At 66.9% G+C, this 111,283-nt stretch carries 118 protein-coding genes and 1 pseudogene (2 of these 119 running past the window's edge); 61 read left to right on the forward strand and 58 right to left on the reverse strand.

Annotated elements, in window-relative coordinates; translation table 11 throughout:
* The coding region (locus tag LGY53_RS16925; protein ID WP_225727641.1) for a Clp protease at positions 1-199 on the forward strand (199 nt) is incomplete at its 5' end.
* Between the two features lie 54 nt (positions 200-253).
* Here the strand turns inward: LGY53_RS16925 and LGY53_RS16930 are convergent.
* Positions 254-1,021 carry an alpha/beta fold hydrolase gene (locus LGY53_RS16930; protein WP_225727642.1) on the reverse strand — a complete coding sequence of 256 codons (768 nt, stop codon included), beginning with the start codon at positions 1,019-1,021 and terminating at the stop codon, positions 254-256.
* Between the two features lie 195 nt (positions 1,022-1,216).
* Between LGY53_RS16930 and LGY53_RS16935 the strand changes: the two genes are divergently transcribed.
* A complete protein-coding gene (locus tag LGY53_RS16935; RefSeq protein ID WP_225727643.1) occupies positions 1,217-1,990 on the forward strand; it encodes an AraC family transcriptional regulator in 774 nt (257 codons plus the stop codon).
* A 236-nt stretch (positions 1,991-2,226) separates the two neighbouring features.
* On the opposite strand, the gene LGY53_RS16940 is transcribed toward LGY53_RS16935, so the two are convergent.
* Together LGY53_RS16940 and LGY53_RS16945 are read right to left on the reverse strand one after the other, a co-directional pair.
* Positions 2,227-3,021, reverse strand: a complete 795-nt coding sequence (locus tag LGY53_RS16940; RefSeq protein WP_225727644.1) for an LLM class flavin-dependent oxidoreductase — start codon at positions 3,019-3,021, stop codon at positions 2,227-2,229.
* Positions 3,022-3,050: 29 nt separating this feature from the next.
* Positions 3,051-3,305: a hypothetical protein gene (locus LGY53_RS16945; protein ID WP_225727645.1), complete on the reverse strand. Its 255-nt coding sequence runs from the start codon at positions 3,303-3,305 to the stop codon at positions 3,051-3,053.
* Positions 3,306-3,429: 124 nt separating this feature from the next.
* Here LGY53_RS16945 and LGY53_RS16950 point away from each other — a divergent pair, with 124 nt between their 5' ends.
* Positions 3,430-4,074 (forward strand): vWA domain-containing protein, encoded by a 645-nt coding sequence (locus LGY53_RS16950; protein WP_225727646.1) that lies wholly within the window; start codon positions 3,430-3,432, stop codon positions 4,072-4,074.
* Positions 4,075-4,077: 3 nt separating this feature from the next.
* On the opposite strand, the gene LGY53_RS16955 is transcribed toward LGY53_RS16950, so the two are convergent.
* Positions 4,078-4,740, reverse strand: coding sequence for a response regulator transcription factor (locus LGY53_RS16955; RefSeq protein ID WP_225727647.1), 663 nt, complete (start codon positions 4,738-4,740; stop codon positions 4,078-4,080).
* 22 nt (positions 4,741-4,762) lie between these two features.
* Positions 4,763-6,148, reverse strand: a complete 1,386-nt coding sequence (locus tag LGY53_RS16960) for a histidine kinase (protein WP_225727966.1) — start codon at positions 6,146-6,148, stop codon at positions 4,763-4,765.
* 115 nt (positions 6,149-6,263) lie between these two features.
* On the opposite strand from LGY53_RS16960, the gene LGY53_RS16965 reads away from it, so the two are divergent.
* Both LGY53_RS16965 and LGY53_RS16970 read left to right on the forward strand, forming a co-directional pair.
* The gene (locus LGY53_RS16965; protein WP_225727648.1) at positions 6,264-7,166 is read left to right on the forward strand and encodes an ABC transporter ATP-binding protein; all 903 of its coding nucleotides are present in this window, start codon (positions 6,264-6,266) and stop codon (positions 7,164-7,166) included.
* Positions 7,163-8,017, forward strand: a complete 855-nt coding sequence (locus LGY53_RS16970; RefSeq protein WP_225727649.1) for an ABC transporter permease subunit — start codon at positions 7,163-7,165, stop codon at positions 8,015-8,017. Before LGY53_RS16965 ends, LGY53_RS16970 begins: the two co-directional genes overlap by 4 nt.
* A gap of 232 nt (positions 8,018-8,249) precedes the next feature.
* Here LGY53_RS16970 and LGY53_RS16975 read toward each other — a convergent pair whose 3' ends face one another.
* Positions 8,250-8,849 (reverse strand): TetR/AcrR family transcriptional regulator, encoded by a 600-nt coding sequence (locus tag LGY53_RS16975; RefSeq protein WP_225727650.1) that lies wholly within the window; start codon positions 8,847-8,849, stop codon positions 8,250-8,252.
* 112 nt (positions 8,850-8,961) lie between these two features.
* On the opposite strand from LGY53_RS16975, the gene LGY53_RS16980 reads away from it, so the two are divergent.
* The 3 genes from LGY53_RS16980 to LGY53_RS16990 all read left to right on the forward strand — a co-directional run bounded on the left by LGY53_RS16980 (position 8,962) and on the right by LGY53_RS16990 (position 10,488).
* Positions 8,962-9,609, forward strand: coding sequence for an FMN-dependent NADH-azoreductase (locus tag LGY53_RS16980; protein WP_225727651.1), 648 nt, complete (start codon positions 8,962-8,964; stop codon positions 9,607-9,609).
* A 1-nt stretch (position 9,610) separates the two neighbouring features.
* A complete protein-coding gene (locus tag LGY53_RS16985; protein ID WP_225727652.1) occupies positions 9,611-9,931 on the forward strand; it encodes a multidrug efflux SMR transporter in 321 nt (106 codons plus the stop codon).
* A gap of 113 nt (positions 9,932-10,044) precedes the next feature.
* Positions 10,045-10,488 carry an OsmC family peroxiredoxin gene (locus tag LGY53_RS16990; protein WP_225727653.1) on the forward strand — a complete coding sequence of 148 codons (444 nt, stop codon included), beginning with the start codon at positions 10,045-10,047 and terminating at the stop codon, positions 10,486-10,488.
* 57 nt (positions 10,489-10,545) lie between these two features.
* On the opposite strand, the gene LGY53_RS16995 is transcribed toward LGY53_RS16990, so the two are convergent.
* Together LGY53_RS16995 and mhuD are read right to left on the reverse strand one after the other, a co-directional pair.
* A complete protein-coding gene (locus LGY53_RS16995; RefSeq protein WP_225727654.1) occupies positions 10,546-11,049 on the reverse strand; it encodes a hypothetical protein in 504 nt (167 codons plus the stop codon).
* A gap of 72 nt (positions 11,050-11,121) precedes the next feature.
* Positions 11,122-11,433, reverse strand: coding sequence for a mycobilin-forming heme oxygenase MhuD (mhuD, locus tag LGY53_RS17000; protein ID WP_225727655.1), 312 nt, complete (start codon positions 11,431-11,433; stop codon positions 11,122-11,124).
* A 60-nt stretch (positions 11,434-11,493) separates the two neighbouring features.
* Between mhuD and LGY53_RS17005 the strand changes: the two genes are divergently transcribed.
* Complete coding sequence (locus LGY53_RS17005) at positions 11,494-12,240, forward strand: alpha/beta fold hydrolase (protein WP_225727656.1); 747 nt, start codon at positions 11,494-11,496, stop codon at positions 12,238-12,240.
* A gap of 42 nt (positions 12,241-12,282) precedes the next feature.
* On the opposite strand, the gene LGY53_RS17010 is transcribed toward LGY53_RS17005, so the two are convergent.
* Positions 12,283-13,164 (reverse strand): A/G-specific adenine glycosylase, encoded by an 882-nt coding sequence (locus LGY53_RS17010; RefSeq protein ID WP_225727657.1) that lies wholly within the window; start codon positions 13,162-13,164, stop codon positions 12,283-12,285.
* 96 nt (positions 13,165-13,260) lie between these two features.
* Here LGY53_RS17010 and LGY53_RS17015 point away from each other — a divergent pair, with 96 nt between their 5' ends.
* A complete protein-coding gene (locus LGY53_RS17015; protein ID WP_167471655.1) occupies positions 13,261-13,884 on the forward strand; it encodes a carbonic anhydrase in 624 nt (207 codons plus the stop codon).
* Positions 13,885-14,002: 118 nt separating this feature from the next.
* A complete protein-coding gene (locus LGY53_RS17020; RefSeq protein ID WP_225727658.1) occupies positions 14,003-14,713 on the forward strand; it encodes a hypothetical protein in 711 nt (236 codons plus the stop codon).
* A 260-nt stretch (positions 14,714-14,973) separates the two neighbouring features.
* Here LGY53_RS17020 and radA read toward each other — a convergent pair.
* A pseudogene (gene radA, locus LGY53_RS17025) lies at positions 14,974-16,344 on the reverse strand (DNA repair protein RadA); the annotation flags it as partial.
* Positions 16,345-16,421: 77 nt separating this feature from the next.
* Positions 16,422-17,072 (reverse strand): hypothetical protein, encoded by a 651-nt coding sequence (locus LGY53_RS17030; RefSeq protein ID WP_225727659.1) that lies wholly within the window; start codon positions 17,070-17,072, stop codon positions 16,422-16,424.
* A 465-nt stretch (positions 17,073-17,537) separates the two neighbouring features.
* On the opposite strand from LGY53_RS17030, the gene carD reads away from it, so the two are divergent.
* The 6 genes from carD to LGY53_RS17060 all read left to right on the forward strand — a co-directional run bounded on the left by carD (position 17,538) and on the right by LGY53_RS17060 (position 22,044).
* Positions 17,538-18,026: an RNA polymerase-binding transcription factor CarD gene (gene carD, locus LGY53_RS17035; RefSeq protein ID WP_011206964.1), complete on the forward strand. Its 489-nt coding sequence runs from the start codon at positions 17,538-17,540 to the stop codon at positions 18,024-18,026.
* A 2-nt stretch (positions 18,027-18,028) separates the two neighbouring features.
* Entirely contained in the window at positions 18,029-18,727 is a 699-nt protein-coding gene (gene ispD / locus LGY53_RS17040) for a 2-C-methyl-D-erythritol 4-phosphate cytidylyltransferase (RefSeq protein ID WP_225727660.1), read from the forward strand.
* A gap of 55 nt (positions 18,728-18,782) precedes the next feature.
* Entirely contained in the window at positions 18,783-19,250 is a 468-nt protein-coding gene (ispF, locus tag LGY53_RS17045; protein ID WP_167478939.1) for a 2-C-methyl-D-erythritol 2,4-cyclodiphosphate synthase, read from the forward strand.
* A 96-nt stretch (positions 19,251-19,346) separates the two neighbouring features.
* The gene (cysS, locus tag LGY53_RS17050) at positions 19,347-20,750 is read left to right on the forward strand and encodes a cysteine--tRNA ligase (RefSeq protein WP_167471659.1); all 1,404 of its coding nucleotides are present in this window, start codon (positions 19,347-19,349) and stop codon (positions 20,748-20,750) included.
* Positions 20,750-21,724: a 23S rRNA (guanosine(2251)-2'-O)-methyltransferase RlmB gene (gene rlmB / locus LGY53_RS17055; protein ID WP_225727661.1), complete on the forward strand. Its 975-nt coding sequence runs from the start codon at positions 20,750-20,752 to the stop codon at positions 21,722-21,724. The genes cysS and rlmB overlap by 1 nt, the downstream gene beginning before the upstream one ends.
* Before the next feature lie 41 nt (positions 21,725-21,765).
* Positions 21,766-22,044, forward strand: coding sequence for a DUF4190 domain-containing protein (locus LGY53_RS17060; RefSeq protein WP_225727662.1), 279 nt, complete (start codon positions 21,766-21,768; stop codon positions 22,042-22,044).
* Positions 22,045-22,053: 9 nt separating this feature from the next.
* Here LGY53_RS17060 and LGY53_RS17065 read toward each other — a convergent pair whose 3' ends face one another.
* The 7 genes from LGY53_RS17065 to kstR form a co-directional block, all read right to left on the reverse strand.
* Positions 22,054-22,860 carry an enoyl-CoA hydratase/isomerase family protein gene (locus LGY53_RS17065; RefSeq protein WP_167471662.1) on the reverse strand — a complete coding sequence of 269 codons (807 nt, stop codon included), beginning with the start codon at positions 22,858-22,860 and terminating at the stop codon, positions 22,054-22,056.
* A gap of 111 nt (positions 22,861-22,971) precedes the next feature.
* The gene (locus tag LGY53_RS17070) at positions 22,972-24,141 is read right to left on the reverse strand and encodes an acyl-CoA dehydrogenase family protein (protein ID WP_225727663.1); all 1,170 of its coding nucleotides are present in this window, start codon (positions 24,139-24,141) and stop codon (positions 22,972-22,974) included.
* 220 nt (positions 24,142-24,361) lie between these two features.
* A complete protein-coding gene (locus tag LGY53_RS17075; protein ID WP_255664357.1) occupies positions 24,362-25,207 on the reverse strand; it encodes a metal ABC transporter permease in 846 nt (281 codons plus the stop codon).
* 29 nt (positions 25,208-25,236) lie between these two features.
* The gene (locus LGY53_RS17080) at positions 25,237-26,172 is read right to left on the reverse strand and encodes a metal ABC transporter ATP-binding protein (RefSeq protein ID WP_225727665.1); all 936 of its coding nucleotides are present in this window, start codon (positions 26,170-26,172) and stop codon (positions 25,237-25,239) included.
* Positions 26,173-26,179: 7 nt separating this feature from the next.
* Entirely contained in the window at positions 26,180-27,064 is an 885-nt protein-coding gene (locus tag LGY53_RS17085) for a metal ABC transporter solute-binding protein, Zn/Mn family (RefSeq protein ID WP_225727666.1), read from the reverse strand.
* 145 nt (positions 27,065-27,209) lie between these two features.
* Entirely contained in the window at positions 27,210-29,780 is a 2,571-nt protein-coding gene (gene otsB / locus LGY53_RS17090) for a trehalose-phosphatase (RefSeq protein WP_225727667.1), read from the reverse strand.
* A 280-nt stretch (positions 29,781-30,060) separates the two neighbouring features.
* Complete coding sequence (gene kstR, locus LGY53_RS17095) at positions 30,061-30,705, reverse strand: cholesterol catabolism transcriptional regulator KstR (protein ID WP_167471667.1); 645 nt, start codon at positions 30,703-30,705, stop codon at positions 30,061-30,063.
* 147 nt (positions 30,706-30,852) lie between these two features.
* Here kstR and LGY53_RS17100 point away from each other — a divergent pair, with 147 nt between their 5' ends.
* From LGY53_RS17100 to LGY53_RS17125, 6 genes are read left to right on the forward strand one after another with little or no spacing between them, the layout of a single operon-like run.
* The gene (locus LGY53_RS17100; protein WP_225727668.1) at positions 30,853-33,027 is read left to right on the forward strand and encodes an acyl-CoA dehydrogenase; all 2,175 of its coding nucleotides are present in this window, start codon (positions 30,853-30,855) and stop codon (positions 33,025-33,027) included.
* A gap of 20 nt (positions 33,028-33,047) precedes the next feature.
* A complete protein-coding gene (locus LGY53_RS17105; RefSeq protein ID WP_225727967.1) occupies positions 33,048-34,112 on the forward strand; it encodes an acyl-CoA dehydrogenase family protein in 1,065 nt (354 codons plus the stop codon).
* Positions 34,097-35,257 carry an acyl-CoA dehydrogenase family protein gene (locus LGY53_RS17110; RefSeq protein WP_225727669.1) on the forward strand — a complete coding sequence of 387 codons (1,161 nt, stop codon included), beginning with the start codon at positions 34,097-34,099 and terminating at the stop codon, positions 35,255-35,257. The genes LGY53_RS17105 and LGY53_RS17110 overlap by 16 nt, the downstream gene beginning before the upstream one ends.
* A 17-nt stretch (positions 35,258-35,274) precedes the next feature.
* On the forward strand, positions 35,275-36,204 hold the full coding sequence (locus LGY53_RS17115; protein ID WP_305082716.1) for a bifunctional MaoC family dehydratase N-terminal/OB-fold nucleic acid binding domain-containing protein: 930 nt from the start codon (positions 35,275-35,277) through the stop codon (positions 36,202-36,204).
* Entirely contained in the window at positions 36,201-36,641 is a 441-nt protein-coding gene (locus LGY53_RS17120; RefSeq protein ID WP_225727670.1) for a MaoC family dehydratase, read from the forward strand. Before LGY53_RS17115 ends, LGY53_RS17120 begins: the two co-directional genes overlap by 4 nt.
* Positions 36,634-37,812, forward strand: coding sequence for a lipid-transfer protein (locus tag LGY53_RS17125; protein WP_225727671.1), 1,179 nt, complete (start codon positions 36,634-36,636; stop codon positions 37,810-37,812). Before LGY53_RS17120 ends, LGY53_RS17125 begins: the two co-directional genes overlap by 8 nt.
* 19 nt (positions 37,813-37,831) lie before the next feature.
* On the opposite strand, the gene LGY53_RS17130 is transcribed toward LGY53_RS17125, so the two are convergent.
* The 6 genes from LGY53_RS17130 to zapE form a co-directional block, all read right to left on the reverse strand.
* A complete protein-coding gene (locus tag LGY53_RS17130) occupies positions 37,832-38,287 on the reverse strand; it encodes a hypothetical protein (RefSeq protein WP_225727672.1) in 456 nt (151 codons plus the stop codon).
* Positions 38,284-39,558, reverse strand: a complete 1,275-nt coding sequence (locus LGY53_RS17135) for a DUF58 domain-containing protein (protein ID WP_225727673.1) — start codon at positions 39,556-39,558, stop codon at positions 38,284-38,286. Before LGY53_RS17135 ends, LGY53_RS17130 begins: the two co-directional genes overlap by 4 nt.
* A complete protein-coding gene (locus LGY53_RS17140) occupies positions 39,555-40,517 on the reverse strand; it encodes a MoxR family ATPase (protein WP_225727674.1) in 963 nt (320 codons plus the stop codon). Before LGY53_RS17140 ends, LGY53_RS17135 begins: the two co-directional genes overlap by 4 nt.
* Before the next feature lie 28 nt (positions 40,518-40,545).
* A complete protein-coding gene (locus tag LGY53_RS17145; RefSeq protein ID WP_225727675.1) occupies positions 40,546-41,043 on the reverse strand; it encodes a hypothetical protein in 498 nt (165 codons plus the stop codon).
* Positions 41,040-41,963: a DUF4129 domain-containing protein gene (locus tag LGY53_RS17150; protein ID WP_225727676.1), complete on the reverse strand. Its 924-nt coding sequence runs from the start codon at positions 41,961-41,963 to the stop codon at positions 41,040-41,042. The genes LGY53_RS17145 and LGY53_RS17150 overlap by 4 nt, the downstream gene beginning before the upstream one ends.
* A 97-nt stretch (positions 41,964-42,060) precedes the next feature.
* Positions 42,061-43,041 (reverse strand): cell division protein ZapE, encoded by a 981-nt coding sequence (gene zapE, locus LGY53_RS17155; protein WP_225727677.1) that lies wholly within the window; start codon positions 43,039-43,041, stop codon positions 42,061-42,063.
* Between the two features lie 55 nt (positions 43,042-43,096).
* On the opposite strand from zapE, the gene LGY53_RS17160 reads away from it, so the two are divergent.
* Positions 43,097-43,699 (forward strand): TetR family transcriptional regulator, encoded by a 603-nt coding sequence (locus LGY53_RS17160; RefSeq protein WP_308102913.1) that lies wholly within the window; start codon positions 43,097-43,099, stop codon positions 43,697-43,699.
* Here LGY53_RS17160 and LGY53_RS17165 read toward each other — a convergent pair.
* Positions 43,675-44,112, reverse strand: coding sequence for an NUDIX domain-containing protein (locus tag LGY53_RS17165; protein WP_225727678.1), 438 nt, complete (start codon positions 44,110-44,112; stop codon positions 43,675-43,677). The genes LGY53_RS17160 and LGY53_RS17165 overlap by 25 nt on opposite strands.
* A 167-nt stretch (positions 44,113-44,279) precedes the next feature.
* Between LGY53_RS17165 and LGY53_RS17170 the strand changes: the two genes are divergently transcribed.
* Complete coding sequence (locus LGY53_RS17170) at positions 44,280-44,936, forward strand: VC0807 family protein (RefSeq protein WP_225727679.1); 657 nt, start codon at positions 44,280-44,282, stop codon at positions 44,934-44,936.
* Positions 44,937-44,978: 42 nt separating this feature from the next.
* On the opposite strand, the gene LGY53_RS17175 is transcribed toward LGY53_RS17170, so the two are convergent.
* Together LGY53_RS17175 and kstD are read right to left on the reverse strand one after the other, a co-directional pair.
* Entirely contained in the window at positions 44,979-45,845 is an 867-nt protein-coding gene (locus LGY53_RS17175) for a MaoC family dehydratase (protein ID WP_225727680.1), read from the reverse strand.
* Positions 45,845-47,554: a 3-oxosteroid 1-dehydrogenase gene (gene kstD, locus LGY53_RS17180; protein WP_225727681.1), complete on the reverse strand. Its 1,710-nt coding sequence runs from the start codon at positions 47,552-47,554 to the stop codon at positions 45,845-45,847. The genes LGY53_RS17175 and kstD overlap by 1 nt, the downstream gene beginning before the upstream one ends.
* 104 nt (positions 47,555-47,658) lie before the next feature.
* Between kstD and LGY53_RS17185 the strand changes: the two genes are divergently transcribed.
* From LGY53_RS17185 to dmpG, 4 genes are read left to right on the forward strand one after another with little or no spacing between them, the layout of a single operon-like run.
* Positions 47,659-49,284: an FAD-binding protein gene (locus LGY53_RS17185; RefSeq protein ID WP_225727682.1), complete on the forward strand. Its 1,626-nt coding sequence runs from the start codon at positions 47,659-47,661 to the stop codon at positions 49,282-49,284.
* Positions 49,285-49,286: 2 nt separating this feature from the next.
* Positions 49,287-50,072, forward strand: coding sequence for a 2-keto-4-pentenoate hydratase (locus LGY53_RS17190; protein WP_225727683.1), 786 nt, complete (start codon positions 49,287-49,289; stop codon positions 50,070-50,072).
* Between the two features lie 11 nt (positions 50,073-50,083).
* Positions 50,084-50,989: an acetaldehyde dehydrogenase (acetylating) gene (locus LGY53_RS17195; RefSeq protein WP_225727684.1), complete on the forward strand. Its 906-nt coding sequence runs from the start codon at positions 50,084-50,086 to the stop codon at positions 50,987-50,989.
* Positions 50,990-51,001: 12 nt separating this feature from the next.
* The gene (dmpG, locus tag LGY53_RS17200; RefSeq protein WP_225727685.1) at positions 51,002-52,039 is read left to right on the forward strand and encodes a 4-hydroxy-2-oxovalerate aldolase; all 1,038 of its coding nucleotides are present in this window, start codon (positions 51,002-51,004) and stop codon (positions 52,037-52,039) included.
* A 99-nt stretch (positions 52,040-52,138) separates the two neighbouring features.
* Here dmpG and hsaB read toward each other — a convergent pair whose 3' ends face one another.
* The 4 genes from hsaB to hsaA all read right to left on the reverse strand — a co-directional run bounded on the left by hsaB (position 52,139) and on the right by hsaA (position 55,793).
* A complete protein-coding gene (gene hsaB, locus LGY53_RS17205; protein WP_225727686.1) occupies positions 52,139-52,714 on the reverse strand; it encodes a 3-hydroxy-9,10-secoandrosta-1,3,5(10)-triene-9,17-dione monooxygenase reductase subunit in 576 nt (191 codons plus the stop codon).
* 19 nt (positions 52,715-52,733) lie between these two features.
* Positions 52,734-53,639, reverse strand: coding sequence for an iron-dependent extradiol dioxygenase HsaC (gene hsaC, locus LGY53_RS17210; protein ID WP_225727687.1), 906 nt, complete (start codon positions 53,637-53,639; stop codon positions 52,734-52,736).
* On the reverse strand, positions 53,639-54,517 hold the full coding sequence (gene hsaD, locus LGY53_RS17215; RefSeq protein WP_225727688.1) for a 4,5:9,10-diseco-3-hydroxy-5,9,17-trioxoandrosta-1(10),2-diene-4-oate hydrolase: 879 nt from the start codon (positions 54,515-54,517) through the stop codon (positions 53,639-53,641). The genes hsaC and hsaD overlap by 1 nt, the downstream gene beginning before the upstream one ends.
* A gap of 112 nt (positions 54,518-54,629) precedes the next feature.
* A complete protein-coding gene (gene hsaA / locus LGY53_RS17220; protein WP_225727689.1) occupies positions 54,630-55,793 on the reverse strand; it encodes a 3-hydroxy-9,10-secoandrosta-1,3,5(10)-triene-9,17-dione monooxygenase oxygenase subunit in 1,164 nt (387 codons plus the stop codon).
* 197 nt (positions 55,794-55,990) lie between these two features.
* Between hsaA and LGY53_RS17225 the strand changes: the two genes are divergently transcribed.
* Both LGY53_RS17225 and LGY53_RS17230 read left to right on the forward strand, forming a co-directional pair.
* On the forward strand, positions 55,991-57,187 hold the full coding sequence (locus tag LGY53_RS17225; protein WP_225727690.1) for a Rieske 2Fe-2S domain-containing protein: 1,197 nt from the start codon (positions 55,991-55,993) through the stop codon (positions 57,185-57,187).
* Positions 57,187-57,504 (forward strand): hypothetical protein, encoded by a 318-nt coding sequence (locus tag LGY53_RS17230; RefSeq protein WP_374111192.1) that lies wholly within the window; start codon positions 57,187-57,189, stop codon positions 57,502-57,504. Before LGY53_RS17225 ends, LGY53_RS17230 begins: the two co-directional genes overlap by 1 nt.
* Positions 57,505-57,519: 15 nt before the next feature.
* Here LGY53_RS17230 and LGY53_RS17235 read toward each other — a convergent pair whose 3' ends face one another.
* The 3 genes from LGY53_RS17235 to LGY53_RS17245 form a co-directional block, all read right to left on the reverse strand.
* A complete protein-coding gene (locus tag LGY53_RS17235) occupies positions 57,520-57,930 on the reverse strand; it encodes a cupin domain-containing protein (RefSeq protein ID WP_225727691.1) in 411 nt (136 codons plus the stop codon).
* A gap of 75 nt (positions 57,931-58,005) precedes the next feature.
* Positions 58,006-58,275, reverse strand: coding sequence for a Txe/YoeB family addiction module toxin (locus LGY53_RS17240; RefSeq protein WP_225727692.1), 270 nt, complete (start codon positions 58,273-58,275; stop codon positions 58,006-58,008).
* The gene (locus LGY53_RS17245) at positions 58,272-58,532 is read right to left on the reverse strand and encodes a type II toxin-antitoxin system Phd/YefM family antitoxin (RefSeq protein ID WP_225727693.1); all 261 of its coding nucleotides are present in this window, start codon (positions 58,530-58,532) and stop codon (positions 58,272-58,274) included. Before LGY53_RS17245 ends, LGY53_RS17240 begins: the two co-directional genes overlap by 4 nt.
* Before the next feature lie 96 nt (positions 58,533-58,628).
* On the opposite strand from LGY53_RS17245, the gene LGY53_RS17250 reads away from it, so the two are divergent.
* Both LGY53_RS17250 and LGY53_RS17255 read left to right on the forward strand, forming a co-directional pair.
* Positions 58,629-58,766: a hypothetical protein gene (locus LGY53_RS17250; protein WP_225727694.1), complete on the forward strand. Its 138-nt coding sequence runs from the start codon at positions 58,629-58,631 to the stop codon at positions 58,764-58,766.
* Positions 58,767-59,033: 267 nt separating this feature from the next.
* The gene (locus tag LGY53_RS17255) at positions 59,034-59,876 is read left to right on the forward strand and encodes an MBL fold metallo-hydrolase (RefSeq protein ID WP_225727695.1); all 843 of its coding nucleotides are present in this window, start codon (positions 59,034-59,036) and stop codon (positions 59,874-59,876) included.
* Here LGY53_RS17255 and LGY53_RS17260 read toward each other — a convergent pair.
* The 7 genes from LGY53_RS17260 to LGY53_RS17290 are packed head-to-tail and all read right to left on the reverse strand — an operon-like array spanning position 59,869 to position 66,747.
* Positions 59,869-60,618, reverse strand: coding sequence for a DUF427 domain-containing protein (locus tag LGY53_RS17260; protein ID WP_225727696.1), 750 nt, complete (start codon positions 60,616-60,618; stop codon positions 59,869-59,871). The genes LGY53_RS17255 and LGY53_RS17260 overlap by 8 nt on opposite strands.
* A gap of 32 nt (positions 60,619-60,650) precedes the next feature.
* Positions 60,651-61,097 (reverse strand): MarR family winged helix-turn-helix transcriptional regulator, encoded by a 447-nt coding sequence (locus LGY53_RS17265; protein WP_225727697.1) that lies wholly within the window; start codon positions 61,095-61,097, stop codon positions 60,651-60,653.
* Positions 61,098-61,143: 46 nt separating this feature from the next.
* Positions 61,144-62,181 (reverse strand): acyl-CoA dehydrogenase family protein, encoded by a 1,038-nt coding sequence (locus LGY53_RS17270; protein WP_225727698.1) that lies wholly within the window; start codon positions 62,179-62,181, stop codon positions 61,144-61,146.
* A complete protein-coding gene (locus LGY53_RS17275) occupies positions 62,178-63,179 on the reverse strand; it encodes an acyl-CoA dehydrogenase family protein (protein ID WP_225727699.1) in 1,002 nt (333 codons plus the stop codon). The genes LGY53_RS17270 and LGY53_RS17275 overlap by 4 nt, the downstream gene beginning before the upstream one ends.
* Positions 63,176-64,318 carry an acyl-CoA dehydrogenase family protein gene (locus LGY53_RS17280; protein ID WP_225727700.1) on the reverse strand — a complete coding sequence of 381 codons (1,143 nt, stop codon included), beginning with the start codon at positions 64,316-64,318 and terminating at the stop codon, positions 63,176-63,178. Before LGY53_RS17280 ends, LGY53_RS17275 begins: the two co-directional genes overlap by 4 nt.
* Positions 64,319-65,200 carry an enoyl-CoA hydratase gene (locus LGY53_RS17285; RefSeq protein WP_225727701.1) on the reverse strand — a complete coding sequence of 294 codons (882 nt, stop codon included), beginning with the start codon at positions 65,198-65,200 and terminating at the stop codon, positions 64,319-64,321.
* Entirely contained in the window at positions 65,200-66,747 is a 1,548-nt protein-coding gene (locus tag LGY53_RS17290) for a FadD3 family acyl-CoA ligase (protein WP_308102915.1), read from the reverse strand. Before LGY53_RS17290 ends, LGY53_RS17285 begins: the two co-directional genes overlap by 1 nt.
* A 68-nt stretch (positions 66,748-66,815) precedes the next feature.
* Here LGY53_RS17290 and LGY53_RS17295 point away from each other — a divergent pair, with 68 nt between their 5' ends.
* The 5 genes from LGY53_RS17295 (at position 66,816) to LGY53_RS17315 (ending at position 71,896) form a co-directional block, all read left to right on the forward strand.
* A complete protein-coding gene (locus tag LGY53_RS17295) occupies positions 66,816-68,018 on the forward strand; it encodes an acyl-CoA dehydrogenase family protein (protein ID WP_225727702.1) in 1,203 nt (400 codons plus the stop codon).
* Positions 68,015-68,812: an SDR family oxidoreductase gene (locus LGY53_RS17300; RefSeq protein WP_167471702.1), complete on the forward strand. Its 798-nt coding sequence runs from the start codon at positions 68,015-68,017 to the stop codon at positions 68,810-68,812. The genes LGY53_RS17295 and LGY53_RS17300 overlap by 4 nt, the downstream gene beginning before the upstream one ends.
* Positions 68,813-69,211: 399 nt before the next feature.
* On the forward strand, positions 69,212-69,946 hold the full coding sequence (locus tag LGY53_RS17305; RefSeq protein ID WP_225727703.1) for a hypothetical protein: 735 nt from the start codon (positions 69,212-69,214) through the stop codon (positions 69,944-69,946).
* A 48-nt stretch (positions 69,947-69,994) separates the two neighbouring features.
* Complete coding sequence (locus LGY53_RS17310) at positions 69,995-70,687, forward strand: TetR/AcrR family transcriptional regulator (protein ID WP_225727704.1); 693 nt, start codon at positions 69,995-69,997, stop codon at positions 70,685-70,687.
* A gap of 21 nt (positions 70,688-70,708) precedes the next feature.
* Complete coding sequence (locus tag LGY53_RS17315; RefSeq protein WP_374111193.1) at positions 70,709-71,896, forward strand: acetyl-CoA C-acetyltransferase; 1,188 nt, start codon at positions 70,709-70,711, stop codon at positions 71,894-71,896.
* Between the two features lies 1 nt (position 71,897).
* On the opposite strand, the gene LGY53_RS17320 is transcribed toward LGY53_RS17315, so the two are convergent.
* On the reverse strand, positions 71,898-72,731 hold the full coding sequence (locus LGY53_RS17320; protein ID WP_225727705.1) for a helix-turn-helix transcriptional regulator: 834 nt from the start codon (positions 72,729-72,731) through the stop codon (positions 71,898-71,900).
* Positions 72,732-72,817: 86 nt separating this feature from the next.
* Between LGY53_RS17320 and LGY53_RS17325 the strand changes: the two genes are divergently transcribed.
* Positions 72,818-73,576 carry an SDR family oxidoreductase gene (locus LGY53_RS17325; RefSeq protein ID WP_225727706.1) on the forward strand — a complete coding sequence of 253 codons (759 nt, stop codon included), beginning with the start codon at positions 72,818-72,820 and terminating at the stop codon, positions 73,574-73,576.
* A 6-nt stretch (positions 73,577-73,582) separates the two neighbouring features.
* Here LGY53_RS17325 and LGY53_RS17330 read toward each other — a convergent pair whose 3' ends face one another.
* The 4 genes from LGY53_RS17330 to LGY53_RS17345 are packed head-to-tail and all read right to left on the reverse strand — an operon-like array spanning position 73,583 to position 77,076.
* On the reverse strand, positions 73,583-74,674 hold the full coding sequence (locus LGY53_RS17330; protein WP_225727707.1) for a nitronate monooxygenase family protein: 1,092 nt from the start codon (positions 74,672-74,674) through the stop codon (positions 73,583-73,585).
* A complete protein-coding gene (locus LGY53_RS17335) occupies positions 74,671-75,426 on the reverse strand; it encodes a CoA-transferase subunit beta (protein ID WP_225727708.1) in 756 nt (251 codons plus the stop codon). Before LGY53_RS17335 ends, LGY53_RS17330 begins: the two co-directional genes overlap by 4 nt.
* Positions 75,423-76,307: a CoA transferase subunit A gene (locus LGY53_RS17340; protein WP_225727709.1), complete on the reverse strand. Its 885-nt coding sequence runs from the start codon at positions 76,305-76,307 to the stop codon at positions 75,423-75,425. Before LGY53_RS17340 ends, LGY53_RS17335 begins: the two co-directional genes overlap by 4 nt.
* 4 nt (positions 76,308-76,311) lie before the next feature.
* The gene (locus LGY53_RS17345; RefSeq protein ID WP_167471709.1) at positions 76,312-77,076 is read right to left on the reverse strand and encodes an enoyl-CoA hydratase family protein; all 765 of its coding nucleotides are present in this window, start codon (positions 77,074-77,076) and stop codon (positions 76,312-76,314) included.
* 74 nt (positions 77,077-77,150) lie between these two features.
* On the opposite strand from LGY53_RS17345, the gene LGY53_RS17350 reads away from it, so the two are divergent.
* The 5 genes from LGY53_RS17350 (at position 77,151) to LGY53_RS17370 (ending at position 81,631) form a co-directional block, all read left to right on the forward strand.
* Positions 77,151-77,930, forward strand: coding sequence for an SDR family oxidoreductase (locus LGY53_RS17350; protein ID WP_225727710.1), 780 nt, complete (start codon positions 77,151-77,153; stop codon positions 77,928-77,930).
* Between the two features lie 19 nt (positions 77,931-77,949).
* Positions 77,950-78,858: an SDR family oxidoreductase gene (locus LGY53_RS17355; RefSeq protein ID WP_225727711.1), complete on the forward strand. Its 909-nt coding sequence runs from the start codon at positions 77,950-77,952 to the stop codon at positions 78,856-78,858.
* Positions 78,859-79,045: 187 nt separating this feature from the next.
* Complete coding sequence (locus LGY53_RS17360) at positions 79,046-80,089, forward strand: hypothetical protein (protein ID WP_225727712.1); 1,044 nt, start codon at positions 79,046-79,048, stop codon at positions 80,087-80,089.
* Between the two features lie 16 nt (positions 80,090-80,105).
* Complete coding sequence (locus tag LGY53_RS17365; protein ID WP_225727713.1) at positions 80,106-80,624, forward strand: ImmA/IrrE family metallo-endopeptidase; 519 nt, start codon at positions 80,106-80,108, stop codon at positions 80,622-80,624.
* On the forward strand, positions 80,621-81,631 hold the full coding sequence (locus LGY53_RS17370; protein WP_225727714.1) for a hypothetical protein: 1,011 nt from the start codon (positions 80,621-80,623) through the stop codon (positions 81,629-81,631). Before LGY53_RS17365 ends, LGY53_RS17370 begins: the two co-directional genes overlap by 4 nt.
* Before the next feature lie 366 nt (positions 81,632-81,997).
* Here LGY53_RS17370 and LGY53_RS17375 read toward each other — a convergent pair whose 3' ends face one another.
* Both LGY53_RS17375 and LGY53_RS17380 read right to left on the reverse strand, forming a co-directional pair.
* Positions 81,998-82,414 carry a helix-turn-helix domain-containing protein gene (locus LGY53_RS17375; protein WP_011207048.1) on the reverse strand — a complete coding sequence of 139 codons (417 nt, stop codon included), beginning with the start codon at positions 82,412-82,414 and terminating at the stop codon, positions 81,998-82,000.
* Between the two features lie 403 nt (positions 82,415-82,817).
* The gene (locus tag LGY53_RS17380; RefSeq protein WP_225727715.1) at positions 82,818-83,981 is read right to left on the reverse strand and encodes a steroid 3-ketoacyl-CoA thiolase; all 1,164 of its coding nucleotides are present in this window, start codon (positions 83,979-83,981) and stop codon (positions 82,818-82,820) included.
* Positions 83,982-84,140: 159 nt separating this feature from the next.
* Between LGY53_RS17380 and LGY53_RS17385 the strand changes: the two genes are divergently transcribed.
* Complete coding sequence (locus LGY53_RS17385) at positions 84,141-85,400, forward strand: cytochrome P450 (RefSeq protein WP_225727716.1); 1,260 nt, start codon at positions 84,141-84,143, stop codon at positions 85,398-85,400.
* A 48-nt stretch (positions 85,401-85,448) separates the two neighbouring features.
* Here LGY53_RS17385 and LGY53_RS17390 read toward each other — a convergent pair whose 3' ends face one another.
* Genes LGY53_RS17390 through LGY53_RS17410 form a run of 5 tightly spaced genes read right to left on the reverse strand, consistent with a single transcriptional unit; the run spans position 85,449 to position 89,968 of the window.
* Complete coding sequence (locus tag LGY53_RS17390; protein WP_225727717.1) at positions 85,449-85,868, reverse strand: nuclear transport factor 2 family protein; 420 nt, start codon at positions 85,866-85,868, stop codon at positions 85,449-85,451.
* The gene (locus LGY53_RS17395) at positions 85,865-86,737 is read right to left on the reverse strand and encodes a TIGR03619 family F420-dependent LLM class oxidoreductase (protein ID WP_225727718.1); all 873 of its coding nucleotides are present in this window, start codon (positions 86,735-86,737) and stop codon (positions 85,865-85,867) included. Before LGY53_RS17395 ends, LGY53_RS17390 begins: the two co-directional genes overlap by 4 nt.
* Positions 86,734-87,927, reverse strand: coding sequence for a thiolase domain-containing protein (locus LGY53_RS17400; RefSeq protein WP_225727973.1), 1,194 nt, complete (start codon positions 87,925-87,927; stop codon positions 86,734-86,736). The genes LGY53_RS17395 and LGY53_RS17400 overlap by 4 nt, the downstream gene beginning before the upstream one ends.
* A 23-nt stretch (positions 87,928-87,950) precedes the next feature.
* Positions 87,951-88,979, reverse strand: a complete 1,029-nt coding sequence (locus LGY53_RS17405; RefSeq protein ID WP_225727719.1) for a thiolase domain-containing protein — start codon at positions 88,977-88,979, stop codon at positions 87,951-87,953.
* A 26-nt stretch (positions 88,980-89,005) separates the two neighbouring features.
* Entirely contained in the window at positions 89,006-89,968 is a 963-nt protein-coding gene (locus tag LGY53_RS17410) for a Zn-ribbon domain-containing OB-fold protein (RefSeq protein WP_225727974.1), read from the reverse strand.
* A 95-nt stretch (positions 89,969-90,063) separates the two neighbouring features.
* On the opposite strand from LGY53_RS17410, the gene LGY53_RS17415 reads away from it, so the two are divergent.
* Together LGY53_RS17415 and LGY53_RS17420 are read left to right on the forward strand one after the other, a co-directional pair.
* The gene (locus LGY53_RS17415) at positions 90,064-91,101 is read left to right on the forward strand and encodes an LLM class F420-dependent oxidoreductase (RefSeq protein ID WP_225727720.1); all 1,038 of its coding nucleotides are present in this window, start codon (positions 90,064-90,066) and stop codon (positions 91,099-91,101) included.
* 22 nt (positions 91,102-91,123) lie between these two features.
* The gene (locus LGY53_RS17420) at positions 91,124-92,683 is read left to right on the forward strand and encodes an acyl-CoA synthetase (protein WP_225727721.1); all 1,560 of its coding nucleotides are present in this window, start codon (positions 91,124-91,126) and stop codon (positions 92,681-92,683) included.
* A gap of 142 nt (positions 92,684-92,825) precedes the next feature.
* Here the strand turns inward: LGY53_RS17420 and LGY53_RS17425 are convergent, their stop codons facing one another.
* Positions 92,826-93,833, reverse strand: a complete 1,008-nt coding sequence (locus LGY53_RS17425) for a sigma-70 family RNA polymerase sigma factor (RefSeq protein WP_225727722.1) — start codon at positions 93,831-93,833, stop codon at positions 92,826-92,828.
* Between the two features lie 177 nt (positions 93,834-94,010).
* On the opposite strand from LGY53_RS17425, the gene LGY53_RS17430 reads away from it, so the two are divergent.
* The gene (locus LGY53_RS17430; protein ID WP_374111199.1) at positions 94,011-94,418 is read left to right on the forward strand and encodes a VOC family protein; all 408 of its coding nucleotides are present in this window, start codon (positions 94,011-94,013) and stop codon (positions 94,416-94,418) included.
* Between the two features lie 65 nt (positions 94,419-94,483).
* Here LGY53_RS17430 and LGY53_RS17435 read toward each other — a convergent pair whose 3' ends face one another.
* Positions 94,484-95,266, reverse strand: a complete 783-nt coding sequence (locus LGY53_RS17435; protein ID WP_225727724.1) for a crotonase/enoyl-CoA hydratase family protein — start codon at positions 95,264-95,266, stop codon at positions 94,484-94,486.
* Between the two features lie 59 nt (positions 95,267-95,325).
* Here LGY53_RS17435 and LGY53_RS17440 point away from each other — a divergent pair, with 59 nt between their 5' ends.
* Positions 95,326-96,975, forward strand: a complete 1,650-nt coding sequence (locus tag LGY53_RS17440; protein ID WP_225727725.1) for an acyl-CoA synthetase — start codon at positions 95,326-95,328, stop codon at positions 96,973-96,975.
* Between the two features lie 278 nt (positions 96,976-97,253).
* On the opposite strand, the gene LGY53_RS17445 is transcribed toward LGY53_RS17440, so the two are convergent.
* Positions 97,254-98,354: an acyl-CoA dehydrogenase family protein gene (locus LGY53_RS17445; RefSeq protein WP_225727726.1), complete on the reverse strand. Its 1,101-nt coding sequence runs from the start codon at positions 98,352-98,354 to the stop codon at positions 97,254-97,256.
* Between the two features lie 22 nt (positions 98,355-98,376).
* A complete protein-coding gene (locus LGY53_RS17450) occupies positions 98,377-99,570 on the reverse strand; it encodes an acyl-CoA dehydrogenase family protein (protein ID WP_225727727.1) in 1,194 nt (397 codons plus the stop codon).
* A 150-nt stretch (positions 99,571-99,720) separates the two neighbouring features.
* On the opposite strand from LGY53_RS17450, the gene LGY53_RS17455 reads away from it, so the two are divergent.
* The 12 genes from LGY53_RS17455 to LGY53_RS17510 all read left to right on the forward strand — a co-directional run.
* Complete coding sequence (locus LGY53_RS17455) at positions 99,721-99,909, forward strand: ferredoxin (RefSeq protein ID WP_167471733.1); 189 nt, start codon at positions 99,721-99,723, stop codon at positions 99,907-99,909.
* A 43-nt stretch (positions 99,910-99,952) separates the two neighbouring features.
* Positions 99,953-100,858 (forward strand): 3-oxoacyl-ACP reductase, encoded by a 906-nt coding sequence (locus LGY53_RS17460; RefSeq protein ID WP_225727728.1) that lies wholly within the window; start codon positions 99,953-99,955, stop codon positions 100,856-100,858.
* A gap of 283 nt (positions 100,859-101,141) precedes the next feature.
* The gene (locus LGY53_RS17465; RefSeq protein ID WP_167471734.1) at positions 101,142-101,906 is read left to right on the forward strand and encodes an ABC transporter permease; all 765 of its coding nucleotides are present in this window, start codon (positions 101,142-101,144) and stop codon (positions 101,904-101,906) included.
* Between the two features lie 4 nt (positions 101,907-101,910).
* Positions 101,911-102,762 (forward strand): ABC transporter permease, encoded by an 852-nt coding sequence (locus LGY53_RS17470; protein ID WP_167471735.1) that lies wholly within the window; start codon positions 101,911-101,913, stop codon positions 102,760-102,762.
* 4 nt (positions 102,763-102,766) lie between these two features.
* Positions 102,767-103,954: an MCE family protein gene (locus LGY53_RS17475; RefSeq protein ID WP_225727729.1), complete on the forward strand. Its 1,188-nt coding sequence runs from the start codon at positions 102,767-102,769 to the stop codon at positions 103,952-103,954.
* Complete coding sequence (locus tag LGY53_RS17480) at positions 103,951-104,979, forward strand: MCE family protein (protein ID WP_225727730.1); 1,029 nt, start codon at positions 103,951-103,953, stop codon at positions 104,977-104,979. The genes LGY53_RS17475 and LGY53_RS17480 overlap by 4 nt, the downstream gene beginning before the upstream one ends.
* Positions 104,976-106,043: an MCE family protein gene (locus LGY53_RS17485; protein WP_225727731.1), complete on the forward strand. Its 1,068-nt coding sequence runs from the start codon at positions 104,976-104,978 to the stop codon at positions 106,041-106,043. The genes LGY53_RS17480 and LGY53_RS17485 overlap by 4 nt, the downstream gene beginning before the upstream one ends.
* Complete coding sequence (locus LGY53_RS17490; protein WP_225727732.1) at positions 106,040-107,368, forward strand: MCE family protein; 1,329 nt, start codon at positions 106,040-106,042, stop codon at positions 107,366-107,368. Before LGY53_RS17485 ends, LGY53_RS17490 begins: the two co-directional genes overlap by 4 nt.
* The gene (locus LGY53_RS17495; protein WP_225727733.1) at positions 107,365-108,597 is read left to right on the forward strand and encodes an MCE family protein; all 1,233 of its coding nucleotides are present in this window, start codon (positions 107,365-107,367) and stop codon (positions 108,595-108,597) included. The genes LGY53_RS17490 and LGY53_RS17495 overlap by 4 nt, the downstream gene beginning before the upstream one ends.
* Positions 108,594-109,973 (forward strand): MCE family protein, encoded by a 1,380-nt coding sequence (locus tag LGY53_RS17500; RefSeq protein WP_225727734.1) that lies wholly within the window; start codon positions 108,594-108,596, stop codon positions 109,971-109,973. The genes LGY53_RS17495 and LGY53_RS17500 overlap by 4 nt, the downstream gene beginning before the upstream one ends.
* A 21-nt stretch (positions 109,974-109,994) precedes the next feature.
* Complete coding sequence (locus tag LGY53_RS17505; RefSeq protein ID WP_225727735.1) at positions 109,995-110,843, forward strand: hypothetical protein; 849 nt, start codon at positions 109,995-109,997, stop codon at positions 110,841-110,843.
* Positions 110,840-111,283 carry the 5' portion of a h domain protein gene (locus LGY53_RS17510; RefSeq protein WP_225727736.1) on the forward strand. 45 nt of this gene lie beyond the right edge of the window, so only the first 444 of its 489 coding nucleotides appear in the window; it begins with the start codon at positions 110,840-110,842; its stop codon lies beyond the right edge, outside the window. The genes LGY53_RS17505 and LGY53_RS17510 overlap by 4 nt, the downstream gene beginning before the upstream one ends.
* On the reverse strand, positions 111,236-111,283 hold the end of the coding sequence (locus LGY53_RS17515) for a cell wall metabolism sensor histidine kinase WalK (protein ID WP_225727737.1). It continues 1,506 nt past the right edge of the window; the window shows 48 of its 1,554 coding nt (coding positions 1,507-1,554); its start codon lies beyond the right edge, outside the window — the gene reads right to left on this strand; the stop codon is at positions 111,236-111,238. The genes LGY53_RS17510 and LGY53_RS17515 overlap by 93 nt on opposite strands.

Raw genomic sequence — 111,283 nt, forward strand, 5'->3', positions numbered from 1 at the left:
CTCCGAAAAGATCCTCTTCGGCGAAATCGGCGCAGGCCAAACCATCACCGTCGACGTCGAAGGCTGGAACGGCGAGGGTGCTGGCGAGGACGCCAAGTTCACCTTCACCGGCAAGGCCAAGCTGACCAAGTCGGAGCCGGTCGAGGACAAGCCGGTCGCGGCGCTCGCCGGTGACGCTCAGGCGGCCTCCGGGGAGTAGATCCCAGCTAGCCGAAATCCCCTCTTCGCATGGCGGAGAGGGGATTTCGCTATTTCAGTTGGTCGGCAACCGGCGGTCGGTCTGCTGGCGGGCGAATTGGGTGATCGCCGTCGCGATCGCGTCGGGGGCCTCGAGCGGCAAGAGGTGTCCGGTGTCGCGCACGACCCGCATGGTGGCTTGGGGGATAAGCGGCAGCAGGTGTGTCGCGAGCGTCGCGGGCGGTTCGACGCCGTCGTATTCGCCCGCCAGAACCATTACGGGGAGGTCGATTTCGGCCACCTCGGTGCTGATATCGGCGGCGATGCCGTGCAGCGGCCAAGCGAGCCGGGCCGCCGGTGTCGCGGCAAGGCTGTCGGAAATCACTTGGGCGCGTTGGGTTTCGGTGAGCGGGCGGTGGGTCAGGGCGTGGTCGATGGCCGCGGCGACCGTCTGCGCGCTGTCGTAGGCGTGCGAAAGTGCCTGCTGTGCTTCGGGAGTCACGTTCGCGGGACGGGGCGGACCGGGTGCGATGAGCACCACGCCGGTCAGCCCGGCGGGGCGGCGGGCGGCGACGAGTTGGGCGACCTTGCCGCCCATCGAATGGCCGACCAGGACGTAGTCGGTGAGCCCGAGTTCGGCTACGACGCGCAGGACATCCCCGGCGAGCTGGGTGAGGTCGTACGGGCCGGGCAGTCGGCGGGACGCGCCCCACCCGCGGTGGTCGAAGGTCACCGTGCCGATCTCCGGCGACAGCCGTTCGATCACCGGGGTGAAGGTGCGGTGCGAACCACCCCAGTAGTGCAGTAAGATTGCCGTAACACCTTGCCCCGCAGTGATATTCACCGGAAGAACGCCACCGTCGACTGGTATCGGCCGTATTGTCTGTTCGCGCATCGGATATTCCTTTCCTCGTCATCGACGTTAGGTGGCCCGGCCGGGCGTCACGAGGTAAGTTTCCGGTTTGTCATGGTGAAAAACGGACAAGCGGGTTCGATACGCAATCTGTGCTACCAGCCTGAACACAGTGGTGCCGCCGGGGTGGAGGTGCTGAGCTTCGCCGAATTGCGCGGTATGCCAGCGGGAGCATTGGTGCCGCCGCTGCAACGGGCCGACTTTCACGTGCTCGGAATAGTGACGGCGGGCCGAGGTGCGGTCGCGGTGGATTTCGACCGGCACTCGATCGAGGCCGGTGTCGCGGTGTGGATCCGGCCCGGCTGGCTGCACCGCTGGGACGATATCGCCGACTGCCAGGGCGTCATCGTGTTGTTCCGGCCGGAGCTGGTGGCGGTGCCCGCCGCTGGGCCGCTCGGCCCCGTCCGTTGGGCGCTCGGCGCCGACACCGGGCTGGTCCGGACCGCCGCCGAACATCTGCGCCGGGAATTCGGCGCACCGCCCAGCCCGGCCACCGCGCCGATTCTGCACAACCTGCTGGAGGCGCTGCTGTTACGTATCGGCCAATCAGCTAACGAAATGCAAACCGCCGAAGGAACTTTCGCGGACTTCGCGCTGGAAGTCGAGAAGTACCACCGGCAGACACGTGAACTGTCCTGGTACGCCGAACGTTTGGGATATTCACCCCGAACCGTCACCCGCGCCACCCAGCACGCTGTCGGCATCGGCGCCAAGCAGTACATCGATAGCCGGGTGGTCTTGGAGGCCAAAAGACTACTGGCACACTCCGATATCTCGGTCGCCGAATGCGCCCGCCGCGTCGGCTTCGACGATGCCGCCAACTTCGCGAAGTTCTTCACCACCCGAGCGGGCTGCACTCCCGGTGCGTTTGCCGCCGAACACCATTCGACGAACAGGTGACGCCATCCTCGCATAGCTTTCAGCTTCCCGAGCCAGCGACAGTCAATGCGGAACCAGAACGTTGTGCGCAAGCTGAGGTGCGGTGGCTGGACGTTGGGCGGGTGGTTGTGTCGCTGCGACGACTGGATCGCCTCGGCTGGGCGTGCGGCGCCCGGATGACGGTGTTCCCGTGTAGCTTTCAGCTTCCCGCGCATGCACTTGTCAGCGCGGGAAGCTAGGCGCTGTCGGGTCGGCGGTCACCGATAGTGGTCGAGGATTGGGGTGAAGGCGGGGGATAGTTCGGCGGGGACGAGGAGTTCGTCGATGGCGTATTTGTCGCGGTGGAATTCGAGGATTTCGATGGCGTCGGCTGGGTCGGGCGGGAGTAGGCCCGCCGCGCCTGCGGCGCGCAATCCGGCCGGGGTGTGGCCGAGGCGGTTGGCCGTCCAGTACGGCAGTTGGTCGCCGATGCCGATCAGTTGGCTGGTGAAGCGGATATCGCGGTCGGTGTGGTCGCGGACGATGCGGACCATATCGGCCAGGTTCTGTTCGGTGGACTCGGGACCGGCGGCCAACAGGATCCGGTCGGCGATGGCGGCGGCCGCGGCCAGCATTTTCGGGCCGCTCGCCGCGATGACGACCGGTGGCGGCGGCTGGACCGACGCACGTACCGCGGCCACCGTCTCGAACAGCAGTGTCCGGCGCTCGGCGGCGGTACCCCAAGGGCGGCCCAGTTTTTCGGCCTCGGCGGCGGCATCCGGTCGGCCGACGCCGATGCCCAGTTCGAAGCGGCCGGTCGAAAGTAGTTGCAGGGCAGCCACTTCGCGTACGGTGCCAGCGATATCGCGGAAAGGCGCCGCAAGAACGTTGGGCCGCAATCGAATAGCGGTGGTCGCCGCGGCGGCCGCGGCGAGGCAGGGCAGCGGCGACGGGGTGTGCAGGGTGTCGGGCAGCAGAATGGTGTGGTAGCCCTGGTGTTCGGCCGCCCGGGTATCGCGGACCCATTCGGGGCCGGAACGCGGGACGAGAATAATGCCGAATCGCATGCTCATGGATATGCCTTTCGATTCCGTGCGACCGCTCAGCCCTTTACCGGTCCGCGCTTTTCCCGCAGCACCGTGAGGCGGCTGCGGTATTCGTCCTCGCTGATCTCGCCGCGCGCGAAAGACGTTCGCAGCGCGCCGATTCCGCTTTCCCGCCAGCAGAATCGGCGGCGCAGCACGATGGCGAGGACGATGAAGGTGGTCCAGAACAGCAGCGGGAAGATCCAGAAGTAGGGCCAGGGGTGCCAGCCGGTCTGGTCGGCAAGGTAGGTGACATGGTCGAAAATGTTCATATCTCAACCCTGCTCGCGGCGGTCGAGGCGGACATCGGCCGCGCGTCGTCGTCTCGCCTACGTCCGGACGCGTACGTTTTCCGGGCGTACGGTGGATGAGGTCAACAATCGACCGGGGGTGCATATGACAAATCCAGACCACACATTGATCGCCATTCTGCTCGACCGGTCCGGTTCGATGCAGGAGATCAAATCCGATACCGAGGGCGGTTTCGCCGCATATATCGAACAGCAGCGCGGCGAGCCGAAAACCATCGCGGTGACGCTCGCCCAATTCGACACCGAATACGAGCTGGTGTACGCGAATCGCCCGATCGCGGACGTGCCGCCGCTGAACCTGCAACCGCGCGGCATGACGGCGCTGTACGACGCGGTCGGCAAGCTGATCACCGATGTCGGCGCCGAACTCGCCGGCCGTCCGGAGCATGAGCGCCCCGGCACCGTCATCGTCGTCGTGCTCACCGACGGTCACGAGAATTCCAGCCGGGAATGGACGCACGAGGCGGTGCGCAAGCTGATCGAACAGCAGGAGCGGGACTACAACTGGACCTTCCTGTTCCTCGGCGCGAATATGGACGCGGTCGCCATCGGCACCCGAATGGGTTTCGCCCCGGGGCAGGCAATCACCTATGCCGCAGCGCCGAGCGGGGTACGCGCGGCATTCCGTGCCGCATCGGCGTATTCGTCCCGCGCGCAGTCCGCGCCCGCGGGTGCGCCGCGCCCGGTGTTCACCGAAGCCGAACGGCGCGAAGCGAATCCGGGCGTCTGAGGGTTATTGCCAGCCCGGCCGCACCAGCCCGGATTCGTAGGCCATGACCACCAGCTGCGTGCGGTCACGGGCGTTCAACTTCATCAGGATGCGGCTGACATGGGTGCGGGCGGTGGCCGGGCTCATATAGAGCCGTTCACCGATTTCCGCATTGGTGAGGCCCTCGGCGACGAGGGTCATCACCTCGCGCTCGCGGTCGGTGAGCTCCGAAAAGGCCGCGGGCGGCGGCTGTTTGGCGTGTGCGGAGAATTCCGCGATCAGCCTGCGGGTGACGCCGGGCGAGAGCAGCGCGTCACCGGCGGCGACCACCCGGACGGCCCGCAACAGATCCGCGGGTTCGGTGTGTTTGACCAGGAATCCCGTTGCGCCGGAACGCATTGCCTCGAAGACGTACTCGTCCAGTTCGAAGGTGGTCAGCACAACGACCTTCACCGCGGACAGATGCGGATCCTCGGCGATCATCCTGGTCGCGGCCAGCCCGTCCAGGACCGGCATGCGGATGTCCATCAGCACTACGTCGGGGGTGAGTTTGCGGGTGAGCCGCACGGCCTGTTCGCCGTTGGCGGCCTCGCCGATCACCTCGATATCGTCCTGGGCGTCGAGCAGCGCGACGAATCCGCCGCGCACCAGGGCCTGGTCGTCGGCGACGAGCACTCGAATCGTCATCGCGTTCTCCCGTATTCCGTCCTCAGGTGGCCGAATCATCGTGCGGTGCGGTCGTATCGGCGATGGCGGTCGCCTGCGCCGGGGCCGGATTGCCGTTGCGCTTCGGGTCACCGGCGGGCAGCCGGGCCGCGACCCGGAATCCGCCGCTCGGGCGCGGCCCGGCGGTGAGCGCGCCGCCGAGTGCGTGTGTTCGCTCCCGCATGCCGATGATCCCGTTGCCGCCGCCCGCGCCGGTCCGCGTCTGGGTTTCGGTCGGCCGGGTGTTGTCGACGGTGATATCGACGGATTCGGCGCCGTAGCGCACCGTCACCGTCGCGGCCGCGCCGGGCGCGTGCCGCACCACATTGGTCAGCGATTCCTGGATGATCCGCGCCGCGGCCACATCGATGACGCTCGGCAATTTTCTCGGGTCGCCGACCACGCGGGTGTTCACCACCAACCCGGCCGCACGGGTGCGCTGCAAAAGTGTGTCGAGGTCATGGATGCTCGGCGCGGGAGCGAGCGGCGGGGCCGGGCGCACCGGCGGATCCGGATTCGCGGCGGGCGCCGAATCCCGTTCGGCCCCGGCCGATTCCCGCCCGAACAGACTGAAGACACGCGCCCCGCGCGGTTCCTCGCTTTCCGGAACCTGTTGCGGTGGTTCGGTTTCCACACCGGGCATGGCGGCGCCCGTGCGGATGGTCTGTAGCAGCGTGTGCACCTCGGCCAGCGCTTCCTTGCTCGCCGTCTTGATCGCGGCCAGCGCCGCGGCCGCCTGCTGCGGTTTGCGGTCGAACAGTTCGAGCGCCACCGACGATTGCACGTTGATCAGCGAAAGGCTGTGCGCCAGTACGTCATGCAGCTCCCGCGCGATGGCGAGCCGCTCCTCGCTGGCCCGGCGTTCGCGCTGCGCCTCGGCGTCGCGGCGCGCGGCCTCGGCCCGCTGCCTGCGCGCGACGACGACCGCCGTGCGCTGCCGCAGGCCCTCGGCGATCAGGACCAGCACCGTCAACCAGGCCAGCAGCGCGGAGACCAGCCCGGCATGCACCGGGTAGCCGAACAGCTTCGGCAGCGGCCACACCAGGCATAGGAAACCGAGCGGCACGAGCGGGTAACTCCACCAACGGGATCCGAGGACGCCCGCGGTGAGGAATGAGACGACCAGGGTCACGAACAGCGGTCCGTATCCGTATCCGCCCATCAGGTAGGCCAGGCAGATACCGAAGGCGAAATACAGCACCGGCACCGGCTGCGCGCGCCGCCACAGCAGCGAGGCCGGGCCGAGGATCAGCAGCAGGTAGCCGTACCAGTCCAGGTGGTGCACATGCGGCTGCCGGTTCGCGAAAGTACCGCCCACCAGCACGAATACCGTGACGACCAGCGCAACACCCCAGTCCCGCGCGACCAAGTTACCCGTCAACCCTGGCACCTTCACAGATGCAGCCTATTGCGCCGGACCCGTTCATGGCGTCCGCCTGGCTACGTACGTCCGACATCGCGGTGAGACGGATGTGTCCGTCGGGTATTCGCCGGATTCTCGACACATGACAGATTCCATCGTGGTCACCACCGGGTTGACCAAACGCTACGGCGCGCACACCGCCGTCGACGCGGTACATATGCGCGTCGCGGCGGGCGAGATCTACGGCTTCCTCGGGCCGAACGGGGCCGGTAAGACGACCACCTTGCGCATGCTGGCCGGTCTGATCCGGCCGAGCGCGGGCACCGCGACGGTGCTCGGGCATACGCCGGGGGATCCGGCCGTGCTGCGGCGCGTCGGCGTACTCATCGAGGGGCCCGGCTTCTACCCCTACCTGTCCGGCCGGGACAACCTGCGGGTCCTGGCGAAATACCGCGGCCTCGGCGGTGCGGACGTCGAGGCGGCGCTGTCGGCGGTGCGGTTGGCCGACCGCGCGGGTGACGCGTTCCGCACCTATTCCCTCGGGATGAAGCAGCGCCTCGGCGTCGGCGCGGCCCTGCTCGGCCGTCCCGACCTGCTCATCCTGGACGAGCCGACCAATGGTCTCGACCCGGCGGGCATGGCCGAAATGCGGGAGCTGATAACGACTCTCGCCGCAGACGGCCATACGGTGCTGCTGTCCAGCCACATGCTCAGCGAGGTACAGGAGATCTGCGACCGGGTCGGGGTGATCTCCGACGGCCGGTTGATCGCCGAATCGACGGTCAGCGAATTGCGCGGCGCCGCTTCGCTACTGCTGCGGGCCGAACCACTCGAGGTCGCCTTTCCCGCCGTTCGCTCGGTGGTCGGAGACCATTCCGCGCTCTTGACCGCCAATGGAATTCGCATCGATGCCGGTACCGCCACCGCGCCGGCGGTGGCCAGGGCCGTCGTCGAGTCCGGCGCGGAGCTCTTCGAGCTGCGCATCGACGAAAAGTCCTTGGAAGAAGTCTTTTTCGAGATGACCCAATTGGAGGAAGCGAAATGAACGGGCGTGATCTGTTGGCCAGCACGCGGGCAGAACTGCTGCGGCTGCGGAAGTGGCCCGCGTTCTGGATCGTCCTCGGCGTCTGGGTGGTGTTGAACCTGGTGTTCGCCTATCTGTTCAACTACCTCGCCTACACCACGGGGCAATCCGGCCGGATGTCCAATGGACTACCGAAAGATCAACTGCTGCAACAGATGTTGCCCACCGCGGTGCCCGAGGTGTTCACCCAGGGCATGGCGATGTTCGGCGGCGCGCTGATGCTGGTGCTCGGCGCGCTCGTGGTCGGCAGCGGATTCGGTTGGGGCACTTGGAAAACCGTGTTCACCCAGGGACCGTCACGCATCTCGGCCATCGGGGCGGTGGTATTGAGCCTCGCGCTGGTCGTCGTCGGGTTGGTCTGCGTGGTTTTCCTGGTCGACACCGGAGTGGCCGCGGTCATCGGCGCGAGCCAGGGGCAGGCGCTCGCGCTGCCCTCATTGCATCGGGTATTGCTCGGGATCGGCACCGGTATCGCGATTCTCGGGATGTGGACGCTGCTCGGCGGGTTGATCGGCGCGATCGCCCGCGGACCCGCCCTCGCGGTCGGACTGGGCCTGGTCTGGGTGCTGGTGGTGGAGAACCTGCTTCGAGGGGTGGCAGGGATCTTCACGCCCATCAAATTCCTCACCGATCATCTGCCCGGCACGGCGGCCGGATCGCTGGCGGGCGCGATGCGCACCGTGCCCGGCTCGGGCACACCGGGTGTGCTGGATATCCTTTCGCGCACCGAATCGCTGGTAGTGCTGGCGCTTTACGCGGCGGCGTTCGTAATCGGCACCGTGGCACTGTTCCGAGTGCGGGATATGTCCTGAGCCAGGTTCGCTGGAAACCGTTGCCGCACACCGTGGCAACGGTTTCGCCGTGTTCTGGTCCGCGCTCGGCGGGAGCAATCATGGCGCGCTCGAGCAAGATCGCCGCGAACACAGCGGTTACCCTCTGGGTAGGTCGCGGGTGTGGCGGATTAGTGGCCGCCGGGTCCGGTGCGTTTCAGGTGCAATCGTTGCGCGTATGTCCTGCGCGAATGGGATTGCCGCGCTTGCTCCTTCAGTCCGCCAGCACAGAACGGGCGATCCGGCCGAGAGCCGCGGCGATCTGTTCCCGACTCAACCCCCGCGCCCGCTGCTGTTTGAAAACCTCCGCCGACAACGGCGCCAGCAGCGCGTCGACCATGGCATCCGGCTGCCGAATTCCACCGGCCACCAAGAGACTTCGCACATGCGCGGCCCAGAATCCGTACGCTCCGGTCGCGAAGCGTGCCCCGCCGGTTTCCGCACCGAGCACCAGATCCGCGTGCTCGCTCAACAATTCGACCATGGCGGCGTAGAAGGCGGCCAGTCGCTCGGCGGGCGACGCCCCGGGGCCGAGCGGCGGCGCACCGCCGAGCAGCCGCTCCTGCAATGCGCGTTCGTGCTCGTCCAAGAGGGCGACCGCGATCGAATTCGTATCGGGATAGCGCCGGTACAGCGTGCCGCGCCCGACTCCGGCGGCCTTCGCGATGTCATCCATCGTCACCGTGCGCGGATCCCGGGCGGCAAACAGTTCGGCGGCCGCCGCGAGCACCTTCGCCCGGTTGCGCGCCGCGTCCGCGCGCTCCGGTCGCCGGTTCGCGGGCAGGCCGGTGAGCAGGTCGGATCGGGATTCCATAGCCGCGACTCTAGCGCAGTTCCAAATAGGTGGACAATATGTCCACTTCTGCTTTATCGTCGAGTGCGCAATCAAGTGGACGCAATGTTCGGTTAATGGAGGTCTTGTCCGAATGAGCACGCTGCTGCACCTGGACGCCAGTGCCCGCCGTGAATCCATCAGCCGCGAGCTGAGCGCGGCCTTCGCCGCCGCCTGGCGTGCGGAAAACCCAAGCGGTACATACGTTTACCGCGACGTCGCGGCCGATCCGGTGCCGTTCGTGGGTCCGGGATGGACCGCGCTGTGCGATGCCGTGCTCGCGGCGGGACACACCGATCTCGCGAAACTTCCCGAACTGGCCCGAACTCCGGAGCAGGTGGCGGCCTGGGCGATCGTCGAGCCATTGTTGGCGGAACTGTTGGCCGCCGACGTCATCCTGATCGGCACCCCGATGTACAACTACTCCATCCCGGCCAGCCTCAAGGCCTGGCTCGACCAGGTGACCTTCCCGCGAATGTCGTTGGGGCACCGGCGGTTCGTCGTCGCTTCCGCCCGCGGCGGCGCGTACACGCCCGGCGCACCCAAGGCCCCCTTCGACTATCAGGAACGCTATCTGCGCGATTTCTTCGCCGGGCATTTCGCCGTGCGCGACGCCGTTTTCGTACACGCCGAACTGGCCAATTCGCGCACCGATCCGAATCTCGCGCAGCTGCGCGACAAGCATGACGAGTCCTACGCGCTCGCGCTGGAATCGGTGCGCGAACTCGCCAAGGAGTACTGAGATGAACTGGGTCGTGCTCGGCATCGCCGGACTGGTCGAGATCGTCTGGTCGCAAAGCATCAAGCCGACCGAGAACTTCACCCGCCCGCTGGCCACCGTCCTTTGCTTCGCGCTCGGGAGCCTCGCGGTCTACCTGCTGTCCAGGGCCATGCAGACCCTGCCGGTCGGTACCGCGTACGCGATCTTCACCGGTATCGGGGCCGTCGGCGCGATCGGGCTCGGCGTGATCGTCAACAAGGATCCGCTCGGCGCGGGCCGCCTGCTGGCGCTGTCACTGATCCTCGGCGGCATCGTGCTCGCTCGGATCACCAATCCGGAATAGCCTGGTGCACAGCATATTCCGATTCACCACCGGTTGATGGGCCGAAGCTGCGCGCCAAGTCGGCCCGGCGCGGGTAGGTTCGTGCTGAATCGATCATCGGCGAAAGGACCGTGATGCCAACACGTACCGCGCGTACCGCCTGGACCGGCACCCTGCAGGAGGGCGGCGGCCAGGTCGAGCTGACCAGCTCCGGGGTCGGCAAGTACGACGTATCGTTCCCCAAGCGTGCCGCCGACAATGCCGACGGCACCACCAGCCCGGAGGAACTGATCGCCGCGGCGCATTCCTCCTGCTACGCGATGGCGCTCTCGGCGCAGATCGGCAATGCGGGCGGCACGCCGGAGAGGCTGGACGTGACCGCCGACGTGACGCTCGGTCCGGACCCGGCGGGCGGCTTCCGGATCAGCAAGATCAAACTGACCGTGCGCGGCAAGGCATCCGGCATCGACGCCGCGCAGTTCGCCGAGGCGGCCGCCGCGGCGAAGGCCGGCTGCCCGGTGAGTAAGGCGCTGGCCGGCGTCGACGATATCGAACTCGACGCGGCATTCGACGCCTGATTGGGCCGCACCTGTCCGGCGCACCGTGTGGTGGGCCGGACAGGTACTCGAAACGCATTATTCGACAGGGCGTTTCGCCTCGATTGCGGCGAAATAGTCGTGGGCGTCCCCGCGGTACATGGCGGGGATCGCGATCAGCACCGCGACGATATGGACGGCCCTGAGCAGCGCGACAAGCACCGAATCCGCGGTGATTCCGCCGAGCAACGCTCCGATATCGTTGGCGGACAACAGGTTCCGGATCGGCTCCACGATCAGTGAGGCCAGGCCGACCACGCCGATGCCGAAGGTCAGCGCGATTCGGGCCCATCGCGCGCCGTGCGTCATTCGCACGGCGACCAGGAAGACCACCAGATAGATCCCCAGCCGCACCGCGACGCCTACGGCCAAGCCCGGCCAGTCGGCGCCGGAGCGCATCACCGCCGCCGCGATGTGCTCGATCATTTCGCCGATCCCGGCGGCCAGCGCCGCCATCAGGGCCAGAAAGGCGACCAATATCGAACGGGGCGGCGGCGGTTCGTCGGTGCGGGTGGCCGGGGCGAAGAGGGCTGTGTGCGGCATGACACCGACACTGCCGCCGGATTCCTCGCCCGAGATCGGCCCGCGGTAGCGATCCGATCTCGTACCGGAGTATCAGGCCTGCTTCGCGGCGACGTCCATGACGACCTCGAATTCCAGCAGCGATGCTCCGGTGGACACCGGCTTACGATCGCTGCCCGCGTGCGCGGCCTTCGCGGGACCATCCCGCCATGCGGCGAAGGACTCTTCCGAATCCCACTGCGTGACAACGAAGTACCGGCTCTCCCCGGCGACCGGACGGAGCAACTGGAAGCCGAGGAAGCCCGGCGAATTCTCCACCGCGTGCGCCCGGTGGGCGAACCGCTGCTCCAGCTCGGGGCCAGCGCCTTCGGGAACCTCGATCGCGTTGATCTTGACGACTGCCATGATCTCGACAATACGACGCGAAAACGAACCCGGATTGCCGGGCTTGGCAGAATCGGCCCGGTGTTGCATGACGAAGGCGGAACCGGCGTGCCCATCCTGCTGCTGCACGGGCTGATGGGCAGCGCCCGAACCTGGCGTGATCAGCTCGGCTGGCTGCGTGGATACGGCCACGTGCACACCTTCGACGCGGCCGGGCACGGCAGGCCGGCGCCCGACGAACTCACCACCGAGGCATTCGTTGCCGATTTGGCAACGGCCACCGCGGCCATCGCCGAACCCATGGTGATCATCGGGCATTCGATGGGCGCGCTGCACGGATGGGTATTCGCGGCGCACCATCCGGCGCGGGTGCGCGCCCTGGTGATCGAGGACATCGCACCCGATTTCCGCGGCCGCACCGCCGCAGGCTGGGCGGCCATGATCGAGGCGTGGCCGCAACCCTTCCCGGATGACGACGCGGTGCTGGCGTATTTCGGCCCGGTGGCGGGCCGCTATTTCCTGAATTCGTTCGAGCGCGGAGCGGATGGCTATCGGCTGCACGGTTCGGTCGCCACCTTCCGGGATATCTCGGAGGAGTGGGGCGGCCGTGACTTCTGGTCCGAGTGGAAATCGCTGCGTGCTCCGGCGCTGCTGCTGGAGGGGGAATACGGCATCACGCCGCCGGGGCAGATGCGGGAGATGGCGCGGGTGCATCCGGACGCCGAATACGTGTTCGTGCCGGGAGCCGCGCATCTGGTGCACGATGACCGGCCCGAGCGGTACCGCGCCGAGGTCGAGCGGTTCCTCGGTCGCGTACTCGGCGGTTGATGAGTGCCGCTGTATTAAGCCGGAAGGCTATGCGGGAGTAGGTTATTCGGTTCGGCCAGCCTCGCCGGCGAGCGCGAACAACCCATCGGCGGTCTGCTCGATCAACCCGTCGACGAGCAGCGAGTCCAGCGCCCGGTCGCGCTGCCCCGGATCGCGAGTCCAGGCCAGGTCCAAGCGGATTCGCTCGACCGGCCCGGTCGCGGCGCGCAGCACATCGAGCAGGCGACCGCGCGCCTGCCGGTCCGTGCCCTCGTATTTCTGTGTGCGCCTTGTGTTTTCGGCTACCGGACGACCGGCGGCGACCCAGGCGCAGCGGGGCAGCGGACAGCTCGAGCAATCGGGCGTGCGCGCGGTGCAGACCAGCGCGCCCAACTCCATCAACGCGGCCGAGAACCTGGCCGCGCGGGAAATCGGTTGCGGCAGTAGCGCTTCGGTCTCCACGAGATCCCGGGCCGACGGATTGCCCGCATCGGCGCGTCCGTGCACCGCCCGCGCGACCACCCGGCGAACGTTGGTGTCCACCACCGGAACTCGCTGACCGTAGGCGAAACAGGCGACGGCGCGGGCGGTGTACGCACCGATCCCGGGCAGCCCGAGCAGCACCTCGACATCGGCGGGCACCTCGTCGCCGTGTTGCTCGGCGAGCACCCGCGCGCACTCGTGCAACCGCAGCGCCCGGCGCGGATAGCCCAGTTTGCCCCAGGCGCGCAGCACCTCGCCCTGCGCGGACGCCGCCATCGCGGATGGCACCGGCCAGCGCGCCACCCACTCCCGCCACACCGGCTCCACCCGGACCACCGGTGTTTGCTGCAACATGATTTCGCTCATCAGGATCTGCCATGCCGTGACACCGGGGCGGCGCCACGGCAGATCACGTGCGGTTGCGCCGTACCAGTCGAGCAGCGCGTCCGCATCGATCGTCACGTTCACCGTCTCCTTCGTCTGCCTGCCAGCGACTGGTAGCCGACCCGTAACCGTTCGAACTCGCTGGTAACCGATGGGTTGTGCACAATGGACGATATGTCGCAGTCCAATCCGATCTCGGCCTGGAAGTCCCTGAGGGAAGGCAACGAACGCTTCGTCAGCGGTGCACTGCTGCATCCTAGTCAAGGCGCGGCCGACAGGGCGAAGCTCGTCAGCGGTCAATCCCCGTCCGCGGTGCTGTTCGGCTGCGGTGACTCCCGCGTCGCCGCCGAGCTGATCTTCGATCAGGGGCTCGGCGATATGTTCGTCGTGCGCACCGCGGGCCACGTGGTGGACAGTTCGGTGCTCGGGTCGATCGAATACGGCGTCCAGGTGCTCAACGTGCCGCTGATCGTGGTGCTCGGCCACGACAGCTGCGGCGCGGTCAAGGCGACGCTGGACGCGCTGGACGGCGGCGAGGTGCCCGGCGGGTTCATCCGCAGCGTCGTCGAGCGGGTGACGCCGTCGATCCTGGTCGGCAGGCGCGAGGGGCTTTCCACCGTCGACGAGCTGGAGGCCAGGCATGTCGTCGAGACCAGCAGGCTGCTCATGCAGCGGTCGATGATCATCTCGCAGCGGGTGGCCACCGGCGAATGCGCGATCGCCTGTGTCACTTACAAACTCGCCGAGGGCAAGGTCCAGCTGCACCGCGTCGTCGGCAATATCGGCGAACTCGCCTGAGCTGGACGGGATTTCCCCAGCGTGCGGGCCGCAATGTACCCGCAACGCCACGGTTTTCCTCCCCCGACACGCCGAGCCCCTGAGTGGCTCCACCCGATCGTGCCCTTACCGTTGAGTCGTGCTGGAACCCACTGGACCGCTGCCTCCGGAGATCTACTGGCGTCGTCGCGTTTTCGCGATCGCCGCGTTGGTGGTCGCGCTCGCGCTGGTGATCTGGTTGGCTCTGCTGGTCTCGCGCGGTGGATCATCGGGCGATTCGAAGGGCGCGGCCACCTCGTCGTCGACGACGGCCAAGGCGGCCGATGCGAGCAAGGCGGGCGAGCCCGCCAACAAATCCGCCGACGCCGCCTCCGGAAAACCCTCCGCCAGCGGCGATTCGAGCACGCCCAAGCCCTCCGGCAGCAGCGCGTCCGCCACCGCGAGTTCGGCGCCGCCCGCACAGTGCCCCGACCAATCGCTCGCGGTGAAGGTGTCGGTCGAGCAGCCCACCTACAAGGTGGGTGAGCAGCCGGTGTTCGTCATCGTCATCACCAATATCTCGTCGGTGACCTGCTCCCGCGATATGGGTTCCGGCCTGCAGCAGGTTTCGGTGCAGACCCTCGACGGTGCGCGCAGGCTGTGGTCGAGCACCGACTGCTATCCGGACGGTCAAGCGGATGTGCGCACGCTGAACCGCGGCGAGCAGGCGGCGTTCACCGTCACCTGGTCCGGCTCCACCTCGCAGCCCAATTGTGCGGGTGAGCGCGTCCCGGTGCCGCCGGGTGCGTATGCCGTTGTCGCGCAATTGGGTTCGGTGCGCAGCTCGGCGGAGCCGTTCAATATCGCCTAGAAATCAGGGTCTTCGAGCAGTTCGCGGAAGTTGTCCTCGATCTGTTCACGGCGGTTCCTGCGCATCTTGTGCGCCGAGAACTCGTCGATCGGGCCCTCGACCGCCAGGCCCGGATCGTCCGGATCCACCTCGTCGACGAAACCCTCGGGGACCTTCGGCGGGCGCGGGTTCAGGATTTCCTTCGTGCGCAGTGTCTCGTGCTGTTGACGGATTCGCTTGGCCAGCAGGCTGCCCGGTTGCGGCGGCTCGGGGTCCCTGCCCTTCTTGCCGAGCCCGGCCATGCGCAGCGCCGCCTGCACATCGCCGACCTCGTGCACCTTCATCGATATGCCCTTGCGCTCACAACCCGGCGGCACCAAAGCCGTTGTGAAACCCAGCCTTTCGGCCTCCGCCAGGCGGCGCGAAATACCGGTCACCCGGCGTACCTCACCCGCCAGCCCGACCTCGCCGAGCACCACCCAGCCTGCGGGCAGCGCCCGCTCGCGCGCCGCGCTGGCCACGGCGAGCGCGACGGCGAGGTCCGCGGCGGGTTCGGTGAGCCGCATGCCGCCGACCGTCGCCGCGTACACATCGTGCTTGCCGAGAAATACCCGGCACCGGCTCTGCAGCACCGCCAGCACCATGGCGACCCGGTTGTAGTCGAGTCCGCTCACCGCACGGCGCGGCGAGGGTATCTCGGTGTGCACCGTCAACCCCTGTACCTCGGCCACCAGCGGTCGTTTACCGTCCATCGCGACCGTGACCGCGGTGCCGGGCACCGATTCGGTGCGGTGATGCAGAAACAGCCCGGACGGATCGGCGACGCCCTGGATGCCGTCGTCGTGCAGTTCGAAGCAGCCGACCTCATCGGCGCTGCCGAAGCGGTTCTTGATGCCGCGCACCATGCGCAGCGTCGAATTCTTGTCGCCCTCGAACTGCAGCACCACATCCACCAGGTGTTCCAGTGTGCGCGGGCCCGCGATGGCACCGTCCTTGGTGACGTGCCCGACCAGCAGCACGGCGATCCCACTCGCCTTGGCCAGCGCGGTGAGTGCGGCCGTCACCGCGCGCACCTGGGTGACGCCGCCGATCACGCCGTCGACCTCCGGGGCCAGCATGGTCTGCACCGAATCGACGACCAGCAGCGTCGGCCGCACCTGCTCGACATGGCCGAGCACGATCGACAGATCGGATTCCGCTGCGAGATAGACCCTTTCGTGCACCGCGCCGGTCCGGTCGGCGCGCAGCCGCACCTGCCCGGCCGACTCCTCCGCCGTCACGTAGAGCGAGATCTCCTCGCGCTGTTTCGCCCAGCGGTGGGCCACCTCCAGCAGCAGCGTCGATTTTCCGACACCCGGCTCGCCGGACAGCAACACCACCGATCCGGGCACGACGCCGCCGCCGAGCACCCGGTCGAGTTCCTCGACACCGGTCGCCCTCGCCTTGGTGACCTGTGAATCGATCCGCGAGATCGGTGCGGCGGCGGTACTCGGCAGCATCGCCTTACGGCCACCGGTACCGGCGACGGCCGCGGCCGAGACGGCGACCTCCTCCACGGTGCCCCACGCCCCGCAGTCGGGGCACTTGCCCACCCATTTGGCCACCTCGTGCCGACAGGCGGAGCAGCGGAAGATCTGCTTGGTCTTAGCCACAGGCGCACCTTACGCACCCGTACCGACAGCAAAAGAAAACGGCTGCCGCATGTGCGACAGCCGTTTCGGAGTTCGGGTCAGTGTCCGCTCTTGTGTTCGCCGGTCTCGGCGGCGGCCTTGTCCGACGTATCGCCCTGGCGGGCGGACAGCGGACCCGCGTCCACCGGGACCTGGACGTTGACGGTGCCGTTCTGCTTGAAGTTGAACGTCACCTGGTAGGTGAGGCCCGGGGTGATATCCCTGGTCAGTCCGGTGATTTCGATCAGCGCCGGGTTGGCGGCCGGGTCGTCGGCGGGCTTTTCGGACGCGGCCGAATGCGGGGTGGTGCTCGGGGCGGCGGGGGTGGTCGCGGGGGCGGTGTGCGCCATCGCCTTGCTCGCGGCGACGAGGGTGTGCTGGGGCTCGATCTCGACGCCGGACTTACCGGCGGGCGGGGTCAGCTTCACCTCGCCGAGGTCGGTCTTGACGCTGATCAGCTCGTCGCCGACGGATTCGCTGTTGTTGACGATGGACAGCGCGATGAGCGCCTTGCCGCCCTTGACGTTGGTGTAGTCGGGGCCGGCCACCGCCGGGTACACGATGTGCACGTTGCGCAGGGCGATCTTGCCGATGTTGGCGGTGTTGCCGTTGATCGCGGAGACCTGACTGGCGGTCTGTGAGATCTGGCCCGCACCACAGCCGGACAGTGCGAGAGCGGCGCCGGCGGCGAGCGCGGCAACCGGCACCATGCGACGCCACCTCGACGTCCGCGCCCCCGAAGAGGCGGTCACAGCATTCAGGGCAGTCACGGGTTGTCCTCCATGTCGACCGGGCTCACTCCACTTGGGAGGGTAATAACTAGGGAGCGTAGTAGTTCACCGAACGACCCGAGCGTCGGGGGAGTGGTATATGGCCATATTCGTCGCTCCGCGCGGCGAACGGCGTCGAGGGGGCACGACACCGCCGCGCGCTGTGCATCCATTCCATAACGGTTCGGCGGACCGGTGCGGGGTTGCGGGGACGCTGCTGGTCGGGTCGCCGATCGGTGTGTCGCGGTGGGCGTTCGGCTAACCCGTTCTGGCACAACGGAATGCACACCGTACGTCTTCTGTCAACCCCCTCGGTGCCCTCGTTGTGGCCCTGACCTGCACAGTTGATCGCGCCGTTACCGAGTCGCATGTTAAACTGTGAACATCGAAAGGGGCACGGGACACATGATTTTTAAGGTCGGAGACACCGTCGTTTACCCCCACCACGGAGCGGCGCTGATCGAAGCAATCGAGACTCGCACCATCAAGGGTGAGCAAAAAGAGTATCTGGTCCTTAAGGTCGCTCAAGGTGACCTGACTGTTCGCGTTCCCGCGGAGAACGCCGAATATGTCGGCGTGCGCGACGTCGTCGGCCAGGAGGGTCTCGATCGAGTCTTCCAGGTGCTGCGGGCGCCGCACACCGAAGAACCGACTAACTGGTCTCGCCGCTACAAGGCCAACCTCGAGAAGCTCGCCTCCGGCGATGTGAACAAGGTTGCCGAGGTCGTTCGCGATCTGTGGCGCCGCGAACAGGATCGCGGCCTGTCCGCGGGCGAGAAGCGGATGCTCGCCAAGGCCCGTCAGATCCTCGTCGGTGAACTCGCGCTCGCCGAGGGCACCGACGACGGCAAGGCCGAGACCCTGCTCGACGAGGTTCTCGCAGCGGCCTCCTGACCGTGAACGGTTCTGACAGCGACGATCTCGTCGTTGCACTGGTACCTGCCGCCGGCCGCGGCGTTCGCCTGGGTGGAGCCGCACCCAAAGCGTTCGTCGCAGTCGGCGGCACGCCTATGGTCCGGCTGGCCGTCGACGGGCTGATCGCCTCCGGCGCGGTCGACCGGATCATCGTGATGGTTCCCCCCGAATTCGTATCGAGTGCGGTTGCCCTGCTGCCCGAGACGAATTCGGTCGACGTGGTGGTCGGCGGGGCCGAGCGCACCGATTCGGTGCGCGCCGGTATCGCCGCCGCGCCCGAAGCCGCGTACTTCCTGGTCCACGATGCCGCCCGCGCCCTGACGCCGCCCGAACTCATCGCCAGGGTGGCGGCCGAACTGCGTGCGGGTCATCCGGCCGTCGTGCCCGCGCTGCCGGTGGTCGACACCATCAAATCGGTCGACGAGTCCGGTGCGGTGACCGGCACCCCGGATCGTTCCGGGCTGCGCGCCATCCAAACCCCGCAGGGTTTCGCGGCCGGCCTGTTGCGTTCCGCGTACGCGACCGATACCAACGCCACCGATGACGCGGGACTGGTCGAGCGGCTCGGCGCCCGGGTGCACACCATCCCCGGCGACCCGATGGCTTTCAAGATCACCACGCCGCTCGACCTCCGGCTCGCGCACGCGCTGCTCGACGAGCGAACGGCGGGCCTGGCATGACCGAGTCAGGGCCCCTCGGGCATGCCGAGAAGGACACCGCATGACCGCGGCGGATATGCGGGTCGGCATCGGCAGCGACGTGCACCCGATCGAATCCGGCCGTCCCTGCTGGATGGCCGGGCTGCTGTTCGACGGTGACGACGGCTGCGCGGGCCATTCCGACGGCGATGTCGCCGCGCACGCATTGTGCGACGCGCTCCTGTCGGCCGCCGGACTCGGCGATGTCGGCGCGGTATTCGGCACCGGACGGCCGGAGTGGGCGGGCGTCTCCGGCGCCGCGATGCTCAAAGAGGTGCGAAGGCTGCTGGAGGAGGCGGGCTTCGGCATCGTCAATGCCGCGGTGCAGGTCATCGGCAATCGGCCGAAGATAGGGCCGCGTCGAGCCGAGGCGCAGCAGGTGTTGGGCGAGCTGCTCGGCGCGCCCGTCTCGGTTTCCGGAACGACCACCGACGGACTCGGGCTGACCGGTCGCGGGGAGGGCGTCGCCGCCGTCGCCACCGCGCTGCTGCACTCCTGTCGCTGAAGACCTGTCGCGCCCGGCATTCCCGCCGGTCGCGGCCCACCCGGACTATTCAGCCGATCAGTTGACGAACATTCCCACCAGCTAGGATGAACCCCCGTGACTCTGCGCCTGTTTGACACCGACACGCGGACCTTGCGCGATTTCGCGCCGCTGGTCCCCGGCCGTGCATCGGTGTATCTGTGTGGCGCAACGGTTCAGGGGGAACCGCATATCGGGCATGTGCGCAGCGGGGTCGCCTTCGACGTATTGCGCCGGTGGCTGCTGGTGCACGACTACGACGTGTGGTTCATCCGCAATGTCACCGATATCGAGGACAAGGTCCTGTCCAAGTCGGCCGAGGCGGGCCGGCCGTGGTGGGAGTGGGCGGCCACCTATGAGCGCGCCTTCGACAATGCGTACGACACGCTCGGTGTGTTGCCGCCATCGGTGGAACCCCGTGCGACGGGTCACATCACCCAGATGATCGATTTGATGCAACGGCTCATCGAGCGCGGGCACGCATACGCCTCCGAGGGCAATGTCTATTTCGACGTGCTCAGCTATCCGGATTACGGCAAGCTGTCCGGCTTCAAGATCGATGACGTCGCCCAGGGCGAGAGTGAGGGCAAGGGTAAGCGCGATCCGCGCGACTTCACCCTCTGGAAGGCCGCCAAGCCCGGCGAGCCCACCTGGCCGTCGCCGTGGGGTCCCGGCCGCCCCGGCTGGCATCTGGAATGCTCCGCGATGGCCGAGTTCTATCTGGGCGCGGAATTCGATATCCATTGCGGCGGAATGGATTTGGTATTTCCGCACCATGAGAACGAGATCGCCCAGTCCAAGGCGGCCGGTGACGGGTTCGCCCGGTACTGGTTGCACAACGGCTGGGTGACGCTGGGCGGGGAGAAGATGTCCAAATCGCTCGGCAACGTGCTCTCGGTGCCGAATGTGCTCAAACGTGTTCGGGCCGTTGAACTCCGGTACTACCTGGGCAGCGCGCACTACCGCTCGATGCTGGAGTACTCGGACAAGGCGCTGCACGACGCGGCGCAGTCCTATCAGCGGATCGAGGCCTTCGTACATCGCGTACACGAGCGCGCGGGCGATGTCCCGGTCGGTAAATGGACCGACGCGTTCGCCGAACATCTCGACAACGATCTGGCAATCCCCAAGGCGCTCGCGGAAATTCACAACCTGGTGACCGAGGGCAACAAGGCGCTCGACGCGGGCGCCGCCGAAAGCGCCCGCGGTATCGCCGGGCAGGTGCGGGCCATGCTCGGCATCCTCGGCGTAGACCCGCTGGACCCGCATTGGCATCAGCCACAAGACAATTCGGCCGCGCTCGAGGCACTCGACGTGCTGGTCCGCGCCGAACTCGACCGCCGTCAGCAGGCCCGCGCCGAAAAGGATTGGGCCAGTGCGGATGCGGCGCGCGACCGGCTGCAGGCCGCCGGCATCGAGGTGACCGATACGCCGAACGGCCCGGAGTGGTCGCTGGGCACCCCACCCGGAAAGGCGAACTGATGGCAGGCAATTCACAGCGACGCGGCGCGGTCCGCAAGGGCGGCTCCAAGAAGGGCGCGGTCGTCGGCTCCGGCGGCAAGCGCAGGCGCGGGCTGGAGGGTCGGGGCGCGACCCCGCCCGCCGAGATGCGCACCAAACATCCCGCCGCCAAGCGCGCCGCCGCGAAAGCCAAAGCGGCACAGGGACGTCCGACAGGTAAGGCGGCGCCGCGCGCGGCGGGTCGCCGGTCCGACGACGGGCCGGAGATCGTGCTCGGCCGCAATCCGGTGGTCGAATGCCTGCGCGCCGGTGTGCCCGCGACGGCACTGTACGTCGCGGTCGGCACCGAGAACGACGACCGGCTCACCGAGAGCGTCAAGATCGCCGCCGACACCGGGATCTCGATTCTCGAGGTGCCGCGCACCGATCTGGATCGGTTGAGCAACAACGGATTGCATCAGGGCCTCGCGCTGCAGGTGCCGCCGTACCGGTACGCCCACCCCGACGATCTGCTGGACCGGGTGCGCGGTACGCAGGAGCCCGCGCTGCTCGTCGCACTGGACAATATCTCCGATCCGCGCAATCTCGGCGCGGTGATCCGCTCGGTGGCCGCGTTCGGCGGTCAGGGTGTGGTGATTCCGCAGCGGCGCAGCGCCAGCGTCACGGCCGTCGCCTGGCGCACCAGCGCGGGCGCCGCGGCCCGGCTGCCCGTCGCGCGGGCCACGAATCTGACTCGCACGCTCAAGGATTGGGCCGCCAACGGCATCCAGGTGATCGGGTTGGACGCGGGCGGTGACACCACCCTCGACGAATTCGACGGCACGGGGCCGACCGTGATCGTCGTCGGCTCGGAGGGCAAGGGTCTGTCCCGGTTGGTGCGGGAGAACTGCGACCAGATTCTCGGCATCCCGATGGCGGGCCCGGTCGAATCGCTCAACGCCTCCGTCGCCGCCGGTGTGGTGCTCGCCGAAATCGCCCGCCAGCGCCGGGTCTGAGCTACGCACCAAATCAGCTACCGCCCCGTAGAATTCGGCTGGTGGCGATACCCAACCAGATACCCGGCCAGCCGATCGAGCATCCGCACGCGATGCTCGTGCTGTTCCTCGGTATAGGCGGCATCCTGTGCTGCGGGGTACTCGGGCCGGTGGCCTGGGCGATGGGTAAGCGCTCGCTGGATCAGATCGAGGAATCGGGCGGTGCGTACGGTGGCCGGGCACAGGTGCTGGTCGGGTACATCCTCGGGATCATCACCACGGTTTTCATGATCATCCTGGCACTGGTGTTCCTGCTGATCCTGGTCGGCGGCAACGCCTGAGCGCACTTCTCAGTCGAGGCTGGGCCGGTCCTCGGATCTGGTGTCCCAGGCCGGCCACTCCTCGTTGACGCTGCCGGACCAGTTGGGCTGGCGGCGGTCGCGGAACGCCGCCATCGCCTCGCCGCCGTCGATGCTCTTGGCGGCGTGCTGGTTCAGATCGCTTTCCAACTGCCCCACCATATTCGGGGTCATCCCGAGACCCTCCCACAGCAGCCGCTTGGACAGCGCGACCGGCAGCGGCGCCGAACCGCTCGCCAGATCGTGCGCGACGGCCAGCGCGGTCGGCAGCACCTCACCGGCGGCCAGGCAGCCGTTCGCCAGGCCGAGCGCCTTGGCCTCCTCGCCGTCGAAGGTGCGGCCGGTGAGCATGATGTCGGCGGCATTGGCCATGCCGACCAGCCGCGGCAGCGTCCAGTGCGCGTATCCGTCGGCGAGCACGCCGCGACGAACCTGGTTGAGCCCGTACACCGCATCGCGCGCCATGTATCGCAAGTCGCACTGCAGCGCCAGCGCCAGCCCGATGCCGACGGCATGCCCATTGACGGCGGCGATCACCGGTTTGCGCACCCGCCACGGCGGCGGATCGATGGTCGCGCTCACCTCGCCGACCCGGTTCGACAGGTCGGCCCCCGCGCAGAACGCCGGGGCGGTGCCGGTGATGACGACGGCGCGCACCGCGTCCTCGGCATCGCAACGCTGTAGCGCGGCACTCAACTCGGCGGCCATCGCCGGTGTGACGGCGTTCTGCTGGGCGGGCCGATTGAGCGTGAGCACGGCGATGCCCGCTGAGACATCGACGAGCAATTCCGAACTCATGCCACGGATGTTAGGCCCACCCGTCACCCGACCACCACCCCCCATCGAATCGCCGCGCGATGCGAAGCCGCACATGGCGGCGTTTCACCATGTCCGGCCGGAAGAGTCCGTTCAACGCAGAATTCGGCGACCGATCGCGTATTTGTGCACCTCGGTCGGACCGTCGTAGAGCCGGAACGCGCGCATATCGCGGAAGATCATCTCCACCACGGTTTCATCGCTGATCCCGATGCCGCCGAGCACCTGCACGCAGCGGTCGGTCACCTTGAACAGCTCCTCGGAGACGAAGGCCTTCGCGACCGAGCTTTCATGCCTTGCCTTCTCGCCGCGATCCATCAGCCAGCAGGCGTGCCAGATGGTGAGGCGGCACTGGTGCAGTGCGATCTCGTTGTCCGCCAACATGAATGACACGCCCTGGTGTTCGCCGATCGGTTTGCCGAATGCGGTGCGGGTCTGCGCGTGCCGGATGGCGATGTGCTGGGCGCGCTCGGCGGCGCCGAGCCAGCGCATGCAGTGGGTGAGCCGCGCGGGGGCCAGGCGCAGCTGGGCGTAGCGCAATGCCTGACCCGGCTCGCCGAGCAGCGCCGACTTCGGCAGCACCAGGTTGTCGAAGCGGACGACGCCGTGGCCCCCGACGTAGTTGCGGTCCATGGTGTTCATGGTGCGTTCGACGACGATGCCGGGTTGGCCGCCGTCGGTGAGGAACAGGGTCGGCCCCGCGGGCAGGTGCGGATTATCCGCGAGGCGGGCCATGATGATCCAGGTCTTCGCGCCGTTCGCGCCGGTGATCAACCATTTGCGGCCGTTGACGGTGAAGTTCTCGCCGTCGAAGGTCGCGGTGCTGGCCAACTGGTCCGGATCCGAGCCCGCACCATCGGGTTCGGTCATCGCGAAAACCGAGCGCTGGTGTCCGTCGATCACCGGCATCAGGTAGCGCTCGATCTGCTCCGGATTCGCGACCTTGGACAGCAGGTACATATTGCCCTCGTCGGGCGCGGCGCAGTTCATCGCGACCGGGCCGAGAGTCGACCAACCCGCGGCTTCGTACAGCACCGCCTGCTCGACATGGGTGAGTCCGCGTCCGCCCAACTCGACCGGCGCCTGGATGGTGAGCAGCTTCTCGGCGCGGGCCAGTTCGACCAGTTCCTGCCGCAGTTCGTCGGTGGGTCCGTGCGCGGTCAACCGCGGATCGCGCTCGTAGGGAACGATCTTGTCGATGACGAACCGGCGCACGCGATCGCGTTCGGCGGCGAGGTCGGCGGGAATCGAGAAGTCGATCATCGTTGGTCACCTTCGTAGTCGGGCGCGTGGCCCGAGCATACGGAACGTATTCCGGCATAGTGAAGGCACCCGCCCTCAGTGTTCGGTGACGCCGATTGCCTCCTATCCCAGGCAGCAACCGCACGACAATGCCGGAATCCCTACTTCCGCACACCCACTGACTTCCGGCGCAAGCAATAGCAAAGCGCGGGAAGCCGACGATAAGCGGGAGACGGATGACCTACGCGGGAACCGAGGCCCGAGCGCGCTGTCGCCGCCGGGGGCCGACCGCTCGGCAGACGAGATAAATGCCGAAGGAGATGGCGGTGACGAAGGTGGAGACCGGGACACCCGGTGCCAGGGAGAGCAGTATTCCGCCCACCGCGGCGGTTTCCGCGAACAGCACCGCGAGTACCGTCGCTCGCACCGGATTCGCGGTGAGCTGGGCGGCGGATGCGGCCGGGGTGATCAGCAGCGCCAAAACCAGTAGCGCGCCGACGATTTGGACGCCGAATGCCGCGGTGATGCCGAGCATGACCGCGAAGACCACCGAAAGCGCGCGCACCGGAACCCCGCGTGCCAGTGCGACTTCCGGATCGGAGCTGGCGAAAAGCAGTGGGCGATAGACGATCGCGAGTATCGCGAGCACCGCGACCGTGCAGCCGATCAGCAGGGTGAGCCCGCCGTTGCCGACGTTCACCACCTGACCGGTGAGCAGCGTGAATTTCGAACCGGCCCGCTCCGGACTCAACCACAGGAAAAGCACCGACAGTCCGAGCCCGAAGGAGAGCACCACCGCGATCACCGAATCACGTTCCCGCGCACGGGTTCCCAGCACGCCGAAGAGTACGGCCGCGACCACCGATCCGGCGATCGCGCCGAAGCCGACACCGATACCGGCCAGCAGCGCCGCGGCGGCACCGGTGAGTGACAGCTCGCTGGTGCCGTGCACCGCGAACGACATCTGCCTGCTGATGATCAACGGTCCGATCGCCCCGGAGAGCAGGCCGAGCAGCGCGGCGGCCAGCACGGCCTGCTGCACGAAATCATGCGAGAGCAGATGTGCGGTGGTGTGGAAGTCGAGCATCTTCGACAGGACTCCGGACAGCTTGTCGATCACGAGCGCACCTCTTCGCGCGGCAGCGTGGGATTCGCGCCGTCCGTGCCGAGTTCATCTGTCGCCGCCGACGATTCGGCCGGAACCAGCAGGCATTCGTCGTCGTTCGCGCACGAGTCGGTCGGGCCGTGATGTCCGCCGAGCGCGTCCATGGTGTCCCCGGAGCCGACGACGACGAGCCGTCCGCGCACCCGTAGCACGTCGACCTGGGTGCGGTAGAGCTCGGAGAGCACCTCGGAGGTCATCACCTCGTCCGGCGTGCCGATCCGGAACGCTCCGTCCACCAGGTACAGCACCCGATCGACAAGGGGCAGAATGGGATTGATCTCGTGGGTGACGAAGAGCACCGCGGTGTCGTGCGTGCGCCTTCGCCTATCGATCAGCTCGGCGACCAGACGCTGATTCGCCAGATCCAGGCTCAACAGCGGTTCGTCGCACAGCAACACCTTGGGATCGCCGACCAGCGCCTGTGCGACGCGTAGGCGCTGCTGCTCGCCGCCGGACATGGATTCCAATGGGGCATAAGCGAATTTCTCCGCGCCGACGGCCGCGACCGCCGCCGCGATCTTGCGCTGCCGTTCCTTGCGCCGCCGCAGCCCCAGCCCCCAGCGGTGTCCGTCGACGCCGAGGCCGACCAGATCCACCCCGCGCAGCTGCACACCCGCATCGATCGTCTTCTGCTGCGGCACATAGCCGATATCCGGATTGCCGACCCGCGCGGGCAGGCCGTGGATCCGTGCGCTGCCCGAGCTCAGCCGGTGCTGCCCGAGCAGCACCTTCAGCAATGAGGTCTTACCGGTGCCGTTGGGTCCGAGGACGGCGATGAATTCACCGGGCGCGACGTCGAGATCCAATCCCTGCCAAAGGGTTCGGTCGCCGAAGGACAGCCGGGCGGCATCGAGCCGGACCGCGGGCTCGTCGAAGGGTCTGCTCACGTTCTCCTCAGCTCAGTGCGGTGGCGAGCGCCTGCGCGTTCTTGGTTTGCCATTGAACGTAATCCGTACCGCTCGGCAGGGTTTCGGTCACCTCCACCACGGGGACGCCCGCAGACCGTGCGATATCCCGCAGCCCCTCGGTGGTCTTGTCCTCGGTCTGCACGTTGTAGATCAGGGCGCGAACCTGCTTGCCGGTCAACAGCTCCCGGACCGCGGCGACCGTCGCCGGCGCCGGATCGGTCTCCTGCTCGATCGCGTTCTGGAATTCGCGCGGGGTCCGGTCCTCGGCCGCAGCGGTGCGCAGCAGGTAGTGCGCGATCGGTTCGGTCTGCAGCACCGGGGTTTTCGGGTGGTCGGCGGCGATCTTGCCCGCGATCGCGGTGATCGCGCCCAGGCGGGCGCGGAAGGCGGCGGCCCGGTCGGCGTATGCCGCGGCATTGGCGGTGTCGATCTCGCCGAGCGCGGCGGCGATTCGGTCGGCGACCGTGCCGACGGTGGTTACGTCATACCAGACGTGCTCGTTCTGGTCGGCTCGGTCGGTGCGCGATTCGAAGGCCTGCACGGTCTTCTTATTCCGGCCGCCGATGGCCTTCGCGGCGAATTCGTCGTAGCCGCCGCCGTTGTAGACGACCAGGCTCGCGTCGGCGATCTTCGCCGAATCGGTCGCGGTGGTCTCATAGGAGTGCGGGTCGATATTCGGATCGCCGATGATCGCGGACACCGTCGCATCGGGTCCGGCGATCTGCGCCGCGATATCGCCCCAGACATTGGTGGACGCGACGACCGTCGGTTTCCCGGAATGTTCGGTGTCGCTGCCGCATGCGGTGAGTGCGATGGCGCTGGCCAAACCCGCGACGACGCCGGCGATTCGGATGGCTGATCGTGACTTCAAGCGGGGCACTCCTGATGACGCGGCAGAGCATAATGGAAACCGTTTCCGTTTCACTTTAGCAGCAGCCCACAACCGCGCAAAAAGCCGGCCGAACGCGTCGAGCCCGCGAACATGCGGTTCGCGGGCTCGATCTACCAGGGCGAATTCAGACGAGCGCCTCGACGGGCTGGCTCAGCAACTGTGCGCAGCGCAACAGGCCCAAATGGCTGTACGCCTGCGGGTGATTGCCGAGCGAGCGTTCGGCCACCGGGTCGTACTCCTCGCTGAGCAGGCCGGTCGGCCCCGCCGCGTCCACCAACTGGGCGAACAGCGCCTCGGCGTCGGAACGCTTGCCGATGAGCAGGTACGCCTCGATCAGCCAGGCCGCGCACAGGTGGAACCCGCCCTCGCCGCCGGGCAGTCCGTCATCGTGGTGGTAGCGGTAAACCGTTGCACCGCTGCGCAGTTCGGCCTCGGTCGCGACGACCGTCGCGGCGAAGCGCGGATCGGACGGATCGATCAAGCCGCTCAACCCGATATGCAGCGTCGCCGCGTCCAGATCGGTGCCGTCGTATGCGGCGGTGTACGACTTGACCTCGTCGTTCCAGCCCTGGGTCTTCACCTCGTCGGCGATGGTCTCGCGCAACAGTTCCCAGCTCGGATCGACCGGCCGCTCGAATTTGCGGGCCAGCATCAGCGCGCGGTCGACCGTGAGCCAGCCCATCACCTTCGAGTACACGTGGTGACGTGGGTTGCCGCGGATCTCCCAGATGCCGTGGTCGGGTTCCTGCCAGCGGCGCTGCACCGCGGAAACCATGGCGTGCACCAGTTCCCAATCGGCATCGGGCAGCGCCTTGGCCGGATCGGTGATGCCCTTGCGCTCGCGTCCCTGCGCCAGGCTCGCGATCAGATCGACGATCGGGCCGAAGACGTCCAGCTGCACCTGCATATTCGCCGCGTTGCCGACCCGCACCGGCCGCGAACCCGCGTAACCGGGCAACTGGTCGATCGATGCCTCGGGCGGCAGGGTTTCGCCGTAGATGGTGTACAGCGGGTGCAGCCGTTCCGGGCCCTGCAGCGTCTCCAGCACCCGATGCACCCAGTCCAGGAATTCCTCCGCCTCGGTGAGCGAGCCGAGCGAGACCAGGGCCTGCGCGGTGAGCGACGCGTCGCGCAGCCAGCAGTAGCGGTAGTCCCAATTGCGCACGCCGCCAATGTCTTCCGGCAGCGAGGTGGTGGCGGCGGCCAGAATGGAGCCGGACGGCCGGTGCACGAGGCCGCGCAGGGTCAGCGCCGAGCGCTTCATCAGATCGGGCTTGAGCGGCGGCAGTTCGAGCCCGGCGGACCAGGCGTACCAGTAGGTCTCCGCCTCCCGCCTGCGCTCCGGCTCGCTGGTCATGGCCGGTGCGAGATCGGCTGTGCCGCAGCGCATCTCCAGAACCACCGGGCCCTTGGACGGATCGATCACCGCGCGCGCCGAATGGTGCACGCCGTCATCGATGATCTCCCACTCGACGCCGGGGGAGCGCAGCACCATCGGATCGTTGGTGCCCTGCACCCGCAGGCCGGTCGGGCCCGCCTTGATGGTCACCGGCACCTGCCCGAACTCCGGTCGCGGCGCGAAGGTGACGACCGCCCGCGCATCGCCGGTGATCACCCTGGTCAGATCGGTACGGTCCGGCGCGACGTCGTGCGGCAGATAGTCGACGACCTGCAAACTGGCCCAACGTGTTTCGACGGTCATGGTGCCGTCGACATAGCGCTGCGAGAGCGGCAGCCCCGGCCGCTCCGGCGCGATGCTGAAGTGTCCGGCCTGCGGCCCGCCGAGCAGATGCGCGAACACCGCGGCGGAATCCGGTTCGGGGTGGCAGAACCAGGTGACGGTGGCGTCGGGGGTGAGCAGTGCGACCGAACGCGGGCTGGCCAGCATGGTCAGCCGCTCGATTCGGGGGGCGCTGGCACCGGCCAGCCAGGTGCGCCGCTCCTCCAACAGGAAGGCCAGCGCGCAGGACACATCCTCGGTGCTGTCGACGCGGAACTTGGCCAGGGTCTCGCCCTCGCCGACCTTGATGCCGACATCCGGGCCGGACAGCACCCGGAACGCCTTCTCGTCGGTGACGTCGTCGCCGAAGAAGACCGCCGCCGACGCGGACGCCTCATGCCGGACGGTATCCAGCGCGGTGCCCTTGTCGGTGGGCACCACCGCGAGTTCGATCACCGCCTTGCCCTCGGTCACCTGTACGCCGACCCAACTCGCCGGACCCTGCCTGGCCTGGGTCAGCGCGCGGCGGCCGATCTCCGGGCTCGCATTGCGCACGTGCAGTGCGATACTCGCCGGTTTGGTTTCCACGCTGACGCCCGGATTCTCCTCGGCGATCTGGGTCAGGGCCGTAGTCACCTCGTGCAGTAGATGTTTGGCGTCGTTATCGATGGCGTGCACGAAGCCGACATCGAATTCCGAGCCGTGACTGCCGATCAGTTGCACCTCGACCGGAAGCCGGGACAGCGCGGCCAGATCGCGCAGCGCCCGGCCGGAGATCACGGCGGCGGTGGTGCCGGTCAGACCGGCGAGCGCTCGTAGCGCGTTCACCGATTCTCGATGCGGATAAGCCTTGGCGGGATCGGACACGATGGGCGCGATAGTCCCGTCGTAATCCGATGCGACCAAGAGCCGTGGCACGCGCGCGACCGTCGACAATGCACGGCGAAGTTCCAGTGGCAGATCCTGTGCGCTCACGCATCCAACCTAGTGATCGGAGGAGTTTTTTCAGGGGCGGGCAAAACAATACTGTGTTGAATTTGCCGCACCGTGCCGCGCCGGTATGCGTGCGCAAGGTGGCGACGCGCGCAGACCATCGCTGCGCGCGATCTTCCCTGGTTGTGCCCTCCGGTACAAGACCAGCGTGGCCCGGCTCGCATTCGGCGCCGCGGGTGGTCCAGGTCTCCCCAGCGGTGGGATTTGCCCGCCGTCGGCTGGTGATGTGGCCGCCGGATTGCTGCCGGGCGGCCGTCCGCGGTTAAGAGCGCTCGCCGAGGAGGAGGTCGACCGTCAGTTCCAGTCGCTCGGTGACATCGGTCGCCGAGGCCCGGCGGGTAAGCCACGCAACGAGATTGGATAACCACACATCACTGATTACCCGGGCGATGGCCAATTGACGCTCGGTTGGCTCCCCATCGTTCATGGCGCGCGCGAAAACCCGGTCCATCACCTTGCCGACCCGGTCCACCTCCGCGGCGGCCGAGGCGTCGGCGAACATGAATGCCCTGGTCATGGCCTCGGTGAGCAGCGGATCGCGCTGCATCATCCTGGTGATCTGGGTGAGCAGCAGATGCATTCGCTCCTGTGGCGTCGAGCCGGCAAGCGGTCTGCGTTTGCCCTCGATCTGCTCGAACTCCCGGGACAGTGCCGAAACGAGCAGGTGCACCTTCGACGGGAAGTAGCGGTAGAGCGTGCCGACCGCGACATCGGCCCGCTCGGCGACCGCGCGCATCTGGACCGCGTCGTATCCGCCCTTGGATGCCAATGCCAGCGTGGCGTCGAGGATGCGCTTGCGCCGTTCCCGTTGCGCGGCCGAACTCAGCTCGTCCTCGCTGAGCGTGGTGACCGTCGTCGGCGCCGACCCGTTCGAGTCGGCTCCCTGCGATCGGGAGGGACTGGCCATTTGCTGAAAGTCCTTTCCTGAAACGTCGTTTCGTCGGCTGGCTTGACATCTGCGTCGGTAGGGCAGCGCGTCTCTTGACTTACGCCCGACGATGATATTAGAACATGTTCTAGGTGTGGGAGTCACGCCGGAAAGGCGGTATGGAGTGTGACCATCGCCACCACTGACGAGCATAAAGCCGTTCAGGAGTCGATGCGCGGGTGGGCGGGATCGGTGCGCCCAATTGCAACAATGCGGGAGCAGACCGCCGATTTCTGGCGCGCGTATTGGCCCGGGCTGGCCGGGCTCGGAATATTTCGGGTCGCGGTGAGCGAGGCGAACGGCGGCGCCGGTGGGACCGTCGCCGACCTCGCGGTGCTCGTCGAGCAGGCCGCGCACGACCTCGTCGGCGGGCCGGTGCTGGCGACGGCGGTGGCCAACCTGGTCACCGCGGGTGCGCTGGACGAGGAACTGCCGTGCGGTATCGCGCTCGACAACGCTGTCGGCTCCGCTGAGAGCGTACCCGCGGGCACAGCCAGCATCGAACCGGCATCCGGTGCTGTGTTGCTCGATGGTGTCTGGGATCTGGTGCTCGGCGCGGCGCCGGGCACCGCGGTGCTACTGCCCGTCCGGACGCCGAATGGCTTGCGCTGGTGCCTGATTCCGCCGGATACCACCGGGTTGCGGGTGGAGCCGCTCGCACCGATTGACCCAAGTGCGCCACTGGCGCGAGTGCACTGCGACGCCGTGTCGGTGCCCGACGCGCGGGTGTTCACCGCACCGCACGATGTCGCGGATCTGGTTGCCGCGCTTGCCACCGCGGAACTGGCCGGCGTCGCGGGCTGGTGTCTGGAGACCGCGGTCCAGTACGCGAAGGTACGCGAACAATTCGGGCGCAAGATCGGATCTTTCCAAGCGGTCAAACACATTTGCGCCTGGATGCTGTGCCGTACCGAACTGATCCGCGCGCTGGCCGCCGATGTCGCGGCCGCCGTGGACGAGGGCGGTGCGGAGTTGCCGATCGCGGCCGCCATCGCCGCGGCGGTCGCGCTGGACGCCGCGGTGGAAACCGCCAAGGACTGCATCCAGGTACTCGGCGGCATCGGCTTCACCTGGGAGCACGACGCCCACTTCTACCTGCGCCGGGCCACCGCGCTGCGCCAGCTGCTCGGCGGCGGCGCGCATTGGCGGGCCAGGGTCACCGAGCTGACCCGCGCCGGCGCCCGCCGCACCACCGGCGCCGACCGGGTGCTCGCCGCCGAAGACATTGCCGCCGTGCCGGATTCGTGGCATCGCGAGCTGGTCGCGCAGATCGCCGAGATCGCGGCGCTGCCCGCCGAGCGGCAGCGGGCCGCGCTCGTCGACGCCGGACTGGTGATGCCGCACTGGCCACCGCCCTACGGCCGAGACGCGAATGCGACTGCGGCACTTGTCATCTCGGAGGAATTGCGGCGGGCCGGGGTGGCCGTGCCCGATATCGTGATCGGCGGCTGGGCGATTCCGACGCTGCTGCGCTACGGAACCCAGGACCAGATCGATCGATTCGCGCTGCCGACGTTGCGCGGCGAGATCATCTGGTGCCAGCTGTTCAGCGAGCCGGAGGCGGGTTCGGATCTGGCGGCGCTGCGCACCACGGCGAAGCGGGTCGACGGCGGCTGGCGCCTGCGCGGGCAGAAGATCTGGACTTCCGAAGCCACCAGGGCGGATTGGGCGATCTGCCTGGCCCGCACCGATGCCGCCGCGCCGAAACACCGTGGCATCAGCTACTTCCTGGTCGATATGCGCACCGGCGGCATCGAGGTGCGGCCGCTGGTGCAGATTACCGGACAGGCCAGGTTCAGCGAGGTATTTCTCGACGACGTATTCGTGCCGGACGACTGCCTGGTCGGCACGCTGAACGATGGATGGCGGATCGCCAGATCTACCCTGTCGCACGAGCGGATCGCCATGAGCGGCAACGGAATCGGCGCCGAGCTGGAGGAGTTGCTCGCGCGGCTGCCCGCCACCGGCCCGGGTGCGGAACTGCGCAACGACCGGCTGGGCGGACTTGTCGCCGAGGCGGTTTCGGGTCTGCTGCTGGAGCAGCGGGCCGCCGCGACCACCATCGCGGGCGGTGACGCGGGCGCGCAGAGCAGCGTCCGCAAGCTGGTCGGCGTGCGGCACCGCCAGGCGGTGGCGGAATTCGCGGTCGAGACGGCGGGGCCCGCCGGGGCGCAGGAGAATGCGGCGGTCACCGAATTTCTGCAAACCCGTTGCCTTTCCATCGCGGGCGGCACCGAACAGATCCTGTTGACGGTGGCCGGGGAACGCATCCTCGGACTGCCGCGCGACGCGGACGGTTAAACGAGAACCGGGAGATGAGCGTGGACTTCACCAGGGATGAGGGCCAGGACGCAGTGGCCGAGGTCGTCGTCGGATTGCTGGAGCGCGAGCCCGCGCGCGATATCGGGCTGTGGCCGAGCCTGGTCGAGACCGGACTGCTCTCGGTCGCGCTGCCGGAGCGGTTCGGCGGCGACGGCCTCGGCCTGCCCGAAATATCGGTGCTGCTCACCGAATTGGCGACCGACGCGGTGGCGGTGCCCGCGCTGCCGACCCTCGGTTTCGGACTGCTCGCGCTGTTGCCGGTATTGCCGGACCGGGTCGCGCAGCGGGTGTATCCGGAGATCGCGCAGGGCGCAGTGGTCACGGCGGCACTCAACGAGCCCGCCGCACCGTTCGCGGTGAAGCCGGAAACCCATGCGATCTCCGACGGCAGCACCGTGCGGATCACCGGGCACAAGGTGGCCGTGCCCTATGCGGAGCAGGCTCGCTGGCTGCTCATACCCACCGATTCCGGTGTAGCCCTGGTCGATTCGGAAGCCCAGGGACTCACCAAGACCCCGTCACCGGTCTCCGGCGGCATGCCGGAATGCACGGTGCTGCTGGATCAGGTGGTGATACCCACCGAACAGCTGCTGCCCGGTGCGCTCGGCCGACTACATCGGCTGGCGCTGGCCACGATCGGTTCGGTGGCCGACGGACTGCTGAAGGGCGCGATCACGCTGACCGCCGAACATCTGCGCACCCGACGGCAATTCGGCCGTCCGCTGGCGGAATTCCAGGCGGTGGCGCAGCAGATCGCCGACCTGTACGTCATCTCGCGCACCCTGCACGCCGCTGCGGTATCCGCCAATTGGGCGCTCGCACAGGATGATTCGAGCCAGGCCCACCAGGACCGGGTCGATGACGACCTGGAGATCCTGGCCTACAGCGTCGCCGCCGACCTGCCGCGGGCCATGCAGAAGTGTCATCACCTGCACGGCGGCCTCGGCGTCGATATCACCCATCCGATGCACCGCTACTACTCACAGGCCAAGGACATCGCCCGCTGGCTCGGCGGCGCATCCTTCCGGCTCGATCGTCTGGGGGCGAGATGTTCGTCGATCTGACCACCGAACAGCGCGAGCTGCGCGCCGAATTACGTTCCTACTTCGCCGATCTCGTCACACCCGAAGAGGAAGCGGAGATGGCCATCAACCGGCACGGCGACGCCTACCGCGCGGTGGTCCGGCGCATGGGTCGCGACGGCTGGCTCGGCGTCGGCTGGCCGATCGAATACGGCGGCCAGGGATTCGGACCGGTCGAACAGCAGATCTTCTTCAATGAGGCGGTGCGGGCGGATGTTCCGCTGCCGCTGGTCACGCTGCTCACCGTCGGCCCCACACTGCAGCAGTTCGGCACCGATGCGCAGAAACAGCGCTTCCTGCCCGGAATCCTGTCCGGCGAAATCCATTTCGCCATCGGCTACTCCGAACCGGAGGCGGGTACCGACCTGGCGTCGCTGAGAACCAGCGCCGTGCGCGACGCGTCCGGCGACTGGATCGTCAACGGGCAGAAGTTCTTCACCACCGGTGCGCACGAGGCCGACTACATCTGGCTGGCCTGCCGCACCGGAACGGTGGAATCGCGCCATCGCGGCATCACCATCCTCATCGTCGATACCACCGATCCCGGCTATTCGTGGACGCCGATCATCACCTGCGACGGCGCACACCACACCAACGCAACATATTTCGACGATGTCCGGGTGCCCGCCGACATGCTGGTCGGCGCGGAGAACGGCGGATGGAAGCTCATCACGACCCAGCTCAATCATGAGCGGGTCAGCCTCGGGCCATCCGGCAAAATCGAACAGCTCTACGACCGGGTCCGGGAGTGGGCACAGCCGCGCGGCGTGCTCGCCGAGGGCGAGGTACGGCGCACGCTCGGCCGCATCCACGCCATGGTGCGGCTCAACGAACTGCTGAATTGGCAGGTCGCCGCGACTCACGGCGGCGATCAGGCCAGCGTCATCGCGGATGCCTCGGCCACCAAGGTGTTTTCGACGGAATCGCTGCAGGAGGCGGGTCGATTGGCGGAGGAGGTGGTCGGGCACTACGGCGATCCGGCAGACCCGGCCACCGCCGAACTGCTCACCTGGCTGGACCGGCGGACCAAACAGAATCTGGTGGTGACCTTCGGCGGCGGCGTCAACGAGATCATGCGCGAGCTGGTCGCCACCGCCGGCCTCGGCCTGCCACGAGTTCCGCGCTGAGAACCAAGGAGACGCGCATGCCGGAAACCCTTGCCCCGGAAGCGATTATGCAGGCCGCCGGGGCCATCATGGCCGAGGGCGACTGCCCGCCGCGGCTCGGTCGCGATCCGGTCAATCAGCCGATGATCAACAACTGGGTCGAGGCCATCGGCGATACCAACCCGATCTACGTCGACGAGGCCGCCGCCCGCGCGGCCGGACACCCCGGAATCGTCGCACCACCCGCCATGGCCCAGGTGTGGACCATGCCGGGACTCAATCGCTCTCGGCCGGAGAGCGATCCGATGGACCAGACCTTCCGGCTGCTGGACAGCGCCGGTTACACCTCGGTGGTCGCCACCGATTATCAGCAGACATATCACCGGTATCTGCAAGTGGGGGAGCAGGTTTCGGTGGTCAACCGGCTGTCGGACATTCGCGGTCCGAAGCGGACCGCGCTGGGCGAGGGCTGGTTCATCACCTTCCAGATGTCGTGGAAGGTCGGTGATGAGGTCGTCGTCGAAATGCTGTTCCGGATGCTGAAATTCGCGCCGGGCACCGCACAGGCGCCATCCGGCGAACGGGTCAAGCCGCTCGTCTCGCTGGACACCGAATTCTTCTGGGAGGGAGCCAAACTCGGCGAACTGCGGATACAGCGGCTACCCGATGGTTCGCTGCGGCATCCGCCGATTCCGGCACTGTGGCTGGACAAGTCGGAGACCACCGACTATTTGGTCGCGTCCGGGCGCGGGACGGTATTCAGCTACGTCGTACACCATGCGCCGAAAGTCCCTGGGCGGCAGCTGCCATTCGTCGTCGCGCTGGTCGAACTGGAGGAGGGTGTGCGGATGCTCGGCGAGTTGCGCGGTATCGACCCCGGCGCGGTGGAGATCGGTCTGCCGGTGCGGGTGGCCTTCGAAAAGTTGGACGAGGCAGGCGCTTTGCCCTACTGGGTGGTGGCGAAATGACTACAGCATCGCGCACCGGTGGGCCGACGACAGCCGAGCCGGTCGTCGAGATCGGTACCGTGCTACCGGAACTCGTCATCGAGGCCGATCCCACCTTCATTATCGGTACGGCCTTGGCCACCAGGGATTTCCAGGATGTCCACCACGACAGGGACAAGGCGGTCGCCCGCGGTTCCAAGGACATCTTCGTCAATATCCTCACCGATGCTGGGCTCGTGCAGCGATTCGTCACCGACTGGGCCGGGCCGCGCGCCATCGTCAAATCGATCGCCTTGCGCCTGGGCGTGCCGCTGTACGCGGGTGACGCCCTGACCCTCACGGGAACGGTCACCGCGATCGAGGCGGGCGATATCCACATCGACGTCGTCGGGCGGGACAGCCTCGGCGATCACATCACGGCGAAAGCCGTTATCGCCTATCGGAGTTCGCATGACTGACCAGGGCATCTCGGGCCGTGCCGCGATCGTCGGCATCGGCGCGACCGACTTCTCGAAGGACTCCGGACGCAGCGAGTTGCGGTTGGCGGCGGAGGCGGTGGGCGCGGCACTGGCCGACGCCGGTCTGACAGCCGCGGATGTCGACGGCCTCACCACCTTCACGATGGATACCAACACCCAGGCCGCCGTCGCGCGCGCGGTCGGTATTCCGCGGCTGAAGTTCTTCAGCCACATCGGATACGGCGGTGGCGCCGCCTGCGCGACCATCCAGCAGGCCGCCATGGCCGTCACCACCGGAATCGCCGATGTGGTTGTGGCCTATCGCGCGTTCAACGAGCGTTCGGTCTCCCGCTTCGGCCAATTCTCAACGGCTTTGGCCGCGGCGCCCACCTCGTCCGGCATCGACGCGGGCTGGTCCTATCCCCAGGGTCTCGGCACGCCCGCCGCGCAGGTGGCCATGGTGGCCCGCCGGTACATGCACGTATACGGCGCCACCAGTGCGGATTTCGGTCGCGTCGCGGTGGCCGACCGCAAACACGCCGCCGTCAACCCGGCCGCCTTCTTCTACGGCAGGCCGATAACCCTGGAGGAACACCAGAATTCGCGCTGGATCGCCGAACCGCTGCACCTGCTCGATTGCTGCCAGGAATCCGACGGCGGCGTCGCGATCGTGGTCACCAGCGTCGAACGCGCCCGCGACCTGCCGCAGCGCCCGGCCGTAATCGCCGCCGCCGCACAGGGTTCCGGCACCGACCAGTACGTGATGACCAGCTACTACCGCGACGCGCTCACCGGACTTCCGGAAATGGGGCTGGTCGGCGAACAACTATGGGCCCAAAGCGGTTTGCGGCCCAGCGAGATGCAGGCCGCCATCCTCTACGACCACTTCACCCCCTTCGTCCTCATGCAACTGGAGGAACTCGGCTTCTGTGGCCGGGGCGAGGCCAAGGATTTCATCGCCGACGGCGCGATCGAACTCGGCGGCCGCCTGCCGCTCAACACCCACGGCGGCCAACTCGGCGAGGCCTACATCCACGGCATGAACGGCATCGCCGAGGCCGTCCGCCAGATCCGCGGCACCTCGGTCAACCAGGTCCCCGATCTGCTGAATGTCCTAGTCACCGCAGGCACTGGCGTCCCCACCTCCGGCCTGATCCTCAGCGCCAATTGAGCGGAGCCGACTATTCGGGTCAGCTGGTCGGAGCGGCGGGCTCGTCGCCGGTACGGGTGCGGTGGGCCAGGCCTTGGATCACCAATGTGTACAGCACGATGATCAGGATTGGGGCGGCGATGGGGGCCCAGGCCAGGTTCAACGGGAGGAATGCGGATAGGGCGGCGGCGGCCGCGAAGGTGATGGCGCCGGCGACGGAGGGGATGGTCGTCGGGACGACACCGGCGGGCGCGGTGACGGTGGCGGTATTGAGCAGGTAGGTGGTGCACACCAAACCCGTTGCGGCAGCGGATAGTACGCCGGTGTCGGCGATGGCGAGCGCCGCGATCGCGAGCAGTACCGCGGCGACCGCGGCGGGACGCAACCACCAGCCGGCGACCACCAGGACGGCGACCGGAATGGTGAGCACGGGCGTCATGATGCCGACGGCGGTGACGAGGAGCGCACCGGCGAGCACCGCGAGGAATCTGGTCATCGGCGCACCCGAACGGTGCGGCGATGCTCCGGGAGCACACGCATCGCCTGGTCGAGCCGGGTGCCCTCCGGCCAGGCGACGATATCGACACCGACGGTGCCCATATCGCGGTACATCGCGGAGCGCTCCAACTGCCACATCTTGGCCAGTGTCGGTTCGAGCCCATCGTTGAAAGGGTTGCCGCGCAAGACATCCACGGCCACCACTACATGCCCGCGCTTGCGCAGATCGATCAGCGCCAGCGCGAACTGGGTATCGAGCAGCGTCGAGAACGCCACCACGATGGCCCCGAGCGGCACCGCCGCATGCGGTGCGAGCGTGCCGGTGGTCGGGATGTGTTCGTCGCCGACATCGAGCACGGTGTCGACGATCCGATAGAACTGGCGGCGGCCGATATCCGGGCGCAGCCACCGCGGCGACCGGCCGAGACAGACGACGGCCGTCCGGTCGCCCGCCTGCAGCGTCGACTGCACCACCTGGGCGGCGCCGCGCACCGACAGTTCGAGCGAGTCGCTGGCCGGACCGGGCGCCTGCTGCGAAGTATCCACCAGCACAACGACATCGGCGGACCGATTGGTGAGCCGTTCGGTGACGTAGAGCCGGCCGCGACGCGCGCTCACCGGCCAATTGATGGTGCGCAGCTGGTCGCCGGGCGCATAGGCGCGAATATCGGCGTACTCCACCCCCGGACCGTGCTTGCGGGTGAGGTGGGTGCCGATTCGTTCCGGAAGTTCGGTGCGCGGCAACCTGATTCGCTGTGGGTCGGCGATCGGGTAGACGAACAATTGTCCGGCGGGCAGTATCGCGGTGGCCACCGAGAGCCCGGCCGGATTCAGCGCGGAAACCCGCACGAATATCGGATACCGGCCCCAGCGCTGCGTCGAGAGCGCGAGCCGCAGCCCGGCCGGCGTCTGCCCGGAATCGACCGCCTCCTCGACCTGAATATCCAGCCCGGCAACCTTTTCCGGTTTGCAGCGGAGCAGCGCGTGCCCGTGCTCGACGAATGCGGCGATGGTCAGCACCACCTCCTCGGTTTCGAAGCACCGCGACGTTCCGCCACCGTCGACCTGAATTCTGGTGGTGGACAGCTGAAGCGGCGCGGTGGCGAGCACGCCGAGCAGCGGTGCGGCGAACACCACCAGCTGCCATTTGCCGAGCGCGATCGCCGAGACCAGCGCGACCGCCGCGCATCCGGCCAGCATGTACACCAGCGGCGCCGGGCGCCAGGACAATTCGGCGTCTACCGCGGTGCTCGCGTCGCGATGCCTCATGTCACGGTGGCGCGCGGCACGGGCAGGCGGCGCAGGAGTTCGGCGATCACGTCCTCGCCGCGGATCCGGCGCACCCACATCTCCGGCCGCAGCGTGATCCGGTGCGCCATCGCAGGCACGGCCAGCGCCTTGACGTCCTCCGGGATCACGTAGTCGCGTCCGAGCAGCAGCGCCCTGGCCCGCGACATCTGCACCAGATCGAGTTCGGCGCGCGGGCTGGCGCCGACCTCGACCTGCGGATGACTGCGGGTGGCCGCCGCGAGGGCGACGACGTACCCGACCACGTCCGGATGCACCGTTACGTATTCGACCGCCTGCCGCATCTCCAGCAACCCGGTCGCGTCCACCACAGTGCCGACGACGGCGGGTGTCGCGCCGCGCTCCAGCCTGCGCCGGATCATCTGCGTCTCATCCTGTTCGGACAGATATCCGAGCCGCAGCTGGATGGCGAACCGGTCCAGCTGCGCCTCCGGCAGCGGATAGGTGCCCTCGTACTCGATCGGATTGTCGGTGGCCAGGACGATGAAAGGCTGTGGCAACTGGTAGGTTTCGCCGTCGATGCTGACCTGTCCCTCGGCCATCGCCTCCAGCAGGGCCGCCTGCGTCTTGGGCGGGGTTCGGTTCACCTCGTCCGCGAGCAGCACATTGGTGAAGACCGGTCCACGGCGGAACGTGAAACGGCCCGAGGACATGTCGTAGATGGTGGAGCCGAGCAGATCGGCGGGCAACAGGTCGGGCGTGAACTGCACCCGGGTGAACTGTAGGCCGAGTGCGGCCGAAAACGACCGGGCTATCAGGGTTTTCCCGAGCCCGGGTAGATCCTCGATCAGAATATGCCCGCCGGAAAGCACGGCGATCATGATGAGCTGTAGCTCATCCTGTTTGCCGACGACGACGCGGCCGATCTCGCGCAGAATCGCCTCGCTGCGCTGCACGGTGGCTTCCATCGGCATCGTCATATGGCTACTCGCAGTCGGTTCAACCTGTTCACATCCTTTGCAGACGCTGGAGGATTTCGTCGAGGGCGGCCCGGCCCGGTGCCCGGCCGCGTTCGTCGCGGGGTGTGGCGGCGGCCGGGTCGACCCAGCGCCACAGCTCCGGACCGAACCGCAGCAGGCCCGCGGCCTCGGTGGCCTTGCGGTTCTTGGTAATTCGCAACCCGGTGGACAGCTCGAATTCCTTCGCGAGCACCGGCCGCAGGTGGCGGTCCCAGTCGGCGCGGCTGCCGTCGGCGCGTTCGGCGAGTATTTCGGCCCTGGCCTGCCAGCGGCGCAGCATCTCGGCCGGGCCGTTCTCGATTTCGTCGAGTTCCGGTGTGGGCGGGCGGGGTTGTCGTTCGAGCAGTGACAGCAGCAGTTGGGCGCAGACCAGCGCGACGAGTATCGCGGCGGCGAACAGCATTGCGCCACGGGCATTCCGGAAGGTGGCCGCGTAGATCACCAGCAGTGCGAGCGCGGCGGCGATGGCGATTCCCCAGCGGGTCATACCTTTTCCCCCTGCAGGTCGGCGAGCACGATGCGCAGCAGCTGTTCGGCACGCATGCGCTGCCATTCGAGCATGGCGTGCGGGCTGAACCTGGCCTCCTCGAACAGCGCGACCAGCTCGCGCGCGGACGCGTCGTGCAGCGCGCCGCGTTCGAAGGCGCGGGCCAGCACCTCCATCGGGGTATCCGAAACCAGTGGCGCCGCGGCGCGATCGACGGACAATCCGCGTTCCATCGCGATGTAGCAGGCGATGATCGCGGTGCGCGGATCCTGTCCCGGCGCGCTGACCGCGGCCAGACCCATCTCGGCCGCCCTGGCGAGCGAATCCATCGTGGTCGGCGCGGGTTCGGGTTCGGACGGCGGGGCCGGATCGGTGTGGTGCCTGGTCGATACGGCGACGGCGATGAGGCCGATCAGCGCGACGGCGATGAGCCCGATCGCGCCGACCGCGACGAAAAGTACCGGCGCACCGGATAATCCGGATGGCTCGCTGGAATTGGTTGCCGTGGAGACAATTTCGCTGGTGGAAGGCTCGGGGGACGGTACGGCGGTCGAGCGGGTTTCCGGGCTGCGGGTGCCGATTCCGATCAGCGCGACCGCGGCAACCATCGCCGCGGCGACGCCCAGCGCGATGAGCGCGCCGAGCAGCGGCAGGCCGATCCCGCCCGGTCGGCGCCTGCGCTCTATTTCCGGCAGTGCCAGCGGCAGTCGGTGCTGGCCGACGATCACGCCTGCGGCCAGGATCACCATCGAAACGGTCAGCAACACCGGCATCAGCGCGGCGGCGAGCGTGGACGGCAGGGCCGGATGATTCCCGGATCCGCCGGTGCCCGGGATGTGGCCGCGCAGCGTAATCGTGGCAACCGCGAGCAGCGTGATCAGCACGATCACGCGGAATAACGCGGCTCGCGCCACGGCCACAGCGTTACCACCAAACCTCAGTGCCAGCGAACAGGCACATGGTTACATGCCGGACGGTTCGCGCGAGCGAGAATCGATTAGTTAGGAAAACGCCCGCTTATTTCGAGCCGGGGTTGTCCACCAATGTCAATTGACATGCGGCGGCGGCCGAGTTCGGCAGTTCGCCGAGGCGGCTGGCCGCGCGCGTCAGATCGGGTACGCCGGCAACGCCGGACAGCAGGCCGGTCAGTGGTTCGGCGGCGTAGACGGTGAGCTCGGAGTCCGCGTCGTAGAGCACGTCGACGAGGTTGACTAGGCGCATGGTCCAGTCCGGCGGGACGGTGCGCAGCGGCGGGATATCGCGCAGTATCCAGCGTGGATAACGGTGTGCCAGCTGAACATAATCGGCGGCCGCGGTCGGGGTGCCGCACAGCTCGGCGAAATCGATTGCGAGGCAGCCATCCGCATCGGACCGGGCGATCAAATGTCGGGTCCCCACCTGGATTTCGTGCCGACCGGCGGCGGGCGCCGACTCGACCAGGTAGCGACCGTTGGTGAAGCCGCCGCGGGCGATGGCCCTGGTGCGGTAGTCGAGTGGTCCGTCCACGGCCAGCACATCGAGATGTGCCTGGATCTCGTCGATGCTCGGCTGGAATTTCGCGTGGAACAGCGGATTCGGCAGCAGTTCGTTCGGTGGATAGTTCGACGTGACAACCAGCGTGGTGCGACGGGCGAAGAGCGCGCGCAACATTCGGGCGATGAGCATGGCATCGCCGATATCGTGCACGTGGAATTCGTCGAAGCAGACGAGTCGGGCATCGCCGGTCAACGCCTCGATCGCCGCTTGGATAGAACCCGATGCATGTGCGGCGGAATGTAATTCGGCGAAGAATTCATGAAAGTGGAAGCGGCGCTTCAGCTCGGAATCGACAGATGCGTAGAACCGGTTCAACACCATCGTCTTGCCGCGACCCGGACGCCCGTGCAGATAGACCCCGCGCTGCCGCTTGCGCGGCCTGCCGCGTCGGTCCAGCAACCGTGCCAGTCGTGCCGCGGCGTGCGCCTGGTCCGCATCCGGTTCGATATCGCCGATTTCCATGCCAACCTCCTCATCCTCTACAGTTGTAGAGGATGGTTTGCCGGACGGAAAGGTGATGATGCCCACACCGGACAGGCGCGCGTCGATCGCCGACGCGGCGATAGAAATCATTGCGGCACAAGGTATTCGAGCGCTCACCCACCGCGCCGTCGACAGCGCCCTCGACCTGCCCGCCGGATCGGCGTCATACTACTTCCGCACCAAACGCGCGCTGCTCGAGGGGATCGTCGACCGGATCGCCGCGCGGTCCCGCGCCGATTTCCTGACCGGCGGATTCGAGTCGGTGGACCTGGGTGACCCGATCGCGGTCGCCCGCGCCAACGCGATCTGGTTGGACCGGCTGCTCGCGCGGCGGCGCAACCAGCTGATCGCGCGGCACGCGCTCATCATCGATCTGCGGTCGGACGCCGAACTGCACGACCGTCTGGCGCGCAGCCTGTTCTCCATCGAACATGCGCGAAAGTTGTTCGAGCACATGGGGTTCGCCGATCCGATCAATGCGGCGGCGGATTTCATCGCGCTGCTGGAGGGCGCGGTGTTCGACCGCTTCGCCGGTGCCCGTGCACAGCTATCGACAGGTACGCCGGACAGCGTCGACCAGCTGACCAGGCTGCTGACACCCTTTCTGGCGCATCAGGGCCAGCCGCGTTCGCTGTAGGCGGGGCCGCCGAGGTAGGCGCGAATGCCGGCCGCCGAATATTCGATGATCCGCTCCGGTAGTTCGTCGAGCGAAAACCAGCGCAGCTCATAGCAGTTATCGGGTTCGCGGTTCACCGGATCGCCGGACCACCGTTCGGCGACGAAGAACAGCCCGATCCTGGCGGGGCGGCCGGGGGCGACGACATGCGCGGTGTGGATGAACCGCAGATCGGCCGGTTCGATCAGCACGCCGGTCTCCTCGAACGCCTCGCGCGCCGCACCGGCCGTCGCCGACTCGTTCGATTCGAGCTTGCCCGCGGGCAGATGCCATCGGCCGTCGAACTCCCGATCGGCGCTGCGGCGCAGGCTGAGCAGCAGTTCGGTGCCGCGGATGAGCAGGACGTGCACGTCGACGAGATGACGCTCGGTCATTCGAACGGCCCGGCAAACGGTGTCATGGCGGCGAGTCTGCCAGCACGGACCGACCATGACAGGTGTCACGGTCAGGTCGTGATGGTTCGCAGAGTCGGTGCGCGGTTTGCGTCCGTAGTGTTCTTCAGGACAGGAAGTGCGGATAACCCCAGTTCAGGAGCATTGAAATGACGACAATCTCGACCGAATCCGAGCAGGTCGTTGCGAATCCCATGCGGCCGAACCTGCTGACGATGCTGCGGCCGATCGCTCTCGATGTGGGCTTGCCGCTCGTCGCGTACTACGGTGCGACCGCGCTCGGCTACTCCGATTTCACCGGACTGCTGGCGGGGTCGATGCTTTCCGCCGCGCTGCTCGGATACCAGGCGATCCGGGCGCGCAAGCTGGACGGCATGTCGGTGCTGATGCTGGCAATCTTCGGGTTCGGACTGGCGTCCTCCCTGATCACCGGTGATCCCCGGATGATGATCGTCAAGGATTCGGCGGGTACGTTCATCGTGGGCGTCGTGATTCTGGTGAGTGTGCTCATCGGTAAACCGCTGACGTACTACGGTGCGCGCAAAATGATTTCGTCCCGAGGCCCGGCGGCCCTCGCCGCGTTCGAGGAGAAGGTCCGCACCATTCCGGCCGTCCGCAAGTCCTTCGACCGGTCGGGAATCCTCTGGGGTGCAGGCCTTTCCGCTGAGTCGGTGGTGCGGGTGGTACTGGCCTACCAACTGCCGGTGCACACGATGGTTTGGCTGTCCACGGTGCTGATGGTGGGAACCATAGCGGGCCTGATGGTGGTCAGCATCGTAATCGGAAAGCGCAACCGGGATATGTAAGCCCGAACGGCGGGTAGTCCGGAATGGACTACCCGCCTCGTCTCATTCGGACCGAAAACTCAGCTTGACGTCGCCGAGTACGGCGGCGTCTTCGCGTTCGACAACCGTTGCGGCGATGGTCAATTCGTCATCATCGCGCCAGATCCGGGTCCGGATGGTTTCGCCGGGATAGAGCACCCCGGCGAAGCGGGCACGAAAGCCGGTCACCCGGCTCGCATCGGAGTCGAGCGCGGTATCGGTGGCCGCCTTGCACACCATCCCGTAGGTGCACAGGCCGTGCACGATCGGGTTGGGAAAGCCTGCGGCGCGGGCGAATTCGGGATCGGAATGCAGCGGGTTGCGGTCACCGCACAGGCGGTAGAGCAGCGCCTGCTGCGGCAGTGTCGGCGTGGTGACGTCGTAGTCCGGTGCCCGATCGGGCAATTCGGATTTGACGCTGGGTCCGCGCTCGCCGCCGAAGCCGCCCTCACCGCGGGCGAAGATCGAGGAGCGGGCGGTCCACAGCGGTACACCGTCGGAGCCGGTCGCCGTCGTCTCCTGCACGATCACCGCGGCCGTTCCCTTGTCCCAGATCTCGGCGATCCGCCCCGTGACGGTCGCCTTGCCCGCGGCCGGGATCGGGCGGTGCACCCGCACCTCCTGATTCCCATGCACCACATTCGCGAGCTCGATGTCGATGCCGGGGAAGTGGACTCGGGGCGGTTCGGTTTCCCGCAGCGTCGGCGCGACCGTCGCAAAGGTCGGAAGTACTTGCGGTGCGGTGTCGTTCAGGTAGCGCAGTTCCGCCGGGTCGGTCCAGCGTGCGCCCGCGCCGAGGCCGAGATGGTAGAGCTGCACATCCGATGGGGTCCAGCGGAACTCCCGGCTCGGGAGTTCCGCGCCGAGTGCGACTTTCGGATCGATGGGCATCAGTTCTCCTCCTGGCCGCCGACTGCGGATGCGATCGGATGGTCCGCCTTTTTCCGCGCCATGTCGAGTACGGCGAGATATCCGAAGGTCAGCGCCGGTCCGATGGTCGCGCCGGGGCCAGCGTAGGTGTGGCCCATCACCGGTGCGCTGGTATTACCGCACGCGTACAGGCCGTCGATCACCGACTTGTCCTCGCGCAGCACCCGTCCCGCGGTGTCGGTGACCAAACCGCCCTTGGTGCCCAGATCGCCCGGCACGATCTGCACCGCGTGGAACGGCGGCTGTACCAGCGCGGCGAGGCAGGGATTCGGCTTGTTGGTCGGATCGCCGTAGTACCGGTCGTATGCGCTGTCGCCGCGCCCGAAATCCGCATCCTTGCCGGTGGCGGCGAACCCGTTGAACCGCTCGACGGTGGCGGCGAGCCGATCGGCGGGCACCCCGATCTTCTCCGCCAGCTCGGCGATGGTCGGCGCGGAGGCGATCACGCCCTTCTCCAGCCAGCGACGCGGAAACCGCTGTCCCGGTTGCAATCCCGCGAAGATGTAGCGGTTCCGGTAGCGCTGGTCGAAGATCAGCCAGGCGGGAATGTTCTCGCCGGGGCCCTCGCCCTGTCCGTACTCGCCGCCGTACATGGTGTGCACCGCCTCGACATACGGCGCGGATTCGTTGCCGAACCGCTCGGCCCGGTCGTTGACGATCAGGCTGCCCGGCAGATTGCGTTCGGCCAGGCAGAACCACGGCCCGCCGGTGAGCGGGATGGACGGACCCCACCAGGCGTCGGCCATGAAATCGACTGCGGCGCCGAGCTTCTGGCCGGCCCGGATACCGTCGCCGGTATTCGAGGACGCGCCCGTCGTCCATTCGGTGCCGATCGGTTCGCGCTGGTATTTGTGCCGCATCTCGGCGTTGTGCTCGAAGCCGCCGCTGGCCAGCAGCACCCCGTAGCGGGCGCGCACCGTCACCTCATTCCCCTCGTGTCGCACCACGACGCCGACCACCACGCCGTTCTCGGTGACGAGGTCGGTCAGCGGGGTGTTGAGCAACAAGGGAATTCGCGCGTCGAGCAGCGCCTTGCGCAGCGCGGCGACCAGTGCCTGCCCGCGCCCGACGAGGCGCTGCCCGAGTGCCCGCGCCTTGAAAGTGCGCGCGCCCACCCGGAATACCCGCAGGAAGCCGCGCGCGGTGCGCCGATGCAGATTCAGCCACTTGAAATCGGCCTGGGTGACAACGACATTCAGCGGCGCTTTGGCGAAATCGGGCTGCATGGCGCGTGCCTCGGCGCCGAGCACTTTGGTGTCGAACGGCTTCGGCTCCACCGAGCGGCCGAGTGCCCGCCCACCCGGCGCCTCCGGGTAGTAGTCGGAGTAGCCGGGCACCCATCGCATCTTCAGCGGGGTGTTGCGCAGCAGGAAGTTGAACGCCTCCGGCCCCCGGTCGATATAGGTGTCGATCCTGGCCCGGTCGACCACATCGCCGATGATGCTGTGCAGGTAGGTGCGGGCCGCCTCGATATCGTCCGCACCCGCCTTCTTCAGCGCGTCGTTGGTCGGTATCCACACGCCGCCGCCGGAGCGCGCGGTCGAGCCGCCGTAGAACTCCGACTTCTCGACGATCACCACGCTGAGACCCCGGTGAGCTGCGGTGAGGGCGGCGGTCATGCCGCCGGCGCCGCTGCCGACCACCACCACGTCGTATTCCCGATCAATCATGTAGAACACGTTATAGAATGATGCCGCTGTTGGTCTATGTTGTCTGGCAGCGGACTTTTATACATTGAGAAAACTTGTTTCAGTTTCGGACCGGAGTGAAGTACATGGGACGCGAGTGGGACCTGACCGCGGACGTGGTCGTCGTCGGATTCGGTGCGGCGGGCGCCGCCGCGGCGCTGGAGGCGGCCGCCGCCGGTGCGCAGGTGCTCGCGCTGGACCGGTACGCGGGCGGCGGCGCATCGACGCTGTCCGGCGGCGTCGTCTACGCGGGCGGCGGCACATCCATCCAGCGCGCGGCCGGTATCGACGACACGCCGGAGGCGATGCTCGCCTATCTGGAAAACGAAGTGGGGGACGTGGTTTCCCCGGAAACACTACGGCGTTTCGTCGACGAAAGTCCGGCGATGATCGAATGGCTTGCCGGACACGGTGTTCCGTTCGAGGCGTCGCTGTGCCCGTACAAGACCTCTTATCCGAACGACGACTACTACCTCTACTACTCGGGCAGCGAGGCATCCGGCATGGGCCGGGCCGCCGCGAAGCCCGCACCGCGCGGGCATCGTGCGAAAGGCCGGGGAACATCGGGAAAACAGCTGTACGGACCGCTCGCCGCCGCCGCGTCCCGGATGGGTGTGCGCCTGGAAACCCTCACCAGGGCAACGCAATTGATCACCGATGACAACGGGACGGTGATCGGCGTCGAATGCCGGACGCTGCGCGACGCGCCGGGCGGTGTCCGCGCCCGATACACCAGGATGGCGAAGCTATCCGCGAAACCCGGCATCTACTACCGCCCGCTGCGGCAGGCCATGGATCGTCAACTGGCGCGGCTGGATAGCCGTTACGCCACCACGATTCGGGTGCACGCCCGCCGCGGCGTCGTGGTCAGCGCGGGCGGCTTCATGGCCAACCGCGGCATGGTCAGGGAGCACGGCCCGCAATATCGCGGCGGGCTGGTACTCGGCACCAGCGGCGACGACGGCAGCGGCATCCGGATGGCACAGCAGGTGGGCGCGGCCACCGACCGGATGGGCAATATCTCCGCGTGGCGGTTCATCCTGCCGCCCAGCGCGTTCACCGGCGCACTGCTGGTGGACGCGGCGGGCGGCCGGGTGATCGACGAAACCAGGTACGGCGCGGCGGTGGGCCACAAGCTGATCAACGAACACGGTGGAAAGGGCTGGGTACTCGCCGATTCCGAGCTGATGCGCACGGCATCCGCGCAGATCCGCACCCAGTCGACCTGGTTCCAGCGGGCACAGTTCGAGGCGATGCGCCGCGCCGCGGTACGCGGTGCGACGCTGGAAGCCGTTGCCGCCAAGGCCGGAATCGATCCGGCCGGGCTGCGTGCGACGGTCGTGGCGCACAACGATGCCATCGCTGCGGGCGCACCCGACCCGGTCGGCAAACCCGCCGAATTTACCAAACCCGTACGCGTCGCGCCGTTCTGGCTGTTGGATGTCGGCATCAAACCGAGCCTGACCAATCCCTGCGCGATGCTGACGCTGGGCGGCGTCGTCGTCGACGAGCGCACCGGTGCGGTGAAATCCGCCGCCGGTGCGGATATTCCAGGTCTATACGCGGCTGGACGCACCGCCGTCGGGATCTGCTCGGACTCGTATGTGAGCGGACTTTCGCTGGCCGACTGCATCTTTTCCGGACGTCGCGCGGGCAAGTCCGTGGCCGGAATCGAGCAGGCGCTCGATCAGACAATCGTGGAAGGGAATTAGCGTTGCTGTCCGACGCGGTACGCACCGAACTGGCCGAGGAACTCGCGCGCGCCGAGCGCGACCGGGTGCCCATCGATCCGCTCATCACCCGGTATCCGGATATCGACGTGGTCGATGCGTACGAGATCCAGCTGATCAATATCCGGCGCAGGCTCGACGGCGGCGCGAAGGTGGTGGGGCACAAGGTCGGCCTGTCGTCGGAGGCCATGCAGCGGATGATGGGCGTCGACGAACCGGATTACGGCCATCTGCTCGCGGAAATGGAAGTGCGCGAGGATATTCCGGTCGAGGCGGGGCGTTACCTGTATCCAAGGGTGGAGGTGGAGGTCGGCTTTCTGCTCGGCGCCGATCTGCCCGGTGAAAACTGCACCGAGGCAGACGTATTGGCGGCGACCGTGGCCTACGCACCCGCCATCGAGCTGATCGATTCGCGGATCAAGGACTGGAATATCCGGCTGTGCGACACCATTTCCGATAACGCGTCATCGGCCGGATTCGTGCTCGGCGCCGGGCGGGTCGCGCCGAAGGATATCGACATCAAGGGCATCGACGCGCTGCTCACCCGCAACGGCGCGGTGGTCGCCGAGGGTCGCAGCGATGCCGTACTCGGTGATCCGGTGATCGCCGTGGCCTGGTTGGCCCGCAAGGTCGCGAGTTTCGGTGTGCGGTTGCGCGCGGGCGATGTGGTGCTGCCCGGTTCGTGCACCCGCGCCATAGACGCGCGCCCCGGCGATCAATTCCACGCCGAGTTCGCCGGACTCGGTTCCGTCCGTTTGCAATTCAGCTGAGGAGACTTCACGTGAATGGGAAGGTAGCCGCCGCGATCGTCGGATCCGGCAATATCAGCACCGACCTGCTGTACAAACTGTTGCGCTCGGATTCGATCGAGCCGCGCTGGATGATCGGCATCGACCCCGATTCGGAGGGGCTGAAGCGGGCGCGCGGGCTCGGGTTGGAAACCTCGCACGAGGGCGTCGACTGGCTGCTGGCCCGAACCGAACTGCCGGAACTGATTTTCGAGGCCACCTCGGCGTATGTGCATCGCGCCGCCGCGCCCAGGTACGCCGAGGCCGGTATCCGCGCCGTGGATCTCACCCCGGCGGCGGTGGGTCCGGCCGTGGTGCCGCCGGTGAACCTGGACGCGAATATCGATGCGCCCAACGTCAATATGATCACCTGCGGCGGACAGGCCACCATACCCATCGTCGCGGCGGTTTCGCGGGTGGTGCCGGTGGCATACGCCGAAATCGTCGCCTCGGTGTCCTCGGTTTCGGCCGGGCCGGGAACCCGCGCCAATATCGACGAATTCACCAAGACCACCAGCCGCGGCGTCGAGACCATCGGTGGTGCGGCGCGCGGTAAGGCCATCATCATCCTGAACCCGGCCGAACCGCCGATGATCATGCGCGACACCATCTTCTGCGCCATACCGGAAGATGCGGATACCGACGCGATCGCCGAATCGATCCACCGCATGGTCGGCGACATACAGCACTACGTACCCGGCTACCGGCTGCTCAACGAACCGCAATTCGATCCGCCGTCGGTGATATCCGGTGGTATGGCGAAGGTTTCGGTATTCGTCGAGGTGGAGGGCGCGGGCGATTTCCTGCCCCCGTACGCGGGCAATCTCGACATCATGACCGCGGCGGCCACCAGGGTCGGCGAGGTCATCGCTCAGCAGATCGTCGCGGCCCGGGTGTAAAGGAGCCAAATCATGTCCTATTCCGCAGAACTCGATATCCGCGTCACCGACACCTCGCTGCGCGACGGTTCGCATCACAAACGCCACCAGTTCACCGCCACCGAGGTACGCGATATCGTCACCGCACTCGACGGCGCCGGTGTCCCGGTCATCGAGGTCACCCACGGCGACGGGCTCGGCGGCTCGTCGTTCAACTACGGGTTCTCGAAAACGCCTGAGCAGGAACTCATCACGATCGCTGCCGAAACCGCGAAGCAGGCCAGGATCGCGGTGCTCATGCTGCCCGGCGTCGGGGTGAAGGAGGACATCAAGATCTCGCGCGATAACGGCGCGTCGATCTGCCGTATCGCCACCCACTGCACCGAAGCCGATGTCTCCATCCAGCACTTCGGTTTGGCACGCGAATTGGGTTTGGAGACAGTTGGTTTCCTGATGATGTCGCATTCGCAGCCGCCGGAGGTGTTGGCGAAGCAGGCCAGGATAATGGCGGATGCCGGCTGCCAGTGCGTATACGTCGTCGATTCGGCGGGTGCCCTGGTGTTGGAGCAGGTTTCGGATCGGGTCGCCGCGATCGTCGCCGAACTCGGCGGCGACGCGCAGGTGGGATTCCACGGCCACGAGAACCTCGATCTCGCGGTGGCTAATTCCATCTACGCGATTCGTGCGGGTGCGACCCAGATCGATGGCAGCGCACGGCGTTTCGGCGCCGGTGCGGGTAATGCGCCAGTGGAGGCGCTCGTCGGCGTATGCGACAAGCTGGGCATCAGGACCGGTATCGACTTCTTCGCCATCGCCGACGCCGCCGAAGATGTTGTCCGCCCTGCCATGCCGCAGGAATGCCTGCTCGACCGCCAGTCGCTGATGATGGGTTACGCGGGCGTCTACTCCAGCTTCCTCAAACACGCCGAGCGCCAAGCCGAACGCTACGGTGTCTCCGCCGCTGAACTGCTCGTCCGCGCGGGCCAACGCAAACTGGTCGGCGGCCAAGAAGATCAGCTGATCGATATCGCCTTGGAACTCCAGCGCGAACAACACACCGTCACCGCATAATCCGAAACGGCCGGTTGCCGCGGCCCACCTACCGCGCCAACCGGCCAATCACGTATTCGAAGCAACGACCCCTCCGGCGTTGCCCCGAAACGGTTTCGCCTACAACCAGGTGTCGAGGGTGGTTGTGGTGAGGAAGTGTTCGAGATCGGCGCGCCACGGGGCCGGGACGGTCTTGTCCGGTTCGATGGCGGTGTATTGGCCGCGATAGAAGAGCAGGGGGCGGCCGGTGGCGGTGGCTTCGGTGAGGGAACGGACGCGGCCGATGACGATGTGGTGGTCGCCGCCGTCGACGACGCTGGCCACATCGCATTCGATGGCGGCCAGGGTTTCGTCCAACACCGGAAGATCCAGTTCCGAGGTGCGCCAGGTGATTCCGGCGAATTTATCGGGTTCGCGCGAGCCGAAGCGGGCGCACAGCTCGCGCTGCTCCTCGGCCAGCACGTTGACGCAGAAGCGCCCGGACAGTTCGATTGCGGCCCACGAACGCGAGGTCTTGGTGGGGCAGAACAGGACCAGCGGTGGGTCGAGGGATAGGGCGGCGAACGACTGACAGGCGAACCCGACCGGCGCGCCTGCCTCGTCGAAGGTGGTGATCACCGTGATGCCGGTGCAGAACTGCCCGAGCACATTCCGGAAGACTCGCGGATCGATCTCCGGAAACTGTTCCGCCGTCATGGTTTCGCCGCCCCGCCCGTCACTGCTCGCGCTGTCCGATGGTGAAGTCGTGACCCCACAGGCTCACCGCGGTGGATTCCCGCGCGATCCAGTCCTTGTCGTCGACTTCCAGTCCCTCGCAACCGAATTCGATGTCGAATCCGCCAGGGGTCTTCATGTAGAAGGAGAGCATCTTGTCGTTCACGTGCCGCCCGAGCGAGGCCGACATCTTGACCTTCTTGCGCAGCGCGCGATCCAGGGCCAGCCCGACGTCGTCGGCCCGCTCCACCTCCAGCATCAGGTGCACGATGCCGCTGGGCGTCGGCATCGGCAGGAAGGCCAGCGAGTGGTGGCGCGGGTTGCAGCCGAAGAATCGCAGCCACGCGGGTTCGCCGTCGGCGGGCCTGCCGACGAATTGCGGTGGCAGCCGCATCGAATCGCGCAGTCGGAAGCCGAGCACGTCGCGGTAGAACTCCAGCGCGGCCTTGTCGTCCTTGGTGCTCAGCACCACATGCCCGAGGCCCTGCTCCTCGGTGACGAACCGATGCCCATACGGCGTGACGAGGCGCCGATGTTCCAGCGCGACACCGTGAAAGGCCTCCTGCACATTGCCGGATGGATCCTCGAAGATGATCAGCTCGTCCACCCGGCGGTCGGCCTTCTCCTGTGCGGTGCCCTCCTTGAACGGCACCCCGGCGGCCGACAACCGATCCCGGATGTCCTGCAGCTCACCGGCATTCGCGGTCTCCCAGCCGGAGGCCCGCAGTCGGTCCTGTGCACCGGGCATGATGACCAACCGCGCCGGGAACTCGTCCATGCGCAGATACAGGGCCTCCGGATCGGTGCCCTTGCCCTCGACCAGGCCGAGCACCTTCAGCGCGTATTCGCGCCAGGCCGCGATGTCGGTGGCCTCGATGCGCAGATATCCGAGCGAGCGGATTCCCATCACTCCCCCTTCGCACTCGACAGGAAATCGACTGCCAGTCGGTTGAATTCGTCGAACTTCTCCAGCTGGGCCCAGTGACCGCAGCCGCCGAAGACATGCAGCTGCGCGCGCGGGATCATCTTCAGAGCCACGATAGCCCCGTCGATCGGATTCACCCGGTCCTCACGTCCCCAGATCATCAGCACCGGTTGCCGGAGTTTGTACGCGTCACGCCAGAGCATGCCCTGCTCGAAATCGGCTCCGGCGAACGACTTTCCCATCGCCCGGGTCGCGGCGAGCGATTCCGGCGCACTCGCGGAGGCGAATCGCTCCTCGATGAGTTCGGGCGTGATCAACGACTGGTCGAACACCATGATCCGCAGGAACGCCTCCAGATTCGCCCGGGTGGGTTCGGCGTTGAAGGCGGCCAGCTTCTTCACGCCCTCGGTCGGATCGGGCGCGAAGACGTTGACGCTCAAGCCACCCGGGCCCATCAGGACCAGCTTGCCCGCCCGGTCCGGATGGTCGAGCGCGAACCGGACGGCGGTCCCGCCGCCGAGCGAATTACCCAGCAGGTGAACGCGATCCGTGATCTCCAGGGTGTCGAGCAAGTCCTTCAACGCCGACGAGCTGTGCACGAAATACTGCGGATGGTCGACCGGCTTATCCGACAGCCCGAATCCGGGCTGATCGACCGCGAGCACATGGAACTGTCGCGCCAGCACCGGAATATTGCGGGCGAAGTTGGACCACGAGGACGCGCCGGGTCCGCCGCCGTGCAGCAGCACGATCGTCGGCCCGTTGCCGACTCCGGCCTCGTGGTAATGCAGCTTCAGATCCGGACGCACCTGTGCGTAACGAGATGTCGACTCGCGGGTGAGTTCCGCGGTTGAGGTCACACTTCCACCTTCCTGACATTTGCCGACCGGGGAAGCGAAGCGCCCCCGGTCGCGGAACAGCGCCCGATGACCAACGCATAAGCAGCGCGGCAGCGCTGCGTTGCGTTGGTCATCACACCATTCCGTCGGTGACCGGCAGTCCGAATTCGTGCGTGCCGTACATCAGGTAGGCCCGCTCGGGATCGTTGGCCGCGTGCACCCGCCCGGCATGCGCGTCACGCCAGAATCGTTGCAGCGGTGTGCCGTTGGCCAGTGCGGTGGCGCCGGAGCTCTCGAAGAGCTTGTCGATCGATGCGATGGCGCGTCCGGTGGCGCGCACCTGGTCGCGCCGCGCCCGCACTCGCATATCGAACGGAATCTCCTGTCCGGCAACAAGACACGCGTATTCGTCGGCGACGTTTCCGGACAGCTGGCGCCACGCGGCGTCGATATCGCTCGATGCCTCGGCGATGCGCACCTTGGTGAACGGATCGTCCTTCGCCTTCTCGCCGGCGAAGGCGGCACGCACCCGCTTGCCCTGATGTTCGACGTGTGCGGCGTACGCGCCGTAAGCCATGCCGACGATCGGCGTCGAGATGGTGGTGGGATGGATTGTGCCCCAAGGCATCTTGTAGACCGCATCGGTGTTCTGCGCCAGGCCGGGCGATTTCAGCTCGCTCATCGTGCGGAAGCTGAGGAAGCGGTGCCTGGGCACGAAAACATCTTCCACCACAACGGTATTCGAACCGGTGCCGCGCAGGCCGACGACATTCCACACATCGTCGATCCGGTATTCGGTGCGCGGGATGAGGAACGAGCCGAAGTCCACCGGCTTGCCGTCCTTGATCACCGGACCGCCGAGCACCGCCCAGGTGGCGTGATCGCATCCGGAGGACCAGGCCCAGGCGCCCTTCACCAGATAGCCGCCGTCGACGACGACGCCCGCGCCCATCGGCGCGTACGACGAGGAGATCCGCACGTCGGTGTCCTCGCCCCAAACCTCTTCCTGGGCTTGCTGATCGAAGAGCGCGAGATGCCAATTGTGCACGCCGACAATGCCTGCCACCCATCCGGTGGAGCCGCAGGCGCTGGCCAGTTTGCGCACCGTGTCGTAGAACAGCACCGGGTCAGCCGCGTGTCCACCCCACTGCTTCGGCTGTAGCAGGCGGAAGAATCCGGTCTCCTGCAGTGCCTTCATCGTCTCGTCTGGTATGCGCCGCAGGTCCTCGGCCTCCTGCGCGCGTTCGCGCAGCGTCGGCAACAGCGCCTGGACCCGCTCGGTCACTTCCTGCGTCATTTCCGGACCCGCTCCTGCCTGGTCGATTGATAACCGGTACTCATTTGCATCTGAGACTAGAACAGGTTCTTATTCCTGTCGAGAACCGGCTGACGGCACGGGCATTAAAAGGATCTTCCCATGATGTGCCGCTGATCGCTGGCATGAAACCCGACATTTTTGTAACGTGTTCTAGTACAGATGAGGAGGGATTAGCGATGTCGGTTACCCCCAAGGGGAGCGGTGCGAGGATCCGCGAGCTGGACGTCGGCAGCACGCCGACCCGCTACGCGCGGGGTTGGCACTGCATCGGGTTGGCCAAGTCGTTTCGCGACGGCAAGCCGCACTCCGTGCACGCGTTCGGCACCAAACTGGTGGTTTGGGCGGACAGCAACGGCGAGCTGAAGGTGCTCGACGCCTACTGCAGGCATATGGGCGGCGACCTCAGCATGGGTGAGATCAAGGGCGACGACATCGCCTGCCCGTTCCACGACTGGCGCTGGGGCGGCAACGGCAAATGTTCATCGATTCCGTACGCCCGCCGGGTTCCGCCGCTGGCGCGCACCAGATCCTGGCTGGCCATGGAGCGCAACGGTCAGCTGTTCGTCTGGCACGACCACGAGGGCAATCCGCCAGCGCCCGAGGTCACCGTCCCCTACGTCGAGGGCGCGTACCAGGACGACGACGGCACGACCTTCGAGACCATGCGCGACGGCTGGACCGAATGGACCTGGAACTCGATATTGATCGAGGGCGCCAACTGCCGCGAAATCATCGACAACATGGTCGATATGGCCCACTTCTTCTATATCCACTTCGCGTTCCCGACCTACTTCAAGAACGTGTTCGAGGGCCATATCGCGACGCAGTTCCTGGAGACCAAGGGGCGTCCCGATATCGGTATGGCGGCCAAGTACGGCGGCGATACCATGCTGAAATCGGTCGCGTCCTATTTCGGGCCGTCCTACATGATCAACCCGATGACCAACATCTACAGCGGGTACGAGATCAAGACCGTTCTGATCAACTGCCACTACCCGGTGACGCAGGATTCCTTTGTGCTGCAATGGGGTTTGACCGCCGAGAAGCCGAAGGGCATCGGGGACGAGGCGGCGACCAAGATGGCCGCGAAGCTCACCGACGGCATCAGCGTCGGCTTTCTGCAGGACGTGGAGATCTGGAAGCACAAGTCCAAGGTGGACAACCCGCTGCTCTGTGATGAGGACGGCCCGGTGTATCAGCTGCGGCGCTGGTACGACCAGTTCTACGTGGACGCGGCCGACGTCACCGAGAAGATGACCCAGCGCTTCGAATTCGAGGTGGACACCGCCAAGGCCAACGAGGCGTGGGAGCAGGAGGTCGCGGAGAACCTGCGCCGCAAGCGGGAGGCCGACGCGAAGACGGCGGACGTCTGATGGCGACCTGGGCGAAAGCACCCGACTTCGCCGACCAGCCGGCGCGGCAGGCCGAAGTGCGCGCCCAGACCGTGCTGGACAAGCAACGTTATCTGGACGATGGCATGACACCGCTGCGGTGCCAGTCCTGCCAGATTCGAGTTCTGGTGCGCAAGAACAGTTCTCGGCACACCTCGCTGCAGTGGACGGAACCGCCCGGGAACCGCTGCCCGGTCTTCGCCGAAATCAGCGGGCCCGGGCAGCCGGTATCGTGTCCGCAATTACAGCGCACCATCGAATGGGCCGTCCGCGAAGGGCTGCTGGAGATTCCCGAATAACGCTGTGCCGCAGTGCTATTCGAGGGTGAAGTCGGCGAAATCGAAACCCGGCGAGACGACGCAGCTCACCAGCGCGTACTCGTCACCGACCGGACGGGCGGCCTGCCGGGCACCGCCCGGCACCACCGCCTGCGGCACCTGCCCGGCCGCCACGTCCGGCCCGAGCACGATTTCGTCGCCCTCGATATTCAGCAGCAGCGGCCCGCCGTCATGCCACAGCCACAGCTCGTCCGAACGAACGGTATGGGGTGCGGAACTTTCCCCCGGCATGAGCAGAAAGTAGATCGCGGTCGCGCTGGCCCGCGCCCCCGAATACCCCTTCGGCTCGAATTCCACAGCGCTACGCCACGTCTCCCGAAACCACCCACCCTCGGGATGTGGCGTCAAATCCAAGGCGGCGGCCAACGGCGGTCGACTATCGGTCATGCATCGACCGTATCGGCTCCGCCCCATCCGCGCTGGATCTTGCGCTAGCCGTCGACGTCGCAAGGAGTGTTTTGATCAATCGTCGTAGTGGTAGCGGCACGACACAATCTGCACGGTGTCGTTGGAGCAGCGGTACACAAGGCGGTGTTCCTCGGTGATCCGCCGCGACCACCATCCAGAAAGGTTGTTACGCAACGCTTCTGGCTTACCAATGCCTTCGGCGTTACCGTTGCGGCAGATGTCGTCGATGAGCCGGTTCACCTTCTTCAGGATCGCGCGATCGACCGCCTGCCAATGCCGATAGTCTTCCCAGGCGCTCGCATCGAACGCAATTTTCCGGCTCATGCGTCGTCCTCTGCATCGATGAGTTCGTGGAACTCGACCTCATCGGCCTCGGCGCGTTCGATCGCCTCGAGCAGGCGTCGCGCGTTCTTGCGGCTCGACAGCAGATAGTTGGTTTCTTTCATCGCCGACCACTCACGCAGGCTGATCACCACGGCCGGTTCCTTACCGCCGCTGCGGGTGATGACGACTTCTTCGTTGTCCTCTGTGGCTGCGTCGAGAACCGCGGCGAAGTTGGCCCTTGCCTCGGTGGCGTGCATGGCTCGCATGGCTACTTCCTATCCCTGGAGAATAGGGTCAGTCTACATGATTATGTACTTAATTAGGTACAGACGAGTGGGCTGGGAGGGACTGCCATGCCGGATCGCCTGACCGGCGAACTCGCCGTGCTGCCGCTGTATCCGGGGCATGGGCCGGTCGGCGATCGCGGGTTGCTGTTCGGCCAGCTCCACCAGCCGCCGAATGTCGCGAAGTACGGAATGATTTCGTCATAGTCGGCGGCGGCGTGGTCGTAGACGGCGGCGATCTCGGCTGTCCGCCCGGCATTCGTATCAGTCACGTTCAGAGCGTGACGACTCGCTCTGGCACCGCACTTGCATTGCACTGTCGAGGACGGCGGTCGATTCCGGCCGTACCCGAAAGTTGGCGGCCCTCGAATTGGTTACGCCGGAACCCCGATGGCAGGGATCGGCTATATCCCGCGAGACGTTCGAGTGTTTGCCTTGATACAAGGACCGGCCCAGAACGTCAGGTGGAACACTGTGACCGCGCGATTCCGCATCCATACCTACAGCGCCGAAGAGACCGGCATATTCGTCAACAGCTATCTGATCGAGACCGCCGATGGCGTGGTGCTCATCGATGCCAACCTGCTGGTGTCCGATGCGCGGGCATTGGCGGCCCGGCTTGCGGCACTGCACAAGCCGCTGCTGGCCGCGTTCGTGACCCATCCGCATCCGGATCATTTCAACGGCCTGCCCTATGTCGTTCCCGACGACGTGCCGGTCTATGCGACGGCAGCCGTGGCGAAGGTGATCGAGGAGAGTGCGATCGCCAAACGCGAGCAGTGGCAACCGACCTACGGGGATGAATGGCCGGATCGGTATCGGGTGCCCGAACACCTGATACCGAGCGGATCCAGTGTGGTGCTCGGCGGGGCGACTTTCACGGTTCATGATGTCGGTCCGGCCGAAAGTCATGCCGACTCTTACATTTTGGTCGAAGCAGGCGAACAGCGGGTCGCGTTCATCGGCGATCTCGCATTCGGCGGCGGCGTGCATTCCTATATGACGGACGGGCATTCGGGTTCTTGGCTCACCGCGCTCGATCGGCTGACCGGTGAACTCGCCGGGCTGCCGCTGTATCCGGGGCACGGGCCGGTGGGCGATCGCGGGTTGCTGTTCGACCAGCGGAAGTACCTGGTGATGTATCGAGAAGCGGTGCGGCGCATCGGATCCGGCGCCGCCGAACTCACCGATGCGCAGAAGGACGAGTTGTCGGCGGTGTTGACCGAGTTCTTACCCGACGCGCCGCTGGCCTGGTTGGTGCCGTTGGGCGCGGACCCGGTCGCCGCCGAACTCGCCGCCTCGGGGCGGTCTAGCTGAACGGGGTGCGCGGGCGCTCCTGGAGGACGTCGTCCACGTAGATGTCGACCTTTTCGTTGTAGAAGCAGACGAGTCCGGCGACCTTCTGACTTTCCGGGAGCGGGGTGCGGTAGCCCCAGACGATGTCCTTGTATTCCTTGTCGCCGACGCGCACGGACCAGTACTCGGCGGTGCCCTTGTACGGGCAGGAGGTGTGGGTGTCGGTGGGGGTGAGCAGGTCCATGCGGACGTCGGTGAGCGGAAGGTAGTAGCGGGCGGGGAGGCCGGTTTCGAAGAGGATCTGCGGGCAGTGCGAGTCGGCGACGGTGACGCCGTCGATCTCCACCCGGACGTGCCGGGAGCTGGCGAGGATGTCGACCCGGGTGTACGGATCGCGCGGGTGAACGAAGATCGGCTCGTTCTCCTCGAACCATTCGAATTTGTCGAATTGCAGCCGGACCAGGTCGTTCAGTTCCGGCAGCGGCGAATCGTGATACCGCAGCGCCGCACCCGCCGCCGTACTTCCGTTCACCACCACGTCGTAGACGGTGCCCTCGCCGCGGCTGGGGGAGTGCTCGGTCCGGCCGACCGGCTCCGATTTCGCGTGCAGATCGGCCGCGGGCAGGTAGTAGGTGGGGTAGTGCGGGCTCTCCCACACGAGCACCGGCCGGACGGTGTCGGCCACCAGATGCCCGCCGAGGTAAGCCCGTACGCGCTTCTGTCCGATTTCCACTTTGACGCGTCCGCGCTTCGGTTCGGTCATACCACCCGAGGGTACGCCGCGCAGATGAATCCCTATTGCCGCGCAGCCGTTTTCAGGCCCTCGAGCAGTTCGGACATATCCGTGTCCATCCTGGCCAGCCGCGCTTGATCGAATCCGGTGAGCCGGGAGACGATCGCGGCGCCGAAGGCGCGCCGGGCCGCGGTGAGCCGGGCGCGCCCGGATGGGGTGAGCTCGACGAGCACCGCGCGCGAGTCGGCCGGGTCGCTGCGCCGGGTGGCGTAACCGTCGGCGACCAACCTGGCGATCAGCGCGGTGGCGGCCGGCTGGGAGCACCGGTCGATCCTGGCGAATTCGCTCACCCGGACCGCGCCGTGCTCGTCGAGCACGGCCAGGGCCCGCATGACCGCGCGCGGTAGTTCCTCGCCGCTGATCACCCCGGCCAGCCGGGTGAGCCGACCGGCGGTGACGAGTAGATTGACCACGATGTCGTCCGGGGTGGTCACCTGAGTCTGCTGCACTCCACTATTATTACATAAGCTAACTATGTAAGTGGGCCTGACAGATTCAGGTGAGTACCGGCCTGTGCGCCGCACCGAAGAGTTGCGCGTCCGCGTGTGCCCGTTTGAAGAACAGATGCGCGTCATGTTCCCAGGTGATGGCGATGCCGCCGTGCAGCTGAATGGCCTCGGCGGCGATCGCGCCGAATGCCTCGGTGCAGTGCGTCCTGGCCACCCAGACGTCCTCGGTGACGGTCGGGGCATATTCCGCGACCGAATCGATCGCCAGCGCGGCGGCCGACTTCGCCGATTCCAGCAGCACGTACATATCCGCCATCCGGTGCTTGAGCGCCTGGAAACCGCCGATCGGGCGGCCGAACTGCACCCTGGATCTGGTGTATTCGACCGTCATCTCCAGGCACCGCTCGGCCGCGCCGACCTGCTCCGCCGCCATTGCGGCCCAAGCGATTTCACGTAGGCGAGCGATGAGCGGCTCCGGATCCGCCGACCCGAGCTTGCGTCCAGGTGTTGCGGCGAAACCGATTTCGGCCAGTTTGCGCGTCGGGTCCATGGTCGGCACGGTCCGCACATCGGCCCGCGCCGGATCCACCTCGAACAACCCGGACGAGGTGATGACGATCAGCGTGTCGGCGTTCACTCCATCGAGAACGTAATGTGCTGTGCCGGTGAGTGTTCCGCCATCCGATTCGATGCCGGGGTGGTCCCAGCCGTCCGCGCCAGCCCAGCACACGGCGAGCGTACGACTGCCGTCGGCCACCTCCGGCAGCAGGCGTGCGCAGGTATCGGCATCGCCCGACAGCAGCACCGCCTGCGCGCCGAGCACCGCGGAGCCGAGCATCGGCACCCCGGCCAGCGTGCGCCCGAGTTCCCGCACCACCATGAGTGATTCGGCCAATCCGGCGCCGAAACCGCCGTATTCCTCGGGTATCGCCAACGCGCCGACCCCGGCCTGTTCGCACAGCAGCCGCCACAGCGTCGGGTCGTAACCGAGTTCGGTGTCCATGGCCGCGCGCACGGCGTCCCGGCCCGCGTGTTTGGCGAGCAGTGCCCGGACCGATGCGGTGAACTCCGCGAGCTCGGTCATGCGGTGCTCCGCTCCGCCTCGTCCCGCAGCGCCCGCGCGATTCGGGATCGATGCAGATCCGGTGTGCCCCAAGCGGTTCGGAGCGCGGTCACCCTGGTCAACCACAGCGAGAGGTCGTATTCGGCGGTGTACCCGATCGCGCCGTGCACCTGTAGCGTGGCCCGCGCCGCGCGGTAAGCCGCGTCGCCGCAGGCGAGCGCCGCCGCCGAAACATCGCGCGCCCTGGTCGGCTCGGACATGGTGAGCGCGGCCCGGAACAGCAGCGGTTCGGCCAGCTCCAGCCCGATCAGCACATCGGCCAATTTCTGCTTGATCGCCTGGAATTCGCCGATCGGCCTGCCGAACTGCTTGCGCTGCTTGGCATATCCGGTCGCGGCGTCGAGCAGCGCCCGGCCCGCGCCGAGCAGCTGTGCGGCGCAGGCCAACGCGCCGTAGTCGAAGGCGGCCGCGATGGCCTCGGCGACGCCGTCGCCCGCGGCCACCACCTCGTCGGCCGCCACGGTGCACAGCCGTCGCGCCGGATCCAGCGAGCGCACCAGGCCGGTCCGATGTCCGGTGGACAGTCGATCGCCCGCCGCTACCAGGACCACGTCGGCGGTATCGGCGTCCAACGCGGTGGCATCCATACCGAGCGTGCCCGTCGCGGTGCCGTCGGCGAAGGCGGGCAGCCAGCGCCGCGCCCCCGCCTGGTCCGGAAGTGCCTGCAGCAGTGCGGGTATCGCGGCCGCCGTCTCGATCAGCGGTCCGGGCGCCGCGGCCCGGCCGAGTTCGACGAAGGCCACCACCAGATCGATCGGCTCCGCGCCGACGCCGCCGTATTGTTCACCGACCGCGAGCCCGAGCACCCCGGCGCCGCCCAGCTGACGGATCAGCGTACGGCCCGGCTGCGGATCGCCTGCGGCCCAGGCCCTTACGGCCGCCGGTGTGCGCCCGGCGTCGAGTAGCTTGCGCACGCTGGTGCCGAAGTCGAGTTGTTCCGGGCTGAGCGCAAACCTCATCGGCTGCTCCCTCGCGGTAAGCCGAGCAGCCGCTCGGCGATGATATTGCGCTGAATCTCGTTGGTACCCGCGTAGATCGGTCCGGAGAGCGCGAAGAGATAGCCGTCGGTCCACGGCCCGGATCGCTCCGCCGCCGCGCCGAGCACCTCGAATGCGCTCTCGTGCATGGCGATATCCAGCTCGGACCAGAAAACCTTGGTGATCGAGGATTCGGCCCCGAGCTTGCCGCCCTCGTTCAGCCGGGTGACCGTGCCGAGGGTGTGCAGCCGGTAGGCCTCGCTGCCGACCCAGGCGTCGACCACCGCGTCGCGCTGCGTGGTGCTCGTCTCGTCGCCGCGCTCCAGCCAGAGGTCGCGCAGCCGCCGCGCGGTAGCGCTGAATCGTCCTGGGCTGCGCAGTGATAGGCCGCGCTCGTTGCTGGAGGTGCTCATCGCCACCCGCCAGCCCTCGCCCGGCTCGCCGATCACATCCCGGTCCGGAACGAAAACCTCGTCGAGGAAGATCTCCGCGAAGCCGGGTTCGCCGTCGAGCTGCGGAATCGGCCGCACCGTCACGCCGTCCGCGGCGAGCGGAAACATCACATAGGTGAGTCCCTTGTGCCGCTCGGCGGCCGGATCGCTGCGGAAGAGGCCGAAGGCCCAATCCGCGTATGCCGCACGGGAACTCCATGTCTTCTGCCCGCTCAGCAGCCAGCCGCCGGTGGTGCGCCGCGCGACCGAGCGGATACCGGCGAGATCGCTGCCCGCCTCGGGTTCGGACCAAGCCTGCGCCCAGATATCGTCACCGCGCGCCATCCGCGGCATGATCCGGGTCAGCTGCTCGTCCGTGCCGTGCTCGAAAAGTGTTGGAGCCAATAGGAATATGCCGTTCTGGCTGACGCGTCCAGGTGCGCCGGCCGCGTAGTATTCCTGCTCGAACAGAACCCACTCCAGCAGCGACGCGTCGCGGCCACCGTATTCGGCGGGCCAGGACACCACGGAAAGCCGAGCGTCGGCGAGGGTCCGTTCCCATTCCCGGTGCGCGGCGAAGCCGGCCTTGGTATCCATCGACGGCAGCGGGCGGGCCGGTTTGTGGGCGGCGAGGAAATCCCGGACCTCCCGCTGGAAATCCAGTGTGGCTTGGTCGAAATCGAGATCCACCTACGCGGTTCCGTTCTGCTCGGCCGTACCTGCCTGCGCCTTCATGGATTTGGCGTTCATCCCGGCCAGCGCGTCGGCGCCGACCTCGGCATTGTGCGCGTGCGCGAAATGGTGCAGGCCGAATACCGAATCCATGCCCGCGCGCATACCCATCAGGTCCTCGGCCTGATTCACCGCCTTCTTGGTCAGCGCGAGGCCGAATTGCGGCATGGCCGCGATCTTTTCGGCCAGCGCCAGGGTTTCGGCGACGAGTTCGTCGCGCGGCACCACTCGGTTGACCATGCCCCATTCCTTGGCCTGCGCCGCGCCGAACCGGTCGCCGGTGAACAGGAACTCCTTGGCGGCGCGCGGGCCCATCACCCACGGGTGCGCGAAGTACTCCACACCTGGAATGCCCATGCGGACAACGGGATCGGAGAAGAACGCGTCATCCGCGGCGATGATCAGATCGCACACCCAGGCCAGCATGAGCCCGCCGGCGATACAGGCGCCCTGCACCATGGCGATGGTCGGCTTGGGAATTTCGCGCCAGCGGCGGCACATACCGAGGTAGACCTCGAGCTCCCTGGCGAAGCGCTGATCCCCGCCCACCCGGTCCACGTGGTCCCACCACAGCGCCGCCCTGTTCTGGTAGCGCACGTGGTGGTCGCGGCCGGGCGTGCCGATATCGTGCCCGGCGCTGAAGTGTTTTCCGTTGCCCGCCAAGACGATAACGCCGACATCCGGATCCTCGACGGCCCGCTCGAACGCGGCGTCGAGCGCGTAGGTCATCACCGAGTTCTGCGCGTTGCGGTAGTCGGGCCGGTTCATCGTCACCAGGGCGACCCGGCCGCGCACCTCGTAGGTGACCACATCCGGTTCGTACGGGATCTCCTCCGGCATCAGTTCTCCTCACGTAGTTGCCGCTTGAGCACTTTCCCCGCGGCGCTGTAGGGCAGCCGGTCGCGGAATTCCACGAACCGCGGCACCTTGAAGTTCGCCAAAACCGTTGCGGCATGGGCGATCACCTGCTGCTCGGTGAGTTCGGCCCCCGGCTTGCGCACCACGTACGCCTTGCCGACCTCGCCCATCCTGGCGTCCGGCACGCCGATCACCGCGGATTCGGCGACGCCGTCCAGGCGGGCCAGCGCCTGCTCGATCTCGGCCGGATATACGTTGAAGCCGCCGCAGATGTACATGTCCTTGAGCCGGTCGGTGATCTTCAGATAGCCGTGTTCGTCGATGGTCCCGATATCGCCGGTATGCAGCCAACCATCGGAATCTATTGTCTGGGCGGTGCTTTCAGGATCATCGAGGTAGCCGAGCATGACGTTGGGTCCGCGCAGCAGCACCTCGCCCGCCGGGCCGAGCCGCAGTTCGAAGCCCGCGATCGCCCTGCCACAGGTGTTCGCGATGGTGTCGGCATCGTCGTCGGCCCGGCACATGGTGCCGAATCCGGCCGCCTCGGACAGTCCGTAAGCCGTTATCACCACGTCGAATCGGAGTTCGGCACGCATGCGCTCCACCAGCACCACCGGGACGGTCGCGGCCCCGGTGACGGCCACCCGCAAGGTGCTCAGGTCGAAGCGTGCGCGGTCCGGATAGTCGAGGATGGTCTGATAGATGGTCGGCGGGCCCGGCAGCACCGTAATCCGTTCCGTGCTCACCAGCCGCATGGTTTCCGGAACGTCGAAGACGGCCTGCGGGACGATCGTCGCGCCGGTGACCAGGCAGGCGAGAATGCCCGCCTTGTAACCGAAGTTGTGGAAGAACGGGCTGACCACCAGATAGCGGTCGTCGGCGCGCAGGGTGGCGCATTCGGACCAGGCCCGCACCACCGAGAGCGCCTGCCGATGCGCCACCAGCGTGCCTTTGCTGCGCCCGGTGGTGCCGGAGGTGAAGAGGATGTCCGAAATATCCTCGGGGTCAACGGATTCCGCGAGTTTGCGGATGTCGTCGAGCGATACCGAGGCGGCGGTGGCGGCCAGCTGTGACCAATGCAACGCATCCGATGCCGTGTCGGTCTCCGGCTCGACCGGGATGGCGATCACCGTGTCGATTGCCAAGTCGGGTGCGGTGGAACGCAATTCGGCGAGCCGATCGCGGCCGAGAAATGGTCCGGCGACGAAAAGTGCCTTCGCGCCGACTCGTTCGAGCACATCGACGGCCTCTTCGGCGACGTATCGGGTATTCAACGGAACCAGCGCCGCGCCGCAGTAGTGGACGGCCAGTGCGGCGACCACCCAGTGGTGGGTATTGGGCGCCCAGATGGCGACGCGTTCCCCGGGCCGCACCCCACGCGCGACGAGTGCGCGGGCCACCTCCTGTACGGCCGCCAGCAGCTGGTTCCAGTCCAGCCTGACCGGCCCGTCGACGAGTGCCTGCGCGTCGCCGAAGGTGGCCGCGGCGGCGTGCAACGCCATTGGTGTGGTCTGTGCAGGGCTTGTCACGGCTGTCCTCACCGTCCGGTTATGCCCGAACTCTACAAAGCAAGTGCTTGGTAGGTTATCCTACCGGCGTGGTTGTGATCCAGACCTCAGATTCCACCGGCGCACCGGAATCCGCGGCGGCCGACGCGCGTTTCGCCGCCGAGGTACGGGACTGGCTGGCGGAGAATCTCGCGGGCGAATTCGGAAAACTGCGTGGCCTCGGCGGCCCCGGCCGGGAACACGAGGCCTTCGACGAGCGCCTGGCCTGGGACCGTCACCTGGCCGCGGCGGGCTGGACCTGCCTCGGCTGGCCGGTCGAATACGGCGGCCGCGCGGCATCCGTGCGCCAGCAGGTGATCTTTCACGAGGAATACGCGAAAGCCGACGCGCCGTCCCGGGTTTCGCACGTCGGTGAGGAACTGCTCGGGCCGACCCTGCTCGCCTTCGGCACCCCTGCCCAACGGGACCGCTTCCTGCCGGGCATCAAAACGGTGTCCGAACTGTGGTGTCAGGGCTATTCGGAACCCGGGGCCGGCTCCGACCTCGCCGCCATCACCACCGCCGCCCACCTGGACGGCGACGAATGGTCGATCAGCGGCCAGAAGATCTGGACCTCACTGGCCCATGTGGCCGACTGGTGCTTCGTCCTCGCCCGCACCGAGCGCGGCTCCTCCCGGCACAAGGGCCTTTCCTACCTGCTGGTTCCCATGAAACAGCCGGGTGTGGACGTGCGCCCGATCGTCCAGCTCACCGGCACGTCGGAATTCAACGAGGTCTTCTTCGACAATGCGCGCACCGGGGCCGACCTGGTGGTCGGCGCGCCGGGTGACGGCTGGCGCGTCGCGATGGGCACCCTGAACGTCGAGCGCGGCATCTCCACGCTCGGCCAGCAGATCCGTTTCGCCCGCGAACTCACCGATATCGAGGCGCTGGCCCGCCGCACCGGCGCGGCCGACGATCCGCTCATCGCCGACCGGATCGATCGTGCCTGGGTCGGCCTGCGCGTGTTGCGCGCGCACGCGCTGCGCACCATGACCGATGCGGGCGCCGATGCCGCCGGACAGGCCTCGGTGGCAAAACTGTTGTGGGCCAACTGGCATCGCGGTCTCGGCGAACTCGCCATGGCGGTGCTCGGACCGTCCGGGCTGGTGGCGGGGGAGCGCGATCTCACCGAATGGCAGCGGCTGTACCTGTTCACCCGCGCCGACACCATCTACGGAGGTTCGAACGAAGTGCAGCGCAACATCATTGCCGAGCGGGTGCTCGGACTACCACGGGAAGCAAGGTCATGAACTCACCACTTTCCATTGCGCCGCAACCTGTTCCGGGCCACGGCCTGCTGACCGGCCGGATCGCGGTCGTCACCGCGGCCGCGGGCACCGGCATCGGCTCGGCCACCGCGCGGCGGCTGCTCGCCGAGGGCGCCGATGTGGTGGTCTCCGACTGGCACGAAAGGCGTTTGGCCGAAACGGAAGTCGAGCTGAAGGGGGAGTTCCCGGAGCGCAGGGTCGCCGCGATCGCCTGCGATGTGCAGCGCACCGATCAGGTCGACGCACTGGTGCGCGGCGCGGCGGCGGCATTCGGCCGCATCGACATCATGGTCAACAATGCCGGGCTCGGCGGCGAGACGCCGGTGGTGGATATGACCGACGAGCAGTGGGACCGGGTACTGGATATAACCCTGAACGGAACCTTTCGATGCACCCGGGCCGCCCTCGCCTATTTCCGCGCGGCGGGCCACGGCGGCGTCATCGTCAACAATGCGAGCGTGCTCGGCTGGCGCGCGCAGCGGGGGCAGGCGCACTATGCCGCGGCCAAGGCAGGCGTGATGGCGCTGACCCGGTGCAGTGCGTTGGAGGCCGCCGAATTGGGGGTGCGAATCAACGCGGTCGCACCGAGCATCGCGCGGCATGCCTTCCTGGACAAGGTCAGTTCCACCGAACTGCTCGACCGGTTGTCCGAGCGGGAGGCCTTCGGCCGGGCGGCCGAGCCGTGGGAGGTGGCCGCCACGATCGCCATGTTGGCCAGCGACTACACTACTTACCTGACCGGCGAGGTGGTCTCGGTGAGCAGCCAGCGGGCGTGAGTCCGCTTGTGCGCGTTGGGGTGTGTGTCACAGTGGGTTGCTGACACTTGTCGGGGTATGCGGCAGCTGAACGCCGAGTGATCTTCGGGTGAACCACAATTGCCGTTGGTTTTCTATCGAATTGCGCGATTCGCCGCGAACCTTGCGCATTGGTAGCGTCGGAGCCAGCAAACCATCGGAATGCACGTGCATTTGCGCGTGCATTGCTGATCTAGGATGATTTCATCGTCCGAAATGCATTCCCGAACGCGCCAATGCGCCTGAGTGCGATCGCATTTCGGCATTCGCGTGGATTGCGTAAATGGGCGGCTGATCAGGTGCAAAAGGGTGGCGCGTCGGACCGCCGGTTGTGCAATGCTGGTGGAAGTCGGATCCCGAACTTCCTAAGGGGCGATGGCTATGGGCCCGGATCGCCCACATGCCCGCGAACAACTGGAACTGGACCTGGTGCGCGAGGTCGTGCTCGCCCGGCGCCGGATGGAGAGCCTCATCCGCGCCGCGCTCACCCTCGGCGCCGAGCTCATGCAACACACCTCGCGGGACGCGACCGCTACTCGCGCCGTGCAAATTCTCGAACTGTTCGCCATCGATGAGGGTGAGATCGCACGCGATCCCCGCGGTGCGCTGCGCGCCGATATCGAACGCGATCAGGAGCGCGCCCGGCGTCTCGGTTACACGATCGAACCGGAGAGTGTGGACACCGAACAGGATCGGCGAAGACAGCGGCAGACCGAGCTGCTGTGCGAGGTGCGCGCCGATCTGCTCGAGGTGCTGCGCAAATGCCGCAAATTCCAGCTGGACCGCGGGGCATTCGCGGACGAGATCGCGCAGGGTCTCTGCGATGCCACCGACAAGCTGGTGATCGGCGCCGATATGGAGACATATAACGCCTGGCAGCGCGGCATGGTGCTCAAGCTGATCGAGGAGCCGACGCGCTACGGCCCGCCGCGGGTGATGGCGACGGTCGACGCGGGCCCGGGGCGCGGCCCGCTGACCGTGGAGTGGGACAGCTGCGAGCGACGGCTGGCGCTGGTGGCGCGATTGGCGCGAGCGGGCATGTCCCCGTTGGTGATCTGCGATCGCTTGCTCGCGGACCTGTCGGTCTCATCGCCGCTGCGTTACTCCGTTCGCTGAGCCGGACCATCACGCCGGGGATACCCGCGCCCAACCTGTACCAAGCAAATGCTTGGTTGTATAGTGACCGGTGTGACCGCACCAGACGCCTCGAAATCAGCTCGGCGCAACGAACTGCTCGCGCTGGCGGCCGAACTCTTCGCCGAACGGGGATTGCGCGCCACCACCGTGCGCGATATCGCCGACGCGGCCGGGATTCTATCGGGGAGCCTCTACCACCACTTCGATTCCAAGGAGTCGATGGTCGACGAGATCCTGCGCGGTTTCCTCGACGACCTCTTCGGCCGGTACCGGGAGATCGTCGCGTCGGGGCTCAGCTCACGAGATACGTTGGAGGCCTTGGTAACCGCCTCCTACGAATCCTTCGACCGCTTCCACGCCGCCGTCGCCATCTACCAGGCCGAGGCCAAGCGGCTGCGCGATGCCGAACGCTTCGCCTACATCGGTGAGTACAACCGGGAATTCCGCGAACTCTGGCATCGCGTACTCACCAACGGTGTGCGCGACGGCAGCTTCCGGCCGGAACTCGACGTCGAACTGGCCTACCGATTCCTGCGGGACACGGTGTGGGTCGCGGTCCGGTGGTATCAGCCGGGCGGTCCGATCACCGTGCAAAACCTCGCCAAGCAGTACCTGACCATCGTGCTCGACGGACTGACCGTGGGCCCCGCGGTGGGAGCGTCAGGCCAGGAGGCGGAAGCGAAGCGTGGCCACGTAGGGCCCGGGAGCGCCGCAAATTGAACACCGAGTAGGAGTTTCGCCATGTCAGCACCATCCGCCCGCCGCCCGTACACCCCGCTGCGGGATGCCTTCGTGATCGATGCGGTGCGCACCCCGGTCGGCAAGCGCGGCGGCGCGCTGGCCGGTGTGCACCCGGCCGATCTCGGCGCGGCGGCGCTGCGAGGACTGTTGGACCGCAACACCGTTGATCCGATCAACGTCGACGATGTGATCGTCGGCTGCGTCGACAATATCGGTCCGCAGGCGGGCAATATCGGCCGCACGGCATGGCTGGCCGCCGGGTACCCCGAGGAGGTGCCCGGCGTCACCGTCGACCGGCAGTGCGGATCCTCGCAGCAGGCAATCACTTTCGGCGCGCAGGCGATCATGAGCGGCACCGCGGAGGTGATCGTCGCCGGTGGTGTGCAGAATATGAGCGCCATCCCGATCTCCGCCGCCATGCTCGCGGGCCGGGAGTACGGATTCGATTCACCGTTCGTCGGTTCGGCGGGCTGGGATCACCGCTACGGCACCGGCGAGGTGTCCCAGTTCCGCGGCGCGCAGCTGATCGCCGAGAAGTGGGGTATCACTCGGGAAGATATGGAGCGCTGGGCTTTACGCAGCCATGAGCGGGCCCGCGCCGCCATCCGGGATGGCCGATTCGACCGGGAGATCGTGCCGGTCGGCGATTTCTGGATCGATCAGGGGCCGCGCGAGACCAGCATGGCGAAGATGGCGTCGCTGCCCCCGCTGGCCGAGGGCAGCCCGCTCACCGCCGCGGTGGCCAGCCAGATCTCCGATGGGGCGAGCGCGACCCTGCTCGCCTCGGAATGGGCGGTGGCCGAATACGGTTTGACGCCGCGGGCGCGCATCCATCACGTGAGCGCACGCGGCGCCGATCCGATCATGATGCTCACCGCGCCGATTCCGGCCACCAGGTTCGCCCTCGCGAAAACCGGTCTGACCATTGACGATATCGACGTCGTCGAGATCAACGAGGCCTTCGCGCCGGTGGTGCTCGCCTGGTTGAAGGAGACCGGCGCCGATCCGGACCGGGTGAATGTCAACGGTGGTGCCATCGCGCTCGGTCACCCGCTCGGGGCAACGGGCGCAAAGCTTTTCGCGACTCTGCTCAACGAGCTGGAGCGGGTGAACGGACGCTACGGGCTGCTGACCATCTGCGAGGGCGGCGGCACGGCCAACGCGACCATCATCGAGCGGTTGGGCTGAATCATTCGGCCGAACCGGCCTTCGCCGTGAGCGATTCGAATACCGCCGCGGTGTGCGATCCCGGTGTCGCGCAATAGGTGATGATGCGCTGATCGGTATCCGAGACGATGAGCACCTGGCATTCGAAATCCAGCGGACCGAGTTCGGGATGCCGCACCTGCTTGCGCGTCGTGCGCCGCACCGCGACCTCGTGGTCGGCCCACAGTGCCGCGAATCGCGGTGCCGTGCCGAGCAATTCGGTGACCAGCGCGGACAGCTCCGGATTTCCGGGGTAGCGGGCGTAGGCGGCGCGCAGGTCGGCGATCGTCGTGCGGAGGAAGGCGATGGCCTCCCCGTCCTGCCAGTACGGGTCGTCGGCGGGCAGCCGGAACATCCAGCGCACCATATTGCGTTCGTGCCCCGGCACTTTCGCGAGATCGCCGACGAAGGGGATGGCGCAGCGGTTCCAGGCCAGGATCTCGTAGGTGGCGTCGACGACGTACGCCGGTACGGTCATCGCGTCGAGCAGTGTCCGAACAGACTGTGACACCGTCCGATTCGGGCCCGGCACGGTCGGCGGTTGTTCCCCTGCCATCCGGAAAAGGTATTCGCGCTCGTCGGCGGTGAGCAGCAGCGCCCGCCCGAGTGCGGCCAACACCTGCCTGGACGGTTTCGCGCCGCGTGCCTGCTCCACCCGGATGTAGTAGTCGACCGAAATACCCGCCAGCTGTGCGACTTCCTGCCGCCGCAGCCCCGGCGTGCGGCGGGTGCCGATATCGGGCAGCCCGACATCCGACGGCCGCAGCCGGGCCCGCCGCGCCCGCAGGAAGGCCGCCAGTTCCGCTCGATTCGCCATGCCATCAGTGTGCGACGGCGCGGCGCGCGATGGGTGGTACAGCTTGGACCTCCCTGCGCCGGCCCGGTGCTGTCAGCGTCGATGACATGACGAAAACAGCACTGATCACCGGTGCCAACCGCAGCATCGGATACGAAACCGCCCGGCTACTCGGAGCTCTCGACCACACCGTGCTGGTGGCGGCGCGCGACGCCGAGCGCGGGACCGCGGCCGTCGACAAGTTGCGGGCCGAGGGCGCGGACGCCAGGTTCGTGCGGCTGGACGTCACCGACGCCGATTCGATCGCCGAGGCGGCCACCTTGGTGGGCAACGAATTCGGGCAGCTCGATGTCCTGGTCAACAATGCCGGGATCCTCGGCATGGTCCAGGGTGGCGACCCGCGTCCATCGGCAACCGATATGGCCACCCTGCGCGAGGTGTTCGAGACGAATGTCTTCGGCGTGGTCGCGGTGACCAACGCGTTTCTGCCGCTGCTGCGCAAGGCCCCGGCCGCGCGAATCGTCAACGTGTCCAGCGAGGTCGGCTCGCTGACCTCGACGATGGACCAGAACGGGCCGCTGTGGCCGATGGCCGCCGTCCCGTATCCGTCATCGAAAGCCGCGCTGAACATGGTCACCACGGCATACGCCAAGGAACTGTGGGACACCCCGATCAAGGTGAATGCCGCGAACCCGGGCTACTGTGCGACGGACTTCAACGGCCACAGCGGATTTCGCACCGCGACGCAGGGCGCCGAGGTGAGCGTGCACCTGGCCACCCTGCCCGCCGACGGTCCGAGCGGACAGCTCTGGGGCCACCTGTGGGGCGTCGGATCCGGCGACGAGTGCGGGGTACTGCCCTGGTGACCAGGGTCAATTCGATTGGAGTCCGGTCGCTTTCGGCTCCCGGGCGAGGGCGGCGATCGAGTCGATTCGGGCGACCGCGTCGGCGACGATGCGATCGATCAACTCCTTACAGGTGGGCAGGTCATCGATGATCCCGGTGACCTGGCCCGCCGCCAGTACGCCCGCCTGCGTATTACCCTCGACCAGACCGGCTTTCAGCAGCATCGGGGTATTGGCCGCCATGACGACCTGAGACCAGCTGAGATCCTTGGTCTTTCGCATGGCCAGACCGTCGCGCACCATGGCCGACCATTTCATCCCGGTCAGGCTCTTGAACCTGGCCGCGTTCGCGACGGCCGCGGTCAGGCCACGCCACCGGCCCGAATGCTCCAGGCGCTGCACGAGTTCGGTGTTCAGCACCCGGTGCGGCATGCCGTCCACCTTGGTGGAGACCACGGTGTCCTGCAGCCCGCGCCGCAGGTACTCCTGTTTCACCGCGTCGGGGACGGTGCTCTCCCGCGTAAGCAGGAATCGGGTGCCCATCGCGACACCCGCCGCGCCGTACGCCAATGCGGCGGCCAGCCCGCGTCCGTCGAAGAACCCGCCTGCGGCGATCACCGGAATATCGACCGCGTCCAGCACCGACGGCAGCAGCAGCGTGGTGGCCACCGGACCGGTGTGCCCGCCGCCCTCACCGCCCTGGACCAGGACCGCGTCCGCACCCCATGACGCCACTTTCACCGCGTGCTTGGCCGCGCCGATGGATGGAATCACCACCACCCCGGCGTCTTTCAGCTTGGCGATCAGCTCCTGCTTGGGAGCCAACGCGAACGAGGCCACCGCGACCCGCTCGCGGATCAGCAGGTCGATGCGCGCGTCGGCGTCCGAGGCGTCGGCGCGGATATTCACCCCGAACGGTTTCGCGGTGTGCGCCTTGGTTTTCGCGATCGCCGCCTCGAGTTCGGCATAGGTCATGGTGGCCGAGGCCAGAATGCCGAGCCCACCCGCCTCCGCGGTGGCCGAGACCAGATTCGGCCCGGCCACCCAGCCCATACCGGTCTGCACGATCGGATATTCGATGCCGACCAGATCGGTCAGCGCGGTGCGCAATACGGTCATGCCGGTACCTCGCTCTCCCGAATCCGCTTGGGGTCGAGCACCTCCCGGATCAGCCGCAACTCCTCGGCATTCGGCGTCCGCGTCGTGCCCGCGGTGTCGAGCCCGGCGATCTCGAACGAGGTGTGCTCCGCGACCTCCGCCGCGGTGACGCCGGGATGCAGGCTGCGTGCCCGCATGGTGTGCCCGGGTCCCTCGAAATCGAAGACGCCCAGATTGGTCACCACCCGGTGCAGGTGCAGGAACCGGAAGGCGGGATTGTCCGGATCCACCTTGTCGTAACCGACGCCGGAGACGATATCCACCGATTCGCAGAACACCCGCCTGCTGTGCCGCGAAACCCAGTAGCTGGTCGCATGATTCACGGTATTACCGGGCGCGCCGCGCACGCCGAACATCTGCCGGGTCGGCCGCTGCAGCGGCCCGAACGCGGACAGGTTCTGATTGCCGTACCGATCGATCTGGTTCGCGCCCATCACCACGTGCCGCCGTCCCGATGCGACGACGTCGAATACGCGCCGGAACGGAATCCAGCCCTCTATCGGCGCCTTCCCGCCCAACGGGGGCGTTTCGGCGAAGAACAGCGCCTCACCGTCGGAGAGCAGCAGGTCGGGCTCGGTGGTCAGTTTGGCGAGGCGCGCACCGATGGTGGCCATCGGCGACATCGGGCTGGCCATGATTTCGCCTGCGCCGCTGAATATTTCGGCGCATGCGACGGCGCAGACCTCGGCGCGGGTAATGGTGTCGTGGTTCATTCCGCGCTCTCCTGGCCGAATTCCCGGACGGCGGCCTGGTATTCGTCCTCGGAGACCGCCAGGTATTCGTCGACGAACTGTTGCCATGTTTCCGGCGTTCGGGCCGCGTCGACGTAGTGCCGCTGGAACTTCTCGTCGCGCCCGTAGCTCTCGCCCGCCAGCGTGAAGTGCGCGCCGCCGGGAGCCTCGACCACGCCGTCCACCATCATGCGGTTGAGCAGCAGCGACTGCAGCGGAACGGTTTTCACCAACTCATCGGTATCCACCAACCGCTCCACCGAGAGGTATCGACGCTCGGCGGCCAGGCAGTAGAGATCGTCGAAGTACGGGTCGACGCCGGTGTACGCGGCATTCCCGTGCCGGTCTCCGATATTCAAATGCACAAGGGCCGCATCGAGATTCAGCGCGGGCATGGCGATCAACGTCTCGGTCCGGCCCTCGGGTCCCGGATACGGCGAATCGACCGTTTTCAGCTCGCCCTCCCAGAAATTCACCACATCGGAGCCGAGCCCGGCCCGGATCGGCAGGAACGGCAGCCGTGCCGCGGCGGCCTCCAGCCCGCATTTGAGCATGCCCTCGTCCATCTCCCGCGCGATCAGCGCGCCCGAGGTGCGTGCCTTGGCGAACCACGGATCGTAGAACGGCGCCGAATCCAGCGATACGAAGCCGTAATACGCCTTGCGCACCTTTCCGGCCGAACACAGCAGACCCAGATCGGGGCCGCCGTAACTGACCACCGTGAGGTCGGTGATATCCGAGCGCAGGATGGCCCGCACCAGCGCCATCGGCTTGCGCCGGGAACCCCAACCGCCGATGCCTATGGTCATGCCGCTGCGCAGCTCGCCGACCACCTCGTCCAGCGACATTCGCTTGTCCCGCATGGGCTTACTCCCCTCCCCGGCGCGCGGCCAGGTCGTCGTCGAACCGGGCCCGGATCTCGTCGGCCACCCCGGCCAGGTTGAGTTCGAAGGTGAATCCCTGTTCGTACCGGTAGCTCCGATGTACGTCCTGCCCGTCGATACCGTTGAGCGCGCGTTTGGCGGCCCGGATCACCCGGCCGTCCTTGGCGGCGATATTCTTCGCGACTTCCAGTGCGGCGGCGTCCAATTCGGCGCGCGGCACCACCTGGTACACCGAGCCGAACTCCCGCAGTTGCTGCGCGGTGATGGTGCTCGCGGTGTAGTACAGCGCTCGCATCAGATGCTGGGGGACCAGTCGCGACAGATGCGTCGCAGCGCCGAGCGCACCGCGATCCACCTCGGGCACCCCGAAAGTGGCGTCGTCCGAGGCGATCACGATATCGGCATTGCCGACCAGTCCGATGCCGCCGCCGAGGCAGAATCCGTGCACCGCCGCGATCACCGGAACCTGGCAGTCGTACACCGCCGAAAATGCCTCGAAGCAGCCATGATTCGCATCGATCAGCGCCTGATGGCCCGGCTTGCGCTGGATCTCCTTGATATCGACCCCGGCGTTGAAGCCGCGATTCTCCGCCCGCAGCACCACAACTCGGGTCTGCGGATCCCGCCCGCCGGCGCGGATGGCGTCGGCGAGCTCGAACCAGCCCTCCGACGGAATGGCGTTGACCGGCGGGTAATCCACCGTGACCACGGTGATGCCGGTTGACTCGGAGTGGCGGCTGATCCCCATCGCGTGTCCCATCGTGAGCGCCGGATCGCACCGGCACATTGGCAAAGCAAGCAGTTGCTTGGTAGGTTAACACGGTGGCGCTCGTAATCGATCTGTCCGGCCGCATCGTCCTGGTCACCGGCGGCGTACGCGGTGTGGGTGCCGGGGTGAGCCGCACCTTCCTCGCCGCTGGCGCGACCGTCATCGCCTGCGCCCGCAGACCCGCCGACCAGCCGGTGACGAGCGGGGACCGCGCCATCGAATACCGGCACTGCGACGTGCGCGACGCCGATGCGGTGCGCGCCATGATCGACGACGTCCTCGCGCGGCACGGCCGCATCGATCACCTGGTGAACAATGCGGGCGGCGCGCCCTTCGCACTCGCCGCCGCCGCGAGCGCGAATTTCCACGCCAAGATCATCGAGCTGAATTTGCTTGCGCCACTTATGGTTTCGCAGATCGCAAATGCGGTCATGCAGCGGCAGGACGACGGCGGCACGATCGTGAACATCTCCAGCGTCAGCGGCCATCGCCCGTCGCCGGGCACCGCGGCCTACGGCGCGGCCAAGGCCGGAGTGGACAGCCTCACCGCCTCGCTCGCCGTCGAATGGGCGCCGAAGGTCCGGATCAACTCGCTCGTCGTCGGCCCGGTCGATACCGAGCTGAGCCATCTGCACTACGGGGATCAGGCCGGGGTCGACGCGGTGGGCGCGACCATTCCGCTCGGCAGGCTGGCCGCGCCCGACGATATCGGCCGCTGCGCCGCCTTCCTCGCCTCACCGCTGGCCGCCTATGTCAGCGGCGCGACGCTGCTCGTGCACGGCGGTGGCGAACGCCCGGCATTCCTCGCGGCCGCCAACGCGGAACACGATTGAACCGACGAACAGGATGAATATGGACAACCGGATCTGCGCGGGCCGCACGGTCATCGTCACCGGGGCGGGCCGAGGGATCGGCCGCGCGCACGCGCTGGCCTTCGCCGCAGCGGGCGCCAGCGTCGTTGTCAACGATCTCGGCTCGGCCCTCGACGGCGCCGGGCAGAGCGCGTCACCGGCCGAGCAGGTGGTGGCGGAGATCACCGCGCTCGGCGGCAGGGCCGTCGCCAACGGTGACGACGTCGCGGACTGGGCGGGCGCGCGACGGCTGATCCACCAGGCCGTCGACACCTTCGGCGGGCTGGACGTGCTGGTCAACAATGCCGGATTCGTGCGCGACCGGATGCTGGTGAACCTCGGCGAGGAGGAATGGGACGCGGTGATCCGGGTCCACCTCAAGGGCCATTTCGTCACGATGCGGCACGCCATCGAATACTGGCGCGGTGAGGTGAAGGCCGGGCGCCCGGTCGACGCACGCGTCATCAACACCAGCTCCGGCGCCGGCCTGCAGGGCAGCGTCGGGCAGGCCAATTACGGTGCGGCCAAGGCCGGTATCGCGGGCCTCACCCTCACCGCCGCCGCCGAATTCGCCCGCTACGGGGTCACCGTCAACGCCATCGCGCCCGCGGCGCGCACCAGGATGACCGAAACCGTCTTCGCCGAAACCATGGCCGCGCCGGACTCGGGATTCGATGCCATGGCGCCGGAAAACATCTCCCCGTTGGTGGTCTGGCTGGGCAGCGCGGAATCCGCCGGTGTGACGGGGCGCATGTTCGAGGTGGAGGGCGGCAAGGTCGCGCTGGCCGACGGCTGGCGGCACGGCATCGCGGTAGATCGCGGCGCGCGCTGGGATCCGGCCGCATTAGGCCCGGTAGTTGCCGACTTGATAGCCAAGGCGGTGCCGCCGGAACCCGTCTATGGGGCGTGACATACCCGTCAATGGGGCGTGACGTTCGACCATCCCCCTGCACAGGTCGATAGCTGGCGCATATTATGGGGCTTCCGTCCGTGAAAGTCCCGGATGAGAGTGGCGACCGGGCTTGTAGAGATCTGCGCTGTATCCAAAGGATGAAGGGGAAGGCTGGCGCATGGCCGTTGGTCGCACATTACGCGTGGTGGCAGTAGCTGGGGCTGTTGCCGGTATCACGCTGCTCGGCCCGGCGCCGGCCCAGGCGGGAGATTCCGACTCCTGCCCCGGCTGCACCGGCGCCGATCAAGACTTCGGTTCCAATGATCCGAATGCTCGAATTCCGCTGGTGCCCGCCGAGCCCGCCGCCGGGCAGGTAGGTGCGGTCGCCGGTCCCGGTTCGGCCGCCGGATCCGCCGCGGCGGGGTCGGCCGCCGCCGGTTCGGCCGCTGGTTCCGCGGGTGTCGGCGCGTTGCTCGGCACCGGCTCGGCCGGGCTCGGCTCCGCCGTCGGCACCGGCTCCGCGGCCTTGGGCACGGGTTCGGCAGCGGTCGGTTCGGCGGCGGGCACCGGTTCCGCCGCAGTCGGTTCGGCCGGTGCGGGCGTACTCGGAACAGTGCTGGGCACCGGTTCCGCCGCCGTGGGCACGGGCTCGGCAGCAGTGGGTTCCGCGGGTGTCGGTTCCGCCGGTGTCGGTTCCGCCGGAGTTGGCTCAGCCGGAGTCGGTTCGGCTGGAGTTGGTTCGGCCGGAGTCGGTTCCGCGGGTGTCGGTTCGGCCGGAGTCGGTTCTGCCGCAACGGGTTCCGCCGCGGTCGGGTCCGCGGCCGTCGGCTCGGCTATGGCCCCGCTTCTGCTGCTGCTCATCCCGCTGCCCACCGCGCCCACCCCGCCGGCGCCCGCGGCGCCGTTGATCATCCCGCCCGCACCGGCCGCCCCGGCGTTACCGCCGGTGCCCGCGCTGCCGATCCCGGCCGCGGCCCCTCCGCCGCCACCGGCACCGCCCGCACCCGCGCCGCCTCCGCCGCCCGCGCCACCGGCGGCCGCACCCGCCGCGCCCGCTCCGCCGAATCCGAACATTCGCCCCACCGCGGCCGACGACGTGCTGCCCAAACCGCAGCTGCTCTCGGTGATCGGCGGCCTGGTCGCGCTCGCGCTGGCCGGAATCGGTTCCGGCGCGGTCAGTTTCCAGGGTGCCGCCGCGGCCCAGGCCCGAGTGGATGCCGCACGAGCCGCATTCTTCCCGAGGGCATGAGGGGGCGACGACCATCATGAGTAGCGAGAGCAGGGCGCACAGCGGCACCCGGTCGTACCGCCGGGTGGCCGCCGCGGTGGACGCGGTGTGCGCGGTCGCCGCCGACTTCGACGCGACCACCCTCGACGAGGTCGTCGCGGCCATCGCGAGCGAGCGCCACCGTCAGATCGAGATCGCGAGTGCCCAATTGGGTCCCGGCGTCTGCGGTCAGCGCAGGTTCTATCCGGACAAGGATGTGATCGTGCTCGCGCAGGCGCTGCCGAGTCGCGAGCACACCCTCGCGCACGAACTGGGCCACATCGTCTTCGATCATGAGGGCGCGCCCGCGCCGGAGGTGACGCTGGAGGCCAGCGACGACCTGATCGCCTACATGCTGAGCCAGCGGGCGCATCAGCAGATCTTCGACGACGGCGAGGACGAACTGGCCGAATGGGAGGCCGAGACCTTCGCCGCCATGCTGATGACCCGACTTCGCGTATTCAACAGCCGGGGCGCAGGCGTCTCGGTCCTTCGATTCGATGAGGCCCTCGGATGACCTTCTGGTTGACGGCTCTGCTGGTCTGGATGGCCGCCGGTGCGCGGGTCGGACGTGTGCTGGTGAAGCCGGCGACGACGGCCCGGGTGGCGATCATCGTCGCGGTGGCGGCGGTGGCGCTCGCCTCGACCGTCGCGGTGCCGGAAGTCGCGGTGGCCGTCGACAATCTGCTGCCGCGCGGTGTGCACAATGCCTGGCTGTCCTACGGCGTCGTGGTCTCGGCGTGGATCGTCTTCACCACCGCGACCTCGGTGGTGGCCGCCGCGGCCTGGCCGGTGGTCTCGCGCCGCAACCTCGGCCAGATCGCCACCGTCCTCTACGCCGCGGGCATCGTCGCCATCGCGACGACGCTGGCCTGGTCGACGACCTTCGGCTGGGCCATCGTGCTGTTCGGCTGCGTCTTCATCGTGGTGACCGGTCTGCGGAATGTGGCGTGGACCGTGCTCGGCCGCGGTATCGCGATTTACACCACAGGAACCGCACTGGTCGGTTTGCTCGCCGCACTGCAGATCCGGCAGGCGGCCATTCACGCGCCGCGGCCCAAGCACAATCAGCCGTTCTGGGCCTGGCCCGCGTACGAGATCGCAAGCCTGCTGATCGCGCTCGGCGCGGTGTGGATCGTGGTGGAGCTGTGGCTGCGGGCCCGAATCCTGTTGCGGCAGATCAACGTTCTGCATCGGTTGCTGGTCGCCCGGTTCCCCGAGGTTGTCGCGCACGACCAGACCGGGACGTCGACGCAGCTGAAGGCATCGGATCAGGTGGCGCAGATCATGGACGCGCTCTACCTGCAGTCGGGCGGTGGCGTCGTGCTCGCCGAGGTAGGCGCCCCACCCGCCTCGGTGACCGACCGGGCCGACCGGGTGGCCCAGTGGGCCAGGAACCCGTTGGGCGATGTGATGGTGGACGCCCGCTGGATCGCGCCGCCGGAGGGCATCAGCCCGCGCGGCTGGGTTCAGGCGATTGCCCGGGCCTACGAGTTGACCGCGGACACCGTGGTGCGGAATTGATAGATCCGGTTCGCTGGGCCCGCATTTCGACACCCGGATGGGCGGGATGCCGACCTTCTTCGGAAGGGCGATGAACCACTCGGGGACGTATCCGATGTGTTACCCGAGCGTTCATGTAAAACTGCCGACCGGTTTCTTGTAGTTCCGGATTGGAATCACGTCGCGCCGAATGTACTTGCACACCCGGCAAACCGATCGGTACAAAGTTAGTGGCCCCTAATTTTCGGGGCGCCGCACCGCCTTTGGATGGGCAGGTTTCAGCGCCGCCGGAGCCCGATAACCGTGCTCGATCGCCTTCGAAAGGCGTCCCCCATAACGCAGTACAGCACGACCGGGTGGTCGCACTGTACTGCGTCGGACGTGAACCTACTCCGTACCGTCCGGAGGAATTTCGGGCAAGCCTTCGCTTGCCCGCAACTTCTCCGCCATGGAGGTGAGCAGGTTCTGAGATTCTTCGGACAGGTCGAACGCTCTACTCGACAGCCGTCTGAGTCCATAGCCCTGCAGCTGGGACAACAGCTCAAGATCGTGATCGATCTTGGCGGCATAGATGTCGTTGAAGAAGTAGTCCGGCTTGACCTTGAAGAACTTCGCCAGGGCGGCCACCGTCTCGTCGGACGGGTTGGTCCGCTGTCCCGACCGCAACTGGGACAGGTACGGTTTCGAGATCGGATGTCCGGAGGCCGTCAGCGCAGCCGCAACCTCCGCGTTGGTGTGCGGCTTGCGCCCCGGGGGATGCACGGTTTCGAACAGCTTGTTCAGCCGCGCCGCGAAATCAGCCATTGTGAGCCGCCCAATTCCCTTCGCTGTACTAACAGTCGTTATCTCGGATACGTATCATTGATATTAGCGGCTCAGTAACTGAAAACCTACGCCTGTTTCCGGATTTCCTTGAAGCTTCTAGGTGCCGCTCGGCGGAAGGCACAGCGACGGCAGTGTTTGCGGGTCACCCCAACGGCTCTGGTGGAGACGGGGTACGGCGCGGTTCTGGCCCGTCGCGAGGGTCTTCCTCGTCAAGTCAATGATAGCCGAAAGATAGCTGACGTCTCATCTACTGCTCTGTACCTGCGATTGTGTGGCGTACGACACGTTTTGCTGCCTTTGGGATGAACGTTCAACCTCGGGAAGGTTACGTCCGGACCGGGCCGCCGACCCCCGTCGGCGGCCCGGAATTGGATGAACGACGCTACAACCGCTCGATGATCGTGCCGGTCGCGAGCGCGCCACCGGCGCACATGAGCACCATCGCGATACCGCGATCGGTTCGCTCCAGTTCGTGCAGTGCGGTGGTGATGAGCCGAGATCCGGTGGAGCCGACGGGATGTCCGAGTGCGATTGCTCCGCCATTGACATTTACCCGATCCATGTCCGGTTTGTGGACAGCGGCCCACGAAAGTGGCACCGACGCGAATGCCTCGTTGATCTCGAAAAGGTCGATGTCTCCCATATTCATTCCGGAACGTTCCAGCAGTCGAGTGGTGGCCTGGACCGGACCGTCGAGATGGAACTCCGGCTCCGAGCCGACGAGGCACTGCGCGACAATTCGGGCTCGCGGCCGTAAACCCGCTCGGCGCGCGGCATTTTCGTCCATCAGCAGCACCGCGGCCGCGCCGTCGGAGATCTGCGATGAACTGCCCGCCGTATGCACCCCGCCCTCCAGCACCGGCTTCAGCTTCGCCAGGCCGTCGACGGTGGTCTCGCGCAGGCCCTGATCCCTTGTCACCTCCAGTTTTTCGCCGGTGAGGTTGCCCTCCTTGTCGACGGCGGGCGCGGCGACCGTCAGTACCTCACGGTCGAATCTGCCCTCGGCCCATGCCTGACCGGCCAGCCGCTGTGAACGGGCGCCGAACTCGTCGACATCGGCACGAGTGATGCCGCGCCGCTTGGCGATTCGCTCCGCCGCCTCGAACTGATTGGGCAGATCGATACTCCAGGAGGCGGGCCTGCGCGGGCCGGCGTGCTCGCCGACATTGGCGCCCAACGGAACTCGGCTCATCGCCTCGACGCCGCAGGCGATGCCGACCTCGATGGCGTCCGCGGCGATCAGGCCGGCGATCAAGTGGTTGGCCTGCTGCGCCGAGCCGCACTGTGCGTCGATGGTGGTCGCGCCGACCTGCCATGGCAGTCCGGCGTGCAGCCATGCCACTCGGGTGACGTTATTGGACTGCTCGCCCGCCTGGGTGACGCAGCCGCCGATGACCTGTTCGACCGTTGCCGGATCGAGGTGTGCGCGCTCGAGCAGTCCGCGCTGGGCCGCGCCGAGCAGTTCGGTGGCGTGCAGGCCCGACAGCCAGCCGCCGCGCTTGCCGATGGGGGTGCGCGCTGCCTCGACGATGACGGGTGTGCCCATCTCCAACCTTTCCCTAGGGAGCTAAAAATGGAACGAGTTCAGTCGTCTTGATCGAGCCGAATCACTCGTGTTCTTACCTATTTCTAGCACCTGTGCTTCAATGCTTGTAGAACGTGTTTCAGTTTGACACGTGTTTCAGTTTGTCGAAGGAGACATCTGGTGGATGACACTCGGAATTCCCGGCCCGCACTGCCCGACGGGTTCGACGTCACCGACCCCGCCATCTACGCCGAGCGAGTTCCGGTCGCGGAGTTCGCCGAGCTGCGCCGCACCGCGCCGATCTGGTGGAATCCGCAGTCCCCCGAGGTCAGCGGCTTTCACGACGACGGCTTCTGGGTGGTGAGCAAGCACGCCGACGTCAAAGAGGTGTCCCGGCGCAGCGACGTCTTCTCCAGCCACGAGAACACCGCCATCCCGCGCTTCAACGACGACATCAAGCGCGAGCAGATCGAACTGCAGCGGATCGTGCTGCTGAACAAGGACGCGCCGGAACACACCAAACTGCGCAAGGTCATCGCGCGCGGCTTCACCCCGCGCGCGATAAACGGTCTGCGCGCGGAACTTTCGGCGCGAGCCGAGTCGATCGTCAAAGCGGCGGCGCAATCCGGCTCAGGCGATTTCGTCACCCAGATCGCGTGTGAGCTGCCGCTGCAGGCGATCGCCGAATTGATCGGTGTGCCGCAGGAGGACCGGATGAAGGTCTTCACCTGGTCCAACGATATGACCGGTTACGACGATCCGGAGAGCACCGCCGATCCGGTCGCCGCATCGGTCGAAATCCTCGGCTACGCATACCAAATGGCGGCCGCGCGCAAGGCGAATCCGGCCGACGATATCGTCACGACGCTGATCCAGGCCGATATCGACGGCGACCGGCTCACCGAGGAGGAGTTCGGGTTCTTCGTCATCATGCTGGCCGTCGCCGGCAACGAGACCACCCGCAATGCCATCTCGCACGGCATGCTGGCCTTCCTCGACAATCCGGATCAGTGGGAGCTGTTCAAGAAGGAACGTCCGGCCACCGCTGCCGACGAGATCATCCGGTGGGCCACCCCGGTCACCTCCTTCCAACGAACGGCGTTGGTGGACACCGAACTCGGTGGCGTGCAGATCAAGAAGGGGCAGCGGGTGGTGATGCTCTACCGCTCGGCCAATTTCGACGAGGACGTCTTCGAGAATCCGGAGCGCTTCGACATCATGCGCGCGGACAATCCGCATCTGGCCTTCGGCGGCACCGGCGCGCACTTCTGTATCGGTGCGAACCTCGCGCGGCTGGAGATCGACCTCATCTTCAATGCGATCGCCGACCATCTGCCGGATATCACCAAAATCGGTCCGGCCAAGCGGCTGCGGTCGGGTTGGCTCAACGGGATCAAGGGTTTTCCGGTCGACTACCGGACCGCTCGAGAAGCGCACTGAGTCGCGTTACCTTCGTCGTCCTGTAATGGACGACGAAGGGGACGCAAATCATTCGGCTGGTTTCGCGGTCGCCATCGCACGGTTGACCTCCCAAAAGGCCCGTAGCGCAGTGATTTTCCCGTCGTCGTCGACGCGGTAGGTGAAGACGCCCTCGGCGTCGATCCGCTGGCCGCCGATCCGGGTGCGGATCAATCCGGTGAAGGCGATCTCGTTGCCGCAGGCGAACGAGTCGTCGAAGCGGAATTCGATCGACTGGGTCGGCGCGATCGCCTTGTCCCAGAAGGCGGCGATAGCCGCGCGGCCCCGATGGCCGACCCCGTCCGGATCGAAAAACGAAGGACCGACCGGATCTTCGACGATGCCGTCGGCGGCGAACAGGTCGAGCCACGCCGCCTTGTCCCTCGCGCGCACCGCCGCCTGCGAGGCCAGCCCGGCGGCGCGGGCCGGATGGCCGGTCTCGGATGTCATGACGCCTTCTCGATATTCGCTTCGGCGAAGCGCCGCAGGGAGTCCTGTTTGGCGGCGAGCTCACCGTCGAATCCGATACCGTCGAAAACCCACGGCACGACGATGGCGTCGGTGACGCCCGCCGCGGCCAGCTCCTGGTATCCGGAGGGGCCGAACCGATCGATGCACACCGCTTGGATCTCGAAAGGCGTTTCGGCTCTGCCGAATTCGTCCCGCAGCGCGGTGAGTTTCCCGATGGTGCGGCACAGCTCGGCGTAGGTCATCATCGCCGAGGTCCAGCCGTCGCCGACCCGGGCGGCGCGGCGCAGCGCCGCATCGGTGTGGCCGCCGATATAGAAGGGCACCGGCTCGGTGGGCGCTGGGCTCATCTGCAGCTCGTCGAAATCGAAGAATTCGCCGTGGTATTCGACCATGCCGCCGCCGAGCACCAACTTGATGACCTCGATCATCTCGTCGACGCGGGCACCGCGACGGGCGTAGGGCACCCCGCACCATTCGAATTCCTCCGGCGCCCAACCGATTCCGACGCCGAAGCCGAAGCGGTTGCCGGACAGGTTCGCCACCGAGCCGACCTGCCTGGCCAGCAGCAGGGGATTGCGGGAGCCGAGTTTGAGCACATTGGTGTAGAAGCGGATCCGGCTGGTCACCGCGGCCATGGCGGTCGCGCCGATGAGCGGATCGACCCATGGCGTATCCGGGCTCCAGAAGCGGCTGCCGTCGGCGGTGTACGGGTATTTCGCCGAGGCGGATCGCATGTAGAACAGCGAATCCGGCAGTGCGATCGACGAGAAACCGCATTCCTCGGCGGTTTTCGCCAATTCCGGCAGTTGGTCGAGCGGGCTCAGCGCGATACCGAGGGTGAACTTCACGGGCGCTCGCTCCCGACCACCCACATCGAGAAGTATTGGGACCCACCGCCATACGCGTGACCGAGCGCCTTACGGGCGTCCGGCACCTGGTAGGCGCCGGCGCGGCCCATCACCTGCTTGGCGGCCTCGGCGAACCGGATGAGCCCGGAGGCGCCGATCGGATTCGAGGACAGCACCCCGCCGGACGGGTTCACCGGCAGCTTTCCGCCGATCTCGGTCTCGCCCTTATCGGTGAGCTGCCAGCCCTCGCCCTCCGGCATGAAGCCCAGGTTCTCCAGCCACATCGGCTCGAACCAAGAGAAGGGGACGTAGATTTCGGCGGCGTCGATCTCCTCCAGCGGATCGGTGATGCCGGCGGCCTGCCACAGCGCGGCGGCCGCATCCCGGCCGGCCTGCGGATTGACCTGATCGCGACCCGCGAAAGTCGTTGGCTCCGTGCGCATTGCCGTGCCGTGCACCCAGGCGACCCGTTTGCCCGCGGCCTCGACCTCGGCCGCGGCGGCCGCATCGCCGATGACGATTGCGCACGCGCCATCCGATGACGGGCACGTCTCGTCGAATCGGATTGGGTCCCAGAGCATTTGCGAAGCCAGCACCGATTCCAGGGTGATATTGGGCTGACGCAGGTGCGCGAGCGGATTCTTCGCACCGTTGCGCCGATCCTTCACCGCGACCATGGCGCCGATATGGCTCGGCGCATTGGACCGGCGGATATAGGACCGGACGTGCGGGGCGAAATAGCCGCCCGCGCCCGCGCCGACCGGCATGGTGAACGGTACCGGAATCGAAAGGGCCCACATGGCATTCGATTCCGACTGCTTCTCCCAGGCTACCGCGAGCACCCTGCGGTGCACGCCCGCCTGCACCAGATTGGCGGCGACCACACCGGTCGAACCGCCGACCGAACCCGCCGTATGCACCCGCAGCAGCGGTTTTCCGGTGGCGCCCAACGCATCCGCGAGATACAGCTCGGGCATCATGACGCCCTCGAACAGATCGGGCGCCTTGCCGACCACGACCGCATCGATATCGGCGATGGTGAGATCGGCATCGGCGAGCGCGCGGTCGATCGCCTCGCGGCACATGCCCGCCATTGATACATCGGTTCGTTTTGTCACGTGATGGGTCTGTCCGGTACCCAACACCGCCGCAACTTCACGCCCGCCCGTCACCCGACCGCCGCCCCTCATTGAATCGCTGCGCGATACGGTGCTCATTCCGCCTCCAAAACACTAACAAGGTTCTGCTGCAGGGCCGGGCCGCTGGTGGCGTGGGCGAGCGCTCGCCCGGCCGAACCCGCCATGATGGCCTCGGCCGCGAAACCGATGCGCTCCAGGCCCGCCGCGAACATCGGGTTGGCCGCCAGCGCACCGCCGGACGGATTCACCCGGGTGCCGTTCTTCAGTCCGATGGCCTCGGTGAGGATGAGCTGCTGATGGCTGAACGGCGCATGCAGTTCTGCGATATCGAAGCCGGTATCTCCGCCGGTAACCGCTTGGGCCGCAGCCGAAGTGGATGGGGAGACGGTGAGGTCGCGGGCGCCGAGCACGGGAGTGTCTATCCGGTGCGCGATTCCGGTGATCCAGGCGGGACGTTCGCACAGCTCCCTGGCCCGGTCGCCCGCGGCGAGCACGATGGCGGCCGCACCGTCGGTGATCGGCGCGATGTCGTGCGCGCGCAGCGGATCGGCGACATACGGTGCGGAAAGCAAACTTTCGACGTCATTGTCGGCCCCTGCGGCGACCTGCGCCATATCTCGTTCGGTCCAGCGGCCCCGGTCGAGACCCGCCCGAGCCTGCAGTCCGGCGATCGACAGCGCGTCCGGCCACAGCGGGGCGACCAGATACGGATCCAGCTGCATGGTGAGTACCTGGCGCAGCGTGCCCGCCGACGACTTGCCGAAGCCGTAGACCAGCGCCGTACGCGCCTGTCCCGAACGGATTTTCACCCACGCCTCGTAAAGCGCCCATGCGGCGTCCATTTCGACGTGCGATTCGTTGATCGGCGGAACGGCGCCGATCGCATCGACCGCCGAGATGAACGAAAAGGCCCGTCCGGCAAGGTAATCCGAGGATCCGGAGCACCAGAAATCGATATCGGCCTTGGTGATGCCGAGCCGGTCGTACAGTTGCTGGAAACACGGCACCAGCATTTCGACGCCGTTGGTGGTGCCGAAGGTCTCCGGAACGTGTGGCGCGTGGGCGAATCCCACGATCGCGATATCGGCGGTGTTGTCGGTCAACGTATGCCTCTCACGGGATTGCGGGGTCAGAGGTGATGCTTGTAGGTGTCGTAATCGGCATCGGGTTCGCCGGTGGGCTCGAAGTGGTCGACGTTGTCGAGTCCGTAGCCCCACTCCGCGCGCGGCTTCCACACCGCGCGTACCCGCATACCCATTCGCACTTCGCTTGCGTCGCAACCGAGTACGAGGTGCAGCACCGGAATGTCCGCGCCGTCGAGCAGTACATAGGCCGCGACGTACGGCGGTTTGATCCGCTGACCGAGGAACGGCACGTTGACGATGCAGAAGGTGGTGACGGTGCCGTGGTCGGTCAGCTCGAGGTAGTCGTCGGTGGGCCTGCCGTCGGTCGGATTCGCGCCGCGCGGTGGGAAGTACACCTTGCCCGCGGCGTCGGTGCGCGCGCCGATCAGCTTGCCGTCGGCCAGGCCGCGCAGATACACCGTCTCCTGCGGCGATGCGGTGTGCTTGTACGCGAGATCCACCGGCGTGGTGATGATTCGCACGGGTTCCGCATCGTCGACGGAAGTGCTTGGCGTGCTGGATGTTTCGCCGGGCTCGAAGCAGGCGATGTCGTGGATGCCGCCCGTGGTCTCGGCGGCCCACCGGGCGACGACGCGCAGTCCGGTGTGTATCAGATCGGGCGTCGCGACATCGACCGCGTGCAGCAGCGCGGTATCCGCGCCGTCGAGCCGGATCAACGCCCAGGCGAACGGTCGGTCGAAAGGCTGGCCCGGCAACGGTTCCCGCACCCAGGTCCAGGATTCGACGGTGCCGGTATCGGCGACGTCGACGAATTCAGTGAGCGGGGCCGAGGTGACCGGGTCGTATTCGGCGGGCGGCACCAGCACCCTGCCGTCGGAGCCTCGCACGCCGACGATCTTGCGGTCGCGCAGGCCGGTCAGGAATTTGCCGATGGTGGGGCCGACCGAACGGGTGTAGTCGAATCGCACCCGCAGGGGCGCGCTGAGCACATCCGGCGCCGTCTCCATTCCACCGGCGACGACCGTGGACGCAGTATTCCCTGGAGTCACGATATCGAGTAGAACAGGTTCTTATTCTGGTGGCAAGCAGTAGGGATGACAGCATGAAATTCGGATTGCAACTCGGATACTGGATGGCGCGGCCGCCCGCCGGTGCCGGCGAGCTGGTGCTGGCCGCGGAGGCGGCCGGATTCGATGCCGTATTCGCCGCCGAATCCTGGGGCTCGGACGCCTTCGGCCCGCTGACCTGGTGGGGTTCGCGCACCGAGCGGGTGCGGCTGGGCACCTCGGTGGTGCAGCTGTCGGCGCGCACCCCGGCGGCCACGGCCATGCATGCGCTCACCCTCGACCATCTCAGCGGCGGCCGGGCGATTCTCGGTCTCGGCGTATCCGGTCCGCAGGTGGTGGAGGGCTGGTACGGGCAGCCGTTCGGCAAACCGTTGCAGCGCACGCGGGAATACGTCGAGATCGTCAGGAAGGTGCTCGCGCGCGAGGCCCCGGTGACGAGCGATGGCCCGCACTATCCGCTGCCATACACCGGGCCGGGAGCGCTCGGGCTCGGCAAGCCGCTCAAGCCGATAGTGCATCCGCTACGTGCGGATTTGCCGATCTGGCTGGGTTCGGAGGGTCCGAAGAATGTGGCGCTGACGGCGGAGATCGCCGACGGCTGGCTGGCCATCTACTTCGCGCCGCGGTTGGCCGGGATGTACGACGAATGGCTCGACGAGGGTTTCGCCAGGGCGGGTGCGCGGCGCTCGCGCGCCGATTTCGAGATTGCCGCGAGTTGTCAGGTGGTCGTCACCGACGATCCGGCGAGCGAGCTGGAAAAGATGCGCTGGGTCATGGCCCTCTACATCGGCGGGATGGGTGCGCCGGAGTTGAACTTTCATGCCCAGGTCTATCGCCGGATGGGCTATGAACGCGAGGTCGACGAGATCGGTGCGCTGTTCCAGGCGGGTAAGAAGGCTGAGGCAGCGGCGGCGGTTCCGGATGAGCTGATCCACGACACCGCGATCATCGGCGATGAGGACCACGTCCGTAAACAGCTGGCCGTTTGGTCGGCGGCCGGCGTGACGATGCTGCTGGTGTCGGTTCCCGATATCGCGCAATTGCGTCGGCTCGCACCCCTTGTCGAACAGTAGAACGCGTTCTAGATTCAATGTGGTGACGACCTCTCAGGAGCCAGCAAAAGTTCTCGGACTGTGGAATATCGCCGAAGCCGAGCCCGAGCGGATCGCCATGGTCGATCCCGCGGGCCGGGAGGTGACCTATCGCGAATTGGCAACTCTGGCAAACAGATACGCCACCGGCCTGCGCGGGCTCGGGCTGACGAGCGGCGACGTGCTCGTCACCATGCTGCACAACTGCGTCGAGATGGTCGCCGCGTATTTCGCGGCCTATCAGTCCGGGCTGTACATCGTCGCGGTGAACTGGCACCTCACCGGGCCGGAGGTCGGCTATATCCTGCGCGACAGCGAGGCCAAGGCATTCATCGCGAGCGATCGCTTCGCGGGCACCGCGATCGCCGCCGCCGACGACGCGGAACTGCCTGCGGCAGCACGCTTTTCGGTCGGCGACATCGACGGCTTCAAATCGGTGTCCTGGCTCGGCGCCGCGGGAACCGGGCGGCCCGCCGACCGCGGCACCGGCGCGCCGATGCTCTACACCTCCGGAACGACGGGGCGGCCCAAGGGTGTTCGGCGTCCGCTCACCGGCGCCGACCCGGATGTGATTCCGCAGCACAGCACCGCCTTCTTCGGGCTGTTCGGGCTGGCGCCCTACGACGATCACGTACACATCTGCGGTTCGCCGCTCTACCACACCGCGGTGCTGAACTTCGCGACCATCTCGATTCAGTTGGGGCACATGCTCGTACTGATGGATCGCTGGGACGCCGAGGATATGCTGCGGCTCATCGAGAAGTACCGGGTCACGCACAGCCACATGGTGCCGACCCAGTTCCATCGACTGCTGGCGCTGCCCGAGGAGGTGCGCGCCAAATACGACGTGTCATCGCTGCGCAGCATGGTGCACGGCGCGGCGCCGTGCCCGGAGGAGACAAAGCGCAGAATGCTCGAATGGTGGGGGCCGACGGTCACCGAGTACTACGCGGCCACCGAGGGTGGCGGCACAGTGATCAGCGGCGCCGAGTGGCTGCGCAAACCCGGTTCCGTCGGCAAGGCGTGGCCGTGGTCGGTGATCAAGGTGCTGTCCGAGGCCGACGGCAGTGAACTGCCGCCCGGCGAGGCGGGCCTGGTCTATATGCAAATGGGCGGTTCGAGTTTCGAATACCACCACGACAAGGCCAAGACCGATGAGGCCAGGGTCGGCAACCTCTTCACCGTCGGCGATATCGGCCACCTCGACGAGGACGGCTACCTGTACCTGCACGATCGCCGCTCGGACCTGATCCTGTCCGGCGGGGTGAACATCTACCCCGCCGAGATCGAGAACGTGCTCGTCACCCATCCGAAGGTGGCCGATGTCGCGGTCTTCGGTATCCCGCACCCGGATTGGGGTCAGGAGGTGAAGGCCGTCGTACAGCCCGCGGATGGAATCGAGGGTGACGCCGACCTCACCGCCGAGCTATTGGCCTTCGCCGCAACGCAATTGGCGAAGTACAAGATTCCGCGCACCATCGACTACCTGCCCGAACTGCCCCGCGATCCGAACGGCAAGCTCTACAAGCGCAAGTTGCGCGAACGGTACGTGCCCGCGACCTGAGCGGCGGTTCCCGCGCATACAGCAGCTTCTCGCGCACGTAATCGCGTGCGCGAGAAGCTAATTGATGCGCGGCGAAACCAACCGTATGCGGGAACGGTCGTGCGCCTGTCGATCACGCCCTTCCCGGCGCCTGGCCTCGCCCTCAGGCCGTTTCGCGCAACTCCGGCGGCAACCCGAACAACGGGAACAGGCGCTCGGTGTCCAGGAAGAAGTTGAGCCCCGCGATGGCGTCACCGTCGAGCTCGAGCACGGTGATCGACCACGGCGTCCACAAGCCGGGCTCGCCGCTCGGCTTGTATTGACCGAAGGCGGGTGCGCCGTTGGCGCCCGACAGCCGGACCATCCGGGAATCGCGGCAGCCGCTGCCGCTGCCGAGCATGAAGGCGGCCACATTCTCCGGACCCGAGATCCACAGCTCGATCGGCGGCATGGACAGCGCCACATCGGCTTTCAGCAGGTCGGTGAGCGCGCTCATATCGTAGGCCTCGAACGCCTTGACGAAGTTGTCGACGAGCTTGCGCTGCTCCTCGTTCGATTCGTCGTAGTTGTCGGTGACGGTCGGCTGGACCTTCGACATGGTGGCGCGGGCCCGCTGCAGCGCGCTGTTCACCGAGGCGGGCGACATGGTGAGCGCCTCGGCGGTTTCATTGGCGGAGAAGCGCAGCACCTCGCGCATGATCAGGATGGCCCGCTGGGTGGCGGGTAGATGTTGGCAGGCGGCGACGAAGGCGAGCCGCAGCGTGTCCTTGGCGGTGGCCGCCTCGGCCGGATCCGCCCCGAAGGCGAGGGCATTCGGGATCGGCTCGATCCACACGTAATCCGGCTGTGGCGCGGGCACCGGTGAATCGGGCCGGGACGGACCGGACAGATCCATCGGCCGGGCCCGGCGCTGTGGGCCGTCGAGCATATCGAGACAGACGTTGGTGGCGATCCGGTACAGCCAGGAGCGCAGGCTGGCCCGGCCCTCGAACGAGTCGTAGGACTTCCAAGCGCGGGTGAACGTCTCCTGCACCGCGTCCTCGGCCTCGAACGACGAGCCCAGCATTCGGTAGGCGTAGGCGCACAGTTCCCGTCGGTGTCCCTCGAAGGAGGTGAGTACCTCGGCGGAAATACCCGTCGCGGATTCGGCGGGCGTGGAGATGTCGTTCATGCGTGTCACCCTGCCACAGGGCACCGACATCCGATACCTGAATGGTGCCGCCACCTGCGCAAACCAAGATCAACCGAGGCTCGCGGCGGCGCCGATTAATTCATCCCACCCGATCCGTCTGTATTTCGATACGTGATTTTGGGACCTTGAAAGGGGCCGAGTGCCATGGCAAGCAAGATGATCTTCATCAATCTTCCGGTCACGGACCTCGGGCGGTCGATGCGCTTCTACGAGGCGCTCGGGTGGCGGGTCAACAACGAGTTCACCGACGAGAACACCGCCTGCATCGTTATCGACGACAACATCTGCCTCATGTTGCTGACCCTCGGATTTTTCCCGAACTTCACCGAGCGCCCGATCGCGGACACGGTCGCTACCATCGGCTCGCTCTATTCGCTCGCTCTGTCGAGCGCCAGCGCGGTCGACGAATTGGTGGACGCCGCGGTGCTGGCCGGCGCGACCGAGGAGGTCAATGTGACCAAGCGAGCGATGGAGGCCCAGGTCGGCATGCACGGCCGGACCTTCCTCGACCCGGATGGCCACCAGTGGGAACCATTCTGGATGGACTATCCGGGCGGCGACTGAGGGGTCGGCCCGGTGCGTATACCCGCACCGGGCCGAATATCTTGCGGCGCAGGATATTCCGTCGCTCAGCTGCCGGTGAAGGTCGGCTTGCGCTTCTCCGCGAAGGCCTTCGGGCCCTCCTTGGCGTCGGCCGATTTGAATACCGCGGTACCGAGCTTCGCATCGATCTGGAATGCGTCTTCCTCTGGGAGGCATTCGGTTTCGCGGATGGTGCGCAGGATGGCCTGCACCGCGAGCGGTCCGTTGGCGGCGATCTGCCCGGCCAGCTCCAGCGCCTTGTCCAGTGCGGTGCCGTCCGGCACCACGTGGCCGATCAGGCCGATCTCCTTGGCCTCGGCCGCGGTGATGTGCCTGCCGGTGAGCAGGATGTCGGCGGCGACGGTGTACGGGATCTGGCGGACCAGCCGCACCGCCGACCCGCCGAGCGGGAACAGGCCCCAACGCGCTTCGGACACACCGAATTTCGCGCTCTCGCCGGCCACCCGGATATCGGTGCCCTGCAGGATCTCGGTGCCGCCCGCGATGGCGGGCCCTTCCACCGCGGCGATCAGCGGTTTGGTGAGCCTGCGGCCCTTGAGTAGCGCCTCGATCTTTGACAGATCCCAGCCGCCGCCCGCGAAGGAATCGCCGGGGTGTTGGGCGGTCATGGCTTTCAGGTCCGCGCCCGCGCAGAACGCGCCGCCCGCGCCGGTCAGGATCGCGACGCGAATGTCGGGATCGGCGTCGACCCGATCCCATGCCTCGCGCATGATCGCCATCATCTCGCCGGACAGCGCATTGCGCGCCTCGGGCCGGTTCATGGTGACGATGAGGACGTTATCGCGTTTCTCGACAAGGCAATCTGGCATTGCGGAATCTCCTGACTACGGGGTTGTCAGGAACAATAACACGTTCTATTTTTAGGACTGTGAGCTACAACATAGCGGACCTTGTCGAACATGCCATCGACCTGATGCCCGATCGCGTCGCGCTCGCCGACGACAGCCGTGAGATCACCTACGCACAGTTGGAGGAGCGGACCAATAAACTGGCCCACTACCTGCGCGAACATGGTGTCTCACCGGGGGACAAGGTCGGCATCTACTCACGCAACACGATCGAAGCCGTCGAGGCGATGGTCGCGGTGTTCAAAGCGCGGGCCGTGATGGTCAACGTGAACTTCCGATACGTCGAGAACGAGTTACAGTATATTTTCGAAAATTCGGATATGGTCGCGCTGATCCACGAGCGTCGCTATAGCGACAGGGTGGCCGCGGTTCGGCCGAGGACGCCGCTGCTGCGCACCGTCCTCGTCGTGGACGACGATACGACCGGGACCACGGCGATCGCAGCGGATTCGGTGGAATACGAAGCGGCGCTTGCCCAATCCTCCGGCGAACGGGATTTCGGCGAACGCTCGCCGGATGACATCTTCATGCTCTACACCGGCGGCACCACCGGCATGCCCAAAGGCGTGATGTGGCGGCACGAGGACTGGTGGCGGGTGCTCGGCGGCGGCATCAACTTCATCACCGGCGAGCGCGTCGAGGATGAGTGGCATCAGGCCAAGACCGGTGCGGGTAATCCGCAGCTGGTGCGCTTCCCGATTCCGCCGATGATCCACGGCGGTTCGCAGACGGCCGCCTTCCACAGCCTTTTCGACGGCGGCAAGATGGTGGTGATTCCGGAGTTCACCGGGCACGGGGTGTGGCAGCACATCGACCGGCACAAGATCAATCTCATCTTCATCACCGGTGACGCGATGGCCAGGCCGATGCTCGATGCCCTCATCGAGGGGAATCCGGAAACCGGTGCGCCATACGATCTTTCGAGCCTGTACGTGATCGCGAGCAGTGCGGCGCTCTTCTCGCCGACGCTGAAGGACCAGTTCCTGGAGCTGCTGCCGAATCGGATGATCTCCGACAACATCGGATCGTCGGAGACCGGCTTCGGCGGAATCTCGGTGGCGGCCAAGGGCGCCAACCACACCGGCGGGCCGCGGGTGAAGATCGACGCGTCCACCGCGGTGCTCGACGAGAACGGCAACCCGGTGGTGCCGGGGTCCGGCCAGATCGGTCTGATCGCCCGCAGCGGGAACATTCCGCTCGGCTACTACAAGGACGAGGCCAAGACCGCGGCAACCTTCAAGGTGTACAACGGAATTCGCTATGCCATCCCCGGCGACTACGCGCGGGTGGAGGCGGACGGCACCGTCACCATGCTCGGCCGCGGCTCGGTGAGCATCAACAGCGGCGGCGAGAAGATCTATCCGGAGGAGGTCGAGGGTGCGCTGAAGACGCATCCGGAGATCTTCGACGCGCTCGTCATCGGCGTCCCGGATGAGCGCTGGGGCCAACGGGTTTGCGCCGTCGTGCAGTGCCGCGGCGAAAGTCGCCCGACGCTGGCGGACCTGCGGCCGGTGCTGACCCAGGAGATCGCGCCGTACAAGCTGCCGAGAAGCCTGTGGTTCGTCGACGAGATCAAGCGCTCGCCCGCAGGCAAACCGGACTACCGGTGGGCCAAGGAGCATGCCGAATCCCGGCCCGCCGACGACCATTTGGAAGCGAGCAGTAAGTAGTGCGTGGGCCGCCGCGATTACGCGGCGGCCCATCGTGTTTCGGCTTCCGCCGATGGGCGTGTGGCGACTCGCCACGGAGCAAAGTCATGATTTCGTCGGTGCTCATGCCCGCGATGTCGTCGCTGCATGCGGTTCCGCGCAGTCGTCGCACGATGCGTCGGCCCCGACTGGAGGCACCGGAAAACTAGGCTATCGCCGAACAAATGACGAAGTTCATACGCTGATTCGGCCCGCCGGTTCCTGAACCGGCGGGCCGAATCATGTTGTGGCGCAGCGAATCATGCTGGGTCGGCGAGGAGGGCGCCGAGGGCGCGGAGGTGGTCGGGGGCGGGGCCGAGGGCGAATTCGTTGTGTTTGGCCGCGGTGAAGTAGTTGTGCACGATGTGGTCGCGGTCGATGCCGACGCCGCCGTGTACGTGGACGACGGTGTGTGCGACACGGTGGCCCGCGTCGGCGGCCCAGAATTTGGCGGTGTGCACGGCCGCGGCGGCCGGTAACCCTTCGGCGAGCAGCCAGGCGGCCTGGGTGACGGCCAGGCGCAGACCCTGCACGTCGATGTAGCCGTCGGCCAAGCGCTGGGCGACGGCCTGGAAGCTGCCCACCTGGCGGCCGAATTGTTCGCGCTCCCTTGTGTATTCGGCGACCAGCTCCAGAGCCCGCTCGACGGTGCCGAGTTGCTGGGCGCTGAGGCCGAGCCAGGCGCGGACGAGAATCCAGTCGAGGATCTCCGCACCGGACGCCGCGGTGCCGATCAATTCGGCTGGGGCGTCGGTGAATTCGACGAGATATTCGGCGCCGCGATCGGTGACCTGCTGTGCGGTGACGCGCACGGCGGCCGGATCGACCAGGAATACCGCCGCCGCGCCGGAAACCGTTGCCGGGACCAGGATCCGCGCGGCCTGCGCGGCGAACGGTACGGCGGTCTTGACGCCGGTGAGCCGCCAGCCGTCGGCGGTCTCGGTGGCGACGGCGGCGGGCCGAGCGGGCTCCCAGTTGTGCTCTTCGGCCAGCGCGACGGTGAGGATCGCCTGCCCGGCGGCGGCCCGGGCGGCCCAATCCTGCTGCGCCGCATCGCCGAATCGGGCCAGCGCGCCCGCGCCGAGCACGATCGACCACAGGTACGGCACCGCCGCGACGGCCCGGCCCAGCTCGCGCAGCACCGCGGTCTGCTCCAACTCGCCGAGGTCGTTGCCGCCGACCGCATCGGGCAGGGCGGCCGCCAGCACCCCGGTCTCGGCCAGCGAGCTCCACAGCGGTTCGTCGAAACGCACGTCCGCGGTGTCGAGTTCGCGCAGCCGGTCGGCGGTGACGAGTTTGCCGCAGATCTCGCCGGTCAGCCTGGCCAGGTCGAGCTGTGCCTCGGTGGGTGTGAAATCCATTGGTATCTACCTGCTTTCCCGATCAGCGCGCCGCGGCAGGCTGCTTGAGCGCCGTCATGGCGATAATGTCGCGCTGGACCTCGTTGGTGCCGCCGCCGAAGGTGAGGATGAGCGCGGCCCTATGCATCCGCTCGAGCCTGCCGCGCAGCACCGAGCCCGGTGAGTCCTGTCGCAGATAGGCTTGCGGACCAAGGACTTCCATCAGCAGCCGGTATGCCTCGGTGGCCAGTTCGGTGCCGTAGACCTTGCAGGTCGACGCGTCCCACGGTCGCGGTGCGGCATCGCCGCCGGCATCGGCGCGGCTGGCGATCTCCCAGTTGAGCAACTTCAGGTATTCGACCTTCGCGTGCACCCGGGCCAGATTGAGCTGAACCCATTCCCGGTCGATCACACGGGACCCGTTGCTGTCCTTGGTCTCTCGCGCCCACTCGACGGTCTGGCGCAGCGCCAGCTGGAGCGGCGCGGCCGAGGTGAGCGCGACGCGTTCGTGGTTGAGCTGGTTGGTGATCAGCGCCCAGCCGCCGTTCTCCTGTCCGACCAGCGCACTCGTCGGCACCCGGACGTCCTGGTAGTAGGTGGCGCTGGTGTCCGGGCCCGCCATGGTGTGCACGGGCGTCCAGGAGAAGCCGTCCGCCGTGGTCGGCACGATGAGCATGCTGATGCCCTTGTGCTTCTTGGCGTCCGGGTCGGTGCGCACCGCCAGCCAGACATAGTCGGCGTACGCGATGAGGCTGGTCCACATCTTCTGTCCGTTGATCACGTATTCGTCGCCGTCGCGCACCGCGCTGGTGCGCAGGCTGGCCAGGTCGGTGCCCGCGCCCGGCTCGGAATAGCCGATGGCGAAGTGCAATTCACCCGCGGCGATCTTGGGCAGGAAGAAGCGTTTCTGCTCCTCGCTGCCGTAGTGCATGATCGTCGGCGCCACCGAGTTGATGGTCAGGAACGGCACCGGCGCGCCCGCGATGGCCGCCTCGTCGGTGAAGATGAGCTGATCCATCGTCGGACGGTCCTGTCCGCCATATTCTTTCGGCCAGCCGAGGGCGAGCCAGCCGTCGCGGCCCATCTCGCGCACGACCTCCCGATAGACATTGCCCTGCCCGTACTCGCCGGTCTGCGCGCTGAGCGCGATCCGGCGCTCGGGGGTGATCAGCTTCGCGAAGTAGTCGCGCAGTTCCGCCTGCAGCGCTTCCTGTTGCGGCGTGTACGCGATGCGCATGGCGATACCTGCCTTCGTTCGTTCGAGTTCACCCGATCATTGCATATCGACTGAAACATGTTCCAGTATTGGCCACTGATGCGGCCGATGACGGCGCGCGGCGCACCATTGGCTTGTAGGCTGCGAACAGAGTCGGATGAAGGAGTGCTCATGAAGGTCATCGTCGATTTCGACCAGTGCGAAGCGAATGGAATCTGCGTTGGAATCGCCCCCGACGTCTTTGAACTCGATGACGAGGACCAGCTGCACATTCGAGTCGCCGAGGTGCCGGCCGATCGGCTCGCCGATGTCGAGGACGCCGTCGCGCAATGTCCGAAGGCGGCGCTGCGGCTCGGGTGAGCAATCCTTGCCGTAGATAAGAACACGTTCTAAAGTCGGCCCCGTGGGAGATCTGGAACACAGCCTGGCGGGCCGGGTGGCGATCGTGACCGGCGGCGGCGCCGGACTGGGGCGGGCCGAGGCGCTCGCGCTGGCCGAGGCCGGCGCCTCGGTGGTGCTCAACGACCTGTCGGAATCCGGCGCGGTGGCCGACACCATGGCGGAGATCCGGGCGCGCGGTGCCAAGGCCGAGTTCGTCGCGGGCAGCATTGCCGAGCGAACCACCGCCGACGCCCTGATCCACACCGCGGACGAGGCGTTCGGTGGGGTGGACATCGTGGTGAACAACGCGGGCATCACCCGGGACAAAATGTTGTTCAACATGTCCGACGAGGATTTCGACGCGGTGATCGCGGTACATCTGCGCGGCCACTTCCTGTTGTCCCGCAACGCCGCCGCGTATTGGCGCGGCAAGTCCAAGGCCGCGGGCGCCCCGGTGTACGGCAGGTTGATCAACACCTCGTCGGAGGCGGGTCTGCTCGGTCCGGAGGGGCAGGCCAACTATGGCGCCGCCAAGGCGGGCATCACGGCGCTGACCTTGTCGGCGGCCCGGGCGCTGTCCCGATATGGGGTGCGCGCCAACGCGATTGCCCCGCGCGCCCGCACCGCGATGACCGCGTCGGTGTTCAGCGCGGCGCCCGAGGGCGAGGTGGATCCGCTGTCGCCGGATCATGTCGCCCGGCTCGTCGCATATCTCGCATCGCCCGCCGCCGACGCGATCAACGGTCAATTGTTCGTCGTATACGGCGGTATGGTCGCGCTGATGGCGGCGCCGGTGGTCGAACATCGCTTCGATGCGGCGAATGGTGAATGGGCGCCGTCCGAACTGGCCGCGACCCTCGGCGATTACTTCGCGGAACGTCCTGCGGGCCAGACCTTCTCGGCCTCGTCGCTGTTGGATCTGAGCTGACGCCGCACTTTCGGCGAAACCTGGGGGCCGACGAGTGTTGATCACTCGTCCGGGGCTTGGTAGACATGGGGGTCATGGTGTGTATCGCCTCACAAAGGCACCGGTACATATTTTTGATACCCGTTTCAGTTTCCTATCCAGGCCCATAGAAAAAGTGCAGCTTAAATGTGGCCAAAAGCTTCCAGTGCGCTAGTGAACGTGTTCTAATCGTTGCGGCGGTGCTGCCACGGTGGCGTGGTATGCCGTGTGCTGTACGAGCTGATCGAGCAAGGAGGATCGCGCCATGAACGAGGTCCTTGCCGTGCCGCTGCGCGCCGTTGGCGGATTTTTCGAAGTCGTCGCCGAAGTCGCGCGTTTCAGCGTCCGCAGGCCCTTTCAATGGCGCGAGTTCATCGACCAATCCTGGTTCATCGCACGGGTTTCCATCCTGCCGACACTCTTGGTCGCCATTCCGTTCACCGTGCTGGTGAGCTTCACGCTGAACATTCTGTTGCGCGAGATCGGCGCGGCCGACCTCAGCGGGGCCGGTGCGGCATTCGGCGCGGTGACCCAGGTCGGGCCGATCGTCACGGTGCTGATCGTCGCGGGCGCGGGCGCCACCGCCATCTGCGCCGACCTCGGCGCGCGGACCATCCGCGAAGAGATCGACGCCATGAAGGTGCTCGGTATCAACCCGGTGCAGCGGCTGGTGGTGCCGCGGGTGCTGGCCTCGATGTTCGTCGCGCTGATGCTGAACAGCCTGGTCTGCACCATCGGCATCGTCGGCGGCTTCCTGTTCTCGGTATTCCTGCAGGATGTGAATCCGGGCGCGTTCGTCAACGGGATCACGCTGCTCACCCACCTGCCCGAATTGGTGATCTCCGAGGTCAAGGCCGGATTGTTCGGATTGATAGCCGGGCTGGTGGCCTGTTATCTCGGGCTCAATGTAAAAGGCGGGCCGAAGAGCGTCGGCGATGCGGTGAATCAGACCGTCGTCTTCGCGTTCATGGCCCTTTTCGTGGTGAATGTGGTGGTCACCGCGGTCGGTATCAAGTTCACGGCGCGGTGAACCCATGGCTTTCGTGATCGAGTCTCGCTTCCCGCGTACCGTGCGACGGGTGCGTCGAATGTCGGACTCGCTCGATTCGGTCGGTAAACAGGCCGTGTTCTATGTGCAGGCCCTCGGTTCCATTCCGCGGGCGCTGCTGCATTACCGCACCGAGACGATCCGGCTCATTGCCGAAATCAGTATGGGCACCGGCGCATTGGCGGTGATCGGCGGCACTGTCGTAATTGTCGGATTCTTAACGCTGTTTGCGGGCGGAACCATCGCCGTGCAAGGTTACAGTTCGCTCGGCAATATCGGCGTCGAAGCGCTCACCGGATTCTTCGCCGCATTCATCAATGTGCGTATTGCGGCGCCGGTGATTTCGGGTATCGGGCTGGCCGCGACCATCGGCGCCGGCTCCACCGCACAACTCGGCGCCATGCGGGTGGCCGAGGAGATCGATGCGCTGGAGTCCATGGCGATCCGGCCGGTGCCGTATCTGGTCGGCACCAGGGTGCTGGCCGGGATGATCGCCATCATCCCGCTGTACGCACTCGCGGTGATCGCCTCCTTCATCGCCAGCCGCTTCGCCACCGTCGGCATCTATAAGCAGTCGGCGGGCGTATACGACCACTATTTCCGGACCTTTCTGATTCCGAGCGATATCCTCTGGTCGTTCGCGCAGGCGATCTTCATGGCCCTGGCCGTCATGCTGATCCACACCTACTATGGCTTCAACGCCGCGGGCGGGCCGGTCGGCGTCGGCATCGCGGTCGGCAACGCGGTGCGGGCCTCGCTGGTCGCGGTGGTCACGGTGACCCTGCTGATCTCGCTCGCCATCTACGGCACCTCCGGCAACTTCCACCTCTCGGGATAGCGGCATGGCGGATTCGAAGCATTGGCATGGGCTCGGGCTGAAGCTGGCGGGCTCGGCACTGGTGCTCGCGGTGGCCGCGGTGATCGCGGTCGCGCTCACCATGTTCTCCGGTGGGTTCACCCCCACCGCGACCGTCACCATCGATGCGCCACGCAGCGGGCTGGTGCTGGATCCGGCGGCGAAGGTGAAGATGCGCGGGGTGGAGATCGGCCATGTGACGAAGGTCGAACACACCGCCGACGGCGCCCGGCTGCGGCTGGCGATGAATCCCGAACAGCTGAAGCTGGTTCCGGCCAATGCGACCGTTGATATCCGCTCTACCACGGTATTCGGCGCCAAATATGTGAACTTCGTTGTCCCGGACCAGCCTTCGAAGGCATCACTGCAACCCGGCGCGGTGCTGCGGGCCCAGCAGGTGACGGTCGAATTCAACACGCTGTTCCAGCATCTGAGCGATGTACTGGCGAAGGTGCAGCCGGACAAGCTGAACGGGACGCTGTCGGCGCTCGGCGTCGCGCTGCAGGGCCGCGGGCAGAAGCTGGGCGAGCTGCTCGCCAACGGCGATACCTATCTGCGCGACATCAACCCGAGTCTGCCCGCGCTGCAACAGGATCTGAGCAAGACCGGCGATGTCACCAATCTGTACGGCGATACCGTCGACGATCTGCTGCGCACGGTGAACAATGCGATCGTCACCAGCGGGACGGTGGTCGACCAGAAGAACGACCTCGACGGCCTGCTCGCCGACGTCACCGGGCTGGCCGACACCACCGGAGCGGTGTTGCGCTCCAACGAGAAACCGCTGGAGACCGCGCTGGATCTGTTGCGGCCCACCACCGGCCTGCTCGACGAGTACTCTCCCGCGTTGAGCTGCTTGATCGTCGGACTCGCCAAGGCGCTGCCGCTCGGCGAGCAGGTCTTCGGCGGTCTGCAGGAGGGGGTCGCGTTGAATACCAACTTCATGTACGGCGCGAAGCCGTACAAGTACCCGGACGATCTGCCGAAGGTGAACGCCACCGGCGGACCGCACTGCGAGGGCCTGGTGGACCGGGTGCCCGGCAGCCGGTCCAACTACATCGTCACCGACACCAACGAGGGCAAGCCGTACGTGCCGTCGACGAAGATGGACTTCAGCGGTGCGCGGGTGCTGCAGCTGCTGTACGCCGGTCTGCCGGGGGTGCCGCCGCTGTGAAGAACACCGCGACAACCGTGAAACTGGTCATCTTCACGCTGGTGATGGCGCTCGTATTCGCCGGGCTGGTCGTCGTATTCAGCCAGATGCGATTCGCCAGGGAGACCGGCTATCACGCGGTGTTCACCAGTTCGTCCGGGATGCTGCCGGGCGCGAAGGTGCGCATCGCGGGCGTTCCGGTCGGGTCGGTCACCTCGGTGAAGGTCGGCAAGGACTACCTCGCGCACGTCGACTTCGATGTGGACAGCAAATACCCGCTGTTCACCAGCACCCGCGCCACCATCCGCTACGAAAACCTGGTCGGCGACCGCTATTTGGAGCTGCTGGACGGACCGGGCGATGCGAAGCCGCTGCGCTCGGGCGGCACCATCGACAAGGAGCGGACCGCGCCCGCCCTCGACCTGGATATGCTGCTCGGCGGATTCAAACCCCTACTGCGCGGCCTGGATCCGGGCCAGGTGAACGATCTGACCAATGCGCTGCTGCAGATTTTCCAGGGGCAGGGCGGCACGCTGGTCTCGCTGCTCAACAGCGGCGGATCGTTCACCAAGACGCTGGCCGAGCGGGACGCGCTGATCGGCAGCGTGATCAACAATCTCAACGCCGTACTGCAGACCATCGACCAGCGCGGTGATCAGTTCGCCAGCACCATCAGCGAATTGCAAAGGCTGGTGAGCGGTTTGGCGGCGGACCGGGATCCGATCGGCGATGCCATACCGCGGATCGCGGGCGCCACCGGCGATCTCACCGATCTGCTCGCCCAGGCCCGGCCCGACCTGAAGGGCACGATCGAGCAAACCGGGCGGCTGGCAACGAATCTCGACAACGGCCAGGACACCATCCAGTGGGTGCTCGACCGGCTGCCGGAGACATACAAGAAACTGATCCGCATCGGCTCATACGGCTCGTTCCTGCAGCTCTACGTCTGCCAGACCAACTTCGTCATCGATGGTCCGGACGGGCAGCCACTGCATATCAACATGCCGGGCAAGCAGGCCGGCGGAAGGTGTGCGCCGACCCAATGAACGAGCAGCGATCCCCCCTCATCACCCTCGGCATCGTCGGCGTGGTCGTCGCGGTGGCGGTGGCGCTTTCGGCACTCCAGTTCGACCGGCTGCCGTTCATCCGGTCCGGCGCGGTCTTCACCGCGTACTTCGCCGACGCGGGCGGCCTCACGACCGGCGACCCGGTACAGGTGGCCGGGGTGAAGTCGGGCCGGGTGGAGCAGGTGCGCCTCGACGGCGACAAGGTGCTGGTGCGCTTCAGCCTCGACGAGTCGATCGTGCTGGGGCGCAAGACTTCCGCGGCGATCAAGACCAATACGGTGCTCGGCCGCAAATCGCTCGACGTGACCCCGGCCGGATCCGGTGCGCTGCGCCGCGACGACACGATTCCGTTGGACCGCACCACCTCTCCGTACTCGCTGAACTCGGCGCTGGAGGATCTGGCGAGCACGGTGCACGGGCTCGATATGGACCGGGTGGATAAGACACTCGACGCGCTCTCGACCGCCTTCGCCGAAACACCCGCGCCGCTGCGTTCGGCACTGGACGGCGTTACGGCCCTGTCGCGCAGCCTGAATGCCCGCGACAAGGCGCTGAGCGAGCTGCTGACCCGGGCGCAGGGCGTCACCAAGATTTTGGCCGACCGGGCCAACCAGATCAACGCGCTGCTGCTCGACGGCAACGATCTGCTCGGCGAGCTGGACCGGCGCCGTAGCGCGCTCAGCCAGCTCATCGTCGCCGTCAACGGGGTGGCGCAGCAGCTGTCCGGGCTGGTCGCCGATAACGAGGCGCAGCTGAAACCCGCGTTCGAGAAGCTGAATTCGGTGCTGGACCTGTTACAGCGCAACCGCAAGAACATCTCCGACGCGCTGGACGGCCTCGGCCCGTTCGCGGCGGCGCTCGGCGAACAGGTCGGCAGCGGGCCGTACTTCCAGGCCTACGTCGTCAACGCCAGCAGCGTGACGCTGCGGCCGCTGGTCGACGCGATGGTCTGGCCGCAGCGGGTGCCGGAGGATCTGCGCGAGTACCTGTTGGATCCGCAGCCGCCGTCGATCGCACCCGTGCCACAGGAGCCGCCTCGATGAATATCAGCGATCCGACACCGACCGATGGTGACGCTGTCTCCAAAGTCACACGGCGACTGCCGAATTGGGCGCGCCGCCTGCCGCGCTGGGTATTGATTCTCGCGGGCGTGCTCGTCATCGCGCTGGTGGTGACGGTGGCCTGGGGCGGCATAACCAATATCGGCAAGTCGAAGATCACGGCGTATTTCCAGAGCACCACCGGCCTGTATCCGGGTGACGACGTCCGGGTGCTCGGGGTGAAGGTCGGCCGGATCGACTCGATCGAACCGGGCAGCGACAAGGTGCGGGTGGAGCTGACGATCGATCGCGGGATCAGCCTGCCCGCCGACGCGAAGGCCGTAATCATCGCGCCCTCACTGGTTTCCGCGCGGTTCATCCAGCTCGCACCCGCGTACACCGGCGGGCCGAAGCTGCGCGACGGTGGCGAGATCGGCATCGAGCGCACGGCGGTGCCGGTGGAATGGGACGATATCAAGGCCGAATTGTCCAAGCTGGCAACCACATTGGGGCCGGTGGGGGAGGACAAGGAGGGCTCGTTCGGCCGGTTCGTGAATACCGCGGCCAATAACCTGGATGGCAACGGCGACAAGTTCCGTCAGACGCTGCACGAGCTTTCGGCCACCCTGAATACGCTCTCGGACGGGCGGACCGATCTTTTCGGGACGATTCGCAATCTGCAGAAGTTCGTCGACGTGCTGTCCGCGAGCAATGAGCAGATCGTGCAGTTCGGCGGCCGATTGGCATCGGTGGCCTCGGTGCTGAACGGGGTGTCGACGGATCTCGGTGCGGGACTGGACAATCTGGATTCCGCGGTGGCCGATGTCAAGCGGTTCCTCGACACCAGCGGGCCGACGCTCACCGACAGCGTGCGCAAACTGGCCGACGCCACCCAGATCATCGTGGACAAGCGACCCGAGCTGGAGCGCGTACTGCATTCCGGGCCAACGGCCCTGGTGAACTTCTACCAGCTCTACAAGCCCGCGCAGGGCACGCTGACCGGCGCCGTCGCGCTCGGAAATTTCGCGAATCCGGTGAGCTTCCTCTGCGGTTCGGTGGAGGCGATCGAGGCGAACGAATCGGATAAGAGCGCGCAACTGTGCGCGCAGTACCTGGCGCCGATCCTGAATTCGGTGGCGGTGAACTATCCGCCGCTGCTGCTGAATACGGCGAGCGGCGTGCAAGCTTTTCCGAATCAGCTGGTCTACAGCCCGCCGAGCCTGGCGGATCGGGCGAAGCCGGACCCGCAGCCCGCGCCGCCCCCGATCACCGTGCCGGACGGCCTTGCCGGACTTGCCCTTCCGGGTCTGCCGGGAGGTGGGCGATGAGAACGTTCGCCACGGTGGCGCTGGGACTCGCTGTCGCACTCGGCGTTTCGGGCTGCGAGTGGGACGGGCTGAACTCGCTGCCGATGCCCGGTGTGCAGGGCACCGGCGCCGACGCCTATCGCGTGCGCATTCAGATGCCGAATGTCACGACGCTGACCAGGAATTCGCCGGTGCGAGTGAACGATGTGACGGTAGGGACGGTGTCGAAGATCGAGGTGGAGGGCTGGCACGCCCTGGTCACGGTCTCGCTCAATCACGATGTGCACCTGCCCGCCAACGCGACCGCCAAGATCGGCCAGACCAGCCTGCTCGGCAGCAATCACCTGGAGCTCGCAGCGCCGACGGACACCGCGCCGGTGGGCGAACTGCGCGACGGTGATCTGATCCCCCTCGACCGGGCGGGCGACTACCCGACCACCGAACAGGTGCTGTCCTCGCTGTCGGTGGTGCTCAACGGTGGCGGTATTTCGCAACTGGAAACCATTACCCGCGAACTGAATTCGGCATTGTCCGGTCACGAGACCCAGATCCGCGACCTGATTCCGCAGCTGAACGAGCTGACGACGACGCTGGACAAACAGACCGGCGACATCATCAACGCGATGAGCGGGCTGGACCGGCTCACCGGTCAGATCGCGCAGCAGCGCGATGTGGTGGCCACGGCGATCGAGCAGATCCATCCGGCGCTCACCGTGCTCGCCGACCGGCGGGAGAACATCACCAGGGCGCTCACCGCGCTCGGCGCGCTGAGCGATGTCACCCAGCGGATCATCGACACCAGCGGCGGCGATCTGAAGGCGAACCTGAAAAGCCTCGCGCCCGTGCTGCAAACGCTCGCCGACACCAACAACAACCTGATCGAGGCGCTGAAGATCGCGTTGACCTTCCCGTTCCCGATGAAGAATCTGGATCACGCGATCAAGGGCGACTACCTCAACCTGTTCATGACCGTCGATATGACAGGTAAACGGCTGGACAGCAACTGGCTCACCGGAACCCCGCTCGGCGGCCGATTCGGTGGTGTGGAGGGCGCTTTGGGCGCCTTCGCGCCGAGTACCGCTGCCGAGGGCGGCAATCCGGCGACCGGACCGCTGCAGCCGCCGGGCACGCCCGCGCCGCCGACCCCGACGATCCCGGGGCTGCCGCCGATTCCCGGCCTGCCCGCGATACCGGGGCTGACCGTGCCGCTGCCGGAAAGCGGTGCGCAACAAGGGGGTCCGGGCCGGTGAAACTCACCAAATTCGTCCGCGTCCAGCTGACGATCTTCGCCGTGCTCACGGTGATCGGCCTGGTCGTCATGGGCGGTACCTATGTGCAGCTGCCCGCGATGTTCGGTATCGGGCGCTACGCGGTCACCGTCAAACTCGCCGCGACCGGTGGTCTGTACCCGCATGCGAACGTGGCCTACCGGGGCACGAATGTCGGTGTGGTGCAAGACGTTGTGCTCACCCCGTCCGGTGTCGACGCGAAGCTGTCCATCGGCAGCGACTACAAGATTCCGTCCGATGTCGACGCCTATGTGCGCAGCGTCTCCGCGGTAGGTGAGCAGTACGTCGATCTGGTGCCCGCGCCGAATCACAAGGGCGGCAACCTGTCCGACGGTTCGGTCATCCCGGTGGATCGTACGAAGCTGCCGCAGGATGTCGGCGCGCTGCTCGATCAGGCCGATCGGATGCTGTCCGCCGTCGCCGACACCCGGCTGCGGCAGCTGATCGACGAGGCGTTCCGCGCGTTCAACGGGGCGGGTCCCGATCTGCAGCGTTTCATCGACTCGGCATCGCTGCTGGTGCAGGAGGCGAAGAACAATACCGAGCCGACCAAGAAGCTGATCGACGAGATCGGCCCGCTGCTGGACACGCAGACCCGATCCGATTCGGCAATCCGTTCCTGGACAAAGGATTTGGCGGCGGTCACCGATCAGCTGCGGGCACACGATCCGTCGCTGCGCGGGATCCTGCGGCAGGGCCCGTCCGCCGCGCAGCGGGTGACCCAGCAGTTCAACGAGCTGCAACCGACGCTGCCGCTGCTGCTTTCGAACCTGGTCAGCGTCGGGCAGGTCGGTGTGACGTATCACGCCGGGCTGGAACAGATCCTGGTGGTCTACCCACCGCTGGTCGCGGCGCTGCTGACGGTGATCCGCGGGCCCATCGAATACGGCGCGCTGGTCGACTTCATGGCCACCTTCGAGGACCCGCCGCCGTGCACCACCGGCTTCCTGCCGCCGGATCAGCGCCGCTCGCCCGCCGACCTGACCGAGGTGGACACCCCGCCCGGGCTGTACTGCAAGGTGCCGCAGAACGCATCGGAGGCGGTGCGCGGCATCCGCAACACTCCGTGCATGGAATTTCCCGGACGTCGCGCCCCGACACCCGAGCTGTGCCGCACCGGTTATGTTCCGGAGGGCAACAACCCGCCGATCGGACCGCCGCAGCCGGTGAACCCGGAAGGGACCGTCGCGCCCGCGGCCGCGCATCCATACGATCCGGCGACCGGGACATATATGGGCACCGATGGACGCACCTACCGACAGGGGGATATCGGACCGGACGGTTCCGGCACGATACCGTCGAGCTGGCAGGCGATGCTCGAAGAGCAGCAACGATGATCGAGCGCAGCGAGGTACGGGATGACTGAAACTCAGCGGGTGCGGCGGCGTGCGGTGCGCTCGGCCGGGCCGCCGGCCGAGGAGACCACGGCGCAGGTGGTCATCGAGAAAGCCGGGGCCGCAACGACTGTCGCGGCGCACCCGGTGGATTCGGCGCGGACCGAGCAGCCGCGTGACGCCGCTGCACCCACCACCGATTCCCTGAAATCCGGCCAGGTCGACCTCGCGAAACCCGGCGCGATGGCGGATGCCGTCGAAAAGCCCGAAGATGCGAAGGATTCCGCGGATGCACAGGGCGCGACCCGGCGCTGGCGACCCTTCCGCCGCAAACCCGCCGTGCCGCTCGTCGCGGACGAAAAGCCCGAGGACGCCGCAACGGGTCGGTCGCGCGCCGCCCACGTCGCCGTACTCGCCGCTTGCGCGGTGCTCACCCTGCTGCTCGTCACCGGGGCGGGCGTATCCGTCTACTTCACCCGGACCGAGGCCAAGGACGAGGCCCGCCGCGCCGAATACACGCAGACCGCGCGCCAGGCGGTCATCAACCTGACCACCATCCACGCCGACTCCGCCAAACAGGATATCGATCGCATCCTGTCGGTGGCCTCCGGCGAGTTCCGATCCGAATTCGACAAGCGGGTCGACCCGTTCGCGAGCATCGTGCAGCAGGCCAAGGTGGTCTCCAACGGCGAGGTCGTCGAGGCCGCGATCGAATCCGAGGACGATGATTCGGCGCGGGTGCTGGTCGCGGCCAAACAGACGCTGACCAATGCCGGTGATCCCGGCCCGCAGACCAGGAACTACCGGTTCCGGGTCACCGTGACCCGCACCGACGCCGGGTTGAAGGCATCGAAGGTGGAGTTCGTGGCATGACCGGTTTGCGCGGCAGGATTCTGCTCATCACCATGGCGGTCGTCGCGGCCGCCGCACTGGCCGTCGGCGGGTTCAACGGCTATCGGATCTGGAACAACCACCAAACCGAGCAGGCCCGCAAGGATGCGGTGGCCGCCGCGGGCCGCACGGTCGCGGCGATGTTCACCTACGACTACAAGACCGTCGACACGGAGTTACCGAAGGCCGCCGACAACCTTTCCGGCACTTTCCGTTCCGACTACACCAAGCTGATCCAGCAGGCGATCATCCCGGGCGCCAAGGAAAAACAGCTCGCCGTGCAGGCCACCACCCAGGCCGGTGGCGTCGTCTCGGCCGGGCGCGACCACGCCGTCGTGCTGCTGTTCCTGAATCAGGTGACCACCAGCAAGGATTCACCGCAGGGCACCACCACCGGCAGCCGCGTCCGCGTCACCCTCGAC

Source organism: Nocardia sp. JCM 34519.1 (assembly GCF_020361265.1).
Classification (GTDB): Bacteria; Actinomycetota; Actinomycetes; order Mycobacteriales; family Mycobacteriaceae; genus Nocardia; species Nocardia arthritidis_A.

Excerpts from the sequence above, each read along its gene's own strand:
- LGY53_RS16950 (WP_225727646.1), top strand. The coding sequence starts at position 3,430 with ATGACAAATCCAGACCACACATTGATCGCCATTCTGCTCGACCGGTCC.
- hsaB (WP_225727686.1), bottom strand. The coding sequence starts at position 52,714 with ATGACGGCGGAACAGTTTCCGGAGATCGATCCGCGAGTCTTCCGGAAT.
- zapE (WP_225727677.1), bottom strand. The coding sequence starts at position 43,041 with ATGGAAATCGGCGATATCGAACCGGATGCGGACCAGGCGCACGCCGCG.
- LGY53_RS17300 (WP_167471702.1), top strand. The coding sequence starts at position 68,015 with ATGAACTCACCACTTTCCATTGCGCCGCAACCTGTTCCGGGCCACGGC.
- LGY53_RS17140 (WP_225727674.1), bottom strand. The coding sequence starts at position 40,517 with ATGACGATGCCGATGGAAGCCACCGTGCAGCGCAGCGAGGCGATTCTG.
- LGY53_RS17430 (WP_374111199.1), top strand. The coding sequence starts at position 94,011 with ATGATCTTCATCAATCTTCCGGTCACGGACCTCGGGCGGTCGATGCGC.
- LGY53_RS16945 (WP_225727645.1), bottom strand. The coding sequence starts at position 3,305 with ATGAACATTTTCGACCATGTCACCTACCTTGCCGACCAGACCGGCTGG.
- LGY53_RS17495 (WP_225727733.1), top strand. The coding sequence starts at position 107,365 with ATGAGAACGTTCGCCACGGTGGCGCTGGGACTCGCTGTCGCACTCGGC.
- LGY53_RS17185 (WP_225727682.1), top strand. The coding sequence starts at position 47,659 with ATGGGACGCGAGTGGGACCTGACCGCGGACGTGGTCGTCGTCGGATTC.
- LGY53_RS17435 (WP_225727724.1), bottom strand. The coding sequence starts at position 95,266 with ATGCCAGATTGCCTTGTCGAGAAACGCGATAACGTCCTCATCGTCACC.
- LGY53_RS17505 (WP_225727735.1), top strand. The coding sequence starts at position 109,995 with ATGACTGAAACTCAGCGGGTGCGGCGGCGTGCGGTGCGCTCGGCCGGG.
- ispF (WP_167478939.1), top strand. The coding sequence starts at position 18,783 with ATGCGGGTCGGCATCGGCAGCGACGTGCACCCGATCGAATCCGGCCGT.
- LGY53_RS17380 (WP_225727715.1), bottom strand. The coding sequence starts at position 83,981 with ATGGGCACACCCGTCATCGTCGAGGCAGCGCGCACCCCCATCGGCAAG.
- LGY53_RS17410 (WP_225727974.1), bottom strand. The coding sequence starts at position 89,968 with ATGGAGACGGCGCCGGATGTGCTCAGCGCGCCCCTGCGGGTGCGATTC.
- LGY53_RS17285 (WP_225727701.1), bottom strand. The coding sequence starts at position 65,200 with ATGCCGGAGGAGATCCCGTACGAACCGGATGTGGTCACCTACGAGGTG.
- LGY53_RS17075 (WP_255664357.1), bottom strand. The coding sequence starts at position 25,207 with ATGCTCGACTTCCACACCACCGCACATCTGCTCTCGCATGATTTCGTG.
- LGY53_RS17165 (WP_225727678.1), bottom strand. The coding sequence starts at position 44,112 with ATGACCGAGCGTCATCTCGTCGACGTGCACGTCCTGCTCATCCGCGGC.
- LGY53_RS17340 (WP_225727709.1), bottom strand. The coding sequence starts at position 76,307 with ATGCGGGACAAGCGAATGTCGCTGGACGAGGTGGTCGGCGAGCTGCGC.
- LGY53_RS17120 (WP_225727670.1), top strand. The coding sequence starts at position 36,201 with ATGACTACAGCATCGCGCACCGGTGGGCCGACGACAGCCGAGCCGGTC.
- LGY53_RS17230 (WP_374111192.1), top strand. The coding sequence starts at position 57,187 with ATGGCGACCTGGGCGAAAGCACCCGACTTCGCCGACCAGCCGGCGCGG.
- LGY53_RS17135 (WP_225727673.1), bottom strand. The coding sequence starts at position 39,558 with ATGAGGCATCGCGACGCGAGCACCGCGGTAGACGCCGAATTGTCCTGG.
- kstR (WP_167471667.1), bottom strand. The coding sequence starts at position 30,705 with ATGGCCAGTCCCTCCCGATCGCAGGGAGCCGACTCGAACGGGTCGGCG.
- LGY53_RS17400 (WP_225727973.1), bottom strand. The coding sequence starts at position 87,927 with ATGAGGGGCGGCGGTCGGGTGACGGGCGGGCGTGAAGTTGCGGCGGTG.
- LGY53_RS17425 (WP_225727722.1), bottom strand. The coding sequence starts at position 93,833 with ATGAACGACATCTCCACGCCCGCCGAATCCGCGACGGGTATTTCCGCC.
- LGY53_RS17065 (WP_167471662.1), bottom strand. The coding sequence starts at position 22,860 with ATGAGTTCGGAATTGCTCGTCGATGTCTCAGCGGGCATCGCCGTGCTC.
- LGY53_RS17270 (WP_225727698.1), bottom strand. The coding sequence starts at position 62,181 with ATGACCGAGCTCGCGGAGTTCACCGCATCGGTCCGGGCACTGCTCGCC.
- LGY53_RS17470 (WP_167471735.1), top strand. The coding sequence starts at position 101,911 with ATGGCTTTCGTGATCGAGTCTCGCTTCCCGCGTACCGTGCGACGGGTG.
- LGY53_RS17345 (WP_167471709.1), bottom strand. The coding sequence starts at position 77,076 with ATGGGGATCAGCCGCCACTCCGAGTCAACCGGCATCACCGTGGTCACG.
- LGY53_RS17235 (WP_225727691.1), bottom strand. The coding sequence starts at position 57,930 with ATGACCGATAGTCGACCGCCGTTGGCCGCCGCCTTGGATTTGACGCCA.
- LGY53_RS17320 (WP_225727705.1), bottom strand. The coding sequence starts at position 72,731 with ATGGCGAATCGAGCGGAACTGGCGGCCTTCCTGCGGGCGCGGCGGGCC.
- LGY53_RS17170 (WP_225727679.1), top strand. The coding sequence starts at position 44,280 with ATGACGACAATCTCGACCGAATCCGAGCAGGTCGTTGCGAATCCCATG.
- LGY53_RS17330 (WP_225727707.1), bottom strand. The coding sequence starts at position 74,674 with ATGACCGTATTGCGCACCGCGCTGACCGATCTGGTCGGCATCGAATAT.
- LGY53_RS17070 (WP_225727663.1), bottom strand. The coding sequence starts at position 24,141 with ATGATCGACTTCTCGATTCCCGCCGACCTCGCCGCCGAACGCGATCGC.
- LGY53_RS16940 (WP_225727644.1), bottom strand. The coding sequence starts at position 3,021 with ATGAGCATGCGATTCGGCATTATTCTCGTCCCGCGTTCCGGCCCCGAA.
- LGY53_RS17275 (WP_225727699.1), bottom strand. The coding sequence starts at position 63,179 with ATGAGGTTTGCGCTCAGCCCGGAACAACTCGACTTCGGCACCAGCGTG.
- LGY53_RS17130 (WP_225727672.1), bottom strand. The coding sequence starts at position 38,287 with ATGACCAGATTCCTCGCGGTGCTCGCCGGTGCGCTCCTCGTCACCGCC.
- rlmB (WP_225727661.1), top strand. The coding sequence starts at position 20,750 with ATGGCAGGCAATTCACAGCGACGCGGCGCGGTCCGCAAGGGCGGCTCC.
- LGY53_RS16990 (WP_225727653.1), top strand. The coding sequence starts at position 10,045 with ATGCCAACACGTACCGCGCGTACCGCCTGGACCGGCACCCTGCAGGAG.
- LGY53_RS16975 (WP_225727650.1), bottom strand. The coding sequence starts at position 8,849 with ATGGAATCCCGATCCGACCTGCTCACCGGCCTGCCCGCGAACCGGCGA.
- LGY53_RS16985 (WP_225727652.1), top strand. The coding sequence starts at position 9,611 with ATGAACTGGGTCGTGCTCGGCATCGCCGGACTGGTCGAGATCGTCTGG.
- LGY53_RS17370 (WP_225727714.1), top strand. The coding sequence starts at position 80,621 with ATGACCTTCTGGTTGACGGCTCTGCTGGTCTGGATGGCCGCCGGTGCG.
- LGY53_RS17325 (WP_225727706.1), top strand. The coding sequence starts at position 72,818 with ATGACGAAAACAGCACTGATCACCGGTGCCAACCGCAGCATCGGATAC.
- hsaA (WP_225727689.1), bottom strand. The coding sequence starts at position 55,793 with ATGACGCAGGAAGTGACCGAGCGGGTCCAGGCGCTGTTGCCGACGCTG.
- LGY53_RS17030 (WP_225727659.1), bottom strand. The coding sequence starts at position 17,072 with ATGGTGCCGGTTGCCGCGCTCGCCGCCGGCGCCGCTCTCGCACTGTCC.
- LGY53_RS17485 (WP_225727731.1), top strand. The coding sequence starts at position 104,976 with ATGAACGAGCAGCGATCCCCCCTCATCACCCTCGGCATCGTCGGCGTG.
- LGY53_RS17335 (WP_225727708.1), bottom strand. The coding sequence starts at position 75,426 with ATGAACCACGACACCATTACCCGCGCCGAGGTCTGCGCCGTCGCATGC.
- LGY53_RS17160 (WP_308102913.1), top strand. The coding sequence starts at position 43,097 with ATGATGCCCACACCGGACAGGCGCGCGTCGATCGCCGACGCGGCGATA.
- LGY53_RS17115 (WP_305082716.1), top strand. The coding sequence starts at position 35,275 with ATGCCGGAAACCCTTGCCCCGGAAGCGATTATGCAGGCCGCCGGGGCC.
- LGY53_RS17245 (WP_225727693.1), bottom strand. The coding sequence starts at position 58,532 with ATGCACGCCACCGAGGCAAGGGCCAACTTCGCCGCGGTTCTCGACGCA.
- LGY53_RS17390 (WP_225727717.1), bottom strand. The coding sequence starts at position 85,868 with ATGACATCCGAGACCGGCCATCCGGCCCGCGCCGCCGGGCTGGCCTCG.
- carD (WP_011206964.1), top strand. The coding sequence starts at position 17,538 with ATGATTTTTAAGGTCGGAGACACCGTCGTTTACCCCCACCACGGAGCG.
- kstD (WP_225727681.1), bottom strand. The coding sequence starts at position 47,554 with ATGATTGATCGGGAATACGACGTGGTGGTGGTCGGCAGCGGCGCCGGC.
- LGY53_RS17445 (WP_225727726.1), bottom strand. The coding sequence starts at position 98,354 with ATGGATTTCACACCCACCGAGGCACAGCTCGACCTGGCCAGGCTGACC.
- LGY53_RS17475 (WP_225727729.1), top strand. The coding sequence starts at position 102,767 with ATGGCGGATTCGAAGCATTGGCATGGGCTCGGGCTGAAGCTGGCGGGC.
- LGY53_RS17315 (WP_374111193.1), top strand. The coding sequence starts at position 70,709 with ATGTCAGCACCATCCGCCCGCCGCCCGTACACCCCGCTGCGGGATGCC.
- LGY53_RS17455 (WP_167471733.1), top strand. The coding sequence starts at position 99,721 with ATGAAGGTCATCGTCGATTTCGACCAGTGCGAAGCGAATGGAATCTGC.
- dmpG (WP_225727685.1), top strand. The coding sequence starts at position 51,002 with ATGTCCTATTCCGCAGAACTCGATATCCGCGTCACCGACACCTCGCTG.
- LGY53_RS17450 (WP_225727727.1), bottom strand. The coding sequence starts at position 99,570 with ATGCGCATCGCGTACACGCCGCAACAGGAAGCGCTGCAGGCGGAACTG.
- LGY53_RS17240 (WP_225727692.1), bottom strand. The coding sequence starts at position 58,275 with ATGAGCCGGAAAATTGCGTTCGATGCGAGCGCCTGGGAAGACTATCGG.
- LGY53_RS17310 (WP_225727704.1), top strand. The coding sequence starts at position 69,995 with ATGCTTGGTTGTATAGTGACCGGTGTGACCGCACCAGACGCCTCGAAA.
- LGY53_RS17225 (WP_225727690.1), top strand. The coding sequence starts at position 55,991 with ATGTCGGTTACCCCCAAGGGGAGCGGTGCGAGGATCCGCGAGCTGGAC.
- LGY53_RS16970 (WP_225727649.1), top strand. The coding sequence starts at position 7,163 with ATGAACGGGCGTGATCTGTTGGCCAGCACGCGGGCAGAACTGCTGCGG.
- LGY53_RS17465 (WP_167471734.1), top strand. The coding sequence starts at position 101,142 with ATGAACGAGGTCCTTGCCGTGCCGCTGCGCGCCGTTGGCGGATTTTTC.
- hsaC (WP_225727687.1), bottom strand. The coding sequence starts at position 53,639 with ATGGGAATCCGCTCGCTCGGATATCTGCGCATCGAGGCCACCGACATC.
- LGY53_RS17125 (WP_225727671.1), top strand. The coding sequence starts at position 36,634 with ATGACTGACCAGGGCATCTCGGGCCGTGCCGCGATCGTCGGCATCGGC.
- LGY53_RS17355 (WP_225727711.1), top strand. The coding sequence starts at position 77,950 with ATGGACAACCGGATCTGCGCGGGCCGCACGGTCATCGTCACCGGGGCG.
- LGY53_RS16980 (WP_225727651.1), top strand. The coding sequence starts at position 8,962 with ATGAGCACGCTGCTGCACCTGGACGCCAGTGCCCGCCGTGAATCCATC.
- LGY53_RS17250 (WP_225727694.1), top strand. The coding sequence starts at position 58,629 with ATGCCGGATCGCCTGACCGGCGAACTCGCCGTGCTGCCGCTGTATCCG.
- mhuD (WP_225727655.1), bottom strand. The coding sequence starts at position 11,433 with ATGGCAGTCGTCAAGATCAACGCGATCGAGGTTCCCGAAGGCGCTGGC.
- LGY53_RS16965 (WP_225727648.1), top strand. The coding sequence starts at position 6,264 with ATGACAGATTCCATCGTGGTCACCACCGGGTTGACCAAACGCTACGGC.
- LGY53_RS17260 (WP_225727696.1), bottom strand. The coding sequence starts at position 60,618 with ATGACCGAACCGAAGCGCGGACGCGTCAAAGTGGAAATCGGACAGAAG.
- LGY53_RS17305 (WP_225727703.1), top strand. The coding sequence starts at position 69,212 with ATGGGCCCGGATCGCCCACATGCCCGCGAACAACTGGAACTGGACCTG.
- LGY53_RS17365 (WP_225727713.1), top strand. The coding sequence starts at position 80,106 with ATGAGTAGCGAGAGCAGGGCGCACAGCGGCACCCGGTCGTACCGCCGG.
- LGY53_RS17175 (WP_225727680.1), bottom strand. The coding sequence starts at position 45,845 with ATGCCCATCGATCCGAAAGTCGCACTCGGCGCGGAACTCCCGAGCCGG.
- LGY53_RS17490 (WP_225727732.1), top strand. The coding sequence starts at position 106,040 with ATGAATATCAGCGATCCGACACCGACCGATGGTGACGCTGTCTCCAAA.
- LGY53_RS17145 (WP_225727675.1), bottom strand. The coding sequence starts at position 41,043 with ATGACCCGCTGGGGAATCGCCATCGCCGCCGCGCTCGCACTGCTGGTG.
- LGY53_RS17415 (WP_225727720.1), top strand. The coding sequence starts at position 90,064 with ATGAAATTCGGATTGCAACTCGGATACTGGATGGCGCGGCCGCCCGCC.
- LGY53_RS17375 (WP_011207048.1), bottom strand. The coding sequence starts at position 82,414 with ATGGCTGATTTCGCGGCGCGGCTGAACAAGCTGTTCGAAACCGTGCAT.
- LGY53_RS17015 (WP_167471655.1), top strand. The coding sequence starts at position 13,261 with ATGTCGCAGTCCAATCCGATCTCGGCCTGGAAGTCCCTGAGGGAAGGC.
- LGY53_RS16955 (WP_225727647.1), bottom strand. The coding sequence starts at position 4,740 with ATGACGATTCGAGTGCTCGTCGCCGACGACCAGGCCCTGGTGCGCGGC.
- LGY53_RS17110 (WP_225727669.1), top strand. The coding sequence starts at position 34,097 with ATGTTCGTCGATCTGACCACCGAACAGCGCGAGCTGCGCGCCGAATTA.
- LGY53_RS16995 (WP_225727654.1), bottom strand. The coding sequence starts at position 11,049 with ATGCCGCACACAGCCCTCTTCGCCCCGGCCACCCGCACCGACGAACCG.